General features: G+C 64.5%; 97 protein-coding genes, 2 tRNA genes, 4 pseudogenes and 1 riboswitch (1 of these 104 only partly in view). Of the genes and pseudogenes, 36 read left to right on the top strand and 67 right to left on the bottom strand.

Features of this window, described 5'->3' with window-relative positions; genetic code table 11:
- The first annotated feature begins 312 nt into the window (after window positions 1-312).
- On the top strand, window positions 313-1,518 hold the full coding sequence (gene pncB / locus ACNFCI_RS00525; RefSeq protein WP_084854229.1) for a nicotinate phosphoribosyltransferase: 1,206 nt from the start codon (window positions 313-315) through the stop codon (window positions 1,516-1,518).
- A 3-nt stretch (window positions 1,519-1,521) separates the two neighbouring features.
- Window positions 1,522-2,349: an ammonia-dependent NAD(+) synthetase gene (gene nadE / locus ACNFCI_RS00530; protein ID WP_084854226.1), complete on the top strand. Its 828-nt coding sequence runs from the start codon at window positions 1,522-1,524 to the stop codon at window positions 2,347-2,349.
- A 99-nt stretch (window positions 2,350-2,448) separates the two neighbouring features.
- Here nadE and azu read toward each other — a convergent pair whose 3' ends face one another.
- A complete protein-coding gene (gene azu / locus ACNFCI_RS00535; protein ID WP_084854224.1) occupies window positions 2,449-2,898 on the bottom strand; it encodes an azurin in 450 nt (149 codons plus the stop codon).
- A 348-nt stretch (window positions 2,899-3,246) separates the two neighbouring features.
- Between azu and ACNFCI_RS00540 the strand changes: the two genes are divergently transcribed.
- Window positions 3,247-3,834 carry a TIGR00730 family Rossman fold protein gene (locus tag ACNFCI_RS00540; protein WP_084854222.1) on the top strand — a complete coding sequence of 196 codons (588 nt, stop codon included), beginning with the start codon at window positions 3,247-3,249 and terminating at the stop codon, window positions 3,832-3,834.
- A 126-nt stretch (window positions 3,835-3,960) separates the two neighbouring features.
- Here the strand turns inward: ACNFCI_RS00540 and ACNFCI_RS00545 are convergent, their stop codons facing one another.
- From ACNFCI_RS00545 to rnr, 8 genes are all read right to left on the bottom strand, one after another.
- Entirely contained in the window at window positions 3,961-6,261 is a 2,301-nt protein-coding gene (locus tag ACNFCI_RS00545; RefSeq protein WP_084854220.1) for a YgiQ family radical SAM protein, read from the bottom strand.
- A gap of 148 nt (window positions 6,262-6,409) precedes the next feature.
- On the bottom strand, window positions 6,410-7,807 hold the full coding sequence (gene dnaB / locus ACNFCI_RS00550) for a replicative DNA helicase (RefSeq protein ID WP_084854211.1): 1,398 nt from the start codon (window positions 7,805-7,807) through the stop codon (window positions 6,410-6,412).
- Between the two features lie 113 nt (window positions 7,808-7,920).
- Window positions 7,921-8,367: a 50S ribosomal protein L9 gene (rplI, locus tag ACNFCI_RS00555; RefSeq protein WP_084854208.1), complete on the bottom strand. Its 447-nt coding sequence runs from the start codon at window positions 8,365-8,367 to the stop codon at window positions 7,921-7,923.
- Window positions 8,368-8,387: 20 nt separating this feature from the next.
- Window positions 8,388-9,281 (bottom strand): hypothetical protein, encoded by an 894-nt coding sequence (locus tag ACNFCI_RS00560; protein WP_084854206.1) that lies wholly within the window; start codon window positions 9,279-9,281, stop codon window positions 8,388-8,390.
- Window positions 9,282-9,314: 33 nt separating this feature from the next.
- Window positions 9,315-9,545, bottom strand: coding sequence for a 30S ribosomal protein S18 (gene rpsR / locus ACNFCI_RS00565; protein WP_009403887.1), 231 nt, complete (start codon window positions 9,543-9,545; stop codon window positions 9,315-9,317).
- A 29-nt stretch (window positions 9,546-9,574) separates the two neighbouring features.
- Window positions 9,575-10,009: a 30S ribosomal protein S6 gene (rpsF, locus tag ACNFCI_RS00570; protein WP_416767214.1), complete on the bottom strand. Its 435-nt coding sequence runs from the start codon at window positions 10,007-10,009 to the stop codon at window positions 9,575-9,577.
- Between the two features lie 290 nt (window positions 10,010-10,299).
- On the bottom strand, window positions 10,300-11,046 hold the full coding sequence (rlmB, locus tag ACNFCI_RS00575) for a 23S rRNA (guanosine(2251)-2'-O)-methyltransferase RlmB (protein ID WP_084854201.1): 747 nt from the start codon (window positions 11,044-11,046) through the stop codon (window positions 10,300-10,302).
- Window positions 11,043-13,616 carry a ribonuclease R gene (gene rnr / locus ACNFCI_RS00580; RefSeq protein WP_368829454.1) on the bottom strand — a complete coding sequence of 858 codons (2,574 nt, stop codon included), beginning with the start codon at window positions 13,614-13,616 and terminating at the stop codon, window positions 11,043-11,045. Before rnr ends, rlmB begins: the two co-directional genes overlap by 4 nt.
- Before the next feature lie 270 nt (window positions 13,617-13,886).
- Here rnr and ACNFCI_RS00585 point away from each other — a divergent pair.
- The 4 genes from ACNFCI_RS00585 to ACNFCI_RS00600 all read left to right on the top strand — a co-directional run bounded on the left by ACNFCI_RS00585 (window position 13,887) and on the right by ACNFCI_RS00600 (window position 17,056).
- Window positions 13,887-13,973: transfer RNA gene (locus ACNFCI_RS00585), tRNA-Leu, on the top strand.
- A gap of 87 nt (window positions 13,974-14,060) precedes the next feature.
- Window positions 14,061-14,147: transfer RNA gene (locus tag ACNFCI_RS00590), tRNA-Leu, on the top strand.
- Window positions 14,148-14,477: 330 nt separating this feature from the next.
- Window positions 14,478-15,491 carry an extracellular solute-binding protein gene (locus ACNFCI_RS00595; RefSeq protein ID WP_084854195.1) on the top strand — a complete coding sequence of 338 codons (1,014 nt, stop codon included), beginning with the start codon at window positions 14,478-14,480 and terminating at the stop codon, window positions 15,489-15,491.
- Window positions 15,491-17,056 carry an ABC transporter permease gene (locus tag ACNFCI_RS00600; protein WP_084854192.1) on the top strand — a complete coding sequence of 522 codons (1,566 nt, stop codon included), beginning with the start codon at window positions 15,491-15,493 and terminating at the stop codon, window positions 17,054-17,056. Before ACNFCI_RS00595 ends, ACNFCI_RS00600 begins: the two co-directional genes overlap by 1 nt.
- Before the next feature lie 440 nt (window positions 17,057-17,496).
- Here the strand turns inward: ACNFCI_RS00600 and ACNFCI_RS00605 are convergent, their stop codons facing one another.
- The 15 genes and pseudogenes from ACNFCI_RS00605 to ACNFCI_RS00675 form a co-directional block, all read right to left on the bottom strand.
- Entirely contained in the window at window positions 17,497-18,471 is a 975-nt protein-coding gene (locus ACNFCI_RS00605) for a hypothetical protein (protein ID WP_368829455.1), read from the bottom strand.
- A gap of 9 nt (window positions 18,472-18,480) precedes the next feature.
- Window positions 18,481-18,969, bottom strand: coding sequence for an Hcp family type VI secretion system effector (locus tag ACNFCI_RS00610; RefSeq protein ID WP_368829456.1), 489 nt, complete (start codon window positions 18,967-18,969; stop codon window positions 18,481-18,483).
- A gap of 365 nt (window positions 18,970-19,334) precedes the next feature.
- A pseudogene (locus ACNFCI_RS00615) lies at window positions 19,335-19,850 on the bottom strand (methyl-accepting chemotaxis protein); the annotation flags it as partial.
- Window positions 19,851-20,240: 390 nt separating this feature from the next.
- Window positions 20,241-20,933 (bottom strand): annotated as a pseudogene (locus tag ACNFCI_RS00620) (methyl-accepting chemotaxis protein); the annotation flags it as partial.
- A 617-nt stretch (window positions 20,934-21,550) separates the two neighbouring features.
- Window positions 21,551-22,843, bottom strand: coding sequence for an adenylosuccinate synthase (locus tag ACNFCI_RS00625; RefSeq protein ID WP_196145050.1), 1,293 nt, complete (start codon window positions 22,841-22,843; stop codon window positions 21,551-21,553).
- A 56-nt stretch (window positions 22,844-22,899) separates the two neighbouring features.
- Window positions 22,900-24,087 (bottom strand): ATP phosphoribosyltransferase regulatory subunit, encoded by a 1,188-nt coding sequence (locus tag ACNFCI_RS00630; protein ID WP_084854179.1) that lies wholly within the window; start codon window positions 24,085-24,087, stop codon window positions 22,900-22,902.
- 410 nt (window positions 24,088-24,497) lie between these two features.
- Window positions 24,498-25,367 carry a protease modulator HflC gene (hflC, locus tag ACNFCI_RS00635; RefSeq protein WP_084854176.1) on the bottom strand — a complete coding sequence of 290 codons (870 nt, stop codon included), beginning with the start codon at window positions 25,365-25,367 and terminating at the stop codon, window positions 24,498-24,500.
- Window positions 25,367-26,545 carry an FtsH protease activity modulator HflK gene (gene hflK, locus ACNFCI_RS00640; protein WP_084854174.1) on the bottom strand — a complete coding sequence of 393 codons (1,179 nt, stop codon included), beginning with the start codon at window positions 26,543-26,545 and terminating at the stop codon, window positions 25,367-25,369. The genes hflC and hflK overlap by 1 nt, the downstream gene beginning before the upstream one ends.
- Window positions 26,546-26,641: 96 nt before the next feature.
- Window positions 26,642-27,943: a ribosome rescue GTPase HflX gene (gene hflX, locus ACNFCI_RS00645; protein WP_084854172.1), complete on the bottom strand. Its 1,302-nt coding sequence runs from the start codon at window positions 27,941-27,943 to the stop codon at window positions 26,642-26,644.
- A gap of 12 nt (window positions 27,944-27,955) precedes the next feature.
- Entirely contained in the window at window positions 27,956-28,216 is a 261-nt protein-coding gene (gene hfq / locus ACNFCI_RS00650; protein ID WP_003258160.1) for an RNA chaperone Hfq, read from the bottom strand.
- A 93-nt stretch (window positions 28,217-28,309) separates the two neighbouring features.
- A complete protein-coding gene (gene miaA / locus ACNFCI_RS00655) occupies window positions 28,310-29,281 on the bottom strand; it encodes a tRNA (adenosine(37)-N6)-dimethylallyltransferase MiaA (RefSeq protein WP_368829458.1) in 972 nt (323 codons plus the stop codon).
- Window position 29,282: 1 nt separating this feature from the next.
- Window positions 29,283-31,181, bottom strand: coding sequence for a DNA mismatch repair endonuclease MutL (gene mutL, locus ACNFCI_RS00660; RefSeq protein ID WP_084854169.1), 1,899 nt, complete (start codon window positions 31,179-31,181; stop codon window positions 29,283-29,285).
- The gene (locus tag ACNFCI_RS00665) at window positions 31,178-32,620 is read right to left on the bottom strand and encodes an N-acetylmuramoyl-L-alanine amidase (protein WP_172402933.1); all 1,443 of its coding nucleotides are present in this window, start codon (window positions 32,618-32,620) and stop codon (window positions 31,178-31,180) included. Before ACNFCI_RS00665 ends, mutL begins: the two co-directional genes overlap by 4 nt.
- Window positions 32,621-33,094: a tRNA (adenosine(37)-N6)-threonylcarbamoyltransferase complex ATPase subunit type 1 TsaE gene (tsaE, locus tag ACNFCI_RS00670; RefSeq protein WP_084854165.1), complete on the bottom strand. Its 474-nt coding sequence runs from the start codon at window positions 33,092-33,094 to the stop codon at window positions 32,621-32,623.
- A complete protein-coding gene (locus ACNFCI_RS00675; RefSeq protein WP_324816301.1) occupies window positions 33,082-33,942 on the bottom strand; it encodes an NAD(P)H-hydrate dehydratase in 861 nt (286 codons plus the stop codon). Before ACNFCI_RS00675 ends, tsaE begins: the two co-directional genes overlap by 13 nt.
- Window positions 33,943-34,007: 65 nt before the next feature.
- On the opposite strand from ACNFCI_RS00675, the gene queG reads away from it, so the two are divergent.
- Window positions 34,008-35,132 carry a tRNA epoxyqueuosine(34) reductase QueG gene (gene queG, locus ACNFCI_RS00680; RefSeq protein ID WP_368829459.1) on the top strand — a complete coding sequence of 375 codons (1,125 nt, stop codon included), beginning with the start codon at window positions 34,008-34,010 and terminating at the stop codon, window positions 35,130-35,132.
- Window positions 35,133-35,175: 43 nt separating this feature from the next.
- Here queG and ACNFCI_RS00685 read toward each other — a convergent pair whose 3' ends face one another.
- Window positions 35,176-35,787 carry a trimeric intracellular cation channel family protein gene (locus ACNFCI_RS00685; protein WP_070571131.1) on the bottom strand — a complete coding sequence of 204 codons (612 nt, stop codon included), beginning with the start codon at window positions 35,785-35,787 and terminating at the stop codon, window positions 35,176-35,178.
- Window positions 35,788-35,868: 81 nt separating this feature from the next.
- Window positions 35,869-36,411, bottom strand: coding sequence for an oligoribonuclease (orn, locus tag ACNFCI_RS00690; RefSeq protein ID WP_368829460.1), 543 nt, complete (start codon window positions 36,409-36,411; stop codon window positions 35,869-35,871).
- A gap of 136 nt (window positions 36,412-36,547) precedes the next feature.
- On the opposite strand from orn, the gene rsgA reads away from it, so the two are divergent.
- Window positions 36,548-37,579, top strand: a complete 1,032-nt coding sequence (gene rsgA, locus ACNFCI_RS00695; protein ID WP_084854157.1) for a small ribosomal subunit biogenesis GTPase RsgA — start codon at window positions 36,548-36,550, stop codon at window positions 37,577-37,579.
- 70 nt (window positions 37,580-37,649) lie between these two features.
- On the opposite strand, the gene motB is transcribed toward rsgA, so the two are convergent.
- Together motB and motA are read right to left on the bottom strand one after the other, a co-directional pair.
- Window positions 37,650-38,663, bottom strand: a complete 1,014-nt coding sequence (motB, locus tag ACNFCI_RS00700; protein WP_324816296.1) for a flagellar motor protein MotB — start codon at window positions 38,661-38,663, stop codon at window positions 37,650-37,652.
- Between the two features lie 3 nt (window positions 38,664-38,666).
- Window positions 38,667-39,518, bottom strand: coding sequence for a flagellar motor stator protein MotA (motA, locus tag ACNFCI_RS00705; protein WP_084854154.1), 852 nt, complete (start codon window positions 39,516-39,518; stop codon window positions 38,667-38,669).
- A gap of 130 nt (window positions 39,519-39,648) precedes the next feature.
- Here motA and ACNFCI_RS00710 point away from each other — a divergent pair, with 130 nt between their 5' ends.
- From ACNFCI_RS00710 to asd, 3 genes are read left to right on the top strand one after another with little or no spacing between them, the layout of a single operon-like run.
- The gene (locus ACNFCI_RS00710) at window positions 39,649-41,184 is read left to right on the top strand and encodes an HDOD domain-containing protein (protein WP_084854152.1); all 1,536 of its coding nucleotides are present in this window, start codon (window positions 39,649-39,651) and stop codon (window positions 41,182-41,184) included.
- Between the two features lie 46 nt (window positions 41,185-41,230).
- Window positions 41,231-42,040, top strand: a complete 810-nt coding sequence (locus ACNFCI_RS00715) for a rhodanese-like domain-containing protein (RefSeq protein WP_084854150.1) — start codon at window positions 41,231-41,233, stop codon at window positions 42,038-42,040.
- A 17-nt stretch (window positions 42,041-42,057) separates the two neighbouring features.
- On the top strand, window positions 42,058-42,921 hold the full coding sequence (asd, locus tag ACNFCI_RS00720) for an archaetidylserine decarboxylase (protein WP_084854148.1): 864 nt from the start codon (window positions 42,058-42,060) through the stop codon (window positions 42,919-42,921).
- A gap of 92 nt (window positions 42,922-43,013) precedes the next feature.
- On the opposite strand, the gene serB is transcribed toward asd, so the two are convergent.
- Window positions 43,014-44,228, bottom strand: a complete 1,215-nt coding sequence (gene serB / locus ACNFCI_RS00725) for a phosphoserine phosphatase SerB (RefSeq protein WP_416767222.1) — start codon at window positions 44,226-44,228, stop codon at window positions 43,014-43,016.
- Window positions 44,229-44,364: 136 nt separating this feature from the next.
- On the opposite strand from serB, the gene ACNFCI_RS00730 reads away from it, so the two are divergent.
- The gene (locus ACNFCI_RS00730; protein WP_324816290.1) at window positions 44,365-45,822 is read left to right on the top strand and encodes a histidine kinase; all 1,458 of its coding nucleotides are present in this window, start codon (window positions 44,365-44,367) and stop codon (window positions 45,820-45,822) included.
- A 197-nt stretch (window positions 45,823-46,019) separates the two neighbouring features.
- Here the strand turns inward: ACNFCI_RS00730 and ACNFCI_RS00735 are convergent, their stop codons facing one another.
- The 9 genes from ACNFCI_RS00735 to ACNFCI_RS00775 all read right to left on the bottom strand — a co-directional run bounded on the left by ACNFCI_RS00735 (window position 46,020) and on the right by ACNFCI_RS00775 (window position 55,412).
- A complete protein-coding gene (locus tag ACNFCI_RS00735) occupies window positions 46,020-46,730 on the bottom strand; it encodes a PqiC family protein (protein ID WP_084854142.1) in 711 nt (236 codons plus the stop codon).
- A gap of 175 nt (window positions 46,731-46,905) precedes the next feature.
- Complete coding sequence (gene parC, locus ACNFCI_RS00740) at window positions 46,906-49,164, bottom strand: DNA topoisomerase IV subunit A (protein ID WP_084854140.1); 2,259 nt, start codon at window positions 49,162-49,164, stop codon at window positions 46,906-46,908.
- Between the two features lie 10 nt (window positions 49,165-49,174).
- Window positions 49,175-49,693: a retropepsin-like aspartic protease family protein gene (locus tag ACNFCI_RS00745; RefSeq protein ID WP_084854138.1), complete on the bottom strand. Its 519-nt coding sequence runs from the start codon at window positions 49,691-49,693 to the stop codon at window positions 49,175-49,177.
- Window positions 49,690-50,676 (bottom strand): esterase-like activity of phytase family protein, encoded by a 987-nt coding sequence (locus ACNFCI_RS00750; RefSeq protein ID WP_084854136.1) that lies wholly within the window; start codon window positions 50,674-50,676, stop codon window positions 49,690-49,692. Before ACNFCI_RS00750 ends, ACNFCI_RS00745 begins: the two co-directional genes overlap by 4 nt.
- Complete coding sequence (gene parE, locus ACNFCI_RS00755; protein ID WP_084854134.1) at window positions 50,673-52,577, bottom strand: DNA topoisomerase IV subunit B; 1,905 nt, start codon at window positions 52,575-52,577, stop codon at window positions 50,673-50,675. Before parE ends, ACNFCI_RS00750 begins: the two co-directional genes overlap by 4 nt.
- Before the next feature lie 36 nt (window positions 52,578-52,613).
- Window positions 52,614-53,222, bottom strand: coding sequence for a YqiA/YcfP family alpha/beta fold hydrolase (locus tag ACNFCI_RS00760; RefSeq protein ID WP_084854133.1), 609 nt, complete (start codon window positions 53,220-53,222; stop codon window positions 52,614-52,616).
- A gap of 228 nt (window positions 53,223-53,450) precedes the next feature.
- The gene (cpdA, locus tag ACNFCI_RS00765; RefSeq protein WP_368829461.1) at window positions 53,451-54,266 is read right to left on the bottom strand and encodes a 3',5'-cyclic-AMP phosphodiesterase; all 816 of its coding nucleotides are present in this window, start codon (window positions 54,264-54,266) and stop codon (window positions 53,451-53,453) included.
- Between the two features lie 85 nt (window positions 54,267-54,351).
- Complete coding sequence (locus tag ACNFCI_RS00770; RefSeq protein ID WP_084854129.1) at window positions 54,352-54,804, bottom strand: DUF1249 domain-containing protein; 453 nt, start codon at window positions 54,802-54,804, stop codon at window positions 54,352-54,354.
- Window positions 54,795-55,412, bottom strand: a complete 618-nt coding sequence (locus tag ACNFCI_RS00775) for an NUDIX domain-containing protein (protein ID WP_084854127.1) — start codon at window positions 55,410-55,412, stop codon at window positions 54,795-54,797. The genes ACNFCI_RS00770 and ACNFCI_RS00775 overlap by 10 nt, the downstream gene beginning before the upstream one ends.
- 184 nt (window positions 55,413-55,596) lie before the next feature.
- On the opposite strand from ACNFCI_RS00775, the gene ACNFCI_RS00780 reads away from it, so the two are divergent.
- Window positions 55,597-56,343 (top strand): RsiV family protein, encoded by a 747-nt coding sequence (locus ACNFCI_RS00780; RefSeq protein WP_084854125.1) that lies wholly within the window; start codon window positions 55,597-55,599, stop codon window positions 56,341-56,343.
- Here ACNFCI_RS00780 and cytX read toward each other — a convergent pair.
- Entirely contained in the window at window positions 56,312-57,595 is a 1,284-nt protein-coding gene (gene cytX, locus ACNFCI_RS00785) for a putative hydroxymethylpyrimidine transporter CytX (protein ID WP_368829462.1), read from the bottom strand. The two genes, ACNFCI_RS00780 and cytX, sit on opposite strands and share 32 nt — an antisense overlap.
- A gap of 164 nt (window positions 57,596-57,759) precedes the next feature.
- Window positions 57,760-59,646 carry a phosphomethylpyrimidine synthase ThiC gene (thiC, locus tag ACNFCI_RS00790; RefSeq protein ID WP_084854121.1) on the bottom strand — a complete coding sequence of 629 codons (1,887 nt, stop codon included), beginning with the start codon at window positions 59,644-59,646 and terminating at the stop codon, window positions 57,760-57,762.
- Between the two features lie 145 nt (window positions 59,647-59,791).
- Window positions 59,792-59,898: riboswitch (TPP riboswitch) on the bottom strand.
- A gap of 158 nt (window positions 59,899-60,056) precedes the next feature.
- On the opposite strand from thiC, the gene ACNFCI_RS00795 reads away from it, so the two are divergent.
- Window positions 60,057-61,487, top strand: a complete 1,431-nt coding sequence (locus ACNFCI_RS00795; RefSeq protein WP_084854120.1) for a TolC family outer membrane protein — start codon at window positions 60,057-60,059, stop codon at window positions 61,485-61,487.
- A gap of 91 nt (window positions 61,488-61,578) precedes the next feature.
- Here ACNFCI_RS00795 and waaA read toward each other — a convergent pair whose 3' ends face one another.
- Window positions 61,579-62,847: a lipid IV(A) 3-deoxy-D-manno-octulosonic acid transferase gene (gene waaA, locus ACNFCI_RS00800; RefSeq protein ID WP_324816050.1), complete on the bottom strand. Its 1,269-nt coding sequence runs from the start codon at window positions 62,845-62,847 to the stop codon at window positions 61,579-61,581.
- 51 nt (window positions 62,848-62,898) lie between these two features.
- The gene (locus tag ACNFCI_RS00805; protein WP_084854116.1) at window positions 62,899-63,789 is read right to left on the bottom strand and encodes a LysR family transcriptional regulator; all 891 of its coding nucleotides are present in this window, start codon (window positions 63,787-63,789) and stop codon (window positions 62,899-62,901) included.
- Window positions 63,790-63,877: 88 nt separating this feature from the next.
- On the opposite strand from ACNFCI_RS00805, the gene ACNFCI_RS00810 reads away from it, so the two are divergent.
- From ACNFCI_RS00810 to ACNFCI_RS00825, 4 genes are all read left to right on the top strand, one after another.
- Complete coding sequence (locus tag ACNFCI_RS00810) at window positions 63,878-64,210, top strand: DMT family transporter (protein WP_084854115.1); 333 nt, start codon at window positions 63,878-63,880, stop codon at window positions 64,208-64,210.
- Between the two features lie 176 nt (window positions 64,211-64,386).
- A complete protein-coding gene (locus tag ACNFCI_RS00815) occupies window positions 64,387-65,562 on the top strand; it encodes an NAD(P)/FAD-dependent oxidoreductase (protein ID WP_324816044.1) in 1,176 nt (391 codons plus the stop codon).
- Window positions 65,559-66,371 carry an aldo/keto reductase gene (locus ACNFCI_RS00820; RefSeq protein WP_084854112.1) on the top strand — a complete coding sequence of 271 codons (813 nt, stop codon included), beginning with the start codon at window positions 65,559-65,561 and terminating at the stop codon, window positions 66,369-66,371. Before ACNFCI_RS00815 ends, ACNFCI_RS00820 begins: the two co-directional genes overlap by 4 nt.
- Before the next feature lie 37 nt (window positions 66,372-66,408).
- On the top strand, window positions 66,409-67,371 hold the full coding sequence (locus tag ACNFCI_RS00825; RefSeq protein ID WP_084854110.1) for a metal ABC transporter ATPase: 963 nt from the start codon (window positions 66,409-66,411) through the stop codon (window positions 67,369-67,371).
- 34 nt (window positions 67,372-67,405) lie between these two features.
- Here the strand turns inward: ACNFCI_RS00825 and hldE are convergent, their stop codons facing one another.
- From hldE to ACNFCI_RS00840, 3 genes and pseudogenes are all read right to left on the bottom strand, one after another.
- A complete protein-coding gene (gene hldE, locus ACNFCI_RS00830) occupies window positions 67,406-68,827 on the bottom strand; it encodes a bifunctional D-glycero-beta-D-manno-heptose-7-phosphate kinase/D-glycero-beta-D-manno-heptose 1-phosphate adenylyltransferase HldE (RefSeq protein ID WP_084854108.1) in 1,422 nt (473 codons plus the stop codon).
- Window positions 68,828-68,957: 130 nt separating this feature from the next.
- Complete coding sequence (gene msbA / locus ACNFCI_RS00835; RefSeq protein WP_368829463.1) at window positions 68,958-70,766, bottom strand: lipid A export permease/ATP-binding protein MsbA; 1,809 nt, start codon at window positions 70,764-70,766, stop codon at window positions 68,958-68,960.
- A 15-nt stretch (window positions 70,767-70,781) separates the two neighbouring features.
- Window positions 70,782-71,027, bottom strand: a pseudogene (locus tag ACNFCI_RS00840) (polymerase); the annotation flags it as partial.
- 97 nt (window positions 71,028-71,124) lie between these two features.
- Between ACNFCI_RS00840 and ACNFCI_RS00845 the strand changes: the two are divergent.
- Window positions 71,125-71,730: a toluene tolerance protein gene (locus tag ACNFCI_RS00845; RefSeq protein WP_084854104.1), complete on the top strand. Its 606-nt coding sequence runs from the start codon at window positions 71,125-71,127 to the stop codon at window positions 71,728-71,730.
- Here the strand turns inward: ACNFCI_RS00845 and ACNFCI_RS00850 are convergent.
- From ACNFCI_RS00850 to putP, 9 genes are all read right to left on the bottom strand, one after another.
- Window positions 71,727-72,821 carry a glycosyltransferase gene (locus ACNFCI_RS00850; protein ID WP_084854102.1) on the bottom strand — a complete coding sequence of 365 codons (1,095 nt, stop codon included), beginning with the start codon at window positions 72,819-72,821 and terminating at the stop codon, window positions 71,727-71,729. The two genes, ACNFCI_RS00845 and ACNFCI_RS00850, sit on opposite strands and share 4 nt — an antisense overlap.
- Before the next feature lie 47 nt (window positions 72,822-72,868).
- Window positions 72,869-73,642 carry a glycosyltransferase family 2 protein gene (locus tag ACNFCI_RS00855; RefSeq protein WP_368829465.1) on the bottom strand — a complete coding sequence of 258 codons (774 nt, stop codon included), beginning with the start codon at window positions 73,640-73,642 and terminating at the stop codon, window positions 72,869-72,871.
- A gap of 64 nt (window positions 73,643-73,706) precedes the next feature.
- Complete coding sequence (locus tag ACNFCI_RS00860) at window positions 73,707-74,663, bottom strand: glycosyltransferase family protein (protein WP_084854099.1); 957 nt, start codon at window positions 74,661-74,663, stop codon at window positions 73,707-73,709.
- Between the two features lie 29 nt (window positions 74,664-74,692).
- Window positions 74,693-76,108: a PIG-L deacetylase family protein gene (locus ACNFCI_RS00865; protein WP_368829466.1), complete on the bottom strand. Its 1,416-nt coding sequence runs from the start codon at window positions 76,106-76,108 to the stop codon at window positions 74,693-74,695.
- The gene (locus ACNFCI_RS00870) at window positions 76,105-77,001 is read right to left on the bottom strand and encodes an antimicrobial resistance protein Mig-14 (protein WP_368829467.1); all 897 of its coding nucleotides are present in this window, start codon (window positions 76,999-77,001) and stop codon (window positions 76,105-76,107) included. The genes ACNFCI_RS00865 and ACNFCI_RS00870 overlap by 4 nt, the downstream gene beginning before the upstream one ends.
- The gene (locus tag ACNFCI_RS00875) at window positions 77,001-78,131 is read right to left on the bottom strand and encodes a glycosyltransferase (RefSeq protein WP_368829468.1); all 1,131 of its coding nucleotides are present in this window, start codon (window positions 78,129-78,131) and stop codon (window positions 77,001-77,003) included. The genes ACNFCI_RS00870 and ACNFCI_RS00875 overlap by 1 nt, the downstream gene beginning before the upstream one ends.
- The gene (locus ACNFCI_RS00880; RefSeq protein ID WP_084854092.1) at window positions 78,115-79,872 is read right to left on the bottom strand and encodes a carbamoyltransferase; all 1,758 of its coding nucleotides are present in this window, start codon (window positions 79,870-79,872) and stop codon (window positions 78,115-78,117) included. The genes ACNFCI_RS00875 and ACNFCI_RS00880 overlap by 17 nt, the downstream gene beginning before the upstream one ends.
- Before the next feature lie 137 nt (window positions 79,873-80,009).
- On the bottom strand, window positions 80,010-80,846 hold the full coding sequence (locus ACNFCI_RS00885; RefSeq protein ID WP_368829469.1) for a 23S rRNA (adenine(2030)-N(6))-methyltransferase RlmJ: 837 nt from the start codon (window positions 80,844-80,846) through the stop codon (window positions 80,010-80,012).
- A gap of 178 nt (window positions 80,847-81,024) precedes the next feature.
- Window positions 81,025-82,503, bottom strand: a complete 1,479-nt coding sequence (gene putP, locus ACNFCI_RS00890; protein WP_084854089.1) for a sodium/proline symporter PutP — start codon at window positions 82,501-82,503, stop codon at window positions 81,025-81,027.
- 355 nt (window positions 82,504-82,858) lie between these two features.
- On the opposite strand from putP, the gene putA reads away from it, so the two are divergent.
- Together putA and ACNFCI_RS00900 are read left to right on the top strand one after the other, a co-directional pair.
- Complete coding sequence (gene putA / locus ACNFCI_RS00895) at window positions 82,859-86,809, top strand: trifunctional transcriptional regulator/proline dehydrogenase/L-glutamate gamma-semialdehyde dehydrogenase (RefSeq protein ID WP_324817818.1); 3,951 nt, start codon at window positions 82,859-82,861, stop codon at window positions 86,807-86,809.
- A 215-nt stretch (window positions 86,810-87,024) separates the two neighbouring features.
- Window positions 87,025-87,459, top strand: a complete 435-nt coding sequence (locus tag ACNFCI_RS00900; protein WP_368829470.1) for a hypothetical protein — start codon at window positions 87,025-87,027, stop codon at window positions 87,457-87,459.
- A 240-nt stretch (window positions 87,460-87,699) separates the two neighbouring features.
- Here the strand turns inward: ACNFCI_RS00900 and ACNFCI_RS00905 are convergent, their stop codons facing one another.
- Window positions 87,700-88,296: a hypothetical protein gene (locus ACNFCI_RS00905; protein ID WP_368829471.1), complete on the bottom strand. Its 597-nt coding sequence runs from the start codon at window positions 88,294-88,296 to the stop codon at window positions 87,700-87,702.
- A 346-nt stretch (window positions 88,297-88,642) separates the two neighbouring features.
- On the opposite strand from ACNFCI_RS00905, the gene ACNFCI_RS00910 reads away from it, so the two are divergent.
- From ACNFCI_RS00910 to yccS, 6 genes are all read left to right on the top strand, one after another.
- Window positions 88,643-90,085, top strand: coding sequence for a TldD/PmbA family protein (locus ACNFCI_RS00910; protein WP_368829472.1), 1,443 nt, complete (start codon window positions 88,643-88,645; stop codon window positions 90,083-90,085).
- A complete protein-coding gene (locus tag ACNFCI_RS00915; RefSeq protein WP_368829473.1) occupies window positions 90,085-91,413 on the top strand; it encodes a TldD/PmbA family protein in 1,329 nt (442 codons plus the stop codon). Before ACNFCI_RS00910 ends, ACNFCI_RS00915 begins: the two co-directional genes overlap by 1 nt.
- Window positions 91,414-91,479: 66 nt before the next feature.
- Entirely contained in the window at window positions 91,480-92,907 is a 1,428-nt protein-coding gene (gene mdtD / locus ACNFCI_RS00920) for a multidrug transporter subunit MdtD (RefSeq protein WP_368829474.1), read from the top strand.
- Between the two features lie 112 nt (window positions 92,908-93,019).
- A complete protein-coding gene (dbpA, locus tag ACNFCI_RS00925; protein ID WP_324816192.1) occupies window positions 93,020-94,357 on the top strand; it encodes an ATP-dependent RNA helicase DbpA in 1,338 nt (445 codons plus the stop codon).
- 148 nt (window positions 94,358-94,505) lie between these two features.
- Window positions 94,506-95,687 (top strand): NAD(P)/FAD-dependent oxidoreductase, encoded by a 1,182-nt coding sequence (locus ACNFCI_RS00930; protein WP_324816183.1) that lies wholly within the window; start codon window positions 94,506-94,508, stop codon window positions 95,685-95,687.
- Between the two features lie 216 nt (window positions 95,688-95,903).
- Window positions 95,904-98,087 carry a YccS family putative transporter gene (yccS, locus tag ACNFCI_RS00935; protein WP_084854073.1) on the top strand — a complete coding sequence of 728 codons (2,184 nt, stop codon included), beginning with the start codon at window positions 95,904-95,906 and terminating at the stop codon, window positions 98,085-98,087.
- A gap of 49 nt (window positions 98,088-98,136) precedes the next feature.
- On the opposite strand, the pseudogene ACNFCI_RS00940 reads toward yccS, so the two are convergent.
- A pseudogene (locus tag ACNFCI_RS00940) lies at window positions 98,137-98,315 on the bottom strand (amino acid ABC transporter substrate-binding protein); the annotation flags it as partial.
- Window positions 98,316-98,470: 155 nt separating this feature from the next.
- Here ACNFCI_RS00940 and ACNFCI_RS00945 point away from each other — a divergent pair.
- Window positions 98,471-98,923, top strand: coding sequence for a GNAT family N-acetyltransferase (locus ACNFCI_RS00945; RefSeq protein WP_084854304.1), 453 nt, complete (start codon window positions 98,471-98,473; stop codon window positions 98,921-98,923).
- A gap of 34 nt (window positions 98,924-98,957) precedes the next feature.
- On the opposite strand, the gene ACNFCI_RS00950 is transcribed toward ACNFCI_RS00945, so the two are convergent.
- The 8 genes from ACNFCI_RS00950 to tkt form a co-directional block, all read right to left on the bottom strand.
- The gene (locus ACNFCI_RS00950; RefSeq protein ID WP_368829475.1) at window positions 98,958-99,254 is read right to left on the bottom strand and encodes a helix-turn-helix domain-containing protein; all 297 of its coding nucleotides are present in this window, start codon (window positions 99,252-99,254) and stop codon (window positions 98,958-98,960) included.
- A gap of 12 nt (window positions 99,255-99,266) precedes the next feature.
- Window positions 99,267-99,767 carry a M48 family metallopeptidase gene (locus tag ACNFCI_RS00955; RefSeq protein WP_084854070.1) on the bottom strand — a complete coding sequence of 167 codons (501 nt, stop codon included), beginning with the start codon at window positions 99,765-99,767 and terminating at the stop codon, window positions 99,267-99,269.
- A gap of 125 nt (window positions 99,768-99,892) precedes the next feature.
- Complete coding sequence (gene fba, locus ACNFCI_RS00960) at window positions 99,893-100,957, bottom strand: class II fructose-bisphosphate aldolase (RefSeq protein ID WP_084854068.1); 1,065 nt, start codon at window positions 100,955-100,957, stop codon at window positions 99,893-99,895.
- Between the two features lie 98 nt (window positions 100,958-101,055).
- Window positions 101,056-101,385: an MliC family protein gene (locus ACNFCI_RS00965; RefSeq protein ID WP_084854066.1), complete on the bottom strand. Its 330-nt coding sequence runs from the start codon at window positions 101,383-101,385 to the stop codon at window positions 101,056-101,058.
- 160 nt (window positions 101,386-101,545) lie between these two features.
- Complete coding sequence (locus ACNFCI_RS00970) at window positions 101,546-101,761, bottom strand: hypothetical protein (RefSeq protein WP_084854302.1); 216 nt, start codon at window positions 101,759-101,761, stop codon at window positions 101,546-101,548.
- Window positions 101,762-101,793: 32 nt separating this feature from the next.
- On the bottom strand, window positions 101,794-102,957 hold the full coding sequence (locus ACNFCI_RS00975; protein ID WP_324816172.1) for a phosphoglycerate kinase: 1,164 nt from the start codon (window positions 102,955-102,957) through the stop codon (window positions 101,794-101,796).
- Window positions 102,958-102,969: 12 nt separating this feature from the next.
- Window positions 102,970-104,031, bottom strand: a complete 1,062-nt coding sequence (gene epd / locus ACNFCI_RS00980; protein WP_084854062.1) for an erythrose-4-phosphate dehydrogenase — start codon at window positions 104,029-104,031, stop codon at window positions 102,970-102,972.
- A gap of 150 nt (window positions 104,032-104,181) precedes the next feature.
- Window positions 104,182-106,179, bottom strand: a complete 1,998-nt coding sequence (tkt, locus tag ACNFCI_RS00985; protein WP_368829476.1) for a transketolase — start codon at window positions 106,177-106,179, stop codon at window positions 104,182-104,184.
- 309 nt (window positions 106,180-106,488) lie between these two features.
- On the opposite strand from tkt, the gene ACNFCI_RS00990 reads away from it, so the two are divergent.
- The 5 genes from ACNFCI_RS00990 to ACNFCI_RS01010 all read left to right on the top strand — a co-directional run bounded on the left by ACNFCI_RS00990 (window position 106,489) and on the right by ACNFCI_RS01010 (window position 111,641).
- Window positions 106,489-107,481 (top strand): ArsR/SmtB family transcription factor, encoded by a 993-nt coding sequence (locus ACNFCI_RS00990; RefSeq protein ID WP_084854059.1) that lies wholly within the window; start codon window positions 106,489-106,491, stop codon window positions 107,479-107,481.
- 19 nt (window positions 107,482-107,500) lie between these two features.
- Entirely contained in the window at window positions 107,501-108,691 is a 1,191-nt protein-coding gene (gene metK, locus ACNFCI_RS00995) for a methionine adenosyltransferase (RefSeq protein ID WP_196145943.1), read from the top strand.
- A 297-nt stretch (window positions 108,692-108,988) separates the two neighbouring features.
- Entirely contained in the window at window positions 108,989-110,662 is a 1,674-nt protein-coding gene (gene ligB, locus ACNFCI_RS01000; RefSeq protein WP_416767235.1) for an NAD-dependent DNA ligase LigB, read from the top strand.
- A 61-nt stretch (window positions 110,663-110,723) separates the two neighbouring features.
- Entirely contained in the window at window positions 110,724-111,119 is a 396-nt protein-coding gene (locus ACNFCI_RS01005) for a DUF1090 domain-containing protein (protein WP_416767236.1), read from the top strand.
- A gap of 126 nt (window positions 111,120-111,245) precedes the next feature.
- Entirely contained in the window at window positions 111,246-111,641 is a 396-nt protein-coding gene (locus ACNFCI_RS01010; RefSeq protein WP_084854051.1) for a DUF1090 domain-containing protein, read from the top strand.
- Between the two features lie 124 nt (window positions 111,642-111,765).
- Here ACNFCI_RS01010 and ACNFCI_RS01015 read toward each other — a convergent pair whose 3' ends face one another.
- A complete protein-coding gene (locus tag ACNFCI_RS01015; RefSeq protein WP_084854049.1) occupies window positions 111,766-112,212 on the bottom strand; it encodes a c-type cytochrome in 447 nt (148 codons plus the stop codon).
- 118 nt (window positions 112,213-112,330) lie between these two features.
- On the opposite strand from ACNFCI_RS01015, the gene ACNFCI_RS01020 reads away from it, so the two are divergent.
- A complete protein-coding gene (locus ACNFCI_RS01020) occupies window positions 112,331-113,482 on the top strand; it encodes a murein transglycosylase A (protein WP_368829479.1) in 1,152 nt (383 codons plus the stop codon).
- Window positions 113,483-113,587: 105 nt separating this feature from the next.
- On the opposite strand, the gene ACNFCI_RS01025 is transcribed toward ACNFCI_RS01020, so the two are convergent.
- Both ACNFCI_RS01025 and ACNFCI_RS01030 read right to left on the bottom strand, forming a co-directional pair.
- The gene (locus tag ACNFCI_RS01025; protein WP_084854046.1) at window positions 113,588-113,974 is read right to left on the bottom strand and encodes an MAPEG family protein; all 387 of its coding nucleotides are present in this window, start codon (window positions 113,972-113,974) and stop codon (window positions 113,588-113,590) included.
- Window positions 113,975-114,002: 28 nt separating this feature from the next.
- Window positions 114,003-114,836: an EamA family transporter gene (locus tag ACNFCI_RS01030; RefSeq protein ID WP_196145950.1), complete on the bottom strand. Its 834-nt coding sequence runs from the start codon at window positions 114,834-114,836 to the stop codon at window positions 114,003-114,005.
- 227 nt (window positions 114,837-115,063) lie between these two features.
- Here ACNFCI_RS01030 and ACNFCI_RS01035 point away from each other — a divergent pair, with 227 nt between their 5' ends.
- Window positions 115,064-115,343: the beginning of a cation:proton antiporter gene (locus ACNFCI_RS01035; protein WP_368829480.1), read on the top strand. Its footprint extends 956 nt past the window's final position; 280 of the gene's 1,236 nt are visible here — the first part of the coding sequence; its start codon is at window positions 115,064-115,066; its stop codon lies off the right edge, out of view.

The following is a 115,343-nucleotide window of genomic DNA, read 5'->3' on the forward strand; positions in this document are numbered from 1 at the left end:
GGAGTGCCATCATCGCAACCACGGCAAGTGTTTACGTGCAACCGACCTGTAACAGCGAACGTCACCGAACTGCACACTGATAGTGCGCGACTGCTACAGCCGGCACCGTTTCAAGGCTGAACCTGGTGACGGCTCGCAAGGCCCAATCGCCGGCAAGCCGGCTCCCACCCGTCTTGCACTGTTTCAGTTGTGGGAGCCGGATTGCCAGCGATCAGAGCGCCCCGCCACAACGACGGCCAAAAGGCTGGCACAATGGCCCGGATTCCGCGCGCTCGTCCTTGTTACGCGAACGCCGCCACCTGGAGCCTTTCAATGAGCGAGAGCGCATTTGCCGAGCGCATCGTGCACAACCTGCTCGACACCGACTTCTACAAGCTGACGATGATGCAGGCCGTCCTGCACAACTACCCGGACGCCGACGTGGAATGGGAGTTCCGCTGCCGCAACGGCGAGGACCTGCGCCCCTACCTGGGCGAAATCCGCAACCAGATCGAACTGCTCAGCGACCTGACCCTCGATGATGGCCAGCTGGAGTTCCTCGAACGCATCAGCTTCCTCAAGCCAGACTTCCTGCGCTTCCTGCGCCTGTTCCGCTTCAACCTGCGCTACGTGCACATCGGCATCGAGCATGACCAGCTGTACCTGCGCCTGCGCGGCCCGTGGCTGCACGTGATCCTCTTCGAAGTGCCCCTGCTGGCGATCATTAGCGAGGTCCGCAACCGCCACCTGCACCCGCGCATGCGCCTGGCCGAGGCACGCGACCAGCTCTACCGCAAGTTCGACTGGCTGCGCGCCCACGCCAGCGAGGAGGAACTGGCCGCCCTGCAGGTCGCCGATTTCGGCACCCGCCGGCGTTTCTCCAGCCGCGTCCAGGAAGAAGTGGTGAGGGTACTGCGCGATGACTTCCCGGCGCGCTTCGTGGGCACCAGCAACGTCGACCTGGCCTGGAAATTGGACGTGAAACCCCTGGGCACCATGGCCCACGAATGGATCATGGCCCACCAGCAGCTCGGCCCACGACTGATCGACAGCCAGATCGCCGCGCTGGACTGCTGGGTACGCGAATACCGTGGGCTGCTGGGCATCGCCCTGACCGACTGCATCACCATGGATGCCTTCCTCAATGATTTCGACCTGTACTTCGCCAAGCTCTTCGACGGCCTGCGCCACGATTCGGGCGAACCGGTGGCCTGGGCGGAAAAAGCCATTGCCCACTATCAGAAACTGGGCATCGACCCGATGACCAAGACCCTGGTGTTCTCCGACGGGCTGAACCTGACCCGCTCGCTGGAAATCTTCCGCGCCCTGCGCGGTCGCATCAATGTGAGTTTCGGCATCGGCACCAACCTGACCTGCGACATACCCACAGTGGCGCCCATGAGCATCGTGCTTAAAATGACCGACTGCAACGGCTCGCCGGTGGCCAAGATTTCCGACGAAGCCGCCAAGACCCAGTGTCGAGACGCGAACTTCGTCGCCTACCTGCGTCACGTATTCAAAGTCCCCAGCAAGGAGTAACCCATGCAAGCCGTCCAGCGAGAGATTGCACAGCAGCTCAAGGTGCAGCCGCCGTTCGCCGATGCCGCCGCGCTCGAGGCCGAAGTCACCCGGCGCGTGGCCTTCATCAAACAGTGCCTGGCCAATGCCCGGCTCAAGACCCTGGTCCTGGGCATCAGCGGCGGAGTCGACTCGCTGACCGCTGCCCTGCTCGCCCAGCGCGCCATCAATGAACTGCGCGCCGAAACCGGTGACAAGGCCTACACCTTCATCGCCGTACGCCTGCCTTACCAGGTCCAGCATGACGAGCATGACGCTCAGGCGTGCCTGGAAGTGATCAAGGCCGACGAAGTGCACACCGTGGATATCGCCCCGGCAGTACGGGCGCTGGCGGCTGAAGTGGTGGAGTTGAAGAACGGCTCGCCGACGCTGGTGGACTTCGTGGTCGGCAACGTCAAGGCACGTACCCGCATGGTCGCCCAGTACGCCATCGCGGGTGCCCGCGCGGGCCTGGTGATCGGTACCGACCACGCCGCCGAGGCGGTGATGGGCTTCTTTACCAAGTTCGGTGATGGTGCCTGCGACCTGGCACCGCTGAGCGGGCTGGTGAAGAACCAAGTGCGGGCGATTGCGCGCAGCTTCGGTGCGCCGGAGTCACTGGTGGAAAAGGTGCCGACTGCAGACCTGGAAGACCTGGCGCCGGGCAAGCCGGACGAAGCCTCCCATGGCGTGACCTATCAGCAGATCGATGCCTTCCTGCATGGGCAGCCGGTTGATCAGGAAGCGTTCGACATCATCGTGGCCACCTACCGCAAGACCCAGCACAAGCGCGAGCTGCCGTTCGCGCCTTGAAAAGCATCGCGGGACAAGCCCGCTCCCACAAGGTCATTAGTGATCCCTGTAGGAGCGGGCTTGTCCCGCGATTGGAGGGCAAAGCCCTCCCCTAACCTCTTACTTGACGATGACCTTGCCCTTCATCATCGAGATGTGGCCCGGGAAGGTGCAGAAGAAGCTGTAGTCACCGCCGGCTTCCAGCTTCGACGTGTCGAACTTCACCTCGGTTTCCTTCTCCGGCGCGCCGATCATCTTGGTGTGGGCGATGATGTTGGCGTTGTCAGCCTTCAGGTAGTCCTTGTCCAGGCCCTGGGACATGCCTTCGGTAGCGATGGCCTGCATATCGGCAGTCTTGCTGATCACCAGGTTGTGGCCCATGACGTTCTTCGGCAGGCTGCCGCTGTGGGTCAGCTTGACGGTGAATTCCTTGCAGCTCTTGTCTACGGTGAATTCCTTGGTGGTGTAGGACATCTGGTCGGTGGAGTCGACAGTCACCGAGCACTCGGCTGCGAAGACAGAGGCGCTGGCGAGGGTCAGCAGGGATACCGCTACAGCTTTCGCAAACATCGTGAATCTCCTTGGCAGGGTTTTATCAATTGCGAGACTGCCTGAAACCTGTTTCCTCCTCGCTGATATGGGTCAAGGAGGATCGAGGGGCCAGCCAGTAGATTTGTTCAATGGATTGTATACAACCAATCTAAGTGCACATCATGCCCTCTTGAAGGACGATGGGACAACCTCTCATTACAGGAGCCATGACAATGTTTCTCTCGACCTTCATGAACAGCCTGCTCGCCGCCTATGCCCACGGGGCCACCGGCGCGCTGTGCGAGTTCTCCCGCCCGGAGTGAATCCGGCCTTGGAAGCGGCGGGCATGCGCCTTACCCTGTCAGCGCATGTGATTGGAGATAAGCAATGCCTGTACGTTCCGTTTGTGTCTTTTGTGGCGCCAGCACCGGCGCCAACCCAGCCTATCGGGAAGCGGCCGTGGCGCTCGGCCAGGCCATCGCCAAGCGCGGCCTGACGCTGGTGTACGGCGGCAGCGCGGTCGGCCTGATGGGCGCGGTCGCCGATGCGGCCATGGCCGCGGGTGGTGACGTCATCGGCGTCATGCCGCAGAGCCTGATCGACGCGGAAATCGGCCACAAGGGCCTGCCACGCCTGGAAGTAGTCGATGGCATGCATGCCCGCAAGGCGCGCATGGCCGAGCTGAGCGATGCCTTCATCGCCCTGCCCGGTGGCCTGGGGACGCTCGAGGAGCTGTTCGAAGTCTGGACCTGGGGCCAGTTGGGCTACCACGCCAAGCCGCTGGGCTTGCTGGATGTGAATGGGTTCTACGAGAAGCTTGGCGGGTTCCTCGACCACATTGTCGAGGAAGGTTTCGTACGGCCCCAGCACCGGGCGATGCTGTTGCTGGGCAGGCAGCCCGACGAACTTCTGGATGCGATGGGTGAATTCGTGGCGCCGGTGCTGCCCAAGTGGGTCGACAAGACGCCTGACTGAAGCTGGGAGCTTCGGGACCGCTTTGCGGTCCTTTCGCGGCACAAGGCCGCTCCTACAGGGGTATGCGCTCGCCCGTAGGAACGGCCTTGTGCCGCGATGGGCTGCAAAGCAGCCCCAAGGGATCAGTCAGCGCGGAATGACCGGCTGACGCGGCTTCCTCTTGCCCTTGCCGCCCTTGGCCGCTTCCTTGCGCTCCTTGGCCGCCTGCTGGTTGCGGGCGAACGCCTCGGCCTTGGCCTTCTCGCGCTTGTCCCACGGCTTGCTGCCATCGCTGGCGCGCGGCGGCAGGCCAGTGTGCTGGGTGAGGATCTTCTGGTCCTTGCCCACCTTGTGGCTGCCGGCCGGGGTCGAGTTCTTGCGCCGGGCACTCTGGTAGCTGTCGGTCTGCGGCTGGTGCAGCGGGATCAGCTGGTGCTTGCCCGGCCCAATCAGGTCGGCACGGCCCATGCGCTGCAGGGCCTCACGTAGCATCGGCCAACCCTTGGGGTCGTGGTAGCGCAGGAATGCCTTGTGCAGGCGGCGCTGCTCCTCGCTCTTGACGATCTCCACCCCTTCGCTCTTGTAGGTGACCTTGCGCAGCGGGTTCTTGCCCGAGTGGTACATGGCCGTGGCCGAGGCCATGGGCGAAGGGTAGAACGCCTGCACTTGGTCGGCGCGGAAGCCGTTGCCCTTGAGCCACAGGGCAAGGTTCATCATGTCCTCGTCGGTGGTGCCGGGGTGCGCGGCGATGAAGTACGGGATCAGGTACTGCTCCTTGCCCGCCTCCTTGGAGAACTTCTCGAACATGCGCTTGAAGCGGTCATAGGTACCGATGCCCGGCTTCATCATCTTGTCCAACGGGCCACGCTCGGTGTGCTCCGGGGCGATCTTCAGGTAGCCACCCACGTGGTGGGTCACCAGCTCCTTGACGTATTCCGGCGATTCCACCGCCAGATCGTAGCGCAGGCCCGACGCGATCAGGATCTTCTTCACCCCCGGCAAAGCGCGGGCCTTGCGGTACAGCTCGATCAACGAACTGTGGTCGGTGTTGAGGTTCTCGCAGATACCCGGGAACACGCACGACGGCTTGCGGCAGTGCTTCTCGATGTCGTGGCTCTTGCAGGCGATGCGGTACATGTTGGCGGTCGGGCCGCCCAGGTCGGAAACCACGCCGGTGAAGCCCGGTACCTTGTCGCGCATCTCCTCGATCTCGTGCAGGATCGACTCATGCGAGCGGTTCTGGATGATCCTTCCTTCGTGCTCGGTGATCGAGCAGAACGTGCAGCCGCCGAAGCAGCCACGCATGATGTTCACCGAGAAACGGATCATCTCGTAGGCCGGGATACGCTCCTTGCCGTAGGCCGGGTGCGGCACGCGCGCGTAGGGCATGCCGAACACGTAGTCCATCTCTTCGGTGCTCATCGGGATGGGTGGCGGGTTGAACCACACATCCACCTCGCCATGCTTCTGCACCAGGGCGCGGGCATTGCCCGGGTTGGTCTCCAGGTGCAGCACCCGGTTGGCGTGGGCATAGAGCACCGGGTCGTTACGCACCTTCTCGAACGACGGCAGGCGGATCACCGACTTTTCCCGGGTCATGCGCGGGCTGTCGAGGATCTGCACCACCTTGGCTTCGTTCGGGTCCTCGACCTCGCCCTTGGCCTGCTCGATGGCGCAGGCCTGGGTGTCCTGGGTGTTCACGTACGGGTTGATGATCTTGTCGACCCGGCCGGGGCGGTCGATGCGGGTCGAGTCGATCTCGTACCAGCCCTCGGGCGTGTCACGGCGCACGAACGCGGTACCGCGTACATCGGTGATAGTCTCGATCTTCTCGCCGCTTGCCAGGCGCTGGGCCACCTCGACCACCGCACGCTCGGCGTTGCCGAACAGCAGAATATCGGCGCTGGCGTCGATCAGGATCGAGTGGCGGACCTTGTCCTGCCAGTAGTCGTAGTGCGCGATACGGCGCAAGGAGGCCTCGATGCCGCCGAGCACGATCGGCACGTGCTTGTAGGCTTCCTTGCAGCGCTGGCTGTAGACCAGGCTGGCGCGATCCGGACGCTTGCCAGCCATGCCGCCGGGCGTGTAGGCATCGTCGGAACGGATCTTCTTGTCTGCGGTGTAGCGGTTGATCATCGAATCCATGTTGCCGGCCGCGACACCGAAGAACAGGTTCGGCTCGCCGAGCTTCATGAAGTCGTCCTTCGACTGCCAGTTCGGCTGGGCGATGATGCCTACGCGAAAGCCCTGGGCCTCCAGCAGGCGGCCGATGATGGCCATGCCGAACGACGGATGGTCGACGTACGCATCACCGGTCACGATGATGATGTCGCAGGAATCCCAGCCGAGCAGATCCATCTCCTCCCTGCTCATCGGCAGGAAAGGCGCTGGCCCGAAGCATTCGGCCCAGTACTTGGGATAGTCGTAGAGTGGCTTGGCTGCTTGCATGTCAATGACCGGTATGGGTGTGCAGGGAAATCGCGGGCGCGGAATATAGCACAAATTTTGATCAAATCCGACGACCAAGGTCGGATTCATCGAAAGCCGGGGATGGCCGGATTCAGTAGAAGCGGCCTTGTGCCGCTCCTACCGGGATTCATTCGTCGTCGTCGAAGTTGTACATACCCGGCGCAAGGTTCTCGAAGCGGGTGTACTTGCCGATGAATGCCAGGCGAACGAAACCGATGGGGCCGTTACGCTGTTTACCGATGATGATTTCCGCTACGCCCTTGTGCTCAGTCTCAGGGTGATACACCTCGTCCCGGTAGACGAACATGATCACGTCGGCGTCCTGCTCGATCGCACCGGATTCACGCAGGTCGGAGTTCACCGGACGCTTGTTCGGGCGCTGCTCGAGGGAACGGTTGAGCTGCGACAGGGCGATGACCGGGCAGTTGAATTCCTTGGCCAGGGCCTTGAGCGAGCGAGAGATCTCGGAAATCTCGTTGGTCCGGTTGTCACCGGCAGAGCCCGGGATCTGCATCAGCTGCAGGTAGTCGACCATGATCAGGGCGATCTCGCCATGCTCGCGCGCCAGGCGACGGGTACGCGCGCGCATTTCCGAAGGGCTGATGCCGGCGGTATCGTCGATGAACAGCTTGCGGTCGTTGAGCAGGTTGACTGCCGAGGTCAGGCGCGGCCAGTCGTCGTCGTCCAGTTGGCCGGAACGCACCTTGGTCTGGTCGATACGGCCCAGGGACGACAGCATACGCATGACCAGCGACTCACCTGGCATCTCGAGGGAAAACACCAGCACCGCTTTGTCGGTACGCAGCACGGCGTTTTCCACCAGGTTCATGGCGAAGGTGGTCTTGCCCATCGATGGACGGCCCGCGACGATGATCAGGTCGGCGGGCTGCAGGCCGCTGGTCTTCTCGTCCAGATCGGTGAAACCGGTGGAGACGCCCGTGATGTCGCTGTCGGAGTTGAACAGCGTGTCGATCCGGTCGATCGCCATGGTCAACAGCTCGTTGACTCCTACCGGCCCGCCGGTTTTCGGACGGGCTTCAGCAATCTGGAAGATCTGTCGCTCGGCATCGTCGAGGATCTCTTCGGCACTGCGCCCCTGCGGGTTGAAGGCGTTGTCCGCGATATCGGTACTGATGCTGATCAGTTGACGCAAGGTGGCACGCTCGCGAATGATCGCGGCGTAAGCCTTGATGTTCGCCACCGACGGGGTGTTCTTGGCCAGCTCGGCCAGGTAGGCCAGGCCACCGACCTGGCTCGACAGCCCTTCCTTGTCCAGCTGCTCATGCAAGGTGACCACGTCGAACGGCTGGTTGGCGTCGGCGAGCTTGTGCACGGCCCGGAAGATCAGGCGGTGGTCATGCCGGTAGAAATCGCCATCCGACACCTGGTCCAGCACCCGCTCCCAGGCGTTGTTGTCCAGCAGCAGGCCACCGAGCACGGCCTGTTCGGCCTCGATGGAATGCGGCGGCACCTTCAGGGCAGCGGTCTGCAGGTCGAGCTGTTCGGGGGTGGTGATCTCGTTCATGGCCACGAAAGAATTCTGGAGGATGAAAAAGACAAAGGGCACGGCCTGTGAAAGACAGGACCGTGCCCGATGTTAACCGGCGAGCCCATCAAGGGCTAGCCAGCCAGTGCAGCTTAGGCAGCTACGACGACCACGCGTACGGTGGCTTCGACGTCGCTGTGCAGGTGCACGGCTACGTCGTATTCGCCAACCTGGCGGATGGTGCCGTTCGGCAGACGAACTTCAGCCTTGGCCACTTCAACGCCGGAGGCGGTCAGGGCGTCAGCGATGTCGTGGGTGCCGATCGAACCGAACAGCTTGCCTTCGTCACCGGCGGTGGCAGTGATGGTCACTTCCAGCTCGGCCAGTTGGGCAGCACGGCTTTCAGCCGAAGCTTTACGGTCTGCAGCAGCCTTTTCCAGCTCGGCGCGACGCTCTTCGAACGCAGCCAGGTTGGCGGCGTTGGCAACGACAGCCTTGCCGAAAGGCAGCAGGAAGTTACGGCCGTAACCACCTTTAACTTTTACTTTGTCGCCCAGGTTGCCCAGGTTGGCGACTTTTTCCAGCAGGATCAGTTCCATTTGGTAAAACCTCTTAACTTTTAACCTTCACCGTTCGCGGAGTCGTCACCCTGGTGAGGGGACTTGCGACCGCGAAAATCAATCAGGCTGTCGACAATGGCCAGGACCACGAGCAACGGATAGGTCAGCTGCATGAACAGCACCAGCGTCACGTACAACCCCACCAGCCAGAACCTGGCCAGGCGCTTCTGGGCCACCAACCCGTGCAGCAAGGCAATGCCCGCGAACATGAGCGGTACGCTGCACAGCGGCGTCAGCAATGCCAGGCCGGAACCGAGGTTCGGGCCGAACAGCATGCAGGCCAACAGCACCAGCATCGGCACCAGGGGAATCCGTACCGCTTGAAACTCGCGGCCGAAACCTCCCGGGTTGTACAACACGGCTTGCCAGTAGCGCCCCAACATCAGGGCCAGCACACTGACAACTTGCAACAGGGCCGCGATCAGGCCGCCGAGCACCGGTACGATGAGGCTTCCAAGGTGTGCCTGTTCCTCTACCGATAACTGCTGGTAGAGGCCGTCGAGCATCTGCGGCAGGGCTTTTTCAAGCGCTCGCGCCAGAGCTTCGATCGGTTCGCGGAACACCGAACCAAGCACAACACCGTACAACAGGCCCAGGGCGATGCTGGACAACAGCACCCGGTTCCAGGAATGCCCGGCGCGCAACAGCGCAGCCAGCCCCAGCGTCCCCAGCAGCACCATCAAGGTGCGTGGCTCGCCGAAGACCCACCAGGCCAACGCCGGCAAGATGCCCCAGACGATGACCGAGGAAGCGTCCTTGAAACCGCGCCGCAGGAACACCAGGCTCCCGGCGGCGGCACTCAACCAGAACAACAGCGGCAATGCCGCACAACCGGCCACCACGATGGAGGCCTGCACACGACCGCGCATGATGAAATCAGCCAACGCTCGCATGCTTATCCCTTGCTACTTGTCGACGACCCGGTCTCAGCGGCCGTGGCTGTCGGTGTAGGGCAGCAGGGCCAGGAAGCGGGCGCGCTTGATAGCGGTAGCCAGCTGACGCTGATAACGAGCTTTGGTACCGGTGATACGGCTTGGAACGATTTTGCCGGTTTCGGATACGTAAGCTTTCAGGGTGTTGAGATCTTTGTAGTCGATCTCTTTCACGTCTTCGGCAGTGAAGCGGCAGAATTTACGACGACGGAAGAAACGTGCCATGTAATAGGCTCCTCAAAAAGGTCCGTGGATTACTCGTCAGCGTTATCGCTGTTGTCGCTGTTGTCGCTGTCGTTGCTGTCGTCGCCTTCGGCGCCATCAGCAGCTTCAGGACGCTCGCGACGCTCACGGCGCTCGCTGCGGTTCTCTTCGGCCTTCAGCATCTCGGACGGACCGGTGACGGCTTCGTCGCGACGGATGATCAGGTTACGGATCACGGCATCGTTGTAGCGGAAGTTGTCTTCCAGCTCGGCCAGGGCCTTGCCGGTGCACTCAACGTTCAGCATCACGTAGTGAGCCTTGTGAACGTTGTTGATGGCGTAGGCCAGCTGACGACGGCCCCAGTCTTCCAGGCGGTGGATCTTGCCGCCGTCTTCTTCGATCAGCTTGGTGTAACGCTCAACCATGCCGCCGACTTGCTCGCTCTGGTCCGGGTGAACCAGGAAGATGATTTCGTAATGACGCATGAATGCTCCTTACGGGTTAGTAGTCTGCCAGCACCCTGGTCAGACAAGGAGTGAATGACACTGTATGTCTTGCCTTGAAAAGAAGGCACATGCGCGCCTGCCTGCTTGGCAAGGGGCGCAATTGTAGAGAAGGCGGGGCGGACAAGCAAGGCGATTGGCGAATCTTTGAACAGCCTGAAACAACTCCAGACTGTGAGCAGCCCATCGCGGGACAAGCCCGCTCCCACAGGCGCCCCCCGCCAGCAAGACCGACGCAGACGCTGTGGGAGCGGGCTTGTCCCGCGATAGGGTCAGCGCTTGCCTTGGCGCTGGCGCACGGCCTCGAACAGGCACACGCCGGTGGCCACCGACACGTTCAGGCTGCTCACGCTACCGGCCATCGGCAGCTTGACCAGGAAGTCGCAGTGCTCGCGGGTCAGGCGGCGCATGCCCTTGCCTTCGGCCCCCATGACGATGGCGATCGGCCCGGTCAGGTCCTGCTGGTACAGCTCCTGCTCGGCCTCGCCGGCAGTGCCGACGATCCACAGGCCGCGTTGCTGGAGTTTTTCCAGGGTACGGGCCAGGTTGGTCACGGCCACCAGCGGGATCACCTCGGCGGCACCGCAGGCGACCTTGCGCACCACGGCGGTCAGGGTGGCCGACTTATCCTTGGGGATGACCACCGCGGTAGCGCCGGCAGCATCTGCGGTACGCAGGCAGGCGCCGAGGTTGTGCGGGTCGGTCACGCCATCGAGCACCAGGATCAGCGGCGGCTGCTCGGCACGCTCGAGCATCTCGTCGAGCATGGCCTCGCCCCAGACCTGGCTGGGGCTGACCTCGGCGACCACACCCTGGTGTACACCCTCGACCCAGGCGTCCAGCTCACGGCGCTCGGCCTGGCCGACCGGCACACGGTTTTCCGCGGCCAGCGCCAGCAGGGCCTGGATACGCGGCTCGCTGCGACCTTCCGACAGCCAGATCTGCTTGACCCGCTTGGGATGGTGCTGCAGCAGCCCTTGCACGGCGTGTACACCGTAGATTTTTTCCAGCTGGCTCATGACTTCTTGCCTTTACGTGGCGCGCCGGACTTCGACGGCCCCTTGCGGTGCTTGGTCGGCTTGCCGGACGCCTTGGCGCCCTTCTCCGACTTGCCGCTGGCGTGGCTGTGGCGAGCCTCGCTCATCAGCGCCTTCTTCATTTCGCGGCTCTTGCGCACCTCGGCGTTGCGCTGCACGGCATCCTTGGGGAAGTAGGCCTCGGACGCCTCGCTCTTGCGGCTACGCGGCTTGGGCGAAATCTTCGGCTCCGGTGCAGGCTCGGTCGCGGTGGCAGCGGCCTGCGGGGTCGCACCGCGCGACTTGCGGCCGACCGGGGCGGCAACGGCCTGCTCGGACATCTCGAAGTCGATCTTGCGCTGCTCCAGGTCGACGCGCATGACCTTGACCTCGACCGTATCGCCCAGGCGGAAACTGCGCCCGCTGCGCTCGCCGGACAGGCGGTGATGCACCGGGTCGAAGTGGTAATAGTCGCCTGGCAGGGCGCTGACATGCACCAGGCCTTCGACATAGATGTCGGTCAGCTCGACGAACAGGCCAAAGCCGGTCACGGCGGTGATCACACCCGGGAAGGTCTCGCCAACGCGGTCACGCATGTATTCGCACTTGAGCCAGTTGACCACGTCACGGGTGGCCTCGTCGGCGCGCCGCTCGGTCATCGAGCACTGCTCGCCCATCTGCTCGAGGGTGTTCTCGTCGTACGGGTAGATCCGCGCCTTCGGGATGCTCATGGCGCCGGCCCGCTTGACGTGCGGGGTATCGACCTTCGAGCGGATGACGCTGCGGATGGCGCGGTGGACCAGCAGGTCCGGGTAGCGGCGGATCGGCGAGGTGAAGTGGGTGTAGGCCTCGTAGTTCAGGCCGAAGTGGCCGTTGTTCTCGACGCTGTACACCGCCTGGCTCAGCGAGCGCAGCATGACGGTCTGGATCAGGTGGAAGTCCGGGCGCTCGGCGATGCTCGCCAACAGGGCCTGGTAGTCCTTCGGCGAAGGCTCCTTGCCCTTGTGCAGCGACAGGCCGAGCTCGCCCAGGAAGGCGCGCAGTTTTTCCAGGCGCTCCGGCGGCGGGCCATCGTGCACGCGGTACAGGGCCGGAACGCCATGCTTCTGCAGGAACTCGGCGGTGGCCACGTTGGCCGCCAGCATGCATTCCTCGATCAGCTTGTGGGCGTCGTTGCGCACGGTCGGGCGGATCTCATCGATCTTGCGGTCTTCGCCGAAGATGATGCGGGTTTCCTGGGTTTCGAAGTCGATGGCGCCACGGGTATGACGAGCGGCCACCAGCGCCTTGTACAGCGCATAGAGGTGCTTGAGGTCCGGCAGGACGGCGCTGTACTCCTCGCGCAGGGCCTTGCCTTCGCGGGTGCGGGCATGCTCGAGCATGCTGCTGACCTTGTTGTAGGTCAGGCGCGCATGGGAGTGGATGACGCCTTCGTAGAACTGGTAGTCGACCATCTGGCCGGCTTTGTTGATGGTCATTTCACAGACCATGGCCAGGCGATCGACATGCGGGTTCAGCGAGCACAGGCCGTTGGACAGCTCTTCGGGCAGCATGGGCACGACGCGCTCGGGGAAGTACACCGAGTTGCCCCGCTGCTGGGCCTCGATGTCCAGAGCCGAGCCCAGGCGCACATAGCTGGAGACATCGGCGATCGCCACATACAGGCGCCAGCCACCGGAGAACAGGCGCAGCTTGCCCAGCGGCTCGCAATAGACCGCATCGTCGAAGTCGCGGGCGTCCTCACCGTCGATGGTGACGAACGGCAGGTGGCGCAGGTCGACACGTTTCTCCTTGTCCTTTTCCTCGACTTCGGAGCGGAACCTGCGGGCTTCCTTGATCACCTCTTTGGGCCAGACATGCGGGATGTCGTAGCTGCGCAAGGCGACATCGATCTCCATGCCCGGCGCCATGTAGTTGCCGATGACCTCGACCACGTCGCCCTGGGGCTGGAAGCGCGGTGTCGGCCAGTGGGTGATCTTGATCTCGACGAACTGGCCGATCTTGGCCCCGCCATTGCGCCCGGCGGTAACCAGCACTTCCTGCTGGATCTTCGGGTTGTCGGGGGTCACGTAACCAATGCCGCCTTCCTCGAAGTAGCGGCCGACCACGCTCTCGTGGGCGCGGGAGATGATTTCCACCAGCGCGCCCTCGCGGCGGCCACGGCGGTCGACACCCGAGACGCGGGCAAGGCCCCGGTCGCCGTCGAACACCAGGCGCATCTGCGCGGGGCTGAGGAACAGGTCCTCGCTGCCGTCGTCGGGAATAAGGAAGCCGAAGCCGTCGCGGTGGCCGGAGACACGGCCGCAGATCAGGTCCAGCTTGTCCACCGGGGCATAGGTGCCGCGCCGGGTGTAGATCAGCTGGCCGTCACGCTCCATGGCACGCAGGCGGCGACGCAGGGCTTCGATCTGGTCTTCGTCGTGCAGGCCGAACTCTGCGGCCAGCTCTTCGCGGGCGGCGGGCTCGCCACGGTCGGCAAGGCGCTGCAGGATCAGCTCACGGCTGGGGATGGGATTCTCGTATTTTTCCGCTTCGCGAGCGGCCTCGGGATCGAGGGATTGCCAATCGGCCATCAGAAGGGGTTCACCTTGGGGTATATAGATAGGAATTCTGGCATAGGCGTATTGAAACCGGAAATGTCAGCCTTGGACAGCCCCAGTGGCATGTCCGGTGTGCGGGAATAGGCCTGCGGAATCAACAAGTTGAATTTTTTGAAATTTTTTTGAGCTGGGGGCTTTACAGCCCTCAGGAGCGTCCGTATAGTGCGCACCACAACGACGGACAACCCCGAAGTTGTAGTAGAGATGAACGGCGCTGTAAAGCATCTTTTATCTCGAATGTGTGCCCAGGTGGCGGAATTGGTAGACGCGCTGGTTTCAGGTATCAGTGGCTTAACGGCCGTGGAAGTTCGAGTCTTCTCCTGGGCACCAATGATTTTCAAGTAACAGATGACCAAGGATCTGTTACTGCTGTGTGAAAGCGAACGGTTTTCGCCTCACCAGATGATGCAAAGCTTTGCCCAGGTGGCGGAATTGGTAGACGCGCTGGTTTCAGGTATCAGTGACTTAACGGTCGTGGAAGTTCGAGTCTTCTCCTGGGCACCATACAAAAACCCACTAGCTTGCTAGTGGGTTTTTTCTTGCCTGCGATTTTACCCTTCCAGCATTCACGCCTTCTCTGTAGCAGCGGCCTTGCGCCGCGAACCGGGCGCGAAGCGGCCGTAAACCCTGCATGCACGCCCCACGGGTGAATATCACATCGCCCCATTGCGGCCGCTTCGCGCCCGATTCGCGGCGCAAGGCCGCTCCTACAAGGGAAGCGGACACGCCCCACCCTTTGGTCTATCCCTGAATTTTCCTTCACCCGGCCACTTGAGAAACGATTTCGTTTACCATTGTTTCCAAATATGTAGCCGTAAGCGAGGAAGTACCCGCATGACGATCCGCCCGCAATTGCTGATGCGCAGCCTGGCCACCGCCCTGCTCGGCCTGGTGATCGGCGCACCGGCCGCCCTGGCTGACGACCCGGTCACCCTGACCCTGTACAACGGCCAGCACAAGGAAATCGGCGAAGCCATCGCCAAGGCCTACGAGGCCAAGACCGGCATCCACATCAATATCCGCAAGGGCAGCAGCAACCAGCTGGCCAGCCAGATCATCGAGGAAGGCGACCGCTCCCCTGCCGATGTCATCTACACCGAGGAATCCCCGCCCCTGAACAACCTGGGCGAGCTGGGCCTGCTGGCCAAGATCGACGACGCCACCCTGAACATGCTGCCCAAGGAATACGTCGGCGCCAACGGTACCTGGATGGGCGTCACCGCACGCACCCGCGTGGTGGTGTACAACCCCAAGAAAGTCGACGAAAAAGACCTGCCGACCACCGTGATGGACTTCGCCAACCCCGAATGGGACCGCCGGGTCGGCTACGTGCCCACCAGCGGCGCCTTCCAGGAGCAGGCCGTGGCCATCCTCAAGCTGCACGGCCGGGAAGCCACCGAGGAATGGCTGACCGGCCTCAAGGCATTCGGCAAGACCTACACCAACAACATGGTCGCCCTCAAGGCCGTGGAGAAAGGTGAAGTCGATGCCGTGCTGGTGAACAACTACTACTGGTACGCCCTCAAGCGCGAGCGCGGCCAGCTGGACACCCGCCTGTACTACCTGGCCGACGGTGACGCCGGCAACCTGGTGACCATTTCCGGCGCAGGCGCGGTCAAGGCCAGCAAGCACCCCAAGGAAGCCCAGGCACTGCTCAACTGGATGGCCAGCGAAGAAGGCCAGCGCGTGATCACCCAGACCACCGCCGAATACCCGCTGCACAAGGGCATGGTCTCCGACCAGGGCCTGAAGCCATTCGAGGACCTGCGCCCACCGAAGATCACCCCGGCCGACCTGGGCAATGCCGAGGAAGCCCTGGAGCTCGAGCGCGAGGTCGGCCTGCTCTGATGACCGCCGCCCTGCCCCAAGCGGCCCTGCCGCGCTTCGTACCACGCCGCAAACGCCCCTCCATCTGGGTGGTGCTGCCGGTTCTGTTCCTGGTGGCGATGAGCGTGCTGCCATTGCTGTATGTCGGCACCAAGACCTGGGAGGCCGGCTGGCATGAAGCCTTGCGCCTGCTCTGGCGGCCATTCGTCTGGGGCCTGCTGCGCAACACCCTGATGCTGATGGCCGGGGTGACGATACTGTGCATGGTCGCCGGCCTGGCCCTGGCCTGGCTGCTCGAGCGCAGCGACCTGCCGGGTCGCCGCCTCTGGGGCGTGGTGCTGTGCCTGCCGTTTGCCGTGCCGTCGTTCGTCAGCAGCTTCACCTGGGTGTCGCTGAGCTCGGGCTTCGAAGGTCTGGGCGGGGCGATCCTGGTCATGGCGCTGTCCAAGTACCCGTTGGTGTTCCTGCCGGTGGCGGCCACCCTGCGTAACCTCGACACCTCCTTGGAGGAGTCGGCGCGCACGCTGGGCTGCAGCCGTTGGGGCGTGTTCACCAAGATCACCCTGCCGCTGCTGTGGCCCTCGATGCTGGGCGGCGCACTGCTGATTGCCCTGCATATGCTGGTGGAGTTCGGCGCGCTGTCGATCCTTGGCCTACAAACCTTCACCACCGCGATCTACCAGCAGTTCGAACTCGAGTTCAGCAATGCCAACGCCGCAATGCTTTCGGCAGTGCTGTTGGCGCTGTGCCTGGCAATGCTCTGGCTCGAACTGCGAGTACGCGGCAAGGCGCGTCATGTGCGCATCGGCCAGGGCGTGGCCCGACGCGCCCAACCGGTGAAGCTGCGCGGCTGGATGCCAGCGGCGCAACTGTTCTGCCTGGCGCTGGCCATACTGGGCAGCGGCATTCCCCTGGCGATGCTCGGGTATTGGCTGAGCGTGGGCGCCTCGGCAGCCTTCCCGGTCGCCGAGATCGGCAAGGCACTGCTCACCTCGCTGTCGGTCTCCCTGGGCGGCGCTGGCTTCTGCGTCCTGCTGGCGTTGCCGATCAGCTTCCTGGTGGTGCGCTACAAAGGCCGCCTGGCGATCTGGGCTGAACGCCTGCCCTATCTGCTCCATGCCCTGCCCGGCCTGGTGATCGCCCTGACCCTGGTGTTCTTCGCCCTGCACTACGTACCGGCGCTCTACCAGACCACTGCATTGCTCATCCTGGCCTATGCGCTGTTGTTCCTGCCCCTGGCCCAGGCGCCAGTGCGCACGGCACTGAACAAGGCCTCGCCAACCCTGGAAGAAGCCGCCCGCACCCTGGGCGCCAGCAGCTTCGGTGCGTTTTGCCGGGTGACGCTGCCGATCATCTTCCCAGCCCTGGCAGCAGCCTTTGCCCTGGTGTTCCTCGATGCCATGAAGGAGCTGACGGCCACCTTGCTGCTCAGCCCGACCGGCATGACCACGCTGGCGACTGAAGTGTGGGCACATACCGCCAACGTCGAGTTCGCGGCGGCGGCGCCTTACGCGGCGCTGTTGATCGTGGTTTCGGGGTTGCCGGTGTATCTGCTGACGACGCGGATGTATTTGAACAAGGCGTGAGCGCTATCGCAAAGAAGGTTGGGGCGGTGACCGCCCCACGCCTGCTGATGAACAGGCAGGCTAATCGGACCATCCTAAAAACCTGACTACTCCATGGAAAACAAAAAACAACGATACCGAGACCAGAAGCCCACTCCAAGAAAGGATCAAAACTCTTTTTAGCCTGATCGGAAGTTTATTCATCTCAACCCGATCCGCGACACCTCTTCTAACAAAAGGCCCTGGCATTAATAGCATATTTGCGGCCAAGCAGGTTCGCAGAACCTTTCCTAGAAAACCTGCGGAAGAAAGATTACTCTTATTGTCCCGCACATATTGACACCCCACCAAGCTCGACTCAATAACTTCAACATAACGCAATGCCAAATACGCCATTACACTCACACTCAAAGCCACACACATCAATAGAAATGCGGCCATTAGGACTAACACTTCAAAGCTCACTCATATATCCTCCCATAAATTAACTCCCCCACATTTCCAGCCCACCCTTTGCCGAATTCCCCTCCCAACTTACCACCTACAGCCCCTCCAATTACGGCACAAGCAAGCGTTCCCACGCCTGCCGTGGGGACGCCAATGGCTGTACATAATCCGCTAATTACGGCAGCGCCCGCCAATCCGCCACCAGCACTTCCAGCTAAACTTCCTGCCAGTGCACCGCTTTCAATGTATCTAGCCTTTTTACATTCTTCTTCGCGTCCAAACGTGCAGGCCTTATGAATAGATAGCCCTGCAGAGGCCACCTCTAGTCCGATGCCTATATACCCCCCTTTCTTTACAAGATTTGCTGCCTTTGCTACACCTGCGACTTTTTCAACATAGCGTGCTATTTCTCCCGTAGCGAGGTAGCTTTTAGTAGAAAGCTCCAACATCCTTTTTACTGAACCCTGGATGCGTAAACCCGAACCGTACGCAGCCATTTTTCCGAGCTGCTCCTCCAGCCTTACAAATAGCACTTTACGCTTTGCATAAAACTCTTCACGTCCTTTCAGAGCGCCACTACGCATATGCTCATAATATAACAAGTCTATTTTCACCAAAGTATCTTTGATATCATTCAAATATCTCCCCCAGCCATCACTGACCACCCCAACTCCTAGGGAGGCCTGTGCAAGTATGCTTTGCAGCAGGTCAAAATTATCTAAGAAGAAATCATCCACTCCGACATTATTGAATACTATGTCGTGGTGAATGATCGAAGCCTTGGCCATCAAAAAGGCTTCATGACTGGTGCATGACGGAGTACTGGGATCTCCAACGATGACCAGCTCCCCTCCGACGACCACACTGTTGACGATATGTGCATTCAGCACATCAAACTTGGCTCGTTGATTCGCCGACATGGAGATGCCAGCCTTCAACGACTCATAGGTTTGCGCCCGGGCGTTGATAAAACTGCGTGCTTCAGACATGGCCTTCCCTCACGCATATTTCTTGTTGTTGATACGATCCCAACCGCCGGTCACATTGCCGCCGCCGCTGCCATCGAGGCGTTTCTGCCGTGTATAGGTGGTCTTGATACGGCCATAGTTCAGCTGCACGACTTCCACCGGCACGCCATCGCCAGCGCTCTGGGCGTAGTCGGCGATGATCACTTCCTCGAGCACGACTTCGTAGTACTTGAGCTTTTCGGTGCCAGCCCGGCACACCACCAGCTTCACTTCCTTCAGGTGCTGGCCGGCACAGCTGGCTTCGAGAAGCTTGCTGCTGGCGCTGTCGAGATATTTGGTAAAGGTGAAGTGGGTGAGCGTGGTCCGCCCGGAGGATGCGCCGCCTGCAGAGCTTGCGGTGGCCGAAGTGCTCTGGTGGGCGCCAAACTTGTAGCCGGTGATCTCGATCCAGTTGGGATACTGCGCGTCCAGTGCTTCGCCATTGATGTGCGCGATTTGAATGTAGGCATCAAAAGCCATGCTTACCTCCCTGGTAGTAGATGAGCTGTTCATGAGATGTCGGAGACCGTCATCTTGAGGTCCAGACGAACCTAGCCCCTCTATGAAGGCCGTCGCAATACTGTCGGGAGAAAAAGGCGAAATTCAGAAATTGCCTACATGTTCGCCGCTGAAAGCGGATTGATCGCGTTTAAAATTGTTTCAAACAGGGCGTAGGCCTGACTGCCATTTGCGGTTGCGTAAAAGCTGTGCGGGCGGAGTCGGCCTCTCAACAGGCCAACCCAGCTCCGCGATTGCATGGCAAGGGCTTCGCCCTTGATCGCGGGACAAGCCCGCTCCTACAGGGCGGTCCATAGCCTTGAGAGCGGGCTTGCTTCGCGATGCGGTCAAGCCTTGAACTGACCCAGGCTGGCCCGCAATTGCGCCGCCAGGTCGTCCAGCACCTTGCTGCTGGCGGTGGTCTGCATCACCACCTCGGCCGAGCGCTCGGCCTGGGCATGGATGGTCTCCACCCGCCCGCGCACCGCCTGCGCACCGTGGGCCTGCTGCTCTGCCGCGCGGGTGGCCAGGCCGATGGCCGAGTGCACCTGTTCCACCGCCGCCTGCACCGACTGCTGGCGGCGTTCGTTGTCGCGCAGCACCAGCAGGCCCTCGCTGGCCTGGCGCCCGGCCTGGCCGATGGTCGCGACGGCCTCCTTGGCGCCCTGCTGCAAGGCGGCGATATGCGCCTGGATGTCTCCGGTCGAGCTTTGCGTCTTGCTCGCCAAGGCGCGCACCTCATCGGCCACCACGGCGAACCCGCGACCGGTCTCCCCTGCCCGCGCCGCTTCGATGGCCGCATTGAGCGCCAGCAGGTTGGTCTGTTCGGCGATCCCATGGATCACAGTCAGCACCACCTCGATCTGCTCACTCTGCTTGGCCAGGCGCTCGATCACCTGGGAGCCGGTCTCCACTTCGCTGGCCAAGTTCTCGATCAACCGTGCCAACTGGGTCGAGGCGCGACTGTTTTCATCGGCAGCGCGACGGATGTCCACCACCTGCTGCAAGGCGGCCTGCATGGCCTGGCTTTCGGCCTGGGCTTCGTCGGCCATGCTGGACAGGTCGCGCAGGCTGGCGGCCACCTCGTCGCGCTGCAGCGCTGCGGCGGCATCGGCGCCGGCATTGCGCTGGGCCATGGTGCCGATTTCCACGCCCGTACGCTGGGCCACTTCACCCGCCTCGCGCACGATGGGCTGCAACTTGTCGACGAAGCGGTTGACCGCCGAGGCCATGTCGCCGATCTCGTCACGGCTGTCGAGCGCCACTCGCTTGGTCAGGTCGCCTTCGCCTGCGGCGAGATCATCCAGCGCCCTGATCAACAGGCGCAGCTTGCTGACCACTCGTCGCCCCAGCACGACGGCCACCACCAGCAACACCCCCAGGCCCACAAGCACCAGACCGAGGCCTATGCGCCAGCGCAGCTCGGCAGCGGCATCGCGCACAGTTTGTGCGGTGTTGGCCTGCATGGCGGCAGCGCTGCCCTGGGCGGCCTCCAGCCGCGAACGCAATGCCTTGCCGCTGTCGGCCGCCGCAGCCACCAGGCTGTCGCCGACCAGCTGTTCGCCGCTCGCGATCAGGGCGGCGAATCGATCATCCAGGGCCTTGAGCTGTTGCTCCACCCCCGCCGTGGAAACCCCCATCACAACCTTGCCGATCTCGGCACCGTTGGGGTTGATAGGGGCCTCGACGTAGTACACCGAGGGGTCCTTGCGCGCTGCATCAAGCACCTTGTCCAGCGCCCGCTCGCCCTGCCCCTTCTCGAGCAAGGCTTTATTGATAGGGTTCTGCCGGTTCAGGTAGCGGGTGAGATGCTGGCCCTGGGCGTCGTCATAGATGACGAACAGCACGTTGGGGTTACGCTGGGCGCGGCGGGCGAAGTCGGAAAGCGTGGGCACATCGTTATCCCAGATGGCACGCGGTGCCACCGAGGCCAGCAGCTCGGCCATGTCGTTGGCTGAGTCCTTGAGGTTCTTTTCAAGGGTGCTGCGCAATTGCTGCTGTTCGCTTTCAAGACGCGCCGACAGCCCTGCGCTCAGACGCTGGCGGGTGCTGGCAGACAGGCTGTCCAGGCCCGAGCGAACATCCTGGCCGGCATGCTCAAGCTCCGTGGCGAGCTTGCGGCTGTCATAGCCCAGGCGCTCGCCCAATTGCGCCTCCAGGGCAGTGACCGTGCTTCGGGTCAGTGCAACGGCGACCAGAACCTGCACCAGAAGAGCGATACCAAGGGCAACAAACACAGGCCGCAAGAGGCGGCTTCGTAACAGTGAAAGGATGGCAGACACGTTGTAACTCCCCGTGTTCTTGGCGCCATTACTTTGATGGCACCCACGGGCGTTTCATACAGCAAGGGTTGTGCCGGGGTCAGCGGGGGGAAGTGCCAAGGTTCAGCAAGGAAATGCTTTGTACTGGCCCAGCCAGCTCCAACCTGTCCTGCGCTGCTTCAAAGACACCGCCACACCGGTGGGAGCCGGCTTGCCGGCGATTGGGGCCCATGCAGGTACCTGCAAATAAAAACGCCGCAGCCCCTTTCGAGGCCGCGGCGTCGGATCAGCCGAACGGCAGATCAGGCAAACGGATGACGCAGGACGATGGTCTCGTTGCGATCCGGGCCGGTCGAGATGATGTCGATCGGCGCGCCGATCAGCTCCTCGATGCGCTTGATGTAGGCGCGAGCGTTGGCCGGCAGCGCTTCCAGGGTCTTGGCACCCAAGGTCGACTCGCTCCAGCCCGGCAGCTCTTCGTACACCGGCTGCAGGCCGATGTAGCTGTCGGCGTCGGTCGGTGCTTCGATGACCGCGCCGTTCTCGTCCTTGTAGCCCACGCAGATGTTGATGGTTTCCAGGCCGTCCAGCACGTCCAGCTTGGTCAGGCAGATGCCCGAGATGCTGTTGACATCGATGGCCCGACGCAGGATCACGGCATCGAACCAGCCGCAACGACGAGCGCGACCGGTGGTGGAACCGAACTCATGGCCGCGCTTGGCCAGGGTGGCACCGGTCTCGTCGAACAGTTCGGTCGGGAACGGGCCGGAACCGACGCGGGTGGTGTAGGCCTTGGTGATGCCCAGGATGTAGTCCAGGTACATCGGGCCGACGCCAGAACCGGTGGAGATACCGCCGGCGGTGGTGTTCGAGCTGGTGACGTACGGGTAGGTACCGTGGTCGATGTCCAGCAGCGAGCCCTGGGCGCCTTCGAACATGATGTCCTTGCCGGCACGGCGCAGGTTGTGCAACTCGGCGGTGACGTCGAGCATCATCGGCTTGAGCTGTTCGGCATAGGCCATGCACTCGTCCAGGGTCTGCTGGAAGTCGATGGCCGGCTCTTTGTAGTAGTTCACCAGCTGGAAGTTGTGGTAGTCCAGCAGCTCGCCGAGCTTGGCGGCGAAGCGCTCGCGGTGGAACAGATCGCCCACGCGCAGGCCGCGACGAGCCACCTTGTCTTCATAGGCGGGGCCGATACCACGGCCGGTGGTGCCGATCTTGGCTTCGCCACGGGCTTTCTCACGGGCCTGGTCCAGGGCCACGTGGTAGGAGAGGATCAGCGGCGCCGCCGGGCTGATGCGCAGGCGCTCGCGCACCGGTACGCCCTTCTCTTCCAGCTTGGTGATTTCACGCATCAGCGCGTCCGGGGCAACGACCACGCCGTTGCCGATCAGGCACTGGACGCCCTCACGCAGGATGCCGGAAGGAATCAGGTGCAGAACGGTCTTCTCACCATTGATCACCAGGGTGTGACCCGCGTTGTGGCCACCCTGGTAGCGCACTACGGCGGCAGCATGTTCGGTCAGCAGATCGACGATCTTGCCTTTGCCCTCATCACCCCACTGGGTGCCCAGGACGACGACATTCTTACCCATAACACTTGTCCTCATTCACGCAAACTTGGTTGCCGGCCTTTTGCCGACGAAGAAACTCAATGGGTCAGCGGCAGTACCTGCCAGCGCCCGTCTTGCTGAATCAATTGCCGATCACAATCCGCCTCGAGAGCAGCACTCAACGGCTGGCCAGGCAGGGCCTGGACCACACGCTGGCCCTCGTTGCGCAACTGGCAGACCATCTGCCAGAGGGCCGCATCGCCACTGTCGGGCATCCAGATGCCGCCAGAAGGCAATACGACCTCCGCTCGCCCCAGTGTGACCAGGGTCTTCAAATCCGTGGAGAAACCGGTAGCCGGGCGCGCCCGGCCGAAGTCGGCGCCGATGTCGTCGTAGCGCCCGCCCTGGGCGATCGACTGACCGACACCCGGCACGAACACGGCGAACACCACGCCGGTGTGGTAGTGATAGCCGCGCAGCTCGCCCAGGTCGAAATACAAGGGCAGGTCCGGGTAGCGCGCAGCCAGGCGGTCGGCGATCGCCAACAGGTCGTCCAGCGCGGCCAGCACACCGGCCGGGGCTCGGCCCAGGCGCACCCGGGCCTCGGCCAGCACTTCGCGGCCACCGCACAGCTCGGTCAGGGCGCGCAGCATGTTGCCCAGGTCCTTCGGCAGGTCGGCGGTCAGGGCCTGCACTTCATCGACGGACTTACGCTGCAGGGCATCGAACAACTGCTGCTCGACCGCGCCCGACAGGCCGGCGGCACGGGCCAGGCCACGGTAGATACCGACATGGCCGAGGTCCATGTGCACATCGGCGACGTCGGTCAGCTGCAGCGTGGCGAGCATCAGGCTGATGACCTCGACATCGCTGGTGGGGCTGGCGTCGCCGTACAGCTCGGCACCGAGCTGGATCGGGCTACGCGAGGTGGACAGGGCTCGGGGCTGAGCATGCAGCACGCTGCCGGCATAGCACAGGCGGCTCGGGCCTTCGCGGCGCAGGGTATGGGCGTCGATGCGCGCCACCTGCGGCGTGAAGTCGGCACGAAAGCCCATCAGGCGACCGGACTGCGGGTCGACCACCTTGAAGGTACGCTGGTCCAGGTCCTGGCCGGCACCGGTAAGCAGCGACTCCAGGTACTCGATATGCGGGGTGACGACCAGTTCGTAACCCCAACTCTGGAACAGGTCCAACACCTGGCGCCGCGCGATCTCGATACGCGCGGCCTCAGGCGGCAGTACTTCCTCGATGCCATCTGGCAGCAGCCAGCGGTCTACCGTTGCCATTACGCCATTTCCCCTCTGGTCCGGGCGGCCTGCCCACAGGCGAGCCGTAAGTGAAGCAGGCATTGGCGCACAGCAGCAGGCAGCACTGATCCCAGCGCCACCACCGTACCCAATACCCTCGAATTGCCTTGCGACCTGGCCAAGCCGTCAACCGGCGGCTTGCCAATCAACCTTGCAGACGCAAAAAAGCCGGGAATTTCCCGGCTGACTGATCATACACCGCTTTTCCTTCAGGATGCACCCCGCTTGGCATTTTAGCTGCCGGGCGGGTGCCTTCCGGCCAGTTGCCGGGGCTGCTTTGCAGCCTTTTCGCGGCACAAGGCCGCTCCACAGGGGAGCATAATCCTGTAGGAGCGGCCTTGTGCCGCGAAAGGGCCGCACAGCGGCCCCGCCAATTCAAGCCAGACCGATCAAGGCTTGCTCTTGTCCAGGAAGCGGAAGAACTCGTTCTTCGGATCCAGGACGAGCACGTCGCTCTTGCTCGAGAAGCTCTGGCGATACGCCTGCAGGCTACGGTAGAACGCGTAGAACTCTGCGTCCTGGGTGTAGGCCTTGGCATAGATGGCAGCCGCCTGGGCGTCGCCGTCACCGCGGGTCTCTTCCGCCTCGCGGTAGGCCTCGGCCAACAGTACGCGACGCTGGCGGTCGGCATCGGCGCGGATACCCTCGGCCAGCTCGTTACCCTTGGCACGGTGCTCGCGCGCTTCACGCTCACGCTCGGTGCTCATGCGGTCGAACACGCTGCGGTTCACTTCCTTCGGCAGGTCGATGGCCTTGACGCGCACGTCGATGACTTCAATACCCAGCTCCTTGCTGGCCATGCGGTTCAGCGAAGCTGTGATGTCGGCCATCAACGCGTCACGTTCACCGGAGACCACTTCGTGCAAGGTGCGCTTACCGAACTGGTCACGCAGGCCGCTTTCCAGACGACGGGACAAGCGCTCGTCAGCGATCTGCTTGAGGCCCGAGGTCGCGGTGTAGAAGCGCTCGGCATCCTTGACCCGCCACTTGGCGTAGGCATCGACCATCACCGCCTTCTTCTCCAGGGTCAGGAAGCGCTGGGTCGGGGCGTCCAGAGTCATCAGGCGGGCGTCGAACTTGCGCACCTGGTTGACGTAGGGAACCTTCACATGCAGGCCTGGCTGGACATCAGCCTGGACCACACGGCCGAATTGCAGCAATACCGCACGCTCGGTCTGGGACACGATGTAGAAGCTGTTCCAGGCCACGATGGCCAGTACTACAGCGGCGATCAGGGCGATCAGCGATTTATTGCTCATCAACGGCTCTCCCTAGAACGCAGCGACTGTTGCTGCTGTTGCATTTCCTGCGCCGCGCGCGCGGCCGCGTCGTTGGCCGAAGCCGGTACGCTGCTGACCGGAGCGGCCGTGTTGCGGCTGCCTTCCACCATCTTGTCCAGCGGCAGGTAGAGCAGGTTATTCTGCCCATCCTTGGTTGCCACCAGGACCTTGCTCGAGTTGCTGTAGACCTCTTGCATGGTCTCCAGGTACAAGCGCTGGCGGGTCACGTCCGGTGCCTTGCGGTACTCGGCGACCAGCTTGGTGAAGCGGTCGGCCTCACCCTTGGCACGGGCGATGACTTCATCGCGGTAGCCGTTGGCGTCCTCGATGATGCGCTGGGCCTGGCCACGGGCTTCCGGCACCACGCCGTTGGCATAGGACTCGGCCTGGTTGCGCGCACGCTGCTCGTCTTCACGGGCGCGGATCACGTCGTCGAAGGCTTCCTGCACTTCACGCGGGGCTGCCGCGCTCTGTACGTTGACCTGGGTGACGGTGATACCGGTGCGGTAGGTGTCGAGGAAGCGTTGCAGGCGCTCGCGGATATCCACGGCCATCTGCTCACGGCCTTCGGTCAGCACCTGGTCCATCGAGGTGGAGCCCACCACGTGGCGCAGGGCACTTTCGGTCGCATGCTGGAGGCTGACCTCCGGCTGGTCGACGTTGAGCACGAAGTCCTGCAGGTTGGTGATCTTGTACTGCACGGTCAGCGGCACCTCGACGATGTTTTCGTCTTCGGTGAGCATCTGGCCCTGCTTGCTGTAGGCCCGCTCGCGGGTCACGTTCTCGAGGTACTTGCGATCGATCGGCGGGAAGTAGATGTTCAGGCCCGGCCCAACCGTCTCGTAGTACTTGCCGAAGCGCAGCACCACAGCCTGCTCCTGCTCGTCCACCACGTAAACGGCGCTGTACAGCCAGATAGCCGCCAGCACGGCCAGGCCGATGCCCAGCAGGCCCAGGCCACCACCCTTGCCGATATTGCGGTCACCACCGCCACCGCGTTTCTTTCCGCCGCCGAACATGCCGTTCAGGCTGTCCTGCAGCTTGCGGAAGGCCTCGTCCAGATCCGGTGGACCTTTCTTGTCGCCACCGCCGCCGCCTCGGCGGCCGCCCCAGGGATCCTGATTGTTCGAGTTGCCACCCGGCTCGTTCCAAGCCATAGCGCTCTCCATCTGATAAAGCAAAGACGCGCCCACGGCGCGCCGTCCAATGCTACAGAATGCCTGCTTCGGCCGCCCGGCGACCTCGACGGGCATTTATTGCAAAGTGTGTTGCTCGATGAACAGTTCAGGCTCCATGCCTTCGCGACTGACCAGGCGATTGAGCTCTACCCGGGGCAGCCGCACGCTCAGCAGGCTGCGACCTTCTTCATCGTGCTCTTCGCCTTGCACCGCGCCCAGAGCGAAGAATTGCGCGCGCAGGCGGGCAAGTCGCTGTTCCAGGCGCAGGGTTCCGACATACAGATCATCCCCCAGCAACTCGGCAATCGCCTGGCCAACCAGTTCCAGGCCACGCCCATCACGTGCCGATACCCAGACCCGTTGCGGCTTGCCGTCGGCATCGCGCTGGATCTGCGGCTCGACATCTTCGAGCAGGTCGAGTTTGTTATAGACCTCGAGGATCGGCAAGCCTTCGGCCCCGATCTCACCCAGTACCGCCAGCACCTGCTCGATCTGTTCCATGCGCTCGGGCTCATGGGCATCGATCACATGCAGCAGCAGGTCGGAATTGCTCGATTCCTCGAGCGTAGCCCGAAATGCCTCGACCAGCTTGTGCGGAAGGTGGCGGATGAAGCCCACGGTGTCGGCCAGCACGATCGGCCCCAGGTCGTCCAGCTCGAGCCGGCGCAGGGTCGGGTCGAGGGTGGCGAACAGCTGGTCCGCGGCATACACCTCGGAGGCGGTCAGTGCGTTGAACAGGGTGGACTTGCCGGCGTTGGTATACCCCACCAGCGACACCGACGGGATGTCCGCGCGCTTGCGCCCGCGACGGGCCTGCTCGCGCTGGCTGCGGACCTTTTCCAGGCGCGCCTTGATCTGCCGCAGGCGCACCCGCAACAGGCGACGGTCGGTTTCCAGCTGGGTCTCGCCCGGGCCGCGCAGGCCGATACCGCCCTTCTGCCGCTCCAGGTGGGTCCAGCCGCGCACCAGCCGCGTGCTCATGTGCTCGAGCTGAGCCAGTTCGACCTGCAGCTTGCCTTCATGGGTACGCGCCCGCTGGGCGAAGATGTCGAGGATCAACCCGGTACGGTCGAGCACGCGACACTCGAAGACTCGTTCGAGGTTACGTTCCTGACTGGGCGTGAGGGTGTGATTGAAAATCACCAGGTCTACCTGCTCGGCATGGACCAGGTCGCGCAGTTCCTCGACCTTGCCGCTGCCAATCAGGTATTTGGCTGTAGGCTGGTGCCGGGCTACCGTGGCCAGCGAAACGATGTCCGCTCCGGCCGACAGCGCCAGCTCCTGAAACTCCTGCGGGTCTTCGCGCGCCTCAGGGTTCTGACCTTCCAAGTGAACGAGCAGCGCCCGCTCACCACCACCGTGGCGCTCAAAGAACAATGCAGGCTCCTATCAGGCGTTGCCTGGCTCGCTGTCGCCGTGTTCGGAATCGGACGGGCTTGGCAGGCGAACCGGACGGGCAGGAACCACGGTCGAAATGGCGTGCTTGTAGACCATCTGGCTGACGGTGTTCTTCAGCAGTACCACGAACTGGTCGAAGGATTCGATCGAGCCCTGCAGCTTGATCCCGTTTACCAGGTAGATGGAAACCGGGACCTTTTCTTTTCTCAAGGTGTTCAAGTAAGGGTCTTGTAGCGAATGCCCTTTTGACATATGCCGCACTCCTGTAAGGATCAATAGTAAAAAAACAATAAAATCGGTAATTCATGCCGCCCTTTCGCAAGAATAGACGGCAATTGCAGGGACTCAGCTCAATATGGAGACGGTCCCCAGGTATTTCAAGGTGCGGGACAGATTGTCGCAGGCCAGGCTGTCGAGCCACTCCACGCCGGACCAGCCGCGCAACCAGGTGAATTGCCGCTTGGCCAACTGGCGTGTGGCAATGATACCGCGCTCGCGCATCTCGTCGGCCGTGAGCTTGCCATCCAGATGATCCCAGACCTGCCGATACCCCACTGCCCGTATAGACGGCAGCCCGGCGTGCAAGTCACTTCTGGCGCGCAGTGCTCGGACCTCGTCGACGAACCCCTGTTCCAGCATTTGCGAGAATCGTAGCGCAATTCGTTGATGCAAAATGTGACGATCTGTAGGAGCAATCGCCAAACTGGCGACAGTATAGGGCAAATGCCCGCCCGCGCCTGCGTCTGCCGCGCGACTTTCCGCGAATTGACGTTGCCGGTGGGCCGTCATGCTCTGGCCGCTCACCCGGTAGACCTCCAAGGCGCGAATCAGGCGTTGGGGGTCGTTGGGGTGGATACGGGCCGCCGATTCGGGGTCGACCTCGGCCAACTGCCGGTGCAACTCGGCCAGGCCGAACTCGCGGGCCTGGGCCTCGAGCTCGGCGCGCACCGCGGCGTCTGCCGCCGGCATGTCCGCCAGGCCGTCGACCAGCGCCTTGTAGTAGAGCATCGTCCCGCCCACCAGCAGCGGGATCTTGCCGCGGGCGGTGATCTCGGCCATCGCTTCCAGGGCGTCGCTGCAGAACTGCGCCGCCGAATAGCTCTCGGCCGGGTCGAGGATGTCGATCAACCGGTGCGGATGGGCAGCGAGCACCTCTTTCGACGGCTTGGCCGTGCCGATATCCATGCCGCGATAGACCAGCGCCGAATCGACACTGATCAGCTCGCACGGCAACACCTTGGTCAGCTCGATGGCCAGGTCGGTCTTGCCGGCCGCCGTCGGGCCCATGAGGAATATTGCAGGGGGCTTGCCGCTCATGTCATCGACCGCGCAGGAAGAGTTTGTCCAGGTCATCCAGCCCAAGCTGGGTCCAGGTCGGGCGGCCGTGGTTGCACTGGCCGCTGCGCTCGGTGTTTTCCATGTCGCGAAGCAGCGCGTTCATCTCGGGAATGGCCAGGCGGCGGTTGGCGCGCACGGCGCCATGGCAGGCCATGGTGCCGAGCAGTTCGTTAAGGTGCGCTTGAATGCGGTCACTGGTGCCGTACTCCATCAGGTCGGCCAGCACGTCCTGCACCAGGCGGTTGGCCTCGGCCTGCTTGAGCAAGGCGGGGATCTGCCGGATCGCCAGGGTTTCAGGCCCCAGGCGCTGCAACTCGAAGCCCAGGCGCTGGAACCATTGGGCATGCTCCTCGGCACAGTCGGCTTCGCGCTGGCTGAGCGCCAGCGACTCGGGCACCAACAGTGGCTGACCACTCAGGCCTTCGCTGGCCATGGCCACTTTCAATCGCTCGTACATGATCCGCTCGTGGGCGGCGTGCATGTCCACCAGCACCAGGCCCACAGCGTTCTCGGAAAGGATATAGATGCCCTTGAGCTGGGCCAGGGCGTAGCCGAGCGGCGGCACATCGCCTTGGCTCTGCGGCAATGCCACCGGCGCTGCGGCGCCGTTTTCCAGCGGGGCGAAGAACTCACGGTAGACCGCCTGGGCTTCGGCGGCAGGTACCGGTTGCGAAGGCCGAGGCGTGTACTGGTATTGGTAGCCCGAGCCACTCCCCCCCGCGAACGCCTGGCGCGGTTCGGCCTGGGGCTGTTCGAGCACCGGCGAGGCCAGGCGCATCTCGCCCTGGGGGCCGAACTCGCCCACCTGCAGCCCAGTGGGGCGTACGATCTCGGTGGCCGCGGCCGGCGCGGCCAACTGGTCTTCCGGGCGCACGTCCGCCAGGGCACGGTGCAGCGTGCCATAAAGGAAGTCATGGACCATGCGCCCTTCGCGGAAGCGCACTTCGTGCTTGGTCGGGTGGACGTTGACGTCCACGCCGTTGGGTTCGAGCTCCAGGAACAGCACGAAGGTCGGGTGCCGGCCATTGAACAGCACGTCGCGGTACGCCTGGCGCACTGCGTGAGCCACGAGCTTGTCGCGCACGGCGCGGCCGTTGACGAAGAAGTACTGCAGGTCCGCCTGGCTGCGCGAGAAGGTCGGCAGGCCAACCCAGCCCCACAGCCGCAAGCCATTACGCTCGACATCGATCGGCAGCGCTTGCTCGAGGAAGCCTGGGCCACAGATGGCGCCCACCCGGCGTGCCCGGGTGATCTCATCGGGTGCCTCGTGCAGGCTCAGGACGCTCTTGCCGTTGTGGCGCAGGTGGAAGGCGACGTCGAAGCGCGCCAGGGCCAGGCGACGGATGACTTCCTGCAGGTGATCGAACTCGGTCTTCTCCGACTTCAGGAACTTGCGCCGGGCCGGGGTATTGAAGAACAGGTCGCGCACTTCCACCGAGGTACCGACAGGGTGTGCCGCCGGTTGCACCCGCGGGGTCATGTCCCGGCCTTCGGTCTCCACCTGCCAGGCCTCACCGGCATTGGCGGTGCGCGAGGTCAGGGTCAGGCGCGCCACCGAGCTGATCGAGGCCAGGGCCTCGCCGCGAAAGCCCAGGCTCAGCACGCCTTCGAGATCCTCCAGCTCACGGATCTTGCTGGTGGCGTGGCGGGCCAAGGCCAGCGGCAGGTCGTCGGCAGCGATACCGCCACCGTCGTCACGCACACGCAGCAGCTTCACCCCGCCCTGCTCGACCTCCACGTCGATGCGACGGGCACCGGAGTCGAGGCTGTTCTCCAGTAGTTCCTTGGCCACCGAGGCGGGGCGCTCGACCACCTCGCCGGCGGCGATCTGGTTGGCCAGCCGCGGGCTGAGCAGCTGGATGCGCGAACCACCACTCATCGCTGGGACGCCAGGGTGGTGCCGGGAATGTCGAGGTGCTGGCCGACCTTCAGCTCATCGCTCTTGAGGCTGTTGGTGCTGCGCAGGCTCGCCACGCTGACCTGGTAGCGCACGGCGATCATGGCCAGGGTTTCGCCCGGGCGCACGGTGTGCTCGCGCGGCCCTTGGGCAATCTTGCCGCTGTCACGCAGCCAGGCGATGTAGGTGCCCGGCGGCGGGCTCTGCTGGAAGTACTGACGCACCCCGGTATGGATCGAGCGGGCCAGGGCCTGCTGGTGGCTCTTGGTCGCCAGCTTGGCCGCTTCGTTGGCATTGGAGATGAACCCGGTTTCGACGAGGATCGACGGAATGTCAGGCGACTTCAGCACCATGAACCCAGCTTGTTCCACACGCCGCTTGTGCAGCGGTGTGATGCGGCCCATGTTGCCCAGCACTTTCTGCCCCACATCGAGGCTGGAACTCAAGGTAGCGGTCATCGACAGGTCCAGCAGCACGCCAGCGAGCATGCGATCCTTGTCGTCCAGGCTGACGTTGCCGGCGCCACCGATCAGATCGGAGCGGTTTTCCGTGTCGGCCAGCCAGCGCGCGGTCTCGGACGTTGCGCCGCGGTCGGACAGGGCGAACACCGAGGCGCCGAAGGCGGCCCGCGACGGCGCGGCGTCGGCATGAATCGAAATGAACAGGTCGGCACCCTTCTTGCGGGCGATCTCGGTGCGTTTGCGCAGCGGGATGAAATAGTCGCCGGTACGGGTCAGCTCGGCGCGGTAGCCCTTCTCGGTATTGATCTGGCGCTGCAGCTCGCGAGCGATCTGCAGCACGATGTCTTTTTCATGCTGGCCGCGCGAACCGGAGGCGCCCGGGTCTTCCCCGCCGTGGCCGGCGTCGATGGCGACGACGATGTCACGCTTACCGCTCGGCACCGGCGGCAGCTTGATCGCTGGCTGTGCTGGGGTCACCGGCACAGCCGGGGTGCTGGCGGGCGTACGCGTGGTCGGGGGCGGAGGCGGCGCGCTGGCGGCGATGGCATCGGCTTCCTGGTCGTACAGGTCGACCACCAGCCGGTTGCCATACTGGGCGTTGGGCGCCAGGGTGAAGCTCTTGGGCGTGACGGCCTTCTTCAGGTCGACCACCACCCGCAGGTCGGTGGGGGTACGCTGGGCCGAACGTACGCTGCTAATCGGCGTATTGGAGGTGGCCACGTTCAGGGCGCCACCCAAAGTGGCCCCGTTGATATCGATGACCAGGCGGTCTGGCGCGGTCAGGGTGAAGACGCTGTGCTGCACAGGGCCTGACAGGTCGAAGACCAGCCGCGTGTTGTCCGGTGCGCGCCACAGACGCATGCTCTTGACTTGTGTGACGGCCAGAGCGTCAACGGTCACCGCTGTCAGCAGCAGCCCCACGACGGCGACCAGTGCGCGTATGCGCATACCTAACCCCATTTACTGTTTGAATTCTGTGGCCAGGGCGGCGCACCAGGCCTCACCGCGCTCCCCCTGCGGCGAAAGGGTCAGCGAACGTCCGCTCGCTTGCGGGCTTATGGTAATGGTCAGGTCGGGCTTTGGCAAAACGCCCGCGCCCTTCTCTGGCCATTCGAACAGGCACAATGGGTCCCCTTCGAAGTAATCGCGGATACCCATGAACTCCAGCTCTTCCGGATCGACCAGGCGGTACAGGTCGAAATGATAGGCACGCACCTCGCCGATTTCGTAGGGTTCGACCACGGTGAAAGTCGGGCTCTTGACCGCACCGGTGTGGCCCAGGCCACGGATCAGCCCGCGCGAGAGCGTAGTCTTGCCGGCGCCCAGGTCGCCTTCGAGAAAGATCACGCCATGACCGCCGGTCACCTCGGCCAAACGTGCGCCGAATGCCACGGTGGCCGGTTCGTCGGCCAGAAACAAGGTTATACCTGACACGCTGAATGCTCCTCCAACAATTCACGAATGACCGGAACCAGGTCGCTGGCTGCCAGGCCCCTGCCCTTGCCCCCCAGACGCTCGCCGGCGCAGGCATGCAGCCACACACCCAGGCATGCGGCAGCCCAGGCATCCATCCCCTGGGCCAGCAGGGCCGCCAGCACGCCGGTCAGCACATCGCCCAGGCCCGCGCCGGCCATCGCCGGGTGGCCACGCCCGCACAGGGCCAGCTCGCCGCTCGGCGCGGCTACCAGGGTACCGGCCCCCTTGAGCACGCAGATGCTGGCATGCTTGCGCGCCAGCTTGCGGGCCGCGCCCGGCCGGTCGGCCTGCACCGCCTCGGTGGAAATACCCAACAGGCGAGCGGCCTCGCCCGGGTGCGGGGTGAGGATGCTGCCACTGGGCAGGGCCAGAGGCCGATGCGCCAGCAGGTTCAGGGCGTCGGCGTCCCAGACCTGCGGCAGGTGGGCATTGGCCGCCGCCGACAACAGGCTGCGCCCCCAGGCAGCCTGGCCCAGCCCGGGGCCGACCACCAGCACCGAGGCACGCTCGAGCACGCCCATCAGCTGGTTGGCCGACTCCACCCCTCGCCACATGGTTTCCGGCAGGCGGGTCAGGCCAGCAGCGACATGCTCAGGACGAGTGGCCACGCTCACCAGGCCGGCGCCGCAACGCAAGGCGGCCTCGGCACTGAGCATCACCGCTCCGCCGGTGCCCAGGTCGCCGCCGATCACCAGCACATGGCCGAAATCGCCCTTGTGGGCGTCGGCGCGGCGTGGTGCCAGGTGGGCTGTGTTCACGCTGCTGAGCAGTTGTGGGGCGTTACCGGGGTGTTTGGTCTGGGGCATGGGGTCAAAGGCTCCGATGTCTGGCAGAATTATACGCACCTCCGCCTGTATTGCCTTGTCCATCCATGTCCGCTTGCCTTCCTGACCTTCCCACGCTGGCCCAATCGATCAAGGATTGGGGCCGCGAACTCGGATTCGCCCACGTCGGCATCGCCGGCGTGGCGCTTGGCGAGCATGAACAACACCTGCAACGCTGGCTGGCAGCCGGCTACCAGGGCGAGATGGACTACATGGCCGCCCATGGCAGCAAGCGCGCCCACCCGGATGAGCTGATACCCGGCACCTTGCGGGTGATATCGCTGCGCATGGACTACCTGCCCGGCGACACCCTCATGGCCCAGCGGCTGGCGCAGCCTGAAAAAGCCTATATCTCCCGCTACGCCCTGGGTCGCGACTATCACAAGCTGGTGCGCAAGCGCGTGCAGCACCTGGCCGAACGCATCCAGCAGGCGATCGGCCCCTTCGGTTTTCGCGCCTTCGTCGACAGCGCCCCGGTGCTGGAAAAAGCCATCGCCGAGCAGGCCGGCCTGGGCTGGATCGGCAAGAACACCCTGCTGCTCAACCGCAAGGCGGGCAGCTATTTCTTCCTCGCCGAGCTGTTCGTCGACCTGCCCCTGCCGGTCGACGAGGCCCAGGTGACCGAGCATTGCGGCCGCTGCCAGGCGTGCCTGGACATCTGCCCGACCAAGGCCTTCGTCGGGCCGTACGTACTCGACGCCCGGCGCTGCATTTCCTACCTGACCATCGAGCTCAAGCAGGCGATTCCGGTCGAGTTGCGCCCGATGATCGGCAACCGGGTGTTCGGCTGCGACGACTGCCAGATCGTCTGCCCGTGGAACCGCTTTGCCCGGCCGACCCAGGAGAACGACTTCAAGCCGCGCCATGGGCTGGACAACGCAGAACTGGCCGAGCTCTTCCTGTGGGACGAGGCCACCTTCCTTGACCGAACAGAAGGCTCGCCGCTTCGCCGCGCCGGCTATGAACGGTGGCTGCGCAACTTGGCGGTAGGGCTTGGAAATGCGCCGACCAGCATTCCCGTGGTGGAAGCCTTGCGCGCGCGGCGCGAGCACCCGTCGGAGCTGGTGCGCGAGCATGTGGAGTGGGCGTTGGCGCAGCATGAAAAAACCAGCGTGGCTGAGCCGCCCCCAATCGCCGGCAAGCCTGCTCCCACCAGGCCTGCACCGCCATAGCGGTGGGAGCCGGCTTGCCGGCGATCGAGCCCGAAGGCCGTAGTCACTGCTGGTCGTTGTAGTGGAACTTGGGCATCTCCCAATGGAACCGGATCGCCAGCAGGCGCACCAGGAACCCGCCGAACAAGGTCAGCAGCATGGCCTGCTCGGCCGGCACCTTGAAGTACACGCACCCCAGGTAGAACCAGGCCGCGGCGAACGACACGCTGGCATACAGCTCGCGGCGGAACACCAGGGGAATGTCGTTGCAGAAGATATCCCGCAGGATGCCGCCGAACACCCCGGTGATCACCCCGCTGATCGACGCCACCAGCATGCCCTGGCCCATCTCCAGGGCCGTCATGCAGCCGATCAGGGTGAAGGCCACCAGCCCCAGGGCGTCGAGCACCAGAAATAGCGAGCGCAGGTGGCGCATCAGCGGCGCGATGAAGATGGTCAGCAGCGCCGCGAAGCTGGTCAGCACCAGATACTCGGGATGCTTCACCCAAGTCAATGGGTAATGCCCCAGCAACACGTCGCGCACCGACCCGCCGCCCAGGGCGGTGACGCAGGCGATCAGCACCACGCCGAACCAGTCCATGCCGCGACGGCCTGCCGAAAGCGCGCCGGTCATGGCTTCGGCGGTGATGGCGACGAGATAGAGCATCAACAACATGGTGCGTGTCCGTGGGAAAAAGGCGCGCAGTCTACCCACTCCCGGTGCTTCTAGCCATGTGCCATGCGCACCCGCCGTGGGTTATAGCTTGATGAAGTGCTCGCGGTAGTGGCGAAGCTCGGCGATCGACTCGCGAATGTCGTCCAGGGCCAGGTGGGTCCCGCCCTTCTTGAAGCTGTCACGCACCTGCGGCGCCCAGCGCGCGGCCAGCTCCTTGAGGGTGGAGACGTCCAGGTTGCGATAGTGGAAAAAGCCTTCCAGCTTCGGCATGTGGCGATAGAGGAAACGCCGGTCCTGGCAGATGCTGTTGCCGCAGATCGGCGACTTGCCCTTGGGTACCCACTGCTCGAGGAAGGCCAACGTCTGCGCCTCGGCCTCGGCCATGTCGATGCAGCTCTCGCGCACGCGCTGGGTCAGGCCCGAAGCGCCATGGGTGCGGGTGTTCCAATCGTCCATCCGCGCCAGCACCTCGTCGCTGTGGTGGATGGCGATCACCGGGCCTTCGGCCAGGGTGTTCAGCTCGCTGTCGGTAACGATGGTGGCCATCTCGATGATGACGTCGTTGTCCGGATCCAGGCCGGTCATTTCCAGATCGATCCAGATCAGGTTCTGTGGGTTCTGCATGAAAGGGCTCCTCGAATAGGCGGTCATATTAGCCTAGGCGCGGCCCTTCGTGCCGCAAACGCCAGCGCAAGTGTCCGCGCCGGGCCGTGCTAAACTGCCAGCCGTTTTCTTCCTGCCCCGCCGATACGGAACATTCATGGCCAAACGCCAGCTCAACCGCCGCCAGAACTGGCGCATCGAAAAAATCCAGGGCGAGCGCGCTGCTCGCGCCGCCAAACGCGAACAACATGCCCTGCAGGAGCTGGAGGGCGGCGACCTGGGCCCTGAACAGCTGGGGTTGGTGATCGCCCATTTCGGTGTGCAGGTGGAGGTCGAAGCCCAGGATGGCGAAGCGGCGGGCCAGGTGTTTCGGTGCCATCTGCGGGCCAACCTGCCGGCTCTGGTCACCGGTGACCGCGTGGTGTGGCGCGCCGGCAACCAAGGCAATGGCGTGATCGTCGCACAGATGCCACGCACGGCCGAACTGTGTCGGCCGAACAACCATGGTCAGCTCAAGCCGGTGGCGGCCAATGTCGATCTGATCGTGATCGTCTTCGCCCCGGCGCCCGAGCCCCAGGCCAACCTGATCGACCGCTATCTGGTGGCCGCCGAGCATGCAGGCATCCGCCCGTTGCTGCTGCTGAACAAGGCCGACCTGATCGATGAGCGCAACGGCCCGACCATCGAGGCCCTGCTGGCGGTCTACCGCGACCTGGGCTACCCGCTGCTGGAGGTTTCGGCTCATCAGGGCGATGGCATGCAACGCCTTCAGCAGATGCTCGATACGCACACCAGCGTGTTCGTCGGCCAGTCGGGCGTGGGCAAGTCGTCGTTGGTCAACAGCCTGCTGCCCGAGGTACAGACCCGTGTGGGCGACCTCTCCGAGTGGTCTGGCCAGGGCACGCACACCACCACCACCGCGCGCCTGTACCACTTCCCCAACGGCGGCGACCTGATCGACTCGCCGGGCATCCGCGAATTCGGCCTGGGCCATGTCAGTCGTGATGACGTCGAAGCCGGGTTCATCGAGTTCCGCGACCTGATCGGCCACTGCCGCTTCCGCGATTGCAAGCATGCCCGGGAGCCTGGGTGCGCCTTGCTCCAGGCCCTGGAGGATGGGCGCGTCACGCCGCAGCGTATGAACAGCTACCGCTCGATCATCGCCAGCTTGCCGCAGGATAGCTACTGACGCTGGCGATCCTGGGGCCGCTTTGCGGCCCATCGCGGCGCAAGGCCGCTCCTACAGTGTTGCGCGGCCATCACTCCTGGGCGTCGTCCATCTTCAGGACGCCATCCTCGAAGATGTTCAGCTTCTGGCGCAGCTCCCGCGGCTGCATCGGTGCCTGGGCGCTGTCGCCCTGGGCAGGCGCTGCCGGCGCCTGGGCACCCGACGGAGCCGGTTCGGCCGGCGTCTGGGGCGTGCTCTGTTCACCCTCGATGTCGCGTTGGGCCTTCTTGGTCAGGACGATGATGTCGATGCGACGATTCACCGGGTTGAACGGATCCTTGCGGTCGAACAGCGACGATGAGGCATAACCGACCACTCGTGCCACCTGGTCGTCCGGATACCCCCCCGCCACCAACGCCCGGCGCGCCGCGTTGGCACGGCTGGCCGACAGTTCCCAGTTGCCGAACTCCCCGGTGCCGGCATAAGGCTTGGCATCGGTATGGCCACTGATGCTGATCTTGTTCGGCACCGCCTTGATGGTGTCGGCCATGGCCAGCAGGATGTCCTCGAAGTAAGGCTGCAGACGCGCGCTGCCCAGGTCGAACATCGGCCGGTTCTCGGCGTCCATGATCTGGATCCGCAGGCCGTCCTGGGTGATCTCGAACAGGATCTGGTCCTTGAACTTCTGTAGCTGCGGGTTTTCCTCGACCTTGTTCTGCAGCTCCTGCAACAGCAGCTGCAAGCGCTCCTGTTCGACCTGGTCGGCCAAGGTCTCGACTTGGTCCTTGTCCAGCTGGATGCTGGTGTTCGGCGTCGGCTCGGACTTCTCCTCGGGGTTGATGGTCTTCTCCGGCGCCAGCTGCGGCGAGCCGCCGAGGTCGATCACGTAGGGCGTGCCGCTCTCGGAGAAGCCGATCGGGTCCTTGAAGTAACCTGCGATGGCGATTTTCTGCTCGGGCGTAGCCGTGGACAGCAGCCAGAGCACCAGGAAGAACGCCATCATCGCCGTGGCGAAGTCGGCGAAGGCGATCTTCCAGGAGCCGCCGTGGTGGCCGTCGCCATAGCGCTTGACGCGCTTGACGATGATGGGCTGGTTATTCTCCATGGCTCAGCGACCGCGGACCGCTTGTTCCAGCTCGGCGAAGCTCGGGCGGTGCGACGGGTACAGCACCTTGCGCCCGAACTCCACGGCCAGCGACGGCGGCATGCCCGACGCCGAAGCCACCAGCGAAGCCTTTATCGCCTCGTACACGTTCAGCTCTTCCTTGGCATCGTGGCGCAGGGCGTTGGACAGCGGGCCGAAGAAACCGTAGGCGGCCAGGATACCGAAGAAAGTACCGACCAACGCCGCGCCCACGTGCAGGCCGATGGACTTCTGGTCGCCATCGCCCAGCGAGGCCATGGTCACCACGATGCCCAGCACCGCCGCGACGATACCGAAGCCAGGCATGGCGTCGGCCACGCTGGTGACGGCGTGGGAGGGATGCTCGAGCTCTTCCTTCAGGCTCAGCAGCTCCATGTCGAACAGCCCCTCGAGCTCGTGGGGGGCCATGTTGCCGGTGGACATGATGCGCAGGTAGTCGCAGATGAACGCGGTCATGCGCTCATCACCCAGTACCGCCGGGTACTTGGCGAAGATCGGGCTGGCCGCCGGGTCCTCGATGTCCCCCTCGATGGCCATCATGCCTTCGCGGCGGCTCTTGTTGAGGATTTCGTAGACCAGGCCCAGCACCTCCAGGTAGAAGGTATGGGTGAAACGGGTGCCGAACATCTTCAGCGACTTCTTGATCACATGCATGGTCATGTGACCGGGGTTGGCCTGAAGGAACGCACCGAAGGCCGCACCGCCGATGATCAGCACTTCGAACGGCTGGATCAATGCCGCGATCTTGCCGTGGGAAAGTACGTATCCGCCGAGCACGCTCGCGAATACGACGATGATGCCGATAATTTTAGCCATAGGTTCAGGGCACTTGCTGTCGTGGTCGGGATGAGGGACGGGAGCTTTGAAACTCTTCTTCTACTTATCGGCAGAAGTGCGCCAGACTATAGCCACAAATAACGAAAAGCCAGTTTGGACTGATGTCAAAATGCCAATGGACGCTAAGGTGCCAAACCAGATTCCGCGTACGCTCGATGCCTGGGTAAAGCTGCTCGATGGCATCCGCCTGCCGGTGCCCAAGGAGAGCCACGACCGGGTGTTGTCGGCCATCAACGATAGCCGCCGCTCTCTGCGGGACATTGCCGAACTGATGCAAGACAGCCCCGCCTTGGTGCTGTCGGTGATGCGCGAGGCCAACCACCCGGCCAATGCCAGCCAGGCCGAGCCTGCCGAAAGCCTCGAAATCGCCCTCAACCGCCTGGGCCTGGCGCGCAGCGCCAACCTGCTGGCACGCCTGCCCGCGGTGCCGGGCCAGGACATCCCGCCGGTGCTGCGCCAGTTCCTGCTGATCAGCCAGCATGCCGCGCAACAGGCCAGCGGCCTGTTCGCCAGCCGCCTGGCACGGCTGTGGCAGGAGATCCATTGGGGCAGCCTGCTGTTCCTGTCACCGCTGTGGCCTATGGCGCAAGCCTTTCCCAAGCTGCTCGATACCTGGGAGCTGCGGGTCATCCACAAGGGCGAGGACGCCGCCGAAGTCGAGCTCGCGCTGTTCGGCGTACGCATCATGCAACTGTGCCAGGCCGTGGCCGAACACTGGCGGCTGCCGGAATGGGTGACCCAGGGCTATCGCCTGCTGCTCGATGAGCGCGAACAGCTGGCCCAGGTGCTGGCCATCGCCCGCGAGCAGGACAGCTTCACCCAACAGCAGCGTCTGGACGACGAGCCCGGGCTGCGCCGCTGGTTCAACCAGCCAGCCAATACCGTGCTGCTGGCCAACGGCCTGGCGCTGGCCGCCCAGGTGGGCTGGGACAACCCGCACCTGCTGCGCTGGCAACTGCTGACCGCCCTGTACCTGCAGACATCGCTCGACGACGTGCAACAGCAGGTCCACCAGCAGGCCGCCGCCAGCGCCCGCCACCATGCCCGGCATGCCCTGTTCCACCCCGCCGAGGCGCTGATCTGGCCCTGGCAGCAACGCCGGCCGCATCCGGACATGCTCGAACCGCCACCGCCCACCACCCAGGACCTGGCGCGCTGGCGCACGCTGTGTGGCGAGCTGCTGGCCCAGCCCAGCCCGTTCGGCACGAGCCTGCACCTGTGCACCCAGGCTCGCGACGCTCTGCTGGCCTGCGGTATGCAACGGGTGATTCTGCTGACCCTGGACAAGGCCACCGAATCCCTGCGCGTGCAACAGACCGCCGGCCTGCCAACGGAGGTCGCGGCCCTGGTACTGCCCCTGGCCGGCAGCAAATTGCTGCAACGCCTGATGACCCAGGCGGCGCAGCTGCGCTTGACACCAGACAACCACGCCCAGTCCTCGGCCTTGCTGCCAGCCCCGCTGTGGGCCGCCATCGGCAGTGAGCATGTGCTGCTGCGTTCGCTGGCGGTCAATGGCCAAACGGTGATGCTGGTGATCGCAGACCAGGGCGGCAAACCGTTGGCCGATGTCACCGTGCAAGCCTTTGGCAAGACCGCGCAATGCACCGAGCGTGCCCTGGCTGCCTTTGCCAACCGCAACGCCTGAGCCTTGCGCTACAATCGCTCCCTCAATTCCACCCTGGAGACCGTGGATGACTGACTTTTCCGGCTTGCCCCTGGTGATCGAACCGGCCGACCTGCTGCCGCGCCTGGGTTCGCCACAGCTGATCGTGGTCGACCTGACCAGCGCCAACCGCTATGGCAGCGGTCATGTCCCCGGCGCGCGCTTCGTCGACCCCAAGCGCACCCAGCTGGGCCAGCCACCGGCGCCAGGCCTGCTGCCGGCGCGCGCCGACCTGGAAAAGCTCTTCGGCGAGCTCGGCCACCGCGACGACGCGGTCTACGTGGTATACGACGACGAGGGCGGCGGCTGGGCCGGGCGCTTCATCTGGTTGCTCGACGTCATCGGCCACAAGGGCTACCACTACCTCAACGGCGGCATTCAGGCCTGGCCGGCTGACAAGCTCTCAACCGATGTACCTGCCAGCGCGGCTGGCCCGGTCAGCCTGCAACTGCATGCAGAGCCCACCGCCACCCGCGAATACCTGCAAAGCCGACTGGGCGCGGCCGACCTGGCCATCTGGGACGCCCGCAGCCCCGGCGAGTACAAGGGCGAGAAAGTCCTGGCAGCCAAAGGCGGGCACATTCCCGGCGCGGTCAACTTCGAGTGGACCGCAGGCATGGACCTGAACGACCACCTGCGCATCCGCCCGGACATGGCCGACATCCTGCAACAACTCGGCATCACCCCGGACAAGGAAGTGATCACTCACTGCCAGACCCACCACCGTTCCGGCTTCACCTACTTGGTGGCCAAAGCCCTCGGCTATCCACGGGTCAAGGCCTATGCCGGCTCCTGGGGCGAGTGGGGCAACCACCCGGACACGCCTGTAGAAGTTTGAATTTCCAAGGAAACCCAATGAAATCCCGCTTGTTCATCATCAGCCAGTACCTGCTGCCGCACCACCTGCTGTCGCGGCTGGCCGGCTGCGTCGCCGAGTGCCGCGCGCGCTGGTTCAAGAATGCCTTCACCGCCTGGTTCGCCAAGCGCTACCAGGTGAACATGTCCGAGGCGCTGGTCGAGGACCTGACCGCCTACGAACACTTCAACGCCTTCTTCACCCGCGCGCTCAAGCCGGGGGCACGCCCACTGGACGAGACCCCGGGCGCCATCCTCTGCCCGGCAGACGGTGCAGTCAGCCAGCTCGGCCCGATCGAGCATGGCCGCATCTTCCAGGCCAAGGGCCATAGCTTCAGCGCCCTCGAGCTGTTGGGCGGCGACCCGCTGATGGCCGCGCCGTTCATGGGCGGAGAGTTCGCCACCATCTACCTGTCTCCCAAGGACTACCACCGCGTGCACATGCCACTGGCCGGCACCCTGCGCGAAATGGTCTACGTGCCGGGCCGACTGTTCTCGGTCAACCAAACCACCGCCGAGAATGTCCCCGAACTGTTCGCCCGTAACGAGCGGGTGGTGTGCCTGTTCGACACCGAGCGCGGGCCGATGGCCGTGGTACTGGTCGGGGCGATGATCGTCGCGTCGATCGAAACGGTGTGGGCCGGCTTGGTCACGCCGCCCAAGCGTGAGGTGAAGACCTTCCGCTACAACGAAGGCAGCCGTGCGCCGATCCATCTGGAAAAGGGCGCGGAATTGGGGCGTTTCAAGCTGGGATCGACCGCCATCGTGCTGTTCGGGCCCGAGCAGGTGAAGTGGGCTGAGAGCCTGGGTGCAGGTTCGGCGGTACGCATGGGTGAGCTGCTGGCACAGCCTGCCCAGGGCTGAGTGCTTGCCGCGAGGGTTTCGGCGCCTGTTAGATCGAGCGCCGCCCGCGCGGCGCTCGATTTCAAGATCGCCGAAGTCCTCCCGCCGAATCTTCAGCTACGGGCATCACGATCGCGCATGCCCAGCAGGTACAGCACACCGTCCAGCCCCAAGGTCGAAATCGCCTGCTTGGCCGACTGGCGCACCAGCGGCTTGGCGCGGAACGCGACGCCCAGGCCGGCCAGGGACAGCATCGGCAGGTCATTGGCGCCATCGCCCACGGCGATGGTCTGCTCCAGCTGCAAGCCCTCTTCACCGGTCAACTGCTGCAGCAGCTCGGCCTTACGCTGGGCATCGACGATCGGCTCGACCGCAACGCCGGTCACCTTGCCATCGACCACTTCCAGTTCGTTGGCAAATACATAGTCGATGCCAAGGCGCGCCTGCACCTGCTTGGCGAAATAGGAAAAACCACCGGAAAGGATGGCCGTCTTGTAGCCCAGGCGCTTGAGCTCGGCGAACAGGTGCTCGGCACCTTCGGTCAGGCGCAGGGACGCGCCGATCTCGTCCAGCACGCCAACATCCAAGCCCTTGAGCAGAGCCATACGCTCCTTGAAGCTGGCGCGGAAATCCAGCTCGCCACGCATGGCGCGCTCGGTGATCGCAGCCACCTGCTCGCCCACCCCGGCAGCCTTGGCCAGCTCGTCGATCACCTCGGCCTCGATCAGTGTCGAATCCATGTCGAACACCGCCAGGCGGCGGTTGCGGCGGAACAGGTCGTCTTTCTGGAAGGCGATGTCGATGTCCAGCGCCTCGGCCAGGGCGAAGAAGTCGGCGCGCAGGGCCTGGGCGTCGCTCGGCTCGCCACGCACGGAAATTTCCAGGCTGGCCTTGCTCTTCTCCACCGGAGCATCCAGCGCCACGCGCGAGGACAGGCGCTCGATACGCTCGATCGTCAGGCCGTACTGGCTGATCACCGCGCTCACCCGCTGCAGCTGCTCGGGCGTCACCTTGCGGCTGAGCAGGGTGACGATATGGCGCGCCTCGCCCTGGCTGTCGGCCCAGTGCTGGTAGTCGGCCTCGGAAATCGGCGTGTAACGGGCTTGCAGGTTCAGCTCGTGGGCCTTGGCCTGCACGCTTTGCAGCAGCTGGGTAGCCACTTCGTTGTCCGGAATGTCGACCAGGATGCCGAAGGACAGGGTACCGTGCATCACCGCCAGGCCGATGTCGAGGATGTTCACACCGCCCTGAACCAGGACGCCGGTAAGGGCCGCAGTGAGACCTGGACGGTCTTCACCAGTGATGTTGATCAGGACGATTTCGCGCAAGACCGGGCTCCGACTTCGATGAAAAATGCGCATTCTACCGATTTTCCGTGATGATCGGGCAGCATCGATACTTTGCCGACAAAACACGGCTCGCTATACTGCGCAACACCTTTTTCGCCATAAAGAGCCGCGCTCTGTGAACCGGCCCACGCCCGTCAAACCTGATAATTTCTTCGTGATGATCTTCCGAGCCCTCAGCCAGCGTCGCGTTCCCCTGGCCCTGCGCATCGCCAGCACCAATATCTTCCTGGTGGCCCTGGCGCTGGTGATCTATGCCTGCGTCATGGGCCTGCAGTTCCGGCAGGCCATGCACGAACAGGCGGACGCCCTCGGCCAGAGCCTGACCATCCAGACCGCCACCTCGGCGACCGAGCTGCTGGTGTCCAACGACATCCTCAGCCTCAACGTGCTCCTGGGCAACCTGGTGAAGAACCCGCTGGTGGCTCATGCGGCCATCTACAGCGTGGACAACCGCATCCTCGCTGAGGCCGGCCAGCGACCGAAGAACAGCCTGCTGGGTGAGGCCGAAGGGCTCTACCAGACCAAGATCACCTTCCAGGATGTGACCGCCGGGCAGTTGCGCATCAGCCTGGACATGACCCAGTTCCGCCAGCCGATGACCATCAGCCTGCAGAGCATGGGCATCCTGGGCGCGATCCTGTTGGCCTTGGCGCTGGCCTTGAGCTTGCGCCTGGGGCGTCACATCTCCACGCCGCTGCTGCAGCTGCGCGTATGGCTGCGTGACCCGCACCACTACACCCCTGGCACCGACCGCCAGGACGAGATCGGCGACCTGGCTCGCCAACTGCACACCCGTCTCGCCCCACCGCCGCCGGAACCTGAGGAAGTGGAAGAGGATGAATTCGACGTGGACGAGGTGGATGAGCACGCCGCAGCGCCCAAGCCCTTGGCAAAAGCCAAGGCCACGACCAGCGATGACGAAGACGACGATGCCTTCGCCGACCTGATCGACACCGAGCAGAGCCCGGTCAAAGCGGCCGCGGTCGAGTCCGACGAACCGCAATATAGCGCCGTGCTGGCCGTGCAGCTGGGCTCCCAGGAACAGCTGCGCCGCTTGCCGCGCACCCGCCTGACCGAACTGCTGGAGCGCTACCGCGACTGCCTGGAGCAGGCGGCATCGCTGTACGAAGGGGAAACCCACACGCTCAAGGACGGCAGCACGCTGTTGCTGTTCCATAGCCGCGACTGCGGCGAAGACTACCTGACCAACGCCATCTGCTGTGGCGAGCTGCTGCGCGCCTTGGGCCATGCCCTGCAGATCGAGGTGGCCGACAGCGGCATCACCCTGCAGCTGCAACTGGGCCTGACCCTGGGTGACGACCTGCAAGGCCTGGAGCAGGTAGACCTGCTGATGGCGGAAAAGGCCCAGGACGCCCTGGCGCTGTCCCAGCACAGCCGCAACCTGCTGCTGGTGGAACGCAAGATCAGCGACGACGCCCTGATCCGCCAGCGTGCCCGTATCCGTCCTATCGCCAGCCCAGAAGGCGCCTGCTGTGTCGAACGCCTGATGGAGCCCTACCCGTCCATGCTCGAACGCCAGCTGGCCCGCATGCACGAACGCCGGGCCTTGTAGGAGCGGCCTTGCGCCGCGATGGGCCGCGAAGCGGCCCTGCCCCATGCAACCTCGATGCACCTGCGTCAACGAACGAAACGCCTGGTTTACGGCCGCTTCGCGCCCGATCGCGGCGCAAGGCCGCTCCTACAGGGAGAATTGGTCCTAATAAGCCACAAAAAAGCCCGCATCGCTGCGGGCTTTTTTGCGTCTGCCGGTCAGAACCGATAGACCTCCATGTCGGTCCGAATGGGCGAAGCCATGGGGATCTTCGGCTTCTCTGGCCCTTTCTTGACCTGGGTCGGTGCGGACTTCTTTGGCGGTGCTTCCTCCGCGATGGCCGGCTGGTTAGCCAGCGGCTTGACCGCCGCGCTGAGCTGCTCGGCCAGCTTCTGCAGCAATTGCCCCTGGGCCTGCACCTGGGACGACTCAGAGCCCTCGTGTGGTTGCTCCAGGTGCACGATGCGGTTGTCCCGCACCTTGCCGCGGCGATCGAGCAGACGCCATTGGGCATCCAGGATCGCCGGCTGGTTGCGGCCGGAGTCCAGGCGGGTGATCGACAGCAACACCTGCACATCCGGCGAGAAACCGGCGGTGGCCGGTGCCAGGACGACACGCTGGCTGTCCAGGCGCCAGGCGAGCTGACGCACCAGCAGTTGGTCGATGTCCGCCGAAAGGCTGCCCGCCCAACGACCGTCGGTCGCGGACGTCAGGCTGCCGTCAGGCTGACGCTGCAAGAAGGTTTCACGCTGAAGGTAATCGGCTACCGATACCGGGCCGAGTACGACGGCCATGCCGGCACTCTGCGAGGGCTGGCCTGGGTCACCACTGTCCAGCTGATACAAGGCCACCGGCTGATGCATGCTGCATCCGCTCAGTCCCAGCAGACCCGTCATCAACAGCGCAAATGGAAGGCGCAGAAATTTCATTCATCCCATCCAAGCGGTCGCCCCGGGGCAAACCGCAGTGATACTCATGTAGATTCTTGCAGGCACACAGCCACGCCGGCGCCGCAAGGGCACTATCATCCGCGAAATAACCGTCCGACTCCAGCATTTCTGCCTGGAATGACGCTGAAATTGCCGTTCCAGACAGACAGCCGGTTCACTCGGGGCGTTCCACCGCCATGCCATCGACCCGCTGGAAGCCGCGTGGCAGCTTGCTGCCGCGTCGGCCACGCTCACCTTTGTAATGCTCAAGGTCGTCGGGCTTGAGAGACAGAGTACGCTTGCCAGCCTGCAATACAAGCGTCGCACCCTCGCCCACGACGGCCAGATCGGTGACGAACTCTTCCCGGTTGGCGACCCGGTCCCCGGGTACGCCGATGATCTTGTTGCCCTTGCCCTTGCCCAGCTGCGGCAGGTCGCTGACCTTGAAGATCAACAGGCGGCCCTCGGTGGTCACGGCTGCCAGCCAGTCCTGCTCGCGGTCGGCTACAGGTCGCGGAGTCATCACCTTGGCTCCGTTGGGCAGGCTGAGCAGGCCCTTGCCGGCCTTGTTCTTGGCCTGCAGGTCCTCGCCCTTGACCACGAAACCATAGCCGGCATCGGACGCCACCACATAGAGCGCATCGTCCTCAGGCAACAGCACGCACTCGAAGGCCGCCCCTGGCGGCGGCGTCAGGCGCCCGGTCAGGGGCTCGCCCTGGCCGCGTGCCGACGGCAGGCTGTGGGCGGCCAGCGAGTAGCTGCGCCCAGTAGAGTCGATGAATACGGCGAACTGGTTGGAACGACCGGCGGCAGCGCCTTTGAAGCCATCCCCGGCCTTGTAGGAAAGCCCGGTGGCGTCGATATCGTGGCCCTTGGCGCAGCGCACCCAGCCTTTTTCCGACAAGACGACGGTGACCGGCTCGGTCGGCATCAGCTCGTTTTCCGATAGGGCCTTGGCCTCGGCACGCTCGACAATCGGCGAACGGCGGTCGTCACCGTAGGTCTCGGCATCCTTGATCAGCTCGCTGCGCACCAGCTTGCGCAGCTTGGCGTCGCTGCCCAGCAGGGCCAGCAGCTTGGCCTGTTCCTTGAGCAGCTCATCCTGCTCGCCGCGGATCTTCATTTCCTCCAGGCGCGCCAGCTGGCGCAGGCGGGTCTCGAGGATGTAGTCGGCCTGGATCTCGGTCAGGTCGAAGCGGGCGATCAGGGCCTGCTTGGGGTGGTCTTCGGTGCGGATGATGTGGATCACTTCATCCAGGTTGAGGAAGGCGGTGAGCAAGCCTTCCAACAAGTGCAGGCGCTTCTCGACCTTGTCCAGGCGGTGCTGCAGGCGGCGGCGCACGGTGCCGATGCGGAACTGCAGCCACTCTTGCAGCAGGGCCCGCAAGTTCTTGAGCTGCGGGCGCCCGTCGAGGCCGATGATGTTGACGTTGACCCGGTAGCTGCTTTCAAGGTCGGTGGTGGCGAACAGGTGTTGCATCAGTTCGTCGGCATCCACGCGGTTGGAGCGCGGGATGATGACGATGCGGCACGGGTTCTCGTGATCGGACTCATCCCGTAGGTCGGCGACCATCGGCAGTTTCTTGGCCTGCATCTGCGCGGCGATCTGCTCCAGCACCTTGGCCCCGGAAACCTGGTGCGGCAACGCGGTGACGACGATGTCGCCATCCTCGACCCGGTATACGGCACGCATGCGGATCGAGCCGCGGCCGCTCTCGTAGAGCTTGAGGATTTCGGCACGCGGCGTGACGATCTCGGCCTCGGTCGGGTAGTCCGGGCCCTGGATGTGCTCGCACAGCTGCTCGATGGTGGCCTTGGGCTCATCCAGCAAGCGCACGCAGGCACTGGCGACTTCCCGCAGGTTGTGCGGCGGCACGTCGGTAGCCATGCCCACGGCGATACCGGTGGTGCCGTTGAGCAGGATGTTCGGCAGGCGCGCTGGCAGCACGGCTGGCTCCTGCAGAGTGCCGTCGAAGTTCGGCACCCAATCGACGGTACCCTGGCCCAGCTCGCTGAGCAGCACCTCGGAATAGCGCGACAGGCGCGCCTCGGTGTAACGCATGGCGGCGAACGACTTCGGATCGTCCGGCGCACCCCAGTTGCCCTGGCCGTCGACCAGGGTGTAGCGATAGCTGAACGGCTGCGCCATCAGCACCATGGCCTCGTAGCAGGCCGAGTCGCCGTGGGGGTGGAACTTGCCGAGCACGTCGCCGACGGTACGCGCCGACTTCTTGTGCTTGGCGTCGGCATCGAGCCCCAACTCGCTCATGGCATAGACGATACGTCGCTGCACCGGCTTCAGGCCGTCGCCGATATGCGGCAGGGCCCGATCCATGATCACGTACATGGAATAGTTGAGGTAGGCCTGTTCGGTGAAGTCAGCCAAGGATCGGCGTTCGACGCCTTCGAGACTGAGTTCCAGTGAGTCGCTCATGCGGGCCTCGTCATTTCAAGTTCTGGCGCAGCAGCAAGGTACCGCCACGCTGGGTAAATTCAAGTTGTTTCAGGGCGCTCATGCCCAGCAGCACCTGCTCGCCATCGAGGCCGGGGACCACCAGTGCGCGCACGTCGCGCAGGTGGATATCGCCCAGCTGCAGCTCGCCCAGGCGGGTGCGGTAGCCTTGGGTGCGGCCGTTGGCGGTGCTGAGGATCACCGGCGCGCCGGGTTGCAGGTCGAGGTCGCGGGCCAGCGACTCGGGGATCGCTACATCGGTCGCCCCGGTGTCGAGCATGAAGCGCACAGCACGGCCGTTGATCGCGCCATCGGCGACGAAATGCCCCTGGCCGTTACTCAGCAGACGTACCTCGATGAAGCCTTCGCCGTGCTCGGACTGCACCTGGGTATTGGGGTTCTGCTGGCGCTCCTCCCATTGACCGAAAAAGCGCGTGGCGAGGAACATCGCCCCCGCCCAGGCCACCACCAGCAGGACCCGCCCCGCACGCTTGCCTGGCGGTTGGCTCACGGCTTGGCGCTCCAGCCGCCCTCAGGGGCTGCGAAACGCCATACGATCGGGCGCTTCTCGCCGTCGGCACGGTCGCCGCTGTTGTTGTCCAGGCCGATCCAGGCACCGGATGCATCGATGACCAGCGCTTCGGCCAAGCCATATGGCTGATCGTAGCGACGCGAGTCGACCAGTGCATCGGCGGCGAACGACCAGCAGCGCTCGACCTTGCCGCTGCCGGTGTCGCGGCGGCAGATCCGGTAGGCATTGCGCTCGAGGGTGAACAGCTTGCCCTCGTACCAGGCGAGGTCCGAGAAGTCGCGTGACATGGCCTGGGGTTCGGGCATCTGTGGCGGCTGCATCTCGACCCCGGCTTCGCTGAGCAGCACGCAGCTGCGCCCACAGTTCCACACCGACTGCTGGCGCTCGATGGCGACCAGGCCGCGCCGTTCACGCTCGGCGGCCAGCCACAGGCGGTCGCCCGCCGGGTTGATCGCCAGGCCTTCGAACAACGCGTTGAAGTGCAGCAACATGCCACTGGCACGGGCCTGCCGAACCATGGTCGGGTCGATCCGCAGCCATTCAGGCTCACCCTCGACAGGCACTTGCAGCACCGCCGCATGGGCTTCGCTGACCAAGTAGAAATTACCAGCCTGATCGCAGGTGATGCCTTCGAAGTCCAGCTCACCGCCGCGGATGTAGGACACCGCCCAGTTGCGCGACCGGAGCCCCCATGGCAAGCCGCTCTGCGGCACCGGCGGCGGGGTGAAGGTCAGCGGCTGGGCACGCCACACTTCGCCCTGCCGGTCGAGGCGGTAGATGCGATCATCGTCACGGTCGGACACGGTCCACAACGCCCCACGGCACCAGGCCAACCCCGAGAGGTTGCCGCCGCGCATGCCTTCGACCGGGTACTCTGCGCCGAGCTTGAGCTCCGGCCAGCTGCCCGCCTGGCTCGGCAGGGCCAGCAAGGCCAGGCAAACGGCGGCCAGCAGGCGGATCAAACCAGGACCTCGGCGAGGTTACCCTTGGTTTCCAGCCAGCTCTTGCGATCACCGGCGCGCTTCTTGGCCAGCAGCATGTCCATGATCTCGGTGGTGCCCTGCACATCGTCCAGGGTCAGCTGCACCAGGCGCCGGGTGTTCGGGTCCATGGTGGTCTCGCGCAGCTGTGGTGGGTTCATCTCGCCCAGGCCCTTGAATCGGGTGACCTGCGGCTTGCCGCGCTTCTTCTCGGCGACCAGTCGATCGAGGATGCCATCGCGCTCGGCTTCGTCCAGGGCGTAGTAGATCTCCTTGCCCAGGTCGATGCGGTACAGCGGCGGCATGGCCACGTAGACGTGGCCGGCCTCCACCAGCGGTCGGAAATGCTGGACGAACAGCGCGCACAGCAAGGTAGCGATGTGCAGGCCGTCGGAGTCGGCATCGGCCAGGATGCAGATCTTGCCGTAGCGCAGCTGCGAGAGGTCGGCGGCACCAGGGTCCACGCCGATGGCCACGGCGATGTTGTGCACCTCCTGGCTGGCCAGCACCTCGCCACCATCGACTTCCCAGGTGTTGAGGATCTTCCCGCGCAGCGGCAGGATCGCCTGATACTCCTTGTCTCGCGCCTGCTTGGCCGAACCGCCGGCCGAGTCACCCTCGACCAGGAACAGCTCGGCACGCATCGGGTCCTGCCCGGCGCAATCGGCCAGTTTGCCTGGCAGCGCCGGGCCCTGGGTGATGCGCTTGCGCTCGACTTTCTTGCTCGCCTTCAGGCGCCGGCCGGCGTTGCTGATGGCCAGCTCCGCCAGCTGCATGCCCAGTTCCGGGTGGGCGTTGAGCCATAGGCTGAAGGCGTCCTTGACCACGCCGGAGACGAACGCTGCCGCCTCGCGGGACGACAGACGCTCCTTGGTCTGGCCAGAAAATTGCGGCTCCTGCATCTTCATCGACAGCACGAAGGTGATGCGTTCCCATACATCCTCCGGCGCCAGCTTGACGCCCCGGGGCAGCAGGTTGCGGAACTCGCAGAACTCGCGCATCGCATCCAGCAGGCCCTGGCGCAGGCCGTTGACATGGGTGCCACCCTGGGCGGTGGGGATCAGGTTGACGTAACTCTCCTGGACACTGTCGCCGCCCTCCGGCAGCCATAGCAGGGCCCAGTCCACAGCCTCCTTATTGCCAGCCAGGCTGCCGCAGAACGGCTCGTCGGGCAGGCGCAGGAACTCGCTGACCGAGTCGACCAGGTAGGAGCGCAGGCCGTCTTCGTAGTGCCACTCGACCTTCTCGCCGCTGGCCTTGTCCTCGAAGCTGACCAGCAGGCCCGGGCAGAGCACCGCCTTGGCCTTGAGCACATGCTTGAGGCGGCTGACGGAGAACTTGGCCGAGTCGAAATACTTGGGGTCGGGGCTGAAGTACACGCTGGTGCCGGTGTTGCGCTTGCCCACCGTGCCGACCACCTCCAGCTCGCTGGCCTTGAAGCCATCGGCGAAGGTCATCTGGTATTCGTTGCCATCGCGCTTGACCCGCACGCGGACCTGGGTCGACAGGGCATTGACCACCGAGATGCCGACGCCGTGCAGGCCACCGGAGAACTGGTAGTTCTTGTTGGAGAACTTGCCGCCGGCGTGCAGCTTGGTGAGGATCAGCTCGACCCCGGACACCCCCTCTTCGGGGTGGATATCCACCGGCATGCCGCGACCGTCGTCGCACACTTCCAGGGAATGGTCGGCATGAAGGATCACCTGCACCGAGCGTGCGTGGCCAGCCAGAGCTTCGTCGACACTGTTGTCGATGACTTCCTGGGCCAGGTGGTTCGGCCGGCTGGTGTCGGTGTACATGCCCGGCCGCTTGCGGACCGGGTCAAGGCCCGAGAGGACTTCGATGGCGTCTGCGTTATAGGCGCTAGCGCTGGGATTGGCCATGGGGTCTCGTTGTCAGTCTGGTGAATGCAAAAAAGGTCAAAATACAGAAAAATCGAGCGTCGCATACTGCCCGCGGGCAATGCCGGCGAAGGCCAGCAGGGCCGGCAGACGGTCGGCGAAGCCTTGGAAGCTGTGGTCGCCGCCGGCCTGGATACGCAAGGCACAAGCCTGGTAATAGCGTTCGGCCTGGCGATAGTCCAGGGTTTCGTCGGCAGTCTGCAACCATACCTGGTAGCGGCTGGCGTCCTGGGGCGGCGGCACTTCGAGTTCGGCCAAGGCCTGTACATGGTCCAGGGTCAGTTCCCAGGTTTCGTCGGTGTACAGGTTGCGCTGGGTACCCAGGTAGCCGTCGAACAGGCGGTGCGGCCCGACTGCCGGGTTGATCAGCAGGGCTTTCAGGCCATGGCGCTCGGCCAGGTAGGTGGCATAGTAGCCACCGAGCGAACTCCCCACCAGCAAGGGGGTACCGAGCTCGGCGATGGCGGCTTCCAGCTGGGCGACGGCCTGGCGCGGGTGATGATGCAAGGCCGGCACGCGCAGGCGCCCGGCCAGGCCCAGGGCCTGCATCACCGCCTCGAGCTGGCGCGCCTTCTTCGACAGCGGCGAGCTGTTGAAGCCATGGATATAGAGGATGGAACCCGACATGCTGCCCCTCGGTATCGACTGCTGTGCACCCGTCCATGCGGGCGCAGGGACGCGCAGTGTAGCGCGTTCACCGGGTTTTGGCGTCGCATCGGGCTTTTCGCAACAAATTCTTCAAGCGCAAGTAGATCGCTCATGTTCGCGGTTAAAACCACAGATTTGACAGTGAACCTGTGGGAGCGGGTTACTTGCGAACGGGCCAGGCAGGCATTCACAGGGCCATTCCAAGCTTCAGTATCCCGGGCTGTCGAAGTCCAGCTTCACCGCGAAATCCCGCGCCCGCTCGACACCCGTCTCCACCCGTCCATCGCCATGCAGGCGCAGCCAGCGATAACCCGGCTGCTCCTCGCTGACCTGGAAGTCCTCGCTGCGGGCCGCGAACTGGATGCAGGTCGATGGCGTGGCCAACAGGCGGATGCCATCACGTTGTTCATCCCACGGCTGGTGGACATGCCCCCAGAGCACCGCCTTGACCTGTGGACAACCACGCAGGCGCGCCCACAGTTCATCGGCATTGCGCAGCCCGATCGGGGCGATCCAGGCACAACCGATATCCACCGGCTGATGATGCAGGCACACCAGGCAATGCCGCTCACCGGCAGCGGCCAGGGCTTGGTCCAGAATGGCCAACTGGTCGTCGGCGAGCCAACCGTGGGTGGCATCGGGCACGTTCGAATTGAGCATGACGATGCGCCAGGCACCCAGGTCGGTCACCGCCTGAACCAGGTCGCTTCCCTGGGCCACCTCGGCCATCACCCGGGCCTCGTCATGGTTGCCCGGGAGCCAGCGGCTCGGTGTGCCAAGCGAAGCGCTCACTTGCCGAAAAGCTTCGTAGGAGGCAACGCTGCCATCCTGGGAAAGGTCGCCCGTGCACAGCAGCAGGTCGATGCGCGGCTGCTCGCGGCGCACCTGTTCGACCACGTGACGGAGGCTGTCTCGGGTATTCATGCCCAGCAAGGTACCGCCAGGGCTGGCGAACAGGTGGGCATCGGTCAGTTGCACCACATGAAGCGGCGCCGGATCTTTGGCGTGGTTGGGCTGCGGCAAGGGCCGTCTCCTCGAACGGGTTCAGGACGATTATCGGCTGCCTGCACGCGTCGGGCAAAGGGCCTTGCCCGACCTGCATCACATTTCAGCGAACGGCTTCCAGTTCATGACCACAGGCCAGGCAGTGGCTCAGCCATTCGCCCAGGAACAGGTTGAGCTGGGCCTTCTCGTCCGGCTGGTGCATCGCTGCGTTGGGGTACGGGTAGATGCTGCGCAGGCGCCGGGTGTGTTCAGCACTGACCACCTCGGCCATGCGCGCGTCGTGGTACACCTGCACCTCCAGGTGCGGCACCGGCAGCCACGGCAGGCTGTGCTCCTGGCGCACCCGCAAGGTGGTGGTGTACGGGCAGGCCAGCAGCACATCGAGCACCAGCACGCCGAGCATCTGGTCGCCCTGGGTCATGCCGATGCGGCGCGAGCTCTGGGTGGTGCGCATGTCCGGCAACAGGCGCATCAGGCGGGCATAATTGGCCTCGCAGGCGGCCTGCAGCCCGGCCAGGTCGACCCGGTAGCGCTCGCGCAACAGGTTCACTTCCACATACCTCGCACTTCGTCACGGTTCAGCGCCAGCCATTGCAGGCCGATGATGGTCGCGGCGTTGCAGATGCGCCCATCGCGCACGGCCTGCAAGGCGTCCTCGAAGGCCCAGACGCGTACACGGATGTCCTCGCCCTCCTCCTCCAGACCGTGAAGCCCGCCGGCGCCTTCGCTGCTGCAACGCCCCAGGAACAGGTGCACGTACTCGTCGCTGCCACCGGGGGATGGGAAGTAACGGGTCATCGGCCACAGTGCGCTGAACGTAAGGCCCGCTTCTTCCTCGGCTTCGCGATGGGCGACTTCCTCGGGCTGCTCGTCCTTGTCGATCAGCCCGGCAACCATCTCGATCAGCCAGGGGTTTTCCACCTTGCCCATGGCACCGACGCGGAACTGCTCGATCAGCACCACTTCGTCGCGCAACGGGTCGTACGGCAGCACACAGACTGCGTCGTGGCGCACGAACAGTTCGCGGCTGATCTCACGGCCCAGGCCACCGGCGAACAGTTCGTGGCGCAGGCGCAGCTTGTCGAGCCGGTAGAAGCCCTGGAAGCAATTGGCCCGTTCGACGATCTCGACCGCCTTGGGTTGCGAATTCAACGTGTCTGACATGGAAATCCTCGTTACCTCGTTTACCGCATCGCGCCATCCTACTCTGCGTGCCGCCGTGTTTCACCCCTTTCCGGCGACCGCTCAGGCAGCCGGGACAGAGCCTTTGTACTCTGTTAGCTTAGTGGCGAACCGACGGCTTCGCCGACGGTCAAAGGCCGACTCCCTTTGTTCTGCAAGGATCATCATGACGCTTGTCAAACTGACTTCCGTGGCCGTGCTGGCAATGGCCCTGGGCGCCTGCCAGAGCTTGTTCGAGCCCAACTACCGGGCCCCGCTCGAGGTCAAGCGCGACGCCTGGGAACACGTCAAGCCCGGCTGCAGCGAGAGCGACTGCCCACTGGTGAACATCGACACCATCCACTTCCCGGCCCTGCCCAAGCTCGACGCCATCGTCGAAAAACGCCTGTTGCAGCTGACCGAAGACAACCAGCGCAGCGGCGCGCCCACTTCGTTGCAGGCCTACGAACAGCAGTACCTGGCCAGCGCCGAGAAGCGCAACAGCAGCTACCTGCAAGCCAAGGTACGCGAGCAGCATGACGGGCTGGTGATCATCGAGCTGTCCAGCTACCTGGACAGCGGCGGCGCCCACGGCATGCCCGGGCGCGGTTTCATCAACTACTCACGCAAGCTGGACAAGGTCCTGACCCTGCAGGACATGCTCCTGCCAGGCCAGGAAGACACCTTCTGGAAGACCGTGGAAGAGTCCCACCGCGCCTGGATGATCAGCACCGGCATGGACAAGGACCCGGAGTTCGCCAAGACCTGGCCGTTCCGCAAGTCCCCCCATGTGGCCCTGACCTACGGCGCGGTCGTGGTCAAGTACGAGGTCTATGCCATCGCACCCTATTCCATGGGCCACATCGAGCTGAAGATCCCCTACCCGCGCCTGAACGGCGTGCTCAGGCCTGAGCTGTTTCCCGGCCGCGGCTGAGGCTCAGCAGGCCATGCAGCCCCCCTGCCAGCAGCAGTGCCGGCAGGGTCGCCCCCAGCTCCGGCGCGACATTGGCCATCAGGTGATACGCCGCCACGCCCACCGTCCAAGCCAGCAGTGCCTGCCAGTGTAGCCCGGCCACCAGCGCCGGCAGTTGCCGCCGACGAACGACGAAGTGGTCGACCAGCACCACGCCGAACAGCGGCGCGAACACCGAACCGATCAGCAGCAGGAAGTTCTGGTACTGGGCCAGCGGCGCCAGCAGGGCGACCAGAGTGCACAGCACACCGATGGCCAGGGCCAGGTGCTCGACCCGCAAACGCACCAACAGGCCGGTGGACACCGCCGCCGAGTGGATGTCGGCGAAGGCGTTTTCCGACTCGTCCAGCAAGATAAGCAACAATGGGATGCCCAGCCCGGCACCGGCCAGGGCCAGCAGCAGCGCATTGACTTCACCACTGGGCGCGAAGGCCAGGGTGTAGGCCACGCCCAGGCTCATCAGCCAGGCATTGCCGATGAAAAAGCCCAGTGCCGTGCCGCCGAACACACGGCTGGCACGCTGGCCGAAGCGCGAGTAGTCGGCGATCAGCGGCAACCACGACAGCGGCATGGCAATGACGATGTCGAAACCGACCGCCAGCGACAGCGAACCATCGCCGGCCCGCTGCCACAGCCCGGCCAGTTCGGCCTTGGCGAACAGGTTCCAGGTCAGCCACAGGCAGGCGCCAAGCAGCAGCCAGATCCCCCATTTGCGCAGCACCTTGCGCACGAAGGCCAGCGGCCCGCTGACGGCGAGCAGGGTGGCCAGGGCGCCGAAGCACAGGGTCCAGAGCACCGGGCTGGTCCAGACGCTGCCTTCGCCGAAGGCACGAGCGCCCAGCAGGCTGGCGGCGTCACGCATGACGATAATCTCGAACGAGCCCCAACCCACCAGTTGCAGCAGATTGAGCAGCGCCGGCAGGCGCGCGCCATGGCGGCCCAGGGTCAGGCGCAGGGTGGCCATGGCCGACAGACCCGTGTCGCTGCCGATCACCCCGGCGGCGGCCAGCAGCAGTACACCGACCGCCGTGCCCAGGACGATGGCCAGGATCGCCCCCGCCAGGCCCAGGCCGGGCGCCAGCAGCGCGCCGACCTGCAGGACCATCAGGCCGATGCCGAGAGAGAACCAGAGCGAGAACAGGTCGCGGGCACCGAATTGGCGCTGGCTGTGGGGGACCGGGTGGTCCGGGGAGAAGTGGCTGGGTGTGCTCATGAAGGCGCTCGCCGGGATGTTATTGATGTTCTTGGCGAGGACTTACGTCCTCGTTTCGCGGCACAAGGCCGCTCCTACAGGGACAGCGCAGGGCGTGAACCTTGCGCTGTCCCAGTGGAGCGGCCTTGTGCCGCGAAAGGGCCGCGAAGCGGCCCTCAGCCTGCCTAGACTTTCTTGTACAGCTGGCTGCCTTCCTGGCGGAAGCGCTCGGCCTGCTCACGCATGCCCTCTTCCACCGAGACGTCGGTGGCTTCGATACGCTGGTTGGCAGCGTACTCGCGCACTTCCTGAGTAATCTTCATGGAACAGAACTTCGGCCCGCACATCGAGCAGAAGTGCGCCACCTTGGCCGACTCCTTGGGCAGGGTTTCGTCATGGAACGCACGGGCGGTGTCCGGGTCCAGGCCGAGGTTGAACTGGTCTTCCCAGCGGAACTCGAAGCGCGCCTTGGACAGTGCGTTGTCGCGGATCTGCGCGCCCGGGTGACCCTTGGCAAGGTCTGCGGCGTGCGCGGCGATCTTGTAGGTGATGATGCCGGTCTTGACGTCGTCCTTGTTCGGCAGGCCCAGGTGTTCCTTGGGCGTCACGTAGCAGAGCATGGCGCAGCCGAACCAGCCGATCATCGCCGCACCGATGCCAGAGGTGATGTGGTCGTAGCCCGGCGCGATATCGGTGGTCAGTGGGCCGAGGGTGTAGAACGGCGCCTCGTCGCAGCACTCGAGCTGCTTGTCCATGTTCTCCTTGATCAGCTGCATCGGCACGTGGCCAGGGCCTTCGATCATGCACTGCACGTCGTGCTTCCAGGCGATCTTGGTCAGCTCCCCCAGGGTCTCGAGCTCACCGAACTGGGCCGCATCGTTGGCGTCGGCGATCGAGCCCGGGCGCAGGCCGTCGCCCAGCGAGAAGCTGACGTCGTAGGCCTTCATGATTTCGCAGATCTCGTCGAAATGCGTGTACAGGAAGTTTTCCTTGTGATGCGCCAGGCACCACTTGGCCATGATCGAGCCGCCGCGGCTGACGATGCCGGTCACGCGCTTGGCGGTCAGCGGCACGTAGCGCAACAGCACGCCTGCGTGGATGGTGAAGTAGTCCACGCCCTGCTCAGCCTGTTCGATCAGGGTGTCGCGGAACAGCTCCCAGGTCAGGTCCTCGGCAACCCCGCCGACCTTCTCCAGGGCCTGGTAGATCGGTACGGTACCGATCGGCACCGGCGAGTTGCGGATGATCCACTCGCGGGTCTCGTGGATGTGCTTGCCGGTGGACAGGTCCATGACCGTGTCCGACCCCCAGCGAATGCCCCAGGTCAGCTTGGCCACTTCCTCCTCGATGGAGGAGCCCAGGGCGCTGTTGCCGATGTTGCCGTTGATCTTCACCAGGAAGTTGCGGCCGATGATCATCGGCTCCAGCTCCGGGTGGTTGATGTTGGCCGGAATGATCGCGCGACCACGGGCGATCTCTTCACGGACGAACTCGGGGGTGATTTCCTTCGGAATGCTGGCACCGAAGCTATGGCCCGCATGCTGCTGGTCGAGCAGGCCGGCGGCGCGGGCTTCCTGCAGCTTCATGTTCTCGCGGATGGCCACGTATTCCATCTCGGCGGTGATGATGCCCTGGCGCGCGTAGTGCATCTGGGTGACGTTGGCACCGGGCTTGGCGCGGCGCGGGTTGCGCACGTGGGCGAAGCGCAGCTTGGCCAGGTCGGCATCGTTCAGGCGCTGCTGGCCGAAGTTCGAGCTCAGGCCGTCCAGGCGCACGGTGTCACCGCGAGCCTCGATCCACGCCGAACGGACGTCGCCCAGGCCCTTGCGCACATCGATGACGACGTTCGGGTCGGTGTACGGCCCAGAGGTGTCATAGACCAGCACCGGGGCGTTCTGCTCGCCGCCAAAATCGGTGGGGGTGTCATGCAGGCTGATTTCACGCATCGGCACGCGGATATCGGGGCGCGAACCTTCGACATAGACCTTGCGCGAACGGGGGAACGGTTGCACGGACTGCTGGTCGACTTGCGCCGACTCGCTGAGGTGGATCGATTTTTCTTGTTTGCTCATCACAGGCTCTCCAGACAGCGTGGAATGTCGGGGAGAACCTGAAGGGGGCGCGGATTGCACCTGGGACGGTGCTGGTGCCGGATACACGGAGGTGCCTTGAGCGTGAGCTTCGACAATCCCGGACCTGGCACAAGATCTCGCCGGGAAAGCGAGCAATCTTGTTCCCTACGCAGGCGCTAACCTGATCAGGTTCAACGGGATCCGGAACTATCCGATCTCAGCCTTCGATTCAAGGCACCCCGACAAGAACATGCGCAGTCTAGACTCAAGTGGCCAGCAAAGCCAAGCGGGTAAATGCCAGGATGATGAAAGGCACCGGGACGATTGTTGGCCGAGGCACGGGGCACTACACTGGGCCATCGTTCGATACTCAACAGTTCAGTAATTAAATTTCGTACAAGGATTGCCCTATGCTGCGCAAACTCTCACTGGCGATTGCCGTGTCTTGTGCGTCCAACGGAGTGGTCTGGGCAGTGGATGTGCCCACGACGGTGAAGACCGACCTGATCAGCGTCTACCAGGAAGCGGTCGACAACAACGCCGACCTTGCCGCCGCCCGCGCCGACTATGGCGCCCGCCGCGAAGTGGTGCCCCAGGCCCGTGCCGGCCTGCTGCCGAACCTGTCGGCCGGCGCCGAGATGATGAACACCCGCACCAAGTTCGATGAACCTTCGGTCACCTCCAACCGCAGCGGCAACTCGTGGAACGCAACCCTGGCGCAGCCGATCTTCCGCGCCGACCGCTGGTTCCAGCTACAGGCTGCCGAGGCGGTCAACGAGCAGGCCGCCCTGGAGCTTTCCGCGACCGAACAGAACCTGATCCTGCAAACCGCCGAAAACTATTTCGCGGTGCTGCGCGCTCAGGACAACCTGGCTTCGACCAAAGCCGAGGAAGCCGCCTTCAAACGCCAGCTGGACCAGTCCAACGAACGCTTCGACGTCGGCCTCTCGGACAAGACCGACGTGCTGCAGTCACAGGCCAGCTACGACACCGCCCGGGCCAACCGGATCATCGCCGAGCGCCAGGTCCAGGACGCCTTCGAGGCCCTGGTGACCCTGACCAACCGCGAGTACGGTTCGCTCCAGGGCGTGGTCCACACCCTGCCGGTGCAAGTGCCAACGCCCAACGATGCCAAGGCCTGGGTCGAGACTGCGGCACGGCAGAACCTCAACCTGCTGGCCACCAATCATGCCGTCACGGCGGCCGAGGAGACCCTGCGCCAACGCAAGGCCGGCCACGCGCCGACCCTGGATGCGGTGGCCCGCTACCAGAAGGGCGACAACGACAGCCTGGGGTTCTCCAACCCGCAGCCCGGCGTGCGCTACAGCGGCGATGTCGAGCAGACCAGTATCGGCCTGCAGCTGAACATCCCGATCTACAGCGGCGGCCTGACCAGCTCCCAGGTGCGCGAGGCCTACCAGCGCCTGAGCCAGAGCGAGCAGCAACGTGAAAGCCTGCGCCGCCAGGTGGTGGAAAACACCCGCAACCTGCACCGGGCGGTGAACACCGACGTGGAGCAGGTGCAGGCACGCAAGCAGTCGATCATCTCCAACCAGAGTGCCCTGGAGGCCACCGAGATCGGCTACCAGGTCGGTACCCGCAACATCGTCGATGTGCTCGACGCCCAGCGCCAGCTGTACACCTCGGTGCGCGACTACAACAACAGCCGCTACGACTACATCCTCGACAACCTGCGCCTGAAACAGGCCGCCGGCACCCTCAGCCCGCAGGACCTGCAGGACCTGGGGCGCTACCTGAAAGCCGACTACAACCCGGACAAGGACTTCCTGCCGCCGGACCTGGCCGCGGCGGCGGCCAAGAACTTCGAACGCAGGCCTTGAGCGGGCCAGGTGTGAGGTGAGCAGTGCCGGTGAGATCGAGCGCCCGCGCGGCGCGCGATCTCACCGGCACCGAATCAACTCCGGCGAACGCTTACAACCATTTCCCCAGCCCATCCAGCAACCGCTGCAACGCCCCCTGGTTGGCCTGCATCACCGCCCTGCCCGCCTCGCCCATGCGCCGGGCATCCTGAGGCAGCTCGACCAACCGACGCACCGCCCCGGCCAGGCCGCTGGCATCGTCCACCTCCTGCAACGCCCCCGCCTCGCGCAGCATCGCGCTGATTTCCAGGAAGTTGAACACGTGCGGCCCCGTCAGTACCGGTAGCGCCAGTGCCGCCGGCTCCAGCGGGTTGTGCCCGCCGGTAGGCACCAGGCTGCCGCCCACGAAGGCAATGTCGGCCAGGGCATAGAGGAACAGCAGTTCACCCATGGTATCGCCGAGCAAGACCTGGGTCTGGGCCTGCACCGGCATGCCGGAAGAACGGCGCACGGTGGCGAACTGTGCGTCACATAAGGCATGGACCGCATCGAACCGCTCGGGATGGCGCGGCACCAGCACCAATAGTGCATCGCCATGAACCTGCAGCAATTGCCGATGTGCCTCGAGGATCAATTCATCCTCACCCTCGTGGGTGCTGGCGGCGATCCACACCGGGCGCTGCCCGGCGCCCCATTGCTCACGCAGGTCACGCGCGCGAGGCTGCAATTGCGCGTCGACCTTCAGGTCGAACTTGATCGAACCGGTCACCTGCACACACTCAGGCCGCGCGCCCAGACTGCGGAAACGCTGCGCCTCGGTCTCGGTCTGCACCGCGATCAGGCTCATCTCGGCCAGCATCGGCCGGGTCAGGCCGGCGAAACGTGCATAGCCACGGGCCGAGCGTTCGGACAGCCGCGCATTGGCCAGGGCCACAGGAATGCCGCGTTTGGCGCACTGGTGGATATGGTTGGGCCACAGCTCGGTCTCCATGATGATGCCCAGCCGCGGCCGGACATGATCGAGAAAGCGCCCCGCCGCCCAAGGCAGGTCATAAGGCAGGTAGCAATGCTGGAGTCGCGGCTCGTCGGCGAACATCGCGCGGATCCGCTCCGAACCGGTGGGCGTCATACAGGTCAGGGTAATCGGAAGGTCCGGGTAGGCCTTGAGCAAGGCACGGATCATCGGCGCGGCAGCGATGCTTTCGCCCACCGACACCGCGTGCACCCAGATGCCGCCCTGGCGCATCGGTGCCAGCTTGCAAGCGAAGCGCTCGGCGATGCGCTGGCCATAGGCCGGCGCCTTGCGCGCACGCAGGTACAGGCGCAGCGCAACCAGTGGCAGGCCCAGGTGGAAAAGCAAGGTATAGAGGGTTCTGTTCATGGCGACGCAGTGTACTAGGAACTGTACGAAAAGGCCTGCCGGTACCACAACTCAGCCAATGACCCGCAGGTGCACGGCAAAGCGTTCCGCCAGCCATTGCGCCGCCGGCCCCAGGGGCTGGTCGCGGCGCCAGGCCAGTTCGACGACCAGCGCGGGCGGGCACCACTCGCTGTCGAGTTCGACCATCTGCGCCTGGTAGGTCGGGTACTGCACCACATGCCTTGGCAGCCAGGCCCAACCCAGCCCACGCATCAGCAGCTCGGCCATGGCGTAGAAGCTGTCGGCGCGCCACACCTGCGGGCTGATCGCCTCCCCCCCGGGATAGCCGCTTTGCTGCGGCGTGATCAACAACTGCCGGTGACGGGCCAATTGCTGGCGCGTCACCTGCCGCTCGCCCGCCAGCGGATGGTCCACACCACATACGGTGACCATCTCCACGCGGCCCAGAGCGCGGCGTTCCAGCGACGCGGGAATGCGCTCGTGATGAAAGAACAACCCCAGGTCGGCACGACGCTCCACCAACTTGCGCGCCACATCGCCCTGGGCGCCGCTGGTCACCTGTACCTCCAGGAGTGGAAAGCGGCTGGCCAACTCGTCCAGGCTGTCGATCACCGGCAGGTAGCACATGGCTTCGTCCTGAGCCACCCGCAACAAGGCTTCCTGGCCACGCATCAAGGCCATGGCACGGCCATCCAGGCGCTCGCACTGGCGTAGCAACTCGCGGGCATCCTCGAGCAGGGCCGCCCCGCTTTCGGTCAGGCGCGGCTGGCGGCCGCTGCTGCGCTCGAACAAGGTCACGCCCAGGTCAGCCTCCAGCAGCGCGATGGCATTGCTGACCGCCGACTGCGCCTTGTGCTGCTCCCGGGCGACGGCGGAAAACGAACGCAGTTCGGTGACCCGCAGGAAGGTGCGCAATTGATCGAGATCCCATTGTTGGGCCATGCAACCTATCTCCATAGCAGATAGGTAATGACTTTACCCCATCCGACGAAAGTCTAGAATGCCCACCCAGCAACGGAGAATCCCGATCATGAATGCCTACACCTACCTGGCCATCGCCATCTGCGCCGAAGTCATCGCCACCGCCTCCATGAAGGCGGTCAAAGGCTTGAGCACGCCATTGCCGCTGCTGTTGATGGTCTGTGGCTATGCCGTGGCGTTCTGGATGCTGACGCTGGTGGTGCGCAGCATTCCGGTAGGTATCGCCTACGCCATCTGGTCAGGCCTGGGCATCGTGCTGATCAGTGTCGCCGCCCTGGTGATCTACGGGCAGAAACTGGATGTACCGGCCATGCTGGGGATGGCCATGATCGTCGGTGGCGTGGTGGTGATCCAGCTGTTCTCCAAGACTGCCGGCCACTGAGCCCACCAGCTGTAGCCCCGCTGTGGCCCATCGCCGGCAAGCCGGCTCCCACAGGGATTTCGCAAGTCTTGAGAGCGGCGCAATCTCGGCGGGAGGCTGGCGACAGCCTGCGATTAGGCCCGCGCGCGCCCACAGCCTGTATACTGGGCAACTGTCCCAGTTCTAGAGGTGCCCGCATGCCATCTGCCATTTCCACTGACGTGCTGATCGTCGGCGCCGGGGTCGCTGGCCTCTGGCTCAACGCAAGGCTGCGGCGCCTGGGGTATTCGACGGTGCTGGTGGAACGCGCCAGCCTCGGTGGCGAGCAGACCATCAAGTCCCAGGGCATCATCCATGGCGGCACCAAGTACGCCCTGCATGGGGCCCTGACCGGCGCCTCCGAGGCCATTGCCGATATGCCGCGCCGTTGGCGCGAAGCCTTGGCCGGCAATGGCGAACTCGACCTTGGCAAGACCCGCCTGCTGTCCGAGGCCCACTACCTGTGGTCCCCGGGCACCCTGGCAGGCAACCTCACCAGCTTCTTCGCCAGCAAGGCGGTGCGTGGAAGGGTCGATCAGGTCAAGGGCGAGCAACTGCCCCCTGCCCTGCAGGACCGCGCGTTCAAGGGCAAGGTGTATCGCCTCGCCGAACTGGTCATCGACGTGCCGAGCCTGCTCGCCAACCTGGCCGAGCTGGCCGGTGACAGCCTGCTGGCCGGCGAACGGGTCGAGCCACTGCGCGAGGGCGACGAACTGATCGGTTTGCGCGTGAATGGTCGTGAAATACGCGCCCAGCGTATCGTGCTCAGCGCCGGTGCCGGCACCGAAGGCCTGCTCCACGCGCTTGGGCTGGAGCAGCCGGCCATGCAGCGTCGACCGCTGCACATGGTCATGGCCAAGGGGCCGAACCTCAAGCCACTGTATGCCCATTGCCTGGGCGGCGGGCCCAAGCCGAGGGTCACCGTCACCACCCACCCGGCCCGCGACGGCCAATGGGTCTGGTACCTCGGTGGCGACCTCGCCGAGGCCGACGGCGTGGCACGGGAACCCGCCGCACAGATCGCCGCGGCGCAGAAGGAAATCGCTAGCCTGCTGCCTTGGGTCGACCAGAGCCAGGTGCGCTGGGCCACTTTGCGGGTCGACCGCGCCGAGCCTGCGCAGTCGGGGTTGGTCCGCCCGGACAACGCCTTCCTCACGCAGCAGCAGCGGCTGCTGGTGGGCTGGCCGACCAAGCTGGCCCTGGCACCCGACTTTGCCGACCGCGTGCTGGCGAGCCTGGAGCACGACGGCATCCGCCCCGCCGCGCAACCTGACCTGGCCGAGCTGCCTCGCCCCACCCTGGGCGTCCCTGCCTGGGAGCAATTGCTGCCATGAGCCTGCCGACCCTGCACGACTTCCTCCGCCCCTTGGGCAGCACCGGCCTGAAGGTCTCTCCGCTGGGCCTGGGCACGGTCAAGCTCGGCCGCGATCAGGGCGTCAAGTACCCCAATGGCTTCACCATCCCAGGCGATGACGAAGCGCGCCTGCTCCTGGCCCAGGCCCACGAGCTGGGCATCAACCTGATCGACACCGCGCCGGCCTACGGCCGCAGCGAGGAACGCCTGGGCCCGTTGCTGCGCGGCCAGCGTGACCAATGGGTGATCGTCAGCAAGGTGGGCGAAGAGTTCGACAATGGTCAGTCGCACTTCGACTTCAGCGCCGCCCATACTCGCCTGTCGGTGGAGCGCAGCCTGCGCCGCCTGGAAACCGACCGTATCGAGCTGGTGCTGGTGCATTCCGACGGCAACGACGTGCAGATCCTGGAGCAGCAAGGCGTCTACCAGACCCTGGCCGAACTCAAGCAGGAAGGCAAGATCCTCGGCTACGGCCTGTCAGGCAAGACCGTGGCAGGTGGCCTCAAGGCCCTGGAGCAAGGCGATTGCGCCATGGTCACCTACAACCTCAACGAACAGGCGGAGCGCCCGGTACTGGACTACGCTGCCGAACACGGCAAAGCCATCCTGGTGAAGAAGGCCCTGGCCAGCGGGCATATCTGCCTGGCGCCGGGGGTCGACCCGGTGCAGGCCAGTTTCGAGCTGCTGTTCGCCCACCCCGGGGTAAGCAGTGCTATCGTCGGCACCATCAACCCGTTGCACCTGGCCCATAACGTGGCCACCGTCGCCCGAATCCTGGGCCAGCCTTGAGTCGCCCTGACGGGCGCCCAACGCAAGGAGGAGCCTCGTGCCGCGAACGCTGATCCGCAAGAACCCGAGCAACTTCAAGACCCTGCCGCTGCACGTCGAAGCCACACCCGACGGCCTGACCTACCAGAGCATCGGCATGCCGTTGAACTTCGGCCAGGTACAGCAGCGGCGCAAGGCCATCGAGCTGGCCGACCACGAACGCTTCGTGGTCGAGCTGGCCAACCTGGGGGTTTCGGTGCGCCTGACACTGCATTGGCAGCACCGGGACTACTGGGTGCTGGTGCGCCAGCGCCGGCAGGACCGCGGCGACGTGGTGCTCAAGCTGATCTCAGGCTACGTGCCCGCCCAGGAAATCAACCTGCCCCTGCACACCGCCATCCAGGAAGTGGCCGAGGAATGCCTGCTGGAAACCCCGGAAGGCTGGCTCGGCGGGCGCTTCAGCGACACCTGGCTGCCCGCGCCCTATGCCGACGCGCTGCATTATCGCGAAGCCCTGCCGTTCGTGCTCACGCCCGAGTCCGGCGCGGCGCGCCCGGTGCATTGCGGCAACCTGATGCTGCTGGAGCGGCCACGTGCCTATGTGCACCTGCCTACCGCGTCGTTGCAGTTGATCTACGACCTGCGCCTGCAGGTACCCCGGGAAGCCAAGTCGCTCAGCCTTTTCCACGTGGACGAGCGGCTCGAAGGCGACCAGCTGGTGGCACGGCTCAATCGCAAGCGGCCGGACCTGTATCTGATGCCGCTGGTCGATGGCCAGCCGACAGCCGAACTCTATACCTTGAAGAAGGACGAACTGGTGCCAGCCAGTACACGAGGCCTGTATCTGGCGGAGAGCTTTGCCCGGCAGGACGGCTGGGTGGTCGGGGATGAGCGGATTCGCTGGAAGGACTGGATCAGGCAGCAGGGGCTGGAAGAACACCGGCCGCAGCCGGCCTCGCACCTGCAGCGCTTTGGTGACAAGGCCCGGGCGTTGTTGCAGCGCGCGTTGCACCACAAATGATGCCCGGGGGCTGCGCAGCAGCCCCACGGGTGGATCAGTGCTTGCGGATCTTCTCGACGATCGCCGTGGTCGAGCTGTTCTCCACCAGCCCCAGCACCTTCACGGTGCCGCCGTAGGCCTTGACGATATCGGCCCCCACCACCTGATCGATGCCGTAGTCCCCACCCTTGACCAGCACATCCGGCTTGACCTGGCTGAGCAGGTTCTCCGGCGTGCCTTCGGGGAAGCTGATGACCCAGTCCACCGCGCCCAGGCCAGCCAGCACGGCCATACGCCGGTCGACGCTGTTGATCGGCCGACCTGGGCCCTTGAGCCGGCTGACCGAGGCATCGTCGTTGACCGCCACGATCAGACGATCGCCCTGGGCCCGCGCTTGCTCCAGGTAGGTCACGTGGCCGGCATGGAGAATGTCGAAGCAACCGTTGGTGAAGACGATCTTCTCGTTGTGCGCCCGGGCATCATCGATTGCCAGCAGCAGTTGCTCGAGGGCCAGCACGCCGCGCTCGGAGCCTTCCTCGCGCTGGATCGCGCGGCGCAGTTCAGGGGCGCTGATGGCTGCTGTACCCAACTTGCCGACCACGATGCCTGCGGCGAGGTTGGCCAGGGCCACCGCGTGGGGCAGGTCCTCGCCGGCTGCAATGGCCGCCGCCAGGGTGGAAATCACGGTATCGCCCGCACCGGTGACATCGAACACTTCGCGGGCACGCGCCGGCAGGTGCAACGCCGGGTGGCCGGTGCGCAGCAGGGTCATGCCGTGTTCGCCACGGGTCACCAGCAGCGCGCCCAGGTCAAGCTCCTGCAGCAATTGCAGGCCCTTGGCGACCAGCTCGCCCTCATCGGCGCAACGGCCGACGATGGTCTCGAACTCGCTGAGGTTCGGGGTGATCAGACTGGCGCCGCGGTAGATGGAGAAATCCTTGCCCTTGGGGTCGGCCAGAACCGGGATGCCCTTGGCACGTGCAGCCTGGATCAGGCTCTGGTGGTTCTTGAGCGCGCCCTTGCCGTAATCCGACAGCACCAGCACCTTGATGCCTTCGAGCAGGCCATCGACCTCCTCGCCCAGTGACAGCGGGTCGGTGGCGAACGGCTCTTCGAAATCGATGCGCAGCAATTGTTGGTGACGGCTCATGACCCGCAGCTTGACGATGGTCGGCTGGTGGGCAATGCGCTGGAACACCGAGCGCACACCCGCTGCGTGCAGGCTGTTGGCGAGGCTGTCGGCAGCCTCGTCCTGGCCGGTCACGCCAACCAACGAGGCTGGCGCGCCCAGGGCGGCGATGTTCAATGCGACGTTGGCCGCGCCACCGGGGCGATCCTCGATCTGCTCGACCTTGACCACCGGCACCGGGGCTTCGGGAGAGATCCGCGAGGTACCGCCATGCCAGTAGCGGTCGAGCATGACATCGCCGACCACCAGAACCGGGGCTTGATCGAAACGCGGCATGGACAACTTCATGGGCAACCCATATGAAAATAGTGAACAGGGGCAGGATATTAGCACAGGGTCGGTGACGGCTTTACGGCCAGTGTCGATCTGTACGTTACCGATGATGATCGGGGCCGACTCGGCCCCGACCCAGGGGATATCAGGTGATGTCGGCCTTTTCCGGCGCGTCCAGCCCCATGGCATGCAGGCGGGCATAATGGCCATTTGCCTGGAGCAGCTCGGCATGGGTGCCGCGCTCGACCAGCCGGCCCTGGTCCATGACCAGGATCAGGTCGGCCTTCTCGATGGTCGACAGTCGGTGGGCGATCACCAGGGTGGTACGCCCCTGCATCACATGGTCCAGGGCAGCCTGGATGTGGCGCTCGGACTCGGTATCCAGGGCCGAGGTCGCCTCGTCGAGGATCAGCAGCGGTGCGTTCTTCAGCAGGGCACGGGCGATCGCCAGGCGCTGGCGCTGGCCGCCGGAGAGCAACACACCGTTTTCGCCGACCTCGGTGTCGAAGCCCTTGGGCAACTGGTCGATGAACTCCTTGGCATAGGCATCGGCGGCGGCGGCCTCGATGTCCGCGCGCGGCGCACCGGCCAGGTCGCCGTAGGCGATGTTGTTGGCCACCGTGTCGTTGAACAGCGTGACGTGCTGGGTCACCTGGGCCACATGGCGGCGCAGGTTGCGCAAGCGATACTGCTCGATCTCCACACCGTCGAGCAGGATCTGCCCGTTGGTGTGGTGGTAGAAGCGCGGGATCAGCGAGGCCAGGGTTGACTTGCCGCTGCCGGAGCGCCCTACCAGGGCGATCATCTGCCCAGGCTCGGCAGTGAAGCTGATATCGCTGAGCACCTGGCGGTCGGTACCGGGGTAGCTGAAGCTGAGGTTGCGCACCTCCAGGCGACCTTCCACACGGTCTTTTTCCACGGTGCCGGTGTCCACTTCGGGCTGCTCGTCCAGTTGCTCGAAGATGCTCTCGGCGCCCGCCAGGCCCTTCTGAATGGTCGAGCTGACTTCCGAAAGCTGGCGGATCGGCTTGGGCAGCAGGCCTGCGGCCGTGATATAGGCCACCAGGTCACCCGCCGAGGCATCGCCACGCAGGAACAGCACCAGGAACATCAGCGATGCCATGGCGCTATAGATCACCAACTGCAGCAATGGCGTGTACAGCGCGCCGGTCTTGGTCATGCGCAGCTGCTTCTCGGTGTTGCCCTGGCTAGCGTCGTGGAAGCGCCGCTCCTCGTAGGCTTCGCCACCGAAGCTGCGCACCACGCGGTAGCCCTGGATGGTCTCGGACGCCACATGGGTGACATCCCCCATCGCGACCTGGATCTTCTTGCTCTGCTTACGGAATTTCTTGCTGGCGGTACTCACCATCAGCGCGATCACCGGCAGGATGGCAACCATCACCAGGGTCAGCTTCCAGTTCATCCACAACAGGTAGGCGAACAGGAAGACCACGGTCAGGCCTTCACGGATCACCACCTTGATGGCATCGGTCGCCGCACCGGTGACCATGGTCACGTTGAAGGTGATGCGCGAGATCAGGTGGCCGGAGTTATGGTTGTCGAAGTAGCGGTTGGGCAGCACCAGCAACTTGTTGAACAATTGCACCCGCAGGTCATGTACCAACCCCAGGGAGACCTTGGCCAGGTAGTAGTTGCCCAGGAACGACCCCAGCCCCTGCCAGGCCGCGATCAGGATGATCAGCAGCGGCACGGCCTGCAGCAGTTGCAGGTCGCGCAGGTAGGGGACATTGGGGAACAGCACCGCTTGCGGATTGCTCAGCCCATCGACGAAGTATTTCAAGATCCCGGCCAGCATCGGCTGGGTCGAGGCAAAGATCACGAAACCCACGATGCTCAGCAGGAAGATGCCGATATAGGGTTTGACATAGCTCAGCAGCCGGAAATAGATCTTCAGGCTGGAGGTGTGCTCCGCCGGTAGCGGTGTTTCGGCCATCATCGAGCTCGCTGTTCAGGTTGAACCGGGCATTTTACCACAGGCATCGTTTTCGGCACGCACCCAGGGCAGCAGCATGGCCAGGCCCACCGGCAACCAACTGATGAACCATTCGGCACGCGGGGTATCGGTGAGGCTGGCGGCATCGAATTGCATGGCAAGCGTGGAGAAGATCCAGTAGCCGAGCAGCACCTTGCCGAACAGCATGCCACGGGCGCGCAGGATCTCGCCTAGGGCGAACAACCACACCGCTACCCACAGCCCCCAAAAGAATCCAAACCCGTCATCATGGTGTTGACGCTTTATTTTCGGCATTATGGCCGGTCATTTTTGCTTGCCAGACGACAAGGCCCTACCCATGCAATGCTCCCGGCTCTCCCAGGTCGACTTCGATCAGCTGACACTCGGCGCCAAGGTTCTAGAGGCAGATAGCCACGGTGCCAAAGTCTACCTGCTCGGGGATGGAAATATCCTCAAGGTTTTTCGTCGCAAGCGTCTGATTTCATCTGCGCTGTTGCGCCCCTACTCACGGCGCTTCATCGATAACGCTGCGCGCCTGGCGCAGATGGGGATCCCGACGCTGGAAGTGATCAGCCATCACAAGCTCGACCTACCGGGCCGTACGGCCGTGCTCTATCGACCGTTGCCGGGCCAGACGCTGCTGCAACTGTCGCGCGAACCGGGGTTCAGCTGGGATGTCCTGCTGCCGCAGCTGGTCGAGCTGATCCGCCAATTGCACCGTTCGGGTATCTACTTTCGCTCGCTGCACCTGGGCAACGTGGTGATGACGCCTGACCAGCGCCTGGGCCTGATCGACGTCGCGGACATGCGCTTCCTGCGCGCCCCGCTGCCGGCGCGGATGGTGCGCCGGAATGTGCAGCACATGGCGCGCTATATCGAGCGCGAGAATCTCGCCAACCAGTTCCCGCTGGCGGCCTTGGAGGCCGCCCTGCTTCGAGACTAGCGCCCCAACAGGCTGGCGACCCCGGCCAGGAACGCTTGCCAGCTCTGCTCCGGCGCCAGGGAGCGCCGCTGGGCTGCCGCCGTGGCCTGGGTATCGAGGCTGGCGCAGCGTGCGATGGCCTGGCTCCAGGCCTCGACGTCAGCGACCGGCAGGTAGCAGTCGGCTTCACCCAGTTGCTCGCGAAACACCGCAAGATCGCTGCAGATCACCGGAATATCTGCCAGCACAGCCTCTTGCAACACCAGCCCCAGCCCCTCGGAGCGCGAAGGCAGCAGCAAGCCATCGAAGGCACGGTACAGTTGGGAAAGGTCTGGCCGGTAACCGCACAGCCGCACGCAGCCGTCGAGCCCCAGCGCCTCGATCCGCGCCGCGAGACGATCGCGCAACTCACCATCGCCGAAGATCATCAAGTGCAGGTTGGGCTGCTGCTCGCGCGCCCTGGCGAAGGCCTCGATCAGCATTTCGAAGCCTTTGCTTTCCACCAACCGGCCCACGGCGCACAGCACGCGGCCTTCGCCTTGGGCAGGGAGGCCAAGCGTCTGCCGGGCGGCATTGCGTGCAAGCAGCTGGCCGCAGAACACGGCCGGGTCCATGGCGATGCGCAGGGTGCGCACCGGCAGGCCGAGGTCCTGCTCGAGCGAGCGGGCCAGTGTACCGGACACCGCAGCGATGGACAGGCGTTCACGAGGCACACTGCGCAACAGGCTTACGTCACTGCCGCGCAGCCGGGTGGAGCCATGGAACAGAACCGCCGCGCGAACACCGGGCAACTGGCGCAGCAGCGGCAGCATCAAGCGCGCGACACCCAGGCCATCGAGCAGCAGCACGTCAGGCTGCGCCTGGCGTAAGGCCGCGCGCAGGCGCAGGCGCAACCAGGGCACCATTAGGCGCTCCGGCAGGCGGCCCTTGAGTGCCCGTTGCGGCAGGTTCCAGAGGTGGGTTTCACCCAGCCCGCCACACCCCTGCTCACCGAGCAGCAGCCAATTGCTCACGCGCACATCGGCCGGGGCATGCCCCAGCACCTGTCGGTGAACCGTGTGGATGGACGTATATTGCGCACCGCCCGACCACATCACATTGACGATGTTCATCGGGTTACGCCCCTCCGGAAAATGAATGGGCCATCAGGCACGCCGCTTCAACCGACAAGGAAACCGATCCCCGTGCCGACCACCAGCCCCACCAACAGCGTCAGCATCAGTTTCTGGCGGTCCCGCTTGCGTCGCCTGGCCTTGCGCTGGACTTCCTCGGGCAAGGTCACGTGGTTGCCGAAGCCCGTGTGCAGCACCGCGTCCCCTTCCAGGGTGACCGCGCCCAGGTTCAGCTCGGCGTACCGGCGCGACAACGCCTTCTCACCAGAATAGGCGGCAAACGGCGCACAACGTTGGTAGTCGCTCAGGCGGCGCAGGCCTGGGTTGAGCGAGAAGGCTTGCCACTCGGCCTTGTCGGATAACAGCGGGTAGCACGGCACGCCTGCGATCACTTGGCGCTCGCCCAAATGGATATACGGGCTATGGACCGCCAGGTCGTGGGCATGGCTGCGCAGCCAGACCTGCAACAGGTTCGGGCTGACCTCCAGGATTGCACGGGAGTCCTCGACGAACCCCTGGCGGTAGAAGCGCCAGTCGTCCTCGCAATGGAAGATGTACGGCGTCTTCACCTGGCTGTAGGCCAAGTCGATGGAGGGCAGTTGGCCCAGCTTGGGCCGATTGACGAATACCGTGCAGTGAGGCTTCCAGTGCACAGGTACTGCATCGTGGACCGCATCGTCCCCGGAGTCTTCGGTGATGAAGACTTCGCGGATCGGCGCGGTGTTGTATCGGTCGAAACTCTCGAGCGTTTCCTTGAGCAGGTCGAAACGCCCGCAACTGGTCACGACCACGGTGATATCACTTTTCTCAGAGAAGCGCACGGGGCTCCCTCCACCTTTGGACTGTCAACGACTCACGCATTCCCTGCGACAGGAGCGCCATTGCTCAGAACCCCAGCCTCAGGCGCAGTCGCTGCCAGGCACTCAGCGGTGGCTGCGGCCGCAGCGGGGGTTCCATGTGTTCGACGATGCTACGGCCAACCTGGGCGAAGCTGAAGCGCGAAACCGCCAGCTCCCGACCGTTGGCAGCGATGCGCGCAGCCAACGCTGGGTCCTGCCGCAGCGTGCGCAGTTTTTCCTGTAGCGTCGGGACGCTGTCGTACAGCACCACGTTGTGCATGTCCTCAAGGCCCAGGGCGCGGTTTTCCGACTCACCCTGGTCGTAGGCCAGCAGCACGCAGCCGCAGGCCATGGCCTCGAAGTTCTTGATCATGTATTCGCCCATGCCCACATCGGCGCTGACGAAGAAACGGATGCGGTTGAGCGTGTTGCAGTAGTCCTCGCCCGACTTGGTACGAGTGACCACCAGGTTTTCCACCTGGCCGAGCTCATCGAGCAAGGCCTTTCGGCCGCTGTAGGCCACGCTGCCGGTGCTGCCGACGAAGGCCAGCTCGATATCACGCTCGCGCCCCTGGTCGGTGAGCAGCTGTTCGTCATAGCCTTTGGGCACGAACACCGCGTCGAAACCTTCCTGGCGCAAGCGTTCACTGACCATGTAGCCGGAACTGATCACCCGCGCCCACGGCAGGTGGCGGTAATGCGCACTGAACTTGCCAGTGTACTTGCAGGGGATGTAGTTCTGGTAGGCATCGTGCTCGAGGATCACCAGGTTGGGCACGGTGCGAATGAAACCGACCTGGCGGATCTCCTGCTTGAAACGCAGAAAGAACACGATCCGGTCATAGCGGGTGACATCGACTTCACGCTTGAAGTAGCGGCGCAGGTTGCGCTGGTCCTCGCTGGTCAGCCAGCGCAGGTCGCAGTCGCAATGGGCGGCGACGCCATCGTACAGGCGGTCCAGGATCGCCCGCTGCTCCTTCTGCACCAGAAATAGGACTTTCATTGCTTTCCTTGGGCTCTGTGCGCCATCAATCATTCGTCACGCTCGCACGGGCGATGCCAGAACAGTTCGTGGCGGCGGACCGCCTTGCGGAAGAATTCGTTTTCGCCATACACCGAAGGCTTGCGCCCGGCCAGCCAGTGCTGCAGCACCCGGCGCAAGCGGCGCTTGAACGGCGCAGGCGGCTGCAAGTCATGCATCATGCCCAACGCCATGGCTTTGTCGCGCTGGGTGGCAAGGTCCAGGACCCGGCAATAGGGCACCCAGGCCTGTTCAGCGCTCAACTGTGGAGGCAAGGCCACGCCATCGCCGCTGTCGCCCATGGGCCAGCGGTCGTTGTCGTGCAAATGGTTCGCGTAGTACAGCTGTGTCTCAGGCTGCCAGTCCAGGCCCTGCAAGGCTTCGTGCACCGCGGCCTGGGCACAGATGTGGTCCGGGTGCGGGTCGAGTTGCGGGTGCGGCATCACCAGCACCTGCGGCCGGGCCTGCTGCAGCAAGGTGCGCAGATCAGCCAGCAAGTTGTTCCAGGTAGGGGCGCCATCGGCATCGCCCGGCAAGGTGAAGGCATTCAGGCGACGGAATGGGCGAGTATCGGCCAGCTCAGCCTCGCGCGAACCTACCGGTTGGTCTGGCGTCGCCTGCATCGCAGGCAGTTGCAGGCAGAAATAGCCCAGCTGGACACAATGTGCCTCGGGCACCCCGGCCCAACGTGGCACGGTAATACTGTCCCAGGCGCGCAGACGGCCCTTGAGGCGCGCCGCCTCGGCCTTGGGCAGGCCCATCTGCTGATAATGCTCGGCCTCGATCTCGCCGGCGGTCAGGGTGACGACCCAGGCTTCATCGGCCTGGCTGTAGAGGCCATAGGCAGCCAGCTCGGCGTCGTCGGCATGGGGGGCGATGACCATGACCCGGCGCCGATCGAGCTCGACCGGTGGGGTTATCCACAGCCGCGGCGTACCCACCAATCGACAATACCGGCCACTCAGGCGCAACGCCCCGGCCATCAGCGGCGCAGCGAAGCCGGTGAGGTTGAGAAAGCGCACACCATCCACGCCACGCTCGAAGGCCTGACGGTCCTGCTCCGCTTCGCCCTGCAGCTCCACGCGCGGGTCGAGCCAGCGCCCCAGCCAGCTGCTTTTCAGCCGCACTTCGAGAATCAGCGTTTCATCCCCGGCCAAGGCCGCGTCGGCCTGCAGCACGCCCTCGCGAAGGCTGGCGGCAACCTGGCGAGCCTGGTCACCGAAACGGTAGGCGTAGTCCTCGGCGGGCGAATAGAACAGGTGGTCGGCGAACCAAGCCTCGTGCGCCACCCACAGCAGCGGCAACAGCACCAGCGGCAACCACCACCAGGTGACGACCCCCAGTGCAGCCAACGCGATCAGGCCTGCCAGCAGGCCCACGCGCTTATTGCGCCGGTGGCGCTTGAGCAACTGCTGCTTGCGGCTCACGACTGGAACACCGGCACGGGGTTGCACCAACGGTCCTTGTATTCACGATCGGCACGACCGAAGGAGAACCGCAGCGGCTTGTTGCGCGCCCGGGCATCTTCCCAGGCGGCCTGGGTATTGAGGAAGCTCAACACGCTGCCAGGGCTGAAGGCCTTTGTCTCGGGGTCCACGCCGCCGTTGACGTACTCGACGCTGACCCACTCCGGCGCCTCGACCCGGTACACCAGCTGGATGGCGATAGGGGCCCCGTCGAGCAGCAGCACCGAGCCGATCAACAGCTCGCGCAGGCGCTCCAGCACATCGGCCATGCGTGCCGCGCCGGTGGCCGGGAAGCCCCAGCGGCGCTGGAACAGGTCGCAGTACATGGTTGCGATTTCGCTGGCGGAGAACTCACTGATCGGCCGCACCACACCGCCCGCCTCTTCCAGCAGGCGCAACTCGCGGCGCTGGTTGTAGCGAAACTTCTTGGACAGGTCTTCGTGGGCACGCGCCATGGCCAGTTGCTCGGCCTGCGTCTTGAGCCCCGTGAATCTACCCTGGTTCAGCTCCGACAGGTAACGCGCGGCATGGCGCAGCGGCGCCCCGGCATCACCGGCGGCCGGCAGGATGATCTCGGCATTGCCGAGGTCGAACAGGCCTTTCTTGCCGTGACGCTTGAGCACGTCCTTGGACAGTGCCAGATGCCGGCCCCAGGTAGGAATGGCCGCCTTGACTTCGCCATCAACCTCCCAGCCCAGATAACGCACCGGAATCTGCGCCAGGTCGGCCAATTGCTCGATCACCAACGGATGGGTCGCGACGCTGCCGCCGAAACGTTGCCAGGCAGCGGCATAGGTGGCTGCATCGACAGGCGCCCAACCGCGCTCGCGAAAGGCCCGGATATGATTGAGCATCACGCCTCCGCTACCAATGCGCGTACCTGGGGCAACGCCCAGAAGGCATCGCGCACGGCCTGGTCGGAGAAGCGCTGGTGCAGCCGTTGCAGCATATGTTCGGCGCATGCCTGGCGCTGCGATGCGTCCAGCCCCGCCATATGCTTGAGGCCCTGGGCCAATTGGCCGGCATCACCCAACGGGAACAGCACGCCCACGCCTTCGACCACTTCCTGGGCACCGCCACAGGCAGTGGCGAGCAAGGGCACGCCCGCGACCATGGCCTCCAGCAGGACCATGCCGAACGGCTCGTGGTCCGAGCTCAGGGCGAACACGTCGAAGGCCTGGAAATAGCGACGGGCATCGGGTACCTGGCCGAGGAAGTCGACCTGCCCGGCAATGCCCAGCGCCATGGCCTGGGCCTTGAGCGCCTCTTCCAGACGGCCCTTGCCCAGGATCGCCAGGCGGGCACCGGCGGGCAGGCCCGGCAGTGCCTCGGCGAAACCACGCAGCAGGGTGGCCTGGTCCTTGTCCGGGTGCAGGCGCCCGACATTGCCGACGATCCAGGCTTGCGGGTCGAGCCCCAGGGCCCTACGCGCTTCTTCGCGGGGCAACAGGCTGGCCTGCAGCGCCTGTACGTCGATGCGGTTGTACAAGGTCTGGATACGCTCGGCCGGCCACTGCACCAGGCAGCGGCGCATGTCGTCGCGCACCGCGTCCGAGACGCCCAACAGGCTCAGGCGCTTGCGAAACAGGTTGGCGAACAAGCGTCGGCCACTGCGCTGGTAGTCGCCGAACGCATGGTGCACGCCGATCACCGGCAGGCCGGTGCCCAGCAGCGCCACGTAGATCGGCTTGAAGCGGTGGGCGATGCAGAAGCTGAAATCGCGCGCGGCTGCGACCTTGCGCAGGGCCGCGATGGCCCCGAGCTTCAGGCCGCGCACGGCCTTGGAGCTGAACTCCAGGAACAGCACCTCGTCCGAAGCGCAGCCAGCCGCGACCTCGGGGTCGGCCTTGCCGGTCAGGAAGACCGTGGTGACCTGGTAGCCGCGGCCCTGGAACAGGCTGGCATATTGACGGGCGCAATCCAGGAACGGCCCGTCATAGCCATGGCAGAACTGCAGGACGCGCCGTTCAGAGCGGTTGGTCATAAGGCGCTGCGCCATCCTTGACCACCAGGATGTCTTCCATGATCAGGTACTGCAGGTCCGAGCCGAAGAACATGTTCAGGGCATCGGTCGGCGAGCAGATCATGGGTTCGCCACGGCGATTGAGCGAGGTGTTCAGCGACACGCCGTTGCCGGTCAGGTCTTCGAGGGCCTTCATCATGTCGTAGTAGCGCGGGTTGTACTCGCGCTTGAGCACCTGGGCGCGGGAAGTGCCGTCCTCGTGGACCACTTCAGGCACGCGGGTCTTCCATTCCTCGGCCACCTCGAAGGTGAAGGTCATGAACGGCGCCGGGTGGTCGACCTTGATCATCTGCGGAGCGACGGTGTCGAGCATCGACGGGCAGAAGGGTCTCCAGCGCTCACGGAACTTGATCTGCTCGTTGATCCGGTCAGCCACGCCCGGCACGCTCGGGCAACCGATGATGGAGCGACCGCCCAAGGCGCGCGGGCCGAACTCCATACGGCCCTGGAACCAGGCCACCGGGTTGCCATCGACCATGATCCTGGCGATGCGCTGAGGCATGTCGTCGAGCTTGCGCCACTTGGGCGCGTTCGGGTGGCGGGCGCAGGCGGCGATCACGTCTTCGTTGGAGTACGCAGGGCCGAGATAGACGTGCTCCATCTTCTCGACCGGCACCCCACGGGCGTGGGAAACATAGGCCGCGGCGCCGACCGCGGTACCGGCGTCACCGGACGCCGGCTGCACGAACAGCTCCTTGACGTCCGGGCGGGCGATGATCTTCTGGTTGAGCTTGACGTTCAGCGCGCAGCCGCCGGCGAAGGCCAGCTTGCCGGTCTGCTTGAGGATATCGCCCAGGTAATGGTCGATCATCTGCAGGGCGAGCTTCTCGAACAGCGCCTGCATGCTCGCCGCGTAGTGGATGTACGGCTCATCGGCGATGTCGCCTTCACGCTTGGGCCCCAGCCACTCGATCAGCTTGGGCGAGAAGTAGAAGCCCTTGCCCTTCTCTTTATAGCGACGCAGACCGATGACATTGGCGTATTCGGTGTTGATCACCAGCTCGCCGTTCTCGAAGCTGGCCAGGCGGGAGAAGTCATACTTGCTGGCATCGCCGTACGGGGCCATGCCCATGACCTTGAACTCGCCGTCGAGCATTTCGAAGCCGAGGAACTCGGTGATCGCGCCATACAGGCCGCCCAGGGAGTCCGGGTCGTAGAACTCCTTGATCTTGTGGATCTTGCCGTTCTCGCCGTAGCCGAAGAAGGTGGTGGCGTACTCACCCTTGCCGTCGATGCCGAGGATCGCGGTCTTTTCCTTGAAGCCCGAGCAGTGGTAGGCGCTCGAGGCGTGGGCCAAGTGGTGTTCGACCGGCTCGATCTTGATCTTCTTCGGGTCGAAGCCCAGCTGCTCCAGGCACCAGACGATCTTCTTGCGGTAGCGCTTGTAGCGACGGTTGCCCATCAGGATCGCGTCGAGAGCGCGGTCCGGGGCGTACCAGTAGCGCTTGGCATAGTGCCAGCGTGCCTTGCCGAACAGGCTGATGGGGGCGAAGGGAATGGCCACCACGTCGACGTCGGACGGTTTGATACCGGCCTGCTCCAGGCAGAACTTCGCCGACTCGTAGGGCATGCGGTTCTTCGCATGCTTGTCACGCACGAAGCGCTCTTCTTCGGCGGCGGCAACCAGTTTGCCGTCGATGTACAGGGCCGCGGAAGGGTCATGGCTAAGGGCGCCGGACAGGCCAAGAATCGTCAATGCCAAGGGTCTAGCCTCTTCATTCGGTAGAGATGCGCCGACGGCCTCATGGGCGGACGGCGGCTAAAGGGCGGGATTATAACGCAAACATATGCGCAACGCGGCAACCTGTACCGGCCTCATCGCCGGCACAGGAATCAAGATTATTCGGCGATCAGCCAGTCCAGGCGGAAGCTGCCGGCGGTCTGTGCCAGCTCCTTGGCCAGCCAGGGCAGCAGTTCCTTGAGTTCATCCTCCAACCCCCACGGCGGGTTGGCGATGGCCAGGCCCGAACCGTTCAGCCCCTGCGGGCTGTCCTGATGGTGCACGTACAGCTCGACGCGCAGCAGCTTGGGGGCACCAGTGCTGGTCAGGTCCTGGTAGAAGCGGGTCAGTGAACGCTGGTCCTTGATCGGGTACCAGATCGCCGCGACGGTCTGGCGCATGCGGCCGATCGCTTCTTTCATCGCCACGGTGCAGCGTTTGAGCTCATCGGCCTGCTCGAAGGGCGGGTCGATCAACATCACGGCGCGCTTTTCCTGTACTGGCAGCAAGGCCCGGGGAACATGCCAACCCTCGCCCAGGTGCACGATCACTCGCGGATCCTTCTTCATGTTGTCCTTGAGCAGCGGGCCGTCCTCGGGGTGCTTCTCGTTGAGCAGCGCGCGATCCTGCTGGCGCATCAGGCGCCGCGCCAGCTCCGGGGAGCCCGGGTAGTAGCGCAGCTCGCCGTCGGGGTTCATGCGCTTGATGATGCGCAGGTAATCGGCGGTAACGGCCGGCAGGTCATCGCGGTTCCACAGGCGGGCGACGCCTTCGAGGTATTCACCGGTACGGGTCGCCTGGTCACCCTGCAGGTCATACAGGCCAAGGCCGGCGTGGGTGTCGATATAGGCGAAGGGCTGTTCCTTGCGCGACATCAAGGCGATGAGGCGGGTCAGCACGATGTGCTTGAGGACGTCGGCGTGGTTGCCGGCGTGGAAGGCGTGACGATAGTTCATGGCGACTCCTGCGGGGATGGCAAGTTTACCTTGTCATGCAGGTGGCGTCAGGCCTGGATGTCAGAGTTGGCCTCATCGCCGGCAAGCCGGCCCCCACAGAAACCCTGGAACCTTCAGGCCAGTGCTTGCTGTGGGAGCCGGCTTGCCGGCGATGGGGCCGACTCCTATTCGACAGGTATTACTTGTCAGCGTGATACGCCGCGTCAGCCTTCTCGAAGCGCGAGACCATGCTGGTCGACGGACGGCCCAGCTTGCTCACCACGACGATGGCGATGCTGGCGAACAGGAAGCCCGGGATGATCTCGTACAGGCCCAGGCCAACGTAGTTCTTCCACAGGATCACGGTCAGCGCACCGACCACGATACCGGCCAGGGCGCCGTTGCGGGTCATGCCCTTCCACAGTACCGAGATCAGCACCACCGGTCCGAAGGCGGCACCGAAGCCGGCCCAGGCATAGGCCACCAGGCCCAGCACGCGGTTTTCCGGGTTGGCGGCCATGGCGATGGCGATCAGCGCCACGGCCAGGACCATCAGACGACCGACCCAGACCAGCTCACGCTGGGAAGCGCCCTTGCGCAGGAAGGCCTTGTAGAAGTCTTCGGTCAGGGCGCTGGAACACACCAACAGCTGGCAGCTCAAGGTGCTCATCACCGCAGCCAGGATGGCCGACAGCAGCACACCGGCGATCCAGGGGTTGAACAGGATCTTGGCCAGCTCGATGAACACACGCTCGTGGTTCTCGGTGACAGGGCCTGCTACCTCGGGGTGCGCCGAGAAGTAGGCAATGCCGAAGAAGCCTACGGCACAGGTACCGGCCAGGCACAGGATCATCCAGGTCATGGAGATACGGCGAGCCTTGGCGATGGATTTAACCGAGTCAGCGGCCATGAAGCGCGCCAGGATGTGCGGCTGGCCGAAGTAGCCCAGGCCCCAGCCCATCAGCGAGACGATGCCGATGAAGGTCGCGCCCTTGAACATGTCGAAGTTCGTCGGATCTTGCAGCTCGATGGCCTGGAACGTCGCATCGAAGCCGCCAGTAGAGATCAGCACGATGACCGGTGTGAGGATCAGCGCGAAGATCATCAGCGAAGCCTGCACGGTGTCGGTCCAGCTCACGGCCAGGAAGCCACCGATGAAGGTATAGGCGATGGTCGCTGCGGCACCGGCCCACAGGGCGGTCTCGTACGACATGCCAAAGGTGCTTTCGAACAGGCGGGCGCCGGCGACGATGCCGGAGGCGCAATAGATGGTGAAGAACACCAGGATGACGATGGCCGAGATGATCCGCAGCAGGCCCGACTGGTCTTCGAAGCGGCTGGAGAAGTAGTCCGGCAGGGTCAACGCGTCGCCGTTGTGTTCGGTCTGCACACGCAGGCGGCCAGCGACGAACAGCCAGTTGAGATAGGCGCCGACAGTCAGGCCGATGGCGATCCAGGCCTCGGACAGACCCGCGAAATAGATGGCCCCAGGCAGGCCCATCAACAACCAGCCGCTCATGTCGGAGGCACCGGCGGAAAGCGCGGTCACCACGCTGCCGAGGCTACGGCCGCCGAGAATGTAGTCGGAGAGGTTCTTGGTGGAGCGATAGGCGGCGAAGCCGATCAGCACCATTACTGCGATATAGATCACGAAAGTGATCGTCAATGGATTGCCCATGGTTGTGCCCTGGCATTTGTTTTTATGTTTAGCGACCGCCCGGACGGCGGTTGCACCTAGGCGACGAATCCTATGCAACAACGCGAATCAGGTGCAACCATTTTTCGATGGCAAGTTGCACCCATTCGGGCATTTTCAGAAAAATCCTGCTTTTTGTATCTTTTTGGAGCATAGACAATGGTTTTCAGAAGAAAACGCACCAAGAACGTGCCTTTTCGTCGCGTAAGAAAAGCCTCCAGACGAGTTGCACCTTTTCAACATAAAAATCGGGTTGCACCCGGTTGCACCTGATTTGTCCTACAGCTAATCTTGCGTCCAGCTTAGGCCACACCCGTGGCAATAACGAGGATAAAAAATGGCGACGACCACCCTTGGGGTCAAACTCGACGACCCGACCCGTGAGCGACTCAAAGCAGCTGCGCAGTCCATCGACCGCACGCCGCACTGGTTGATCAAGCAAGCGATCTTCAACTACCTGGAGAAGCTCGAGGGTGGCGCCACCCTGAATGAACTGAGCGGCCACGGCAGCACCGCTGGCGATGACGCCGGCGAAGTCCAGCCCGACCACAGCCACCAGTGCTTCCTGGAGTTCGCCGAGAGCATCCTGCCGCAATCGGTGCTGCGCTCGGCCATCACCGCCGCCTACCGCCGCCCCGAGCCGGAAGTGGTACCGATGCTGCTCGAGCAGGCTCGCCTGTCGGTCGAGCAGGCAGATGCCACCAACAAGCTGGCCGCCGGTATCGCCGAGAAACTGCGCAACCAGAAGAGCACCGGTGGTCGTGCCGGTATCGTCCAAGGCCTGCTGCAGGAATTCTCCTTGTCGTCCCAGGAAGGCGTGGCCCTGATGTGCCTGGCCGAGGCCCTGCTGCGCATCCCCGACAAGGGTACCCGCGATGCGCTGATCCGCGACAAGATCAGCACCGGCAACTGGCAGCCGCACCTGGGCAACAGCCCGTCGCTGTTCGTCAACGCCGCCACCTGGGGCCTGCTGTTGACCGGCAAGCTGGTCTCCACTCACAACGAATCCGGCCTGACCTCCTCGCTCACCCGCATCATCGGCAAGAGCGGCGAGCCGATGATCCGCAAGGGTGTCGACATGGCCATGCGCCTGATGGGCGAACAGTTCGTCACCGGCGAGACCATCGCCGAAGCCCTGGCCAACGCCAGCCGCTTCGAGTCCAAGGGCTTCCGCTACTCCTACGACATGCTCGGCGAGGCTGCCCTGACCGAACATGACGCGCAGAAGTACCTGGCCTCCTACGAGCAGGCGATCCACTCGATCGGCAAGGCTTCCCACGGTCGTGGCATCTATGAAGGCCCAGGCATCTCCATCAAGCTGTCGGCCCTGCACCCGCGTTACAGCCGCGCCCAGTACGAGCGCGTGATGGAAGAGCTGTATCCGCGCCTGCTGTCGCTGACCCTGCTGGCCAAGCAATACGACATCGGCCTGAACATCGACGCCGAGGAAGCCGACCGCCTGGAGCTGTCCCTGGACCTGCTCGAGCGCCTGTGCTTCGAGCCGTCGCTGGCCGGCTGGAACGGCATCGGCTTCGTCATCCAGGCCTACCAGAAGCGTTGCCCGTACGTGATCGACTATGTCATCGACCTGGCCAAGCGCAGCCGCCACCGCCTGATGATCCGCCTGGTGAAAGGCGCGTACTGGGACAGCGAGATCAAGCGCGCCCAGGTCGAAGGCCTGGAAGGCTACCCGGTCTATACCCGCAAGGTGTACACCGACGTGTCCTACATCGCCTGCGCACGCAAGCTGTTGTCGGTACCCGAAGCCATCTACCCGCAGTTCGCCACCCACAACGCCCACACCCTGTCGGCCATCTACCACATCGCCGGCCAGAACTACTACCCGGGCCAGTACGAGTTCCAGTGCCTGCACGGCATGGGCGAGCCGCTGTACGAGCAGGTGGTGGGCAAGGTTTCCGAAGGCAAGCTGAACCGTCCGTGCCGCGTCTATGCACCGGTCGGTACCCATGAAACCCTGCTGGCCTACCTGGTCCGCCGTCTGCTGGAAAACGGCGCCAACACCTCGTTCGTCAACCGCATCGCCGACCACTCGATCTCCATCCAGGAACTGGTCGCCGACCCGGTTGCCAGCATCGAGCGCATGGCTACCCAGGAAGGCCAGATCGGCCTGCCGCACCCGCGCATCCCGCTGCCACGCGACCTCTATGGCAACGAGCGGGCCAACTCGGCCGGTATCGACATGGCCAACGAGCATCGCCTGGCGTCGCTGTCCTGCGCCCTGCTGGCCACCGCCCACAACGACTGGAAGGCTGCCCCGCTGCTGGCCTGCGCCGCCAGCGAGCAGCCGGCCGCGCCGGTGCTCAACCCGTCGGACCACCGCGATGTGGTGGGCCACGTGCAGGAAGCGACCGTCGCCGATGTCGACAATGCCATCCAGTGCGCGCTCAATGCCGCGCCGATCTGGCAGGCCACACCGCCGGCCGAACGCGCCGCGATCCTCGAGCGCACCGCCGACCTGATGGAAGCCGAGATCCAGCCACTGATGGGCCTGCTGGTGCGCGAAGCCGGCAAGACCTTCGCCAACGCCATCGCCGAAGTGCGCGAGGCCGTGGACTTCCTGCGCTACTACGCCGTCCAGGCACGCAACGACTTCAGCAATGACGCCCACCGCCCGCTGGGCCCGGTGGTGTGCATCAGCCCGTGGAACTTCCCGCTGGCGATCTTCACCGGCCAGGTGGCTGCCGCCCTGGCCGCCGGTAACCCGGTACTGGCCAAACCGGCCGAACAGACCCCACTGGTCGCCGCCCAGGCCGTGCGCCTGCTGCTCGAAGCCGGCATCCCTGAAGGCGTGCTGCAACTGCTGCCTGGCCGCGGCGAGACCGTCGGTGCCGGCCTGGTCGGCGACGAGCGCGTCAAAGGCGTGATGTTCACCGGCTCCACCGAAGTGGCGCGCCTGCTGCAACGCAATATCGCCGGTCGCCTGGATGCCCAGGGCCGCCCGATCCCGCTGATCGCCGAGACCGGCGGTCAGAACGCCATGATCGTCGACTCCTCGGCGCTGACCGAGCAGGTGGTGATCGACGTGGTGTCCTCGGCCTTCGACAGCGCCGGCCAACGTTGCTCGGCCCTGCGCGTGCTGTGCCTGCAGGAAGACTCCGCCGACCGCGTGATCGAGATGCTCAAGGGCGCCATGGCCGAAAGCCGCCTGGGCAACCCAGAGCGCCTGTCCGTGGACATCGGCCCGGTGATCGATGCTGAGGCCAAGGCCGGTATCGAGAAGCACATCCAGGGCATGCGCGAGAAAGGCCGTGCGGTCTATCAGGTAGCCATCGCCAACAGCGAGGAATGCAAGCGCGGCACCTTCGTCATGCCGACCCTGATCGAGCTGGAGAGCTTCGACGAGCTCAAGCGCGAGATCTTCGGCCCGGTGCTGCATGTGGTGCGCTACAACCGCAAGGACCTCGACCAACTGATCGAGCAGATCAACGCCTCCGGCTACGGCTTGACCCTGGGCGTGCATACCCGCATCGACGAGACCATCGCCAAGGTGGTGGATAACGTCAATGCCGGCAACATGTACGTGAACCGCAACATCGTCGGCGCAGTGGTGGGCGTGCAGCCGTTCGGTGGTGAAGGCCTGTCCGGCACCGGCCCGAAAGCCGGTGGCCCGCTGTACCTCTACCGCCTGCTGTCGACCCGCCCGGCCGACGCCATCGCCCGCCACTTCCAGCGCGCCGACGGTGAAAGCAAGGTCGACAGTGCCCTGCGCGACCAGTTGATCAAGCCGCTGCACGCCCTCAAGACTTGGGCTGGCAGCAACCAGCCCGAGCTGGCCACGCTGTGCGAGCAATTCGCCGAGCAGTCCCAGAGTGGCATCACCCGCGTACTGCCAGGCCCGACCGGCGAGCGCAACACCTACACCGTACTGCCGCGTGAGCACGTGCTGTGCCTGGCCGACAACGAGGCCGACCTGCTGGCCCAGTTCGCCGCCGTGCTGGCCGTGGGCAGCTCGGCAGTATGGGCCGACGGCGAGCCGGCCAAGAGCCTGCGCGCCCGCCTGCCCAAGGAGTTGCAGGCCAAGGTCAAGCTAGTGGCCGACTGGCAGAAGGACGAAGTGGCCTTCGACGCGGTCATCCACCACGGCGACTCCGACCAGCTGCGCAGCGTCTGCGAGCAGGTGGCCAAGCGCGCCGGTGCCATCGTCGGTGTGCATGGGCTGTCCAGTGGCGATCACCAGATCGCCCTGGAGCGCCTGGTGATCGAGCGGGCAGTGAGCGTGAATACCGCTGCGGCGGGTGGTAACGCCAGCCTGATGACCATCGGCTGATAGTAGCGAGCGAAGAAAAAGGGAGAGCCTTGGCTCTCCCTTTTTCATGATCAGGACCTGGAAGTCGATGTGGTCTAAAGCTGCATCTGGATCGATGCCTGGCATGAACACCGGGTCGCTTTCGCTTGTCGGAGCGGCACCGGGACGATACCGTGCCAGTTGATTCCTGCCCGGCCCCCTGACCGGGCTGAAGCGCTGGAGGCAAAAGGTAGGTCATGAACGGAAAGCGAATCGTCTGGTACTGCTGGGGTGTGTTCGATGCGCTGCTGGTGGCGCAGCATGTGATCACAACTATCGCCAATGGCGGGGTCCCCTTCATCAGCGGTCTGCTGCAAATTTCCGCCGTCATGGACTCGCAGGGCGGGTGGTTTACCCTGTACTTTCTGGTGCGCTGGGCATTGCTGCTCTCGATCTTGGTCAGCTGCGGGCTGTTCCTGGCCCAACGCGATAGCGTGAAATGGCTGGTGTGGTTGCAATCGCCCGCGCGAGTGTTGTTTTTCATGCCCTCGGTGTCATTGATCTCCCTCTACCCGGGCTACACCCCCTCAGGCAGCCCGGCGTTGTTCTTGGCGGTGGTCGTGGCGTGTGAAGTGTTGAAGCTCTGGTCGCTCTGGTTCTTCGGGACAAGAAAGGTCGCGCGCCCTGTTTGAGGCAGGAAGGGGTTAGGCGCATGCTCGCCGGTTCTGCTGAGGCAGGCATTGAAAACAATCTACGACGCTTCGCAAAACGCGCTGCTCAGAAATTGCGCTGTGCTCCCACCGAGATTGCGCTGCTCCCAAGACTTGCGAAGTCCCTGTGCGCGGTGCGGCGGTCCGACGTGTCCCGCGACAGGGCCAGTATAGGCATCGATCAGCGCCGAGCTAGCGAAACGATCGGACTCGGTCGCAAAATCAAACCGAGCGGCCACAACATGCCGCCAATATGAATAGAGCCATGAGAATCCATACCAGATTGGCAATCGTCAGCGTCGCATTGCCACGCCCCAATGAATCGCCCTGTGACACGTTGATCACCTGCTGAACTTTGACCATGGCCACCAAGGGAAGGCTCAGGCAAAGCAGAACCGACACCGCCACGGCGAACACGTATCGCACGGTCGCGGGCGTCACACCGGCCTCTTGCACCTGCATCCCGAGAAGAACCCAGGCGCAGAACAAGGCAACGTGAGGCAGCCATAGCATCAAGGTAATCCCCAATGGCGACCAGTCTACCGATCGCCCCGCGTCGCGCTCATACCGCGCTACCCGCGTAAGCAACGGGTACAGCAGCAGCCCACCGAACAGGCAAAGCAACAGCGGGACCAGCCGGACACCCTGCTCCTGTCGGTACAGCAACCATTGCCGGTAGTACCAGTACGTCGTGTAGCTGCCCATGGAGAGCATTATCATCAGGATGAGCTTGGGAATGGCGACTACCTGAAAACGCGGAAGCGGCTCAGCCGGAGTCGAGGCAGAGAGGGATTCCATAGAAACACTTGTGTTGGGCATGACAACGACCTTCGTTCAAGAAAGCCGTCATCAAAAACGATGCGTGAAAGTCGTGCAGCAAGACCGTTCCCAAACCGGCATCGGACCGTTCGCAAAAAAAATTGACGGAATGTAACTTCACCCGTGTCGCTCTATCACAGCTGATGGCGATCCCCGCCGCGACCACCGCGATCCCAGTGAGGCTGCCGGTTCGCCTTGGAAACGAGGTCGGCTGCGCGTTAATTCCTGACCGACAAGTACCGGGCTGCCATAATGTCCAGACATCGCCCCAGGCCAAGCCCCTAGCCGCCAAGGCAATGTATGAGGGTGGTTCTAGGGGGAGCCACCGCGCACCGGAGGTTCCCGCATGTTCGATTCCAGCGCCCTGCTGCATCAACGCTTCAAAGCGCTGCGCAGCTCGGCCGAGATGTTTTCCCTGCGCCATGTGAAGCAGTCGCACCAGAGCCTGTCGGTGCGCCGCAATGTGGCCGAACCGCCCTCTTTCAGCCAGGACGAAGGCGCGATGCTCACCGTGCGCGTCAATGGCGTCGAGGCCTATGCCGCCACCGCCGACCTGTCCCAGGCCGGGCTGCAGCAAGCCCTGGAGCAGGCCGAAGCCCTGGCCCGCACCATCGCCGCCCACAGTTTGCTTGATCTACGCGACCAGCCGGTGACAAGCCGGCGTCACGACCATGTCTCGCCCAACTTCGACCAGCCCCTGCCAAGCCTGGCCGAGTGCCTCGAGCTGCTCGCCAGCGAATCGGCCAGCGTACCCAGGGACAGCCGCCTGGTGGACTGGCAGGCGAGCCTGGGCACCAGCCTGGTCGAGCAGACCTACCTGAACTCGGCCGGTGCCGAACTGCGCCATGCCCAACGCTTCCTGTTCCCCGGCCTGAGCGTGACCGCCAGCGATGGCCTGGACAGCCAATGCCGCAGCCTGGGCCGGGAGAACTTCGGCCAGCAGGGCGGCTTCGAGGTCATCGAGCGCTGCGGCCTGGTCGGTGCCGCCCGCCGCATCGCAGACCAAGCCCTGCAATTGCTGCTGGCACCCAATACCCCCAGCGGCCCTCGCGACCTGCTGCTGATGCCCGACCAAATGATGCTGCAGATCCACGAATCCATCGGCCACCCGCTGGAGATGGACCGCATCCTGGGCGACGAACGCAACTACGCCGGCACCAGCTTCGTCAAGGCGAGCGACTTCGGCCGCTTGCAATACGGCTCGACCCTGCTCAACGTGACCTTCGACCCCACCATCGGCGAAGAATTGGCCAGCTATGCCTTCGATGACGATGGCACCCAGGCGAGCAAGCAGTACCTGATCCGCGACGGCCTGTTGCTGCGCCCCCTGGGCGGGGCGTTGTCGCAATACCGCTCGGGCCTGGAGGGCGTGGCCAACAGCCGGGCCTGCGGCTGGAACCGTGCCCCCATCGACCGCATGGCCAACCTCAATATCGAACCCGGCGACCGGACGCTCGCGCAATTGGTCGCCGGTATCGAGCGCGGCATCCTGATGCGCACCAACCGCTCCTGGTCCATCGACGATGCGCGCAACAAGTTCCAGTTCGGCTGCGAGTGGGGTCAGCTGATCGAAGATGGCGAGCTCAAGGGGGTGGTAAAGAACCCTAACTATCGCGGCATTTCCGCCGACTTCTGGCGCAACCTGTCCGCAGTGGGTGACCACAGCACCTTCCAGGTGCTCGGCACGCCCAATTGCGGCAAGGGCGAACCCAACCAGGTAGTACGGGTCGGCCACGCCTCGCCGGCCTGCGTGTTCCGCCAGATCGACGTATTCGGAGGGGACGCCTGATGGCCCGCTACCAACAACGTTTCGAAGACCTGCTCGGCACCCTGCGCAGTGCCATCGAGCCTGGGGAGCATTTCACTCTCGGTTACAGTGCCGAGCACTCGCAGTTCGTACGCCTGAACCATGCCAAGGTGCGCCAGGCTGGCCTAGTCAGCCAGGCCAGCGTCCAACTGCGACTGGTGCGCGATGGCCGCCAGGCGCAGCAGCAGGTCACTCTGGGCGACGACGCCACCCTCGACAGCCAACGCCTGCGCGACGGTCTCGCACAGTTGCGCCAGACCTTGCCGCTGCTCCCGGCCGACCCCTACCTGAGGCTCGATGAAAGCGCCTGGCACAGCCACAGCCTGCTGCAGGAGCCGCTACCGGAACTGCGCGAAGTGCTGGCACTGGTCGAGCGCGAGGCCGGCGACCTGGACCTGGTCGGGATCTATGCCGCAGGCCCCATCTGCCACGGCTTTGCCAGCTCATTCGGAGCCTTCGGCTGGCACCAGGCCAACAGCTTCAACTTCGACTGGAGCCTGTTCCATGCCAACGGCCAGGCAGTCAAGGCCAACTATGCAGGCCAGGCCTGGAATGCTGAACACTTCGTCGCACGTCTACGCCAGGCCCGTGAGCAATTGGCATTCCTGGGGCGCCCGGCCATCACCCTCAAGCCCGGCCGCTACCGGGCCTACCTGGCCCCAGCGGCCATGGACGAGATCGCCGGCATGCTCTGCTGGGGCGGCTTTTCCGCCCAAGCGCTGGCCACCGGTAACAGCGCGCTGCAGCGCCTGTACAACGGCGATGCCTGCCTCAGCCCACTGGTCAGCTTCGACGAACAGGTCAGCGGTTCGCTGAGCCCGCCGTTTTCTGATGAGGGCTCGCCTCGCCAGGACTTGCGTCTGATCAGCGAGGGCCGCGCTCTGGAGCGCCTGGTCAGCGCACGCAGCGCTGTCGAGTTCGAACTGCAGGCCAACGGCGCCGACGGCTACGAGTCGCCTTGTGCGCTGAGCCTGGCGCCGGGGCAGCTGGCATCGGCGCAGGTCCTCGAGCGGCTGGGCACGGGCCTGTACATCAGCAACCTCTGGTACCTGAACTACTCCGACCTGCCGGCCGCGCGCATGACCGGGCTGACCCGTTTCGCCACTTTCTGGGTCGAGGAAGGTCGTATCCAGGGGCCGGTGAGCACCATGCGCTTCGATGACAGCCTGTACACCCTGCTGGGCAGCCAGCTGGAAGACCTGACCCGTGAGCGGGAGTTGATCCTGTCGACCAGCACCTATGGCCAACGCAGCACTGGATCGAGTCATTTACCGGGGGCGTTGGTCAAAGCCCTGACACTGACATTGTGATTGGATTGTCCGGCCCTTTCGCGGGTTCACCCGCGAAAGGGCCGGATCCTGACAACCGAGGACGTCATGCCCGAACGCGCCCCGCTGGACCCTGTCACCGCCCGCTGGATCCCCTGGGTGGTGGCGATCGCTTTCTTCATGCAGTCCCTGGACGGCACCATCCTCAATACCGCCCTGCCCGCCATGGCCCGCTCCCTGGCCGAAGACCCGCTGCGCATGCAGGGCGTGATCATCGCCTACATGCTCACCGTCGCCTTGTTGATCCCTGCCTCGGGCTGGATCGCTGACCGTTTCGGCACCAAGCGCATCTTCTTCAGCGCCATCATCCTCTTCAGCCTCGGCTCGCTGCTGTGCGCCATGGCCAACAGCCTGACCTTCCTGATCCTTGCCCGGGTCATCCAAGGCCTGGGCGGCGCCCTGATGTTGCCGGTCGGCCGGCTGGTCGTGCTGCGCGCCTACCCACGCTCGGAGCTGGTTCGAATCATGAGCTTCGTCACCATCCCCGGCCTGCTCGGCCCCCTGCTGGGCCCGACGCTGGGCGGTTGGCTGGTGGAAATCCTCAGCTGGCACTGGATCTTCCTGATCAACCTGCCCGTCGGCGCACTGGGTTGTTATGCCGTGTGGAAGTTCATCCCCGACCTGCGCGGCGTCGAACGCACCACGTTCGACGGCCCTGGTTTCATCCTGTTCGGCGCGGCGATGGTGCTGATCACCATTGCCATGGAGGGCCTGGGCGAGCTGCACCTGCCACACCTGCGGGTCATGCTCCTGCTGTTCGCCGGCCTGGCGTGCCTGGCCGCGTACTGGCTGCGCGCCGGGCGCGACCCGGAGCCGCTGTTCCCGCCCAGCCTGTTCCGCGTGCGCACCTTCGCTATCGGTATCCTGGGCAACCTGTTCGCGCGCCTGGGCAGCGGCGCCCTGCCTTTCCTCGTGCCGCTGCTGTTGCAGGTGGCGCTGGGTTACTCACCGGCCGAAGCCGGCATGAGCATGATCCCGCTGGCGGCGGCGGCGATGCTGGCCAAATCCATCGCCAGGCCGCTGATCGAGCGCTTCGGCTACCGCATCATCCTCACCGGCAACACCTTGCTACTCGGTGCGCTGTTGGCCAGCCTGGGGCTGGTGGACGAACAGACGCCCTATGCCCTGCTGTTGGTACAACTGGCCCTGCTCGGGGCGGTCAACTCGATGCAGTTCACGGCCATGAACACCGTGACCCTGATCGACCTGGACGACGCCCACGCCAGCAGCGGCAACAGCCTGTTGTCGGTGGTCGCGCAACTGTCCCTGAGCCTGGGGGTGGCCTGCGCCGGCGCCCTGCTCGGCGGCTTCAGCGCAGCCGGCAGCGCCGAGGGCGTGGAAAGCACCTTGGGCGCTTTCCAACTGACCTTCCTGACCATCGGCCTGATGGCGATGCTCGCAGCGGCGATCTTCCTGCAGCTCGCGCCGACGGACGGAAGGCGTGCCCGTCGTCAGGAAGCACACATGGAGTCGTAGGGCGAATGGTCACGAGGCTGGTAGACTGTGCGGCATTTTTCGCTTCGCAACGCAGGCCCGCCTCGTGACCACCGACTCCACCGCCTTCGCCACCCTGCCGCTGTCCGCTGCCATGCTGGCCAACCTGGACGCCCTCGGCTACACCTCGATGACGCCGATCCAGGCCCAGAGCCTGCCGGTCATCCTCAAGGGCCAGGACCTGATCGCCCAGGCCAAGACCGGCAGCGGCAAGACCGCCGCCTTCGGCATCGGCCTGCTCAACCCGATCAACCCGCGCTACTTCGGCTGCCAGGCCCTGGTGCTGTGCCCCACCCGCGAGCTCGCCGACCAGGTGGCCAAGGAATTGCGTCGCCTGGCCCGGGCCGAGGACAACATCAAGATCCTCACCCTCTGCGGCGGCGTGTCCCTCGGCCCGCAGATTGCCTCGCTGGAGCATGGCGCGCACATCATCGTCGGCACTCCGGGTCGGGTGCAGCAGCACCTGGACAAGGGCACCCTGGTGCTCGACGGGCTCAATACCCTGGTGCTGGACGAAGCCGACCGCATGCTCGACATGGGCTTCTTCGACGCCATCGCCAGCATCATCGGCAAGACCCCGTCGCGCCGCCAGACCCTGCTGTTCTCGGCCACCTACCCGGCCGGCATCGAGCAACTGGCCGCCGATTTCATGCGCACGCCACAGCAGGTGAAGGTCGAGAGCCTGCACGCCGACAACCAGATCGAGCAGCGCTTCATCGAGATCGACCCGCAGCAACGCCTGGAAGCTGTCACCCGCGTGCTGGGCCATTACCGCCCACAATCGTGCGTGGCGTTCTGCTTCACCAAGCAGCAGTGCGAGGACCTGGTCGCCCACCTGACCGCCAAGGGCATCGTCGCCCAGGCCCTGCACGGCGACCTGGAGCAGCGCGACCGCGACCAGGTGCTGACGATGTTCGCCAACCGCAGCAGCTCGGTATTGGTTGCCACCGACGTGGCCGCCCGGGGCCTGGACATCGATGGCCTGGACATGGTCATCAACGTCGAACTGGCCCGTGATGCCGAGATCCACGTGCATCGCGTCGGCCGTACGGGCCGCGCCGGCGAGAAAGGCATCGCCATCAGCCTGGTTGCGCCCGCCGAAGGCCACCGTGCCCAGGCCATCGAAGACCTGCAGAAACGCCCGCTGCGCTGGGAGCAGCTCGACAGCCTGAAAAGCAAAGGGGGTGAGCCCCTGCTGCCGGCGATGACCACCCTGTGCATCGCCGCCGGCCGAAAGGACAAGCTGCGCCCAGGCGATATCCTCGGCGCGCTGACCGGCGATGCCGGTATCCCCGGCAAACAGGTGGGCAAGATCGCCATCTTCGACTTCCAGGCGTTCGTGGCCGTGGAGCGCGCGGTGGCCAAGCAGGCCATGCAGCGGCTCAACAGCGGCAAGATCAAGGGCCGGTCCCTGAAAGTCCGCATCATCTGAAAGCAACGCATGTCTTCTGTGGGAGCGGGCTCGTCCCGCGATAGCGTCAGCTCAGGCCACTGAGTCATCCCTGCCGAGAGGCCATCGCGGGACAAGCCCGCTCCCACAGGTTCAGCGCTTCATCTTCGAGTCCAGACAGGTTTACACCGTGCATTCCACCGACGTGATCATCCTCGGCGCTGGCGCCGCCGGCCTGATGTGCGCCCAGCTCACCGCCCGCCGCGGCCGCCGCGTGCTGGTGCTCGACCATGCCAACAAGCCAGGCAAGAAAATTCTCATGTCCGGTGGCGGTCGCTGCAACTTCACCAACCTGTACACCGAGCCGGCCAACTTCCTCTCGCATAACCCGCATTTCTGCAAGTCGGCCCTGGCCCGCTACACCCAATGGGACTTCATCGAGCTGGTGGCCAAGCACGCCGTGCCCTACCACGAGAAGAAGCTCGGCCAGCTGTTCTGCGACAACAAGGCCAGCGACATCCTCGACATGCTGCTGGCCGAGTGCGACGAGGCCGGCGCCGAGATCCGCATGCACACCAGCATCGAACAGATCGAAAAGACCCAGAGCGGCTACCTGCTGCAGACCAGCGCCGGTCAGTTCGCCTGCCAGTCCCTGGTGATCGCCACCGGCGGCCTGTCGATTCCGACCCTGGGCGCCACCGGTTTTGGCTACCAGGTGGCGCGCCAGTTCGGCCACAGCCTGCTGCCCACGCGTGCCGGCCTGGTGCCGTTCACCATCACCGAGCCTCAACTCAAGGCACTGTGCACCGAGCTTTCCGGTACCTCGCTGGACTGCATCGCCAGCTGCAACGGCACCAGCTTCCGGGAAAACCTGCTGTTCACCCACCGCGGCCTGAGCGGCCCGGCGATCCTGCAGATCTCCTCGTTCTGGGAGGCCGGCGACACGGTCGAACTCAACCTGCTGCCGGACCGCGATGCACTGGCCTGGCTGCAGCAGGTCCAGGCCGAGCGCGCCAATGCCGAGCTCAAGACCGTGCTAGCCGAGGTGTTCACCCGCAAACTGGCCAACCTGTTGGCCGAGCAGTGGTTCGTCTCCAAACCGATGAAGCAGTACACCCCGGCCGAACTGGCCGAGGTCGCCGAAAGACTGTCGGCCTGGCAGGTGGTGCCGGCCGGTACCGAGGGCTACCGCACCGCCGAGGTGACCCTGGGCGGCGTGGATACCCGCGAGGTCTCGTCCAAGACCATGGAATCGCTCAAGAGCCCGGGGCTGTATTTCATCGGCGAGGTGCTGGACGTGACCGGCCACCTGGGTGGTTTCAACTTCCAATGGGCCTGGGCTTCGGCCAACGCCGCGGCGCAGTTCGTGTAGAGTAGAATCCTTTCAGCAGCACGGAACGCTTCTTGCTGGTCCGTGTGGAATGCCGGCATCGTATTGGGGCTGCTACGCAGCCCATCGCGGGACAAGCCCGCTCCTACAGGGGTTACGCACACCCCTTTGGTAGGGCTTGTCCCGCGATGGGGCACGCAGCGGCCCCATGATGGATGGCATGAAAGGTATTCATTCGATCACTGCCAGCAGGCCATCATGTCATCGAGCTCGTTCCGCCATTCATTGCGTCGCCTTTGGGGCCAAGACAAGTTCAGCTACAGCATCCGGGTAACGATCGCCCTGACCGGCAGCATGGCCCTGTGCTGGTACCAGGACGAAATGGCCCTGTTGATCCCGCTGTTCCTGGGCATCATCGCCAGCGCCCTGGCCGAGACTGACGACAGCTGGCAAGGCCGCCTGAGTGCGCTGGCCGTGACCCTGGTGTGCTTCGCCATCGCCGCGCTGTCGGTGGAGCTGTTGTTCCCCTACCCCTGGTTGTTCGCCGGCGCGCTGGCCCTGGCCACCTTCGGCCTGACCATGCTTGGCGCCCTGGGAGAGCGCTACGGCGCCATCGCCTCGGCCACGCTGATCCTGTCGGTGTACACCATGATCGGCGTGGACCAGCGCGGCGGCCAGGTCAGCGACTTCTGGCACGAACCCCTGCTGCTGGTGGCGGGCGCGGCCTGGTACGGCCTGCTGTCGGTGCTGTGGCAGGCCCTGTTTTCCAACCAGCCGGTGCAACAGAGCCTGGCCAAGCTGTTCCTCGAGCTCGGCCGTTACCTCAAGCTCAAGGCCAACCTGTTCGAGCCGATCCGCAACCTGGACCTCGAAGCCCGGCGCCTGGAACTGGCGCAGCAGAACGGCAAGGTGGTGGCGGCCCTGAATGCGGCCAAGGAGATCATCCTGCACCGGGTCGGCAACAGCCAGCCGAATTCCAAGGTCAGCCGCTACCTCAAGCTGTACTTCCTGGCCCAGGACATCCATGAGCGGGTCAGCGCTTCGCACTATCCCTACAACGCCTTGGCCGAGGCGTTCTTCCACAGCGATGTAATGTTCCGCTGCCAGCGTCTGCTGCGCCAGCAGGGCTCGGCCTGCCAGCAATTGTCGCAGTCGATCCGCCTGCGCCAGCCGTTCGTCTATGGCACAGGTTTCGCCGAAGCGCTGGAAGACCTCAACGCCTCGCTGGAGCACCTGCGCATCCAGAGCAACCCGGCCTGGCGCAGCCTGCTGCGCTCCTTGCGGGCGTTGGCCGGCAACCTGGCGACCCTCGACCGCCTGCTGGGCGCCGCCAGCAACCCGGACAGCCTGGCCGACACCGGCGACAGCAGCCTGTTGGACCGCTCACCGCGCAACCTCGAGGACGTCTGGAGCCGCCTGCGCACCCAGCTGACACCGACCTCGTTGCTGTTCCGCCATGCCCTGCGCCTGTCCCTGGCACTGTCGGTGGGCTACGGCATGGTGCACCTGATCCACCCGACCCAGGGCTACTGGATCATCCTCACCACCCTGTTCGTCTGCCAGCCCAACTACGGCGCCACTCGGCGCAAGCTGGTGCAGCGTATCCTGGGTACCGCCATCGGCCTGACCGTGGGTTGGGCACTGTTCGACCTGTTCCCCAGCCCGATCATCCAGTCCATGTTCGCGGTGGTCGCCGGGGTGGTGTTCTTCGTCAACCGCACCACCCGCTACACCCTGGCCACCGCCGCGATCACGCTGATGGTGCTGTTCTGCTTCAATCAGATCGGTGATGGGTACGGCCTGTTCCTGCCGCGTTTGTTCGATACCCTCGTGGGCAGCCTGATCGCGATTCTGGCGGTGTTCCTGTTCCTGCCCGACTGGCAGGGGCGGCGCCTGAACAAGGTGCTCGCCAATACCCTCACCTGCGCCAGTGCCTATCTGCGCCAGATCATGCAGCAGTATGCCCATGGCAAGCGCGACGACCTGGCCTACCGCCTGGCCCGCCGCAATGCCCACAACGCCGATGCGGCGCTGTCGACCACGCTGGCCAACATGCTCATGGAGCCTGGGCATTTCCGCAAGGAAGCCGATGTGGGCTTCCGCTTCCTGGTGCTCTCCCATACCCTGCTCAGCTACCTCTCCGGGCTCGGCGCGCACCGCGACACGGCGCTACCGCCGGAGGTCCACGAGCAGTTGATCGATGGCGCCGGACAAAGCCTGGCCAACAGCCTCGATGAGATCGCCAATGGCCTGGCCGCGCGCCTGCCCGTGGCCATTCACAGCGATGCCGAGGAAGCCCTGGCCGGCGCGTTGGAGCAAATGCCCGAGGAACTGGATGAACACCAGCGCCTGGTGCAGACGCAACTGGCGCTGATCTGCCGCCAGCTTGGGCCGCTGCGCACCCTGGCGGCACACCTGATCAAGGAAAACCCGCCGCACTGACCCTGCGCGGTGGTTTGGCAGCGGGGTTCACCTGCGAAAGCGTCGCATGTCAGAACCCATGCTGACGCAACAGCCGGGCATAGTTGCCATCGGCCTTCATCGCGGCAATGGCGCGGTCGAATCGCTCGACGATCTGTCGATGTTCGGGATGCTGAGGCTGACCAGGATATGCAGGTTGTTCTCTCCCAGCGCGGGCTCCACGAAGGTCACGGCTTCACGCACCTCCCTCGTCTACAAAGCCCTCTCGGTCGGCAGCCGACAAATGATATCAAATAGCCTCTATTTTGGCCGAATGTTGCGGAGCCTGTTTTTGGGCAATGTCCGACTCGTCGCCGGAGCCTGGATTTGCGATGATCGACCGCCCCTTCAAAGAGTTCATACCCATGTCCATCGAGTGGATCTGCAAGCACCATACCGACCTTGGCAAGGAGCAGCTCTATGCCATCCTGCAACTGCGCACCGAAGTCTTCGTGGTGGAGCAGCAATGCGCCTACCAGGAGGTCGACGGCCAGGACCTTTGCGGGGATACGCTGCACCTGATGGGATGGGAGCAGGACCGTTTGGTGGCCTACCTGCGCCTGCTCGACCCTCAATCCCAAGGCGGCGATGTGGTCATTGGCCGGGTGGTGACCGCCCCCGCCGCGCGCGGTGGCGGCCTGGGCCATCAGTTGTTGCTCAAAGGCCTGGAGTGCGCCGAGCACTGCTGGCCGGGAACACCGATCTATCTGTCAGCCCAGGCACATCTACAGGCCTACTATGCGCGGCATGGGTTCGAAGTGGCGGGGGAGCAGTACCTCGAGGATGGCATCCCGCATATCGGTATGCGCAAGGCTTGAGATAAGAGGGCATAGAGCAGCCGGAGCGCTCAGGTCATGGATACCCCAGCACGTCCCTGATCTGGCGCAGGTGCTGGATGATCCACTGCTTGTCGATGGCCCCCCAATCATGGATACGGTAGTGCCCGGCGTGATTGCGCGCCCCCGCCTGCTGCTCGAACTCGCAGACGATGTCCAGGTCGGCCAGGGCGGCGATGGTGTCCTGGGCGGTGCGCCTGGGCATGCCGGTGGCCGTCATCAGCGCCGGCACGCTGGTGGCAGTCTGGCTGTCGATCAGCCAGGCCACGTAGAGCCGGCGGTAGAAACTGCTCTTGGTCTTGCTCACATCCATGCTGCTCGATCCTCAGGTGATACCCGGTAGCTCCCGGTAGGTCAGGTAGATGCGCAGGTCGAACTCCAGTTGATGGTAGTCCGGCTCCATGTGCTGGCAGAGTTGGTAGAACGCCTTGTTGTGGTCACGCTCGCGCAGGTGTGCCAGTTCGTGCACCACGATCATGCGCAGGAACTGCGGCGCGGCCTCCTTGAACAACGAAGCGATGCGGATTTCCTTCTTGGCTTTGAGCTTGCCGCCCTGCACCCGCGAGACCGCAGTATTCAGGCCCAGGGCACGGTGGGTCAGGTCCAGGCGGTTGTCGAACAGTACCTTGTCCAGGTTTGGCGCACTGCGCAGGTACTGCTGCTTGAGATCCTGGGCGTAGCCGTACAGGGCCTTGTCGTTCTGCACGTCGTGACGATCAGGGTAGCGTTTGCGCAGGTAGTCACCCAGGCGGTCGGTGGCGATCATCTGGCGCACCTGCTCTTGCAGGTGGGGAGGGTAGGCTTGCAGGTAGCGTAATGTGGTCATGGCACGGCGTTCAACGAAACGAATCGCGGGACAAGCCCGCTCCCACAGGGTTCGGCGTGCGCAACCCCTGTGGGAGCGGGCTTGCCCCGCGATGGGGCTGCGCAGCAGCCCCAATGGACGCCAGATCAGTTGACCTTGGCAGCCAACTCGCCCTTGGCGTAACGCTGGAACATGCCTTCCAGGGAGATCGGCTTGATCTTGGAGGCATTGCCGGCAGTGCCGAAGGCTTCATAACGGGCGATGCAGACGTCACGCATGGCCTTGACGGTCTCGGCGAAGAACTTGCGTGGGTCGAACTCGCTCGGGTGCTGGGCCATGTAGCGGCGGATGGCACCGGTGGACGCCAGGCGCAGGTCGGTGTCGATGTTGACCTTGCGCACGCCGTACTTGATACCTTCGACGATTTCCTCGACCGGCACGCCGTAGGTTTCCTTGATGTCACCGCCGTATTCGTTGATGACCTTCAGCCATTCCTGAGGCACCGAGGAGGAGCCGTGCATCACCAGGTGGGTGTTGGGGATGCGCTTGTGGATTTCCTTGATGCGGTCGATCGCCAGGATGTCGCCGGTTGGCGGCTTGGTGAACTTGTACGCGCCGTGGCTGGTGCCAATGGCGATGGCCAGGGCATCGACCTGGGTCTTCTTGACGAAGTCGGCAGCTTCTTCCGGGTCGGTCAGCATCTGGCTGTGGTCCAGGGTGCCTTCGGCGCCGATGCCGTCTTCCTCACCGGCCTGGCCGGTTTCCAGGCTGCCCAGGCAACCCAGCTCGCCTTCCACCGACACGCCACAGGCGTGGGCGAACGCCACGGTCTGCTGGGTGACGCGCACGTTGTACTCGTAGTCGGACGGGGTCTTGCCGTCTTCCTTGAGCGAGCCGTCCATCATCACCGAGCTGAAACCCAGCTGGATGGAGCGCTGGCATACGTCAGGGCTGGTGCCGTGGTCCTGGTGCATGCACACCGGGATGTGCGGGAACTCTTCGATCGCTGCCAGGATCAGGTGACGCAGGAAGGGGGCACCGGCGTACTTGCGGGCACCGGCCGAGGCCTGGACGATGACCGGAGAGTCGGTCTTGTCGGCGGCTTCCATGATGGCGCGCATCTGCTCGAGGTTGTTGACGTTGAAAGCCGGAACGCCGTAGCCGAACTCGGCGGCGTGGTCCAGCATCTGGCGCATGCTAATGAGTGCCATTGTGTATCTCTCTCCCGACAAGCGTCGTTGTTTCGTGCAAGCCTGCCGCAGGGGCGGTTGCTGTTCAAGTAGTGTGGGCCGCCTCGCGGCCCGGCCAGTCACGGTGCCTTGCAGCCCCGCCCAATCAGGTCGTTGGTTGCCACCCAGTACACCAGGCCTTCATCGCCCTTGGTGTGCAAGGCCAGCACGCCATCGCTGTAGAGCGCACCCGAGGCGCCCGGCTCGGACTTGAGCCGGTAGACCTGGTCGCCGCCGCCCAGACGCACGTCGACCGACTCCTGGGTGGCATCGGCGAAGCGCCAGAGCACTTCGGCCTGTGTGTCGCAGACCCAGCGGGTCCAATTGTCCGCCGGGGCGGGTTGCGGCGATTGCAGCAGTGAGCATCCTGCCAGGGTCGCCAGAGCCATCGAGGCCAGTAGCGCTTTCATTCAATTCCCTCGATTGGGGCTGCTGCGCAGCCCTTCGCAGCTTCGCCAGCGCCCACAGGGAAAATGTGTACCCCATGGGAGCTGGCGAAGCCTGCGATGGGCCGCACAGCGGCCCCCTGTTCAAGACCACAAAACAGCCCGCAGGTTGCCTGCCCTCCGATCAAGGGCACCCCGGCGCCTTGCGCTGGTGTTCGTCGTCGTACTTTTCCAGGCCTTCCGGGCCCATGCGCTTGTTGATCACCGGGGCCGTCTCCGCCTGCCACTGGGACTGGTAGCAACCGCCCTTGGGCGGCTGCGACGGCTCGCTGTCCGCGCCCTTGCCGGAGCAAGCGCCCAACAGCAGGGCCAGGATCATCACAGGCAATTGCTTGACCATCAGGTCGCTCCCTTTGCCAGGCGCCGTCATGCTCAGGCCTTGGCCCGTTCTTCCAGGATAGCAACGGCAGGCAGGACCTTGCCCTCGACGAACTCGAGGAATGCGCCGCCACCGGTAGAAATGTAGGAGATATCAGCGCCGACGCCATACTTGTCGATGGCCGCCAGGGTGTCACCACCACCGGCGATGGAGAAGGCGGCGCTATCGGCAATGGCCTTGGCCAGCACCTTGGTGCCGTTGCCGAACTGGTCGAATTCGAACACGCCGACCGGGCCGTTCCACAGGATGGTCTTGGACGACTTGAGCAGCTCGGCGAACTGTTCGGCGGTCTTCGGGCCGATGTCCAGGATCATGTCGTCATCGGCCACATCGGCGATGGACTTGACGGTGGCTTCGGCGCTCTCGGCGAATTCCTTGGCCACCACCACGTCCACCGGCAGCGGTACGCTGACCTTGGCGGCGATGGCCTTGGCGGTCTCGACCAGGTCAGGTTCGTACAGCGACTTGCCGACCTTGTGGCCGGCCGCGGCGAGGAAGGTGTTGGCGATGCCGCCACCGACGATCAGCTGGTCACAGACGGTGCTCAGGCTGTTCAGCACGTCCAGCTTGGTGGACACCTTGGAGCCGGCGACGATGGCGGCCATCGGCTTGGCCGGGGCCTTCAGGGCCTTGCCCAGGGCGTCCAACTCGGCGGCCAGCAGCGGGCCGGCCGTAGCGACCTTGGCGAACTTGGCCACACCATGGGTGGAACCCTCGGCGCGGTGGGCGGTGCCGAAGGCGTCCATGACGAACACGTCGCACAGGGCAGCGTATTTCTGCGCCAGCTCGTCAGCGTTCTTCTTCTCGCCCTTGTTGAAGCGAACGTTCTCGAACAGCACCAGGTCACCGGCCTTGACCTCGACACCGTCGAGGTAATCGGCAACCAGCGGCACGTCGCGGCCCAGGGCCTTGCTCAGGTAGTCGGCAACCGGCTTGAGGCTGTTCTCGGCGGAGAACTCACCTTCGGTCGGGCGCCCCAGGTGCGAGCAGACCATCACGGCCGCGCCCTTCTCCAGGGCCAGCTTGATGGTCGGCAGCGCAGCCAGGATACGCGCATCGCTGGCTACCACACCGTCCTTCACAGGGACGTTGAGGTCTTCGCGGATCAGTACGCGCTTACCTTGCAGGTCGAGGTCGGTCATCTTCAACACGGTCATGAATGCAGTCCTTCAGGGCTGTTTGGTGCGGGTTTGGTGGACGACGCGCAGGAAGTGACCCGCGACGTCGAGCATACGGTTGGCGAACCCCCATTCGTTGTCGAACCAGGCCAGCAGGTTCACCAGGCGGGGGCCGGAAACACGGGTCTGGCTGGCATCGACGATGGCCGAATGCGGGTCATGGTTGAAATCACAGCTGGCATGGGGCAGCTCGGTGTAGGCCAGCAGCCCCTTGAGCGGGCCGTCCAGGGCAGCCTCGCGCAACACCCGGTTGACCTCGGCCGCGCTGGTGTCGCGGGCGGTCTGCAGGGTGATGTCCAGGCACGACACGTTGACGGTCGGCACGCGTACCGCTTTGGCCTGGATTCGCCCGGCAAGTTCCGGCAGCAGCCGCTCGATGCCACGCGCCAGACCAGTGGACACCGGGATCACCGACTGGAAGGCCGAACGGGTGCGGCGCAGGTCCTCGTGGTGGTAGGCGTCGATCACGGGCTGGTCGTTCATCGCCGAGTGGATGGTGGTGATCGAGACATACTCGATGCCGAACGCCTGGTCCAGCACGCGCAGCAGCGGCACGCCGCAATTGGTGGTGCAGGAGGCATTGGACACCAGGCGCTCTTGGCCACCGAGGCAATCCTGGTTGATGCCGTAGACCACCGTGGCGTCCACATCCGCCTCACTGGCCATCGGCTGGGAGAACAGCACCCGCGGCGCGCCGGCATCGAGGAAGCGCTGGCCATCGGCACGGGTGTTATAGGCACCGGAGCATTCCAGCACCAAGTCCACGCCCAGGGCGCCCCAGTCGATGCCTTCCGGGGTGGCGCTGCGCAGGACCTTCACGCAGTCGCCGTTGATGTGCAGGCAATCGCCATCGACCCTCACCTGGCCGGGGAAACGCCCGTGGGTGGAGTCGAAGCGGGTCAGGTATTCGAGGCTGGCCTGGTCGGCCAGGTCGTTCAACGCAACGATTTCGAAACCGGCGTCCGCCCCACGCTCGAACAAGGCGCGCAAGACACAGCGACCGATACGGCCATAACCGTTGAGTGCAACTTTGTAGGGACGCGGATGGGGCATAGGTGGCTCTTGAACTCCGGCGGTTGAACGGGGCCGCTGGGCGGCCCATTCGCGACACAAGGCCGCTCCTACAGGGGACGACATGCGCAATACCCTGTAGGAGCGGCCTTGCGCCGCGAACGAGGGCCAAGGGCCCTCGCTTTGCCTGTATCAGTCTTCCAGCAGCTCTTCGGCGGTACCCAGGATGTTCTCCAGGGTGAAGCCGAATTCTTCGAACAGTGCCGAAGCCGGCGCCGACTCACCGTAGGTGGTCATGCCGATGACGCGGCCTTCCAGGCCCACGTACTTGTACCAGAAGTCGGCATGGGCAGCTTCGATGGCGATACGCGCGCCCACTTCCAGCGGCAGCACCGACTGCTTGTAGGCAGCATCCTGGGCATCGAACACGCTGGTGCACGGCATGGAGACCACACGAACCTTGCGGCCCTGCTCGGTCAGCTTGGCATGCGCCTGGACCGCCAGGCCCACTTCCGAACCGGTGGCGATCAGGATCAGCTCAGGCTCGCCGGCACAGTCCTTGAGGATGTAGCCGCCGCGGCTGATGTCGGCGATCTGCTGGGCGTCGCGCTCCTGGTGCTGCAGGTTCTGGCGCGAGAAGATCAGCGCCGACGGGCCGTCCTTGCGCTCCAGGGCGTTCTTCCAGGACACGGCCGACTCGACCGCATCGGCCGGGCGCCAGGTGTCCAGGTTCGGGGTGCTGCGCAGGGCGGTCAGCTGCTCGATCGGCTGGTGGGTCGGGCCGTCTTCGCCCAGGCCGATGGAGTCGTGGGTGTAGACGTGGATCACGCGCTGCTTCATCAGGGCCGACATGCGCACCGCGTTGCGCGCGTATTCCATGAACATCAGGAAGGTCGCGCCATATGGCACCAGGCCGCCGTGCAGGGCGACGCCGTTCATGATGGCGGTCATGCCGAATTCGCGCACACCGTAGAACACGTAGTTGCCGCTGGCATCGTCGGCGCTGACCCCCTTGCAGCCCTTCCACAGGGTCAGGTTGGAACCGGCCAGGTCGGCGGAGCCGCCGAGGAACTCGGGCAGCAGCGGGCCGAAGGCGTTCAGGGCGTTCTGGCTGGCCTTGCGGCTGGCGATGGTTTCGCCCTTGGCGGCCACTTCGTTGATGTAGGCCTGGGCCTTCTCGGCGAAGTCAGCCGGCAGCTCGCCGCTTTCACGGCGCTTGAACTCGGCAGCCAACTCCGGGTAGGCCTTGGCGTAGGCGTCGAAGCGCTGGTTCCACTCGGCCTCGAGCTTGGCGCCGGCGGCCTTGGCATCCCACTCTGCGTAGATCTCGGCAGGAATTTCGAACGGACCGTGGTTCCAGTTCAGCTCCTTGCGCGCCAGGGCGATTTCGTCGTTGCCCAGCGGTGCGCCGTGGCAGTCTTCCTTGCCCTGCTTGTTCGGCGCGCCGAAGCCGATGATGGTCTTGCAGCAGATCAGGGTCGGGCGGTCGCTCTTGCGGGCGGTCTCGATGGCCGTCTTGATCTCGTCGGCGTCATGGCCGTTGACGTTGCGGATCACCTGCCAGTTGTACGCCTCGAAGCGCGCCGGGGTGTTGTCGGTGAACCAGCCATGCACTTCACCGTCGATGGAGATGCCGTTGTCGTCGTAGAAGGCGATCAGCTTGTTCAGGCCCAGGGTGCCGGCCAGGGAGGCGACTTCGTGGGAGATGCCTTCCATCATGCAGCCGTCGCCGAGGAACACGTAGGTGTTGTGGTCGACGATGGTGTGACCTTCACGGTTGAACTGGGCGGCCAGCACTTTTTCCGCCAGGGCGAAGCCCACGGCGTTGGCGATGCCCTGGCCCAACGGGCCGGTGGTGGTTTCCACGCCTGCGGTGTAGCCGTATTCCGGGTGGCCCGGGGTGCGGCTGTGCAACTGGCGGAAGGCCTTGAGGTCATCGATCGACAGGTCGTAGCCGGTCAGGTGCAGCAGCGAATAGATGAGCATCGAGCCGTGGCCGTTGGACAGCACGAAGCGGTCGCGGTCGGCGAATTTCGGGTTGCTCGGGTTGTGCTTCAGGTAGTCGCGCCAAAGCACTTCGGCGATATCCGCCATGCCCATGGGGGCACCTGGGTGGCCGCTGTTGGCCTTTTGCACGGCATCCATGCTGAGGGCACGAATGGCGTTGGCACGTTCACGACGGCTGGGCATCGCTGAGTCTCCTGGGGCTTGAAAAGGTGGTGAAACGAAAAAAGGCCGCCATTTTCGCCCACAGGCGGGGCCGGGGGCAATGACGGATGGTCGCAGTTGGGTATTTTTCCTATGTTTGTGGCGTAAATCGGGACAAACCTGATGTCGCTGCCGGCCTGTTCACGGGTAATCCCGCGCCGACAGCACGGTCTCCAGCTTGTGGGAGCGGGGTTGCCCGCGAACCGGCTCCCTCTCCGCCCGTCATTCAATATCAAAACTTTTTGATATTGACCTTGCAGGGGCAACGATGCCTGTCTAGACTGCCGCACCATGAACCTGCGTGCGCAACCGATCCCCCCGCAAAGCGAAACCCTGGCAGCCCTGTGCAAGGCCAGTGGCGACGCCTTGCGCCTGAACGTATTGCGCGCCCTGGCCAGCGATTCCTTCGGGGTGCTGGAGCTGGCGCAGATCTTCGACGTCGGCCAGTCCGGCATGAGCCATCATCTCAAAGTGCTGGCCCAGGCCGAGCTGGTGGCCACCCGCCGCGAGGGCAACGCGATCTTCTATCGCCGTGCCCTGCCCGACAGCCTGCGCCTGGGCGGCCGCCTGCACGCAGCACTGCTCGAGGAAGTCGACGGGCTGGCCCTGCCGCAGGATGTGCAGGCCCGGATCGCCCAGGTGCAACAGCGCCGGGCGGCCACCAGCCAGGACTTCTTCCTGCGCGTGGAAGAAAAATTCCGCGCCCAGCAGGACCTGATCGCTGGCCTGCCGCAATACCGTGAAAGCCTCCTCGCCCTGCTCGACAACCTGAGCTTCGGCACCGAGGCCACGGCACTGGAAGTCGGCCCGGGTGATGGCGGTTTCCTGCCGGACCTGGCGCGGCGCTTCACCCAGGTCACGGCCATGGACAACAGCCCGACCATGCTCGAGCTGGCCCGCCAGGTCTGCCAGCGCGAAGGCCTGGACAACGTAAACCTGCAGTTGGCCGATGCACTGGGTGCAACGGATGTGGAAGCCGACTGCGTTGTGCTGAACATGGTGCTGCACCACTTCAGCGACCCGGCCCTGGCCCTGCGCCTGCTGGCCAAACGGGTGAAAGCGGGCGGTAGCCTGCTGGTCACCGAGCTGTGCAGCCATGACCAGGGGTGGGCGCGGGAAGCCTGCGGCGACCTCTGGCTGGGCTTCGAGCAGGACGACCTGGCCCGTTGGGCCCGGGTAGCGGGACTGGTTCCCGGGGACAGCCTCTATGTGGGCTTGCGTAACGGTTTCCAGATTCAGGTCCGCCATTTCCAGCGGACGACTGGCGACACTCACCATCGGTAAATTTTAGGAACCCGTCGAGATGAGCGAATACTCCCTTTTCACTTCCGAGTCCGTGTCCGAAGGGCATCCGGACAAGATCGCCGACCAGATTTCGGATGCGGTCCTTGATGCAATCATCGCCCAGGACAAGTACGCCCGCGTGGCCTGCGAAACCCTGGTCAAGACCGGTGTCGCCATCATTGCCGGCGAAGTGACCACTTCGGCCTGGGTCGACTTGGAAGAACTGGTGCGCAAGGTCATCATCGACATCGGCTACGACAGCTCCGACGTTGGCTTCGACGGCGCCACCTGCGCCGTGATGAACATCATCGGCAAGCAGTCGGTGGACATCGCTCAGGGCGTCGACCGCTCCAAGCCGGAAGACCAGGGCGCGGGCGACCAGGGCCTGATGTTCGGCTACGCCAGCAACGAGACCGACGTGCTGATGCCGGCCCCGATCTGCTTCTCCCACCGCCTGGTCGAGCGCCAGGCCGAGGCGCGCAAGTCCGGCCTGCTGCCGTGGCTGCGCCCGGACGCCAAGTCCCAGGTCACCTGCCGCTACGAGAACGGCAAGGTCGTCGGCATCGACGCCGTGGTCCTGTCGACCCAGCACAACCCGGAAGTGTCCTACAAGGACCTGCGTGAAGCCGTCATGGAGCTGATCGTCAAGCACACCCTGCCGGCCGAGCTGCTGCACAAGGACACCCAGTTCCACATCAACCCGACCGGCAACTTCATCATCGGTGGCCCGGTGGGCGACTGCGGCCTGACCGGGCGCAAGATCATCGTCGACTCCTACGGCGGCATGGCCCGCCACGGCGGCGGCGCCTTCTCCGGCAAGGACCCGTCCAAGGTCGACCGTTCGGCAGCCTATGCCGGCCGCTACGTGGCCAAGAACATCGTTGCCGCGGGCCTGGCCGAGCGTTGCGAGATCCAGGTGTCCTACGCCATCGGCGTGGCCCAGCCGACCTCCATCTCGATCAACACCTTCGGCACCGGCAAGATCGCCGACGAGAAGATCGTGCAGTTGGTCCGCGAGTGCTTCGACCTGCGTCCGTACGCCATCACCACCATGCTCGACCTGCTCCACCCGATGTACCAGGAGACCGCTGCCTACGGCCACTTCGGCCGCATTCCGCAGCAGAAGACCGTCGGCGACGACACCTTCACCACCTTCACCTGGGAACGCACCGACCGCGCCGAGACCCTGCGCAACGCAGCTGGCCTGTAAGCGTCTCGCTTGCGCTGCCTGTGACGAACCCCCGCCGAGCGATCGGCGGGGGCTTTTTTCATCCTGCATCGCCTGTTCCGCTCCAATCGCCGGCAAGCCGGCTCCCACAGGTATGGCGATGTCTTTGGGACCGCGCAGGGCAGGTAGGAGCCGGCTTGCCGACGATGCTCCACGCACGCGCCCCATCCGCCACACCACCCACAGAGCGACGAAACATCGTCTGACACCTTGATCGGGCACGCCCGATGGCAGCGGCCTAGGCTGAGCATTCGACTACGCCACGCACGGATGCCGGCCATGCGCTTCATGCTGTTCTTGCCCCTGTTGTTGTGTTCTTTCGCCCTCTGGGCCAATGCCTCGCCCTGCCCCGACTGGCCTGCGCAGCGCGCCAACGAAGAGGCTGCGCAGCTGGGCGAGGCCCTCGCCCGCTGGGACGATCACTACCACCGCCAGGGCATCTCCCTGGTCGCCGATGAAATCTACGACCAGAGCCTCCAACGCCTGCGCCAGCTCCAGGCCTGCTTCGGCCTGCCTCAAGCGCACGCCCCGTTGTCTGGCGCCGGCGGCCCTGTTGCCCACCCGGTCGCACATACAGGCGTGGCCAAGCTGGACGACGAGCGCGCTGTGGCCCGCTGGCTCGATGGCAAGCGCAACGTCTGGATACAACCGAAGGTGGATGGCGTCGCCGCAACCCTGGTGTACCGATCCGGCCAGCTGGTGCAGGTGCTCAGCCGCGGCGACGGTGTGCGAGGCCACGACTGGAGCCGGCACATCGCACAGCTAACCGGCCTGCCGCGCCACCTGCCCGAGCCATTGGACCTGGTGCTGCAAGGTGAACTGTACTGGCGCCTCGAGCAACACGTTCAAGCCAAGGCAGGCGGCGCCAATGCCCGAAGCACCATCGCCGGGCTGATGGCGAGGAAGCAGTTGACCGCTGCCCAAGGCGCAGGCGTCGGCGTGTTCGTCTGGGACTGGCCGAGCGGGCCGAGCAACCAGGACGAACGCCTGGCTCGGCTGGCCGAACTCGGGTTCCCCGACAGCCAGCGCTACAGCGTCGCCATCGACGACATGGCGCAGGCCACCCATTGGCGCCAGCATTGGTACCGCTCGCCCCTGCCCTTCGCCACCGACGGCGTGATCCTGCGCCAGGACAGCCGCCCACCGGCCCGCCGCTGGCGCGCCAAGCCGCCCTACTGGATCGCAGCCTGGAAGTACCCCTTCCAGCAGGCATTGGCCGAAGTGCGAGACGTGCGCTTCAAGGTCGGGCGAACCGGGCGCATCACACCCTTGCTGCACCTGAGCCCGGTGATGCTGGATGAACGCCGGATCAGTGTGGTCAGCGTTGGGTCACTGGCACGCTGGCAAGCGTTGGACATCCGCCCCGGCGACCAGGTGGCGATCACCCTGGCAGGCCTCACCGTGCCCAGGTTCGAAGGCGTGGTGCACCGCAGCACTGATCGCCCGCCCGTCCTGGCGCCGGACCCCAGCCAACATCATGCGCTCAGTTGCTGGCGGCCAGACGCACCGTGCAAGCAACAATTCCTCGCCCGCCTGGCCTGGCTAGGTGGGCGCCAGGGGCTGCAGATGCCGGGTGTAGGGCCCGCGACCTGGGCGCAGTTGGTCGAGCATGGCGTCATCAGCGACCTGCATGCCTGGCTCGGTCTGGAGCGCGAGGACCTGCTGGGTATACCGGGCATCAGCACGGCACGTGCGGAGCAGTTGCTGAAGGCCTTCTCGCAAGCAAGGCGCCAGCCTTTCGAGCGCTGGCTTCGAGGCTTGGGCGCGCCGGTGCCCAGCAGCCTGCAACTTGCGCCCGACTGGGCGAGCCTGGCAGCCCGAAGCGTCGAACAATGGCGTGCCGAGCCCGGTATCGGCCCTGGGCGAGCAGCACAACTGGTGGCATTTTTCACTGATGAATCGGTTGGCCGGGTGGCCGAACAATTGCGAGCCCAGGCAATCGAGGGTTTCTAAATTCCTCGGATCAGGGCAGCATTTCCCTTTTCCGTTGCCCTGCCATCGAATGGAGTCCCCGATGAAACTGCTTTCGTCCCTTGCCCTGACCGCCTTGCTCGGCCTGGCTGCCGGCCCCCTGCTGGCCGTTGAAGAGCAACCTGGGCTGACCGGTTGCGCGGCCAAGCGCCAGGCCATCAGCGAACAGATCGAACAGGCCCGCGCCAACGGCAACGCCGAGCAACAGACCGGCCTGAAAAAGGCCCTCGACGAAGTCACCGAACACTGCACCGACGCCAACCTGCGCAAGGAGCGCGAACAGAAGGTGCTCGACGCCCGTCACGAAGTGAACCAGCGCACCAAGGACTTGGACAAGGCGATGAAGAAGGGCGACGCCGAGAAGATCAACAAGCGCAAGGAAAAACTCGCCGAGGCCAAGAAAGAATTTCAGGAAGCCGTTGACAGGCTGGAGCGCTGATACCGCGGTAGTCGTAGGAATTTTCTGAAAACGATGCGGTAGTTCCGATCGGAGTTCACCTGGCAGCAGGAATGTAGGCACTATTCCCTACATTCTCTGTTGCTATTACTTCGAAAGGAAACCGCCATGAAACGACGCTCCTCCTTGGCGCTGATGATTGCCCTCGGCTTGGCCGCAGGCTCGCTGCAAGCGGCGCAGCCCAGCCCAGGCCTGACCGGCTGCGCGGCCAAGCGCAGCGCCATCGAGAACCAGCTCGAATACGCCAGGCAGCACAACAACTGGGGCGAAATCCGTGGCCTGGAAAAAGCCCTGAAGGAAAACACCGAGCACTGCACCGACGCCGGCCTGCGCCAAGAGCGCCTGGCCAAGATCGAGAAAGCCAAGGCCGAGATCGCCGAGCGCCAGGCCGACCTCCGCGAAGCCAAGGCCAAGGGCGATGCCGACAAGATCGCCAAGCGCGAGCGCAAGCTTGCAGAATCCGAAGCCGAGCTGAAACAAGCCGAGCTCGAGCTCGACAAGTGATCCTGTCAGGGGCTGCTGCGCAGCCCTTTCGCGGCACAAGGCCGCTCCTACACCGATTCATATGCCCGTAGGAGCGGCCTTGCGCCGCGCAAGGGCCGCAAAACGGCCCCAACCCACCACCGTTTCAGTGGTTACGAAACTCCGTATGGCACGCCTTGCAAGCCGCCTCCACCTTGTCCATCGGCGCCTTCAACCGCGCTACGTCGAGCGGCTGTTCACGGGTAGCGCCCACCAATTCCCCCGTCACCCCCTCCAGTTGCCGCGCCAAGTCATGAAAACGCGCCTGACGCTCCCACACGTCGGGTCGCGCACTGCTGTCGCCTTCATCCTTGACCTGTGGAAAATGCTGCCAGGGTGCATGAGCCAGGCCATCGAGCTTCACGGCCCCTTCAGCGAAACGGGCACCGTCGAACGGCAGGCGCCCACGCAGCATACCGCCCATGTCCTCGCTGGTCTTGAGCATCTGCTTGAAGATCGCCTTGCGCTGGCCCAGGGGTGAGTTAGGATCGACACGGTCGCAGGCCGCCAGGGTCAGGCCAGCCAACAGCAGAACGGTGAAACATTTCAACATCACGGTCACATTGGCATAGGGAAAGGGCCAACAGTATCCTCGTCTGCTCGACAAAGACCAATACCCCTACGAAAACCATGGGTAGCCCACACCCGGCCACCCACTCAAGGATTCGACCATGACATCTGCTCTGCGCCACCTCGCCTGGGCGCTCCCTGCCCTGGCCCTGCTGGCCGGCTGCAATGGCGGCGAGAACGCCAAGCCCGAACCCCATGCCGTGGCGACCTATGCCTCGGCCACCTGGCAAGAGCTGCCGACCGTCAGCGACAGCGACCTGTTGGCGGGCTTCCAAGCCTGGCGCAATGGCTGCGAGAAGCTCAAGCGTGACCCGATCTGGGCCACCACCTGCGAGGCCGCCGCGCGCATGCCGGACGACGCCGCCCAGGTACGCGCCTTCCTGCAACAGAACCTGCAGGTCTACGGCTTGCGCTCGGCCGAGAACAACGCCAACGGCCTGATCACCGGTTACTACGAACCGGTCTACCCAGGCAGCCTGGAGCACACCGAAACCGCCCATGTGCCGGTCTATGGCGTGCCCGAGGACATGATCGTGGTCGACCTGGCCAGCGTCTACCCGGAGCTCAAGGGCAAGCGCCTGCGCGGGCGTATCGAAGGGCGGGTGCTCAAGCCCTACGACACTGCCGAGGCGATCTACCGCGACGGCGCCAAGGCACCGGTACTGGCCTGGCTGACCGACCCGATGGACCTGCAGTTCCTGCAGATCCAGGGCTCGGGGCGCATCCAGCTCGAAGATGGTCGTCAACTGCGCGTCGGCTATGCCGACCAGAACGGCCACCCGTACCGCCCCATCGGGCGCTGGCTGGTCGAACAGGGGCAACTCAAGAAAGAAGACGTGACCATGGGCAGCATCCATGCCTGGGCCCAGGCCAACCCACAGCGCGTGCCGGAACTGCTGGCCAGCAATCCGAGCTACGTATTCTTCAGCACCCGACCGGACAGCAACGAAGGCCCACGTGGCTCCCTGAACGTGCCGCTCACGGCCGGGTACAGCGTGGCCATCGACCGCAAGGTGATTCCACTGGGCAGCTTGCTGTGGCTGTCGACGACCCGCCCCGATGGCACACCGGTAGCGCGCCCAGTGGGCGCACAGGACACCGGTGGTGCGATCACCGGCGAGGTGCGCGCGGACCTGTTCTGGGGCACCGGCCCCGAGGCCGGCGAGCTGGCGGGCAACATGAAGCAGCAAGGGCAGATCTGGCTGCTGTGGCCCAAGGGCGCGCCGCTGCCCGACGTGCCGAAAGTGCCTTGACCTCATCGGCCCAATCGCCGGCAAGCCGGCTCCCACCAGGCCAGCGCTGCTCTCACAAGCGCTGCTCTATTGTGGGAGCCGGCTTGCCGGCGATTGGCCTTCCAGTCAGATCGAGACCACGAACAACGCCACGATCATCGCCAGCCCGGCGAACCAGACCAGCGAACGCAGGATCGCCAGGTCAGCCAGGTAGCAGATGATGTAGAGCAGGCGGCTGGTGATATACAGCACCGCCAGCACATCCTGGGTCACCTGCTCGGCATTGCCGACGATGTCGGCCACCAGCACTGCCGCAGCGAATGCCGGAAACGCCTCGTAACCGTTCTGCTGCGCTGCGTGGGCGCGCCGTGGCAGGCCCGAGAGGGTGTCGAGAAACGCACGTGGGTCATGGTTGTCGCGCAGGCCGAAGCGGCCACTGCTCAGCTTGGCCGTCAACCCGCACAGCGGTGGCAGGATGAGGGCGATCAGGATGCACCACAGGGCTACGGTCATGGACAGGACTCCTTGTTCAAATCGTTGGTCAGAGCTTCATCACCAGCATGCCTGCCAGGACCAGCCCGCAAGCTAGGAGTCTTGGCCCGCCAAAAGGTTCTTTGAGGTAGCGCATGCCCATGAGCACCACCAGGATCACGCTCAGCTCACGCAACGCCGCCGCCTCGGCGATCGAGCCCAGGTGCATGGCCCACAGCACCAGGGCGTAGCTCAACAATACGCACAACCCTACCGCCAGCCCCAGGCGCCACTGCGTCCGCCAGAACAACGCGAACGGCGCTCGCCGTGCCACACAGGCCAGCAACGGGAACGGCCAGGCGCTGAGCAACGTCAGCCAGACCAGGTAGTCCATCGGCTTGCCCCACAGCTGCACCGCCTTGCCGTCGAACCAGGTGTAGCAACCGATGCACAGGCCGATCAGCGCCACCACCGGCAGCATCGACCAGGGCAGCCGGTCACCGCCGCCGCCCTGCCACAACAGGCACGCCATGCCACAGGGGATCAGCAGGATGCCGATGATCTGCTTGTCGCTCAGCGCCTCGCCGGCGAAAGCCAGGGTCAGCCCCAGCACCACCAGCGGCGACAAGCCCCGCATCAGAGGATAGACCAGCCCCAGGTCACCGACCCGGTAGGCCTGGATCAGCAGGAAACGGTACAACTGCTCGGCCAGGGCCGAAGCCAGCAACCAGGGCCAGATCTCCCCGGGTGGAAAGTCGACGAAGGCCACTGCCAATACGGCGAAAACCAGGGCCACCAGGTCCATGCTGGCGATCACCAGCAAGCGCTCGCCACTGAATTTGATCAGGGTATTCCAGGTCGCGTGCAGCAGGGCGGCGACCAACACCAGCGAAGTTGCCAACACGCCTTGTTGTCCTTACTACGTTTTATGGTTGTGAATATAGGGGGTCGAAGTGCAGGGCGGTAGAGCTTCATTGCGCTCGATCCCAGCCGCACCACAAATCCTCAGCCAAGCAGAACGATTCCGACAATTCTGGTCAAATCCTGTGTCCCGAACCCCTCGTCAAGTCATCGAACAACTGCCCGAGCGATTCGGGCCACGACTTGGAAGCCACTGTTACAGGATTTGGGATGCTTGAACTTGTTGCTGCGTTTATTTGCCTGACTACCCTCCTCACCTACGTCAACTACCGCTTCATCGGCCTGCCGCCGGCCATCGGCGTGATGGTCACCGCGCTGTTGTTCTCCTTGATATTGCAGGGCTTGAGCCTGATCGGCTTCCCTGGCCTGGAGGCCCACGTCGAAGGCCTGATGAACCAGATCGACTTCAACGACCTGTTGATGCACTGGATGTTGTCGTTCCTGCTGTTCGCCGGCGCCCTGCATGTCAACCTCGCCGACCTGCGCAGCT

It is taken from the genome of Pseudomonas sp. NY15356 (genome assembly GCF_048068175.1).
Lineage (GTDB): Bacteria > Pseudomonadota > Gammaproteobacteria > Pseudomonadales > Pseudomonadaceae > Aquipseudomonas > Aquipseudomonas putida_K.

Coding starts and splice junctions, on each gene's coding strand:
- pncB (WP_084854229.1), top strand. CDS start 313: ATGAGCGAGAGCGCATTTGCCGAGCGCATCGTGCACAACCTGCTCGAC.
- nadE (WP_084854226.1), top strand. CDS start 1,522: ATGCAAGCCGTCCAGCGAGAGATTGCACAGCAGCTCAAGGTGCAGCCG.
- azu (WP_084854224.1), bottom strand. CDS start 2,898: ATGTTTGCGAAAGCTGTAGCGGTATCCCTGCTGACCCTCGCCAGCGCC.
- ACNFCI_RS00540 (WP_084854222.1), top strand. CDS start 3,247: ATGCCTGTACGTTCCGTTTGTGTCTTTTGTGGCGCCAGCACCGGCGCC.
- ACNFCI_RS00545 (WP_084854220.1), bottom strand. CDS start 6,261: ATGCAAGCAGCCAAGCCACTCTACGACTATCCCAAGTACTGGGCCGAA.
- dnaB (WP_084854211.1), bottom strand. CDS start 7,807: ATGAACGAGATCACCACCCCCGAACAGCTCGACCTGCAGACCGCTGCC.
- rplI (WP_084854208.1), bottom strand. CDS start 8,367: ATGGAACTGATCCTGCTGGAAAAAGTCGCCAACCTGGGCAACCTGGGC.
- ACNFCI_RS00560 (WP_084854206.1), bottom strand. CDS start 9,281: ATGCGAGCGTTGGCTGATTTCATCATGCGCGGTCGTGTGCAGGCCTCC.
- rpsR (WP_009403887.1), bottom strand. CDS start 9,545: ATGGCACGTTTCTTCCGTCGTCGTAAATTCTGCCGCTTCACTGCCGAA.
- rpsF (WP_416767214.1), bottom strand. CDS start 10,009: ATGCGTCATTACGAAATCATCTTCCTGGTTCACCCGGACCAGAGCGAG.
- rlmB (WP_084854201.1), bottom strand. CDS start 11,046: ATGAGCCAGCTGGAAAAAATCTACGGTGTACACGCCGTGCAAGGGCTG.
- rnr (WP_368829454.1), bottom strand. CDS start 13,616: ATGGCCGATTGGCAATCCCTCGATCCCGAGGCCGCTCGCGAAGCGGAA.
- ACNFCI_RS00595 (WP_084854195.1), top strand. CDS start 14,478: ATGACGATCCGCCCGCAATTGCTGATGCGCAGCCTGGCCACCGCCCTG.
- ACNFCI_RS00600 (WP_084854192.1), top strand. CDS start 15,491: ATGACCGCCGCCCTGCCCCAAGCGGCCCTGCCGCGCTTCGTACCACGC.
- ACNFCI_RS00605 (WP_368829455.1), bottom strand. CDS start 18,471: ATGTCTGAAGCACGCAGTTTTATCAACGCCCGGGCGCAAACCTATGAG.
- ACNFCI_RS00610 (WP_368829456.1), bottom strand. CDS start 18,969: ATGGCTTTTGATGCCTACATTCAAATCGCGCACATCAATGGCGAAGCA.
- ACNFCI_RS00625 (WP_196145050.1), bottom strand. CDS start 22,843: ATGGGTAAGAATGTCGTCGTCCTGGGCACCCAGTGGGGTGATGAGGGC.
- ACNFCI_RS00630 (WP_084854179.1), bottom strand. CDS start 24,087: ATGGCAACGGTAGACCGCTGGCTGCTGCCAGATGGCATCGAGGAAGTA.
- hflC (WP_084854176.1), bottom strand. CDS start 25,367: ATGAGCAATAAATCGCTGATCGCCCTGATCGCCGCTGTAGTACTGGCC.
- hflK (WP_084854174.1), bottom strand. CDS start 26,545: ATGGCTTGGAACGAGCCGGGTGGCAACTCGAACAATCAGGATCCCTGG.
- hfq (WP_003258160.1), bottom strand. CDS start 28,216: ATGTCAAAAGGGCATTCGCTACAAGACCCTTACTTGAACACCTTGAGA.
- miaA (WP_368829458.1), bottom strand. CDS start 29,281: ATGAGCGGCAAGCCCCCTGCAATATTCCTCATGGGCCCGACGGCGGCC.
- mutL (WP_084854169.1), bottom strand. CDS start 31,181: ATGAGTGGTGGTTCGCGCATCCAGCTGCTCAGCCCGCGGCTGGCCAAC.
- ACNFCI_RS00665 (WP_172402933.1), bottom strand. CDS start 32,620: ATGGGGTTAGGTATGCGCATACGCGCACTGGTCGCCGTCGTGGGGCTG.
- ACNFCI_RS00675 (WP_324816301.1), bottom strand. CDS start 33,942: ATGCCCCAGACCAAACACCCCGGTAACGCCCCACAACTGCTCAGCAGC.
- queG (WP_368829459.1), top strand. CDS start 34,008: ATGTCCGCTTGCCTTCCTGACCTTCCCACGCTGGCCCAATCGATCAAG.
- ACNFCI_RS00685 (WP_070571131.1), bottom strand. CDS start 35,787: ATGTTGTTGATGCTCTATCTCGTCGCCATCACCGCCGAAGCCATGACC.
- orn (WP_368829460.1), bottom strand. CDS start 36,411: ATGCAGAACCCACAGAACCTGATCTGGATCGATCTGGAAATGACCGGC.
- rsgA (WP_084854157.1), top strand. CDS start 36,548: ATGGCCAAACGCCAGCTCAACCGCCGCCAGAACTGGCGCATCGAAAAA.
- motB (WP_324816296.1), bottom strand. CDS start 38,663: ATGGAGAATAACCAGCCCATCATCGTCAAGCGCGTCAAGCGCTATGGC.
- motA (WP_084854154.1), bottom strand. CDS start 39,518: ATGGCTAAAATTATCGGCATCATCGTCGTATTCGCGAGCGTGCTCGGC.
- ACNFCI_RS00710 (WP_084854152.1), top strand. CDS start 39,649: ATGCCAATGGACGCTAAGGTGCCAAACCAGATTCCGCGTACGCTCGAT.
- ACNFCI_RS00715 (WP_084854150.1), top strand. CDS start 41,231: ATGACTGACTTTTCCGGCTTGCCCCTGGTGATCGAACCGGCCGACCTG.
- asd (WP_084854148.1), top strand. CDS start 42,058: ATGAAATCCCGCTTGTTCATCATCAGCCAGTACCTGCTGCCGCACCAC.
- ACNFCI_RS00735 (WP_084854142.1), bottom strand. CDS start 46,730: ATGAAATTTCTGCGCCTTCCATTTGCGCTGTTGATGACGGGTCTGCTG.
- parC (WP_084854140.1), bottom strand. CDS start 49,164: ATGAGCGACTCACTGGAACTCAGTCTCGAAGGCGTCGAACGCCGATCC.
- parE (WP_084854134.1), bottom strand. CDS start 52,577: ATGGCCAATCCCAGCGCTAGCGCCTATAACGCAGACGCCATCGAAGTC.
- ACNFCI_RS00760 (WP_084854133.1), bottom strand. CDS start 53,222: ATGTCGGGTTCCATCCTCTATATCCATGGCTTCAACAGCTCGCCGCTG.
- ACNFCI_RS00775 (WP_084854127.1), bottom strand. CDS start 55,412: ATGTCAGACACGTTGAATTCGCAACCCAAGGCGGTCGAGATCGTCGAA.
- ACNFCI_RS00780 (WP_084854125.1), top strand. CDS start 55,597: ATGACGCTTGTCAAACTGACTTCCGTGGCCGTGCTGGCAATGGCCCTG.
- cytX (WP_368829462.1), bottom strand. CDS start 57,595: ATGAGCACACCCAGCCACTTCTCCCCGGACCACCCGGTCCCCCACAGC.
- thiC (WP_084854121.1), bottom strand. CDS start 59,646: ATGAGCAAACAAGAAAAATCGATCCACCTCAGCGAGTCGGCGCAAGTC.
- ACNFCI_RS00795 (WP_084854120.1), top strand. CDS start 60,057: ATGCTGCGCAAACTCTCACTGGCGATTGCCGTGTCTTGTGCGTCCAAC.
- waaA (WP_324816050.1), bottom strand. CDS start 62,847: ATGAACAGAACCCTCTATACCTTGCTTTTCCACCTGGGCCTGCCACTG.
- ACNFCI_RS00805 (WP_084854116.1), bottom strand. CDS start 63,789: ATGGCCCAACAATGGGATCTCGATCAATTGCGCACCTTCCTGCGGGTC.
- ACNFCI_RS00810 (WP_084854115.1), top strand. CDS start 63,878: ATGAATGCCTACACCTACCTGGCCATCGCCATCTGCGCCGAAGTCATC.
- ACNFCI_RS00815 (WP_324816044.1), top strand. CDS start 64,387: ATGCCATCTGCCATTTCCACTGACGTGCTGATCGTCGGCGCCGGGGTC.
- ACNFCI_RS00820 (WP_084854112.1), top strand. CDS start 65,559: ATGAGCCTGCCGACCCTGCACGACTTCCTCCGCCCCTTGGGCAGCACC.
- hldE (WP_084854108.1), bottom strand. CDS start 68,827: ATGAAGTTGTCCATGCCGCGTTTCGATCAAGCCCCGGTTCTGGTGGTC.
- msbA (WP_368829463.1), bottom strand. CDS start 70,766: ATGGCCGAAACACCGCTACCGGCGGAGCACACCTCCAGCCTGAAGATC.
- ACNFCI_RS00845 (WP_084854104.1), top strand. CDS start 71,125: ATGCAATGCTCCCGGCTCTCCCAGGTCGACTTCGATCAGCTGACACTC.
- ACNFCI_RS00850 (WP_084854102.1), bottom strand. CDS start 72,821: ATGAACATCGTCAATGTGATGTGGTCGGGCGGTGCGCAATATACGTCC.
- ACNFCI_RS00860 (WP_084854099.1), bottom strand. CDS start 74,663: ATGAAAGTCCTATTTCTGGTGCAGAAGGAGCAGCGGGCGATCCTGGAC.
- ACNFCI_RS00870 (WP_368829467.1), bottom strand. CDS start 77,001: ATGCTCAATCATATCCGGGCCTTTCGCGAGCGCGGTTGGGCGCCTGTC.
- ACNFCI_RS00875 (WP_368829468.1), bottom strand. CDS start 78,131: ATGACCAACCGCTCTGAACGGCGCGTCCTGCAGTTCTGCCATGGCTAT.
- ACNFCI_RS00885 (WP_368829469.1), bottom strand. CDS start 80,846: ATGAACTATCGTCACGCCTTCCACGCCGGCAACCACGCCGACGTCCTC.
- putP (WP_084854089.1), bottom strand. CDS start 82,503: ATGGGCAATCCATTGACGATCACTTTCGTGATCTATATCGCAGTAATG.
- putA (WP_324817818.1), top strand. CDS start 82,859: ATGGCGACGACCACCCTTGGGGTCAAACTCGACGACCCGACCCGTGAG.
- ACNFCI_RS00900 (WP_368829470.1), top strand. CDS start 87,025: ATGAACGGAAAGCGAATCGTCTGGTACTGCTGGGGTGTGTTCGATGCG.
- ACNFCI_RS00905 (WP_368829471.1), bottom strand. CDS start 88,296: ATGCCCAACACAAGTGTTTCTATGGAATCCCTCTCTGCCTCGACTCCG.
- ACNFCI_RS00910 (WP_368829472.1), top strand. CDS start 88,643: ATGTTCGATTCCAGCGCCCTGCTGCATCAACGCTTCAAAGCGCTGCGC.
- ACNFCI_RS00915 (WP_368829473.1), top strand. CDS start 90,085: ATGGCCCGCTACCAACAACGTTTCGAAGACCTGCTCGGCACCCTGCGC.
- mdtD (WP_368829474.1), top strand. CDS start 91,480: ATGCCCGAACGCGCCCCGCTGGACCCTGTCACCGCCCGCTGGATCCCC.
- dbpA (WP_324816192.1), top strand. CDS start 93,020: ATGCTGGCCAACCTGGACGCCCTCGGCTACACCTCGATGACGCCGATC.
- yccS (WP_084854073.1), top strand. CDS start 95,904: ATGTCATCGAGCTCGTTCCGCCATTCATTGCGTCGCCTTTGGGGCCAA.
- ACNFCI_RS00945 (WP_084854304.1), top strand. CDS start 98,471: ATGTCCATCGAGTGGATCTGCAAGCACCATACCGACCTTGGCAAGGAG.
- ACNFCI_RS00950 (WP_368829475.1), bottom strand. CDS start 99,254: ATGGATGTGAGCAAGACCAAGAGCAGTTTCTACCGCCGGCTCTACGTG.
- ACNFCI_RS00955 (WP_084854070.1), bottom strand. CDS start 99,767: ATGACCACATTACGCTACCTGCAAGCCTACCCTCCCCACCTGCAAGAG.
- fba (WP_084854068.1), bottom strand. CDS start 100,957: ATGGCACTCATTAGCATGCGCCAGATGCTGGACCACGCCGCCGAGTTC.
- ACNFCI_RS00965 (WP_084854066.1), bottom strand. CDS start 101,385: ATGAAAGCGCTACTGGCCTCGATGGCTCTGGCGACCCTGGCAGGATGC.
- ACNFCI_RS00970 (WP_084854302.1), bottom strand. CDS start 101,761: ATGGTCAAGCAATTGCCTGTGATGATCCTGGCCCTGCTGTTGGGCGCT.
- ACNFCI_RS00975 (WP_324816172.1), bottom strand. CDS start 102,957: ATGACCGTGTTGAAGATGACCGACCTCGACCTGCAAGGTAAGCGCGTA.
- epd (WP_084854062.1), bottom strand. CDS start 104,031: ATGCCCCATCCGCGTCCCTACAAAGTTGCACTCAACGGTTATGGCCGT.
- tkt (WP_368829476.1), bottom strand. CDS start 106,179: ATGCCCAGCCGTCGTGAACGTGCCAACGCCATTCGTGCCCTCAGCATG.
- ACNFCI_RS00990 (WP_084854059.1), top strand. CDS start 106,489: ATGAACCTGCGTGCGCAACCGATCCCCCCGCAAAGCGAAACCCTGGCA.
- metK (WP_196145943.1), top strand. CDS start 107,501: ATGAGCGAATACTCCCTTTTCACTTCCGAGTCCGTGTCCGAAGGGCAT.
- ligB (WP_416767235.1), top strand. CDS start 108,989: ATGCGCTTCATGCTGTTCTTGCCCCTGTTGTTGTGTTCTTTCGCCCTC.
- ACNFCI_RS01005 (WP_416767236.1), top strand. CDS start 110,724: ATGAAACTGCTTTCGTCCCTTGCCCTGACCGCCTTGCTCGGCCTGGCT.
- ACNFCI_RS01010 (WP_084854051.1), top strand. CDS start 111,246: ATGAAACGACGCTCCTCCTTGGCGCTGATGATTGCCCTCGGCTTGGCC.
- ACNFCI_RS01015 (WP_084854049.1), bottom strand. CDS start 112,212: ATGTTGAAATGTTTCACCGTTCTGCTGTTGGCTGGCCTGACCCTGGCG.
- ACNFCI_RS01020 (WP_368829479.1), top strand. CDS start 112,331: ATGACATCTGCTCTGCGCCACCTCGCCTGGGCGCTCCCTGCCCTGGCC.
- ACNFCI_RS01025 (WP_084854046.1), bottom strand. CDS start 113,974: ATGACCGTAGCCCTGTGGTGCATCCTGATCGCCCTCATCCTGCCACCG.